At 63.6% G+C, this 115,343-nt stretch carries 93 protein-coding genes, 1 tRNA gene and 2 pseudogenes (2 of these 96 cut by a window edge); 51 read left to right on the top strand and 45 right to left on the bottom strand.

What is annotated here, in order from left to right:
• The 7 genes in view from SynWH8101_RS01060 to SynWH8101_RS01090 are tightly spaced (at most 22 nt apart) and all read right to left on the bottom strand, a layout consistent with a single transcriptional unit that may run on beyond the window.
• A protein-coding gene (locus SynWH8101_RS01060; protein ID WP_130128217.1) for a sulfotransferase crosses the window boundary here: on the bottom strand, positions 1 to 156 show its start. Its footprint begins 747 nt before the window's first position; the window shows 156 of its 903 coding nt (coding positions 1-156); it begins with the start codon at positions 154 to 156; its stop codon lies beyond the left edge, outside the window.
• Positions 157 to 178: 22 nt separating this feature from the next.
• Complete coding sequence (gene selD / locus SynWH8101_RS01065) at positions 179 to 2,344, bottom strand: selenide, water dikinase SelD (protein ID WP_254427998.1); 2,166 nt, start codon at positions 2,342 to 2,344, stop codon at positions 179 to 181.
• Positions 2,331 to 3,200, bottom strand: coding sequence for a capsular polysaccharide synthesis protein (locus SynWH8101_RS01070; protein WP_130128219.1), 870 nt, complete (start codon positions 3,198 to 3,200; stop codon positions 2,331 to 2,333). Before SynWH8101_RS01070 ends, selD begins: the two co-directional genes overlap by 14 nt.
• Entirely contained in the window at positions 3,164 to 4,519 is a 1,356-nt protein-coding gene (locus SynWH8101_RS01075; protein WP_254427999.1) for a hypothetical protein, read from the bottom strand. The genes SynWH8101_RS01070 and SynWH8101_RS01075 overlap by 37 nt, the downstream gene beginning before the upstream one ends.
• Before the next feature lie 8 nt (positions 4,520 to 4,527).
• A complete protein-coding gene (gene galE, locus SynWH8101_RS01080) occupies positions 4,528 to 5,571 on the bottom strand; it encodes a UDP-glucose 4-epimerase GalE (RefSeq protein ID WP_130128221.1) in 1,044 nt (347 codons plus the stop codon).
• 9 nt (positions 5,572 to 5,580) lie between these two features.
• Entirely contained in the window at positions 5,581 to 7,332 is a 1,752-nt protein-coding gene (locus SynWH8101_RS01085; RefSeq protein WP_130128222.1) for a Wzz/FepE/Etk N-terminal domain-containing protein, read from the bottom strand.
• A gap of 13 nt (positions 7,333 to 7,345) precedes the next feature.
• Positions 7,346 to 8,587, bottom strand: a complete 1,242-nt coding sequence (locus tag SynWH8101_RS01090) for a polysaccharide biosynthesis/export family protein (protein ID WP_130128223.1) — start codon at positions 8,585 to 8,587, stop codon at positions 7,346 to 7,348.
• Between the two features lie 243 nt (positions 8,588 to 8,830).
• Between SynWH8101_RS01090 and gmd the strand changes: the two genes are divergently transcribed.
• The 12 genes from gmd (at position 8,831) to SynWH8101_RS01150 (ending at position 21,978) form a co-directional block, all read left to right on the top strand.
• Positions 8,831 to 10,006, top strand: coding sequence for a GDP-mannose 4,6-dehydratase (gene gmd / locus SynWH8101_RS01095; protein ID WP_130128224.1), 1,176 nt, complete (start codon positions 8,831 to 8,833; stop codon positions 10,004 to 10,006).
• Positions 10,003 to 10,974, top strand: a complete 972-nt coding sequence (locus tag SynWH8101_RS01100) for a GDP-L-fucose synthase (protein WP_130128225.1) — start codon at positions 10,003 to 10,005, stop codon at positions 10,972 to 10,974. Before gmd ends, SynWH8101_RS01100 begins: the two co-directional genes overlap by 4 nt.
• A 35-nt stretch (positions 10,975 to 11,009) precedes the next feature.
• Positions 11,010 to 12,809 (top strand): ABC transporter ATP-binding protein, encoded by a 1,800-nt coding sequence (locus SynWH8101_RS01105; protein WP_130128226.1) that lies wholly within the window; start codon positions 11,010 to 11,012, stop codon positions 12,807 to 12,809.
• Between the two features lie 33 nt (positions 12,810 to 12,842).
• Positions 12,843 to 13,862, top strand: a complete 1,020-nt coding sequence (gene pseB, locus SynWH8101_RS01110) for a UDP-N-acetylglucosamine 4,6-dehydratase (inverting) (protein ID WP_130128227.1) — start codon at positions 12,843 to 12,845, stop codon at positions 13,860 to 13,862.
• Positions 13,859 to 15,058, top strand: a complete 1,200-nt coding sequence (gene pseC, locus SynWH8101_RS01115; RefSeq protein ID WP_130128228.1) for a UDP-4-amino-4,6-dideoxy-N-acetyl-beta-L-altrosamine transaminase — start codon at positions 13,859 to 13,861, stop codon at positions 15,056 to 15,058. The genes pseB and pseC overlap by 4 nt, the downstream gene beginning before the upstream one ends.
• A complete protein-coding gene (gene pseF, locus SynWH8101_RS01120; protein WP_130128229.1) occupies positions 15,055 to 15,753 on the top strand; it encodes a pseudaminic acid cytidylyltransferase in 699 nt (232 codons plus the stop codon). Before pseC ends, pseF begins: the two co-directional genes overlap by 4 nt.
• 7 nt (positions 15,754 to 15,760) lie before the next feature.
• On the top strand, positions 15,761 to 16,447 hold the full coding sequence (locus SynWH8101_RS01125; protein ID WP_130128230.1) for a PIG-L deacetylase family protein: 687 nt from the start codon (positions 15,761 to 15,763) through the stop codon (positions 16,445 to 16,447).
• Complete coding sequence (gene pseG, locus SynWH8101_RS01130; RefSeq protein WP_130128231.1) at positions 16,444 to 18,108, top strand: UDP-2,4-diacetamido-2,4,6-trideoxy-beta-L-altropyranose hydrolase; 1,665 nt, start codon at positions 16,444 to 16,446, stop codon at positions 18,106 to 18,108. The genes SynWH8101_RS01125 and pseG overlap by 4 nt, the downstream gene beginning before the upstream one ends.
• Before the next feature lie 113 nt (positions 18,109 to 18,221).
• On the top strand, positions 18,222 to 18,698 hold the full coding sequence (locus SynWH8101_RS01135) for a methionyl-tRNA formyltransferase (protein WP_130128232.1): 477 nt from the start codon (positions 18,222 to 18,224) through the stop codon (positions 18,696 to 18,698).
• 386 nt (positions 18,699 to 19,084) lie between these two features.
• Positions 19,085 to 19,483: a hypothetical protein gene (locus SynWH8101_RS14285; protein ID WP_217350138.1), complete on the top strand. Its 399-nt coding sequence runs from the start codon at positions 19,085 to 19,087 to the stop codon at positions 19,481 to 19,483.
• A gap of 22 nt (positions 19,484 to 19,505) precedes the next feature.
• Complete coding sequence (pseI, locus tag SynWH8101_RS01145; protein ID WP_130128234.1) at positions 19,506 to 20,555, top strand: pseudaminic acid synthase; 1,050 nt, start codon at positions 19,506 to 19,508, stop codon at positions 20,553 to 20,555.
• 130 nt (positions 20,556 to 20,685) lie between these two features.
• On the top strand, positions 20,686 to 21,978 hold the full coding sequence (locus SynWH8101_RS01150; protein WP_130128235.1) for a hypothetical protein: 1,293 nt from the start codon (positions 20,686 to 20,688) through the stop codon (positions 21,976 to 21,978).
• A 430-nt stretch (positions 21,979 to 22,408) separates the two neighbouring features.
• On the opposite strand, the gene SynWH8101_RS14330 is transcribed toward SynWH8101_RS01150, so the two are convergent.
• From SynWH8101_RS14330 to SynWH8101_RS14340, 4 genes are all read right to left on the bottom strand, one after another.
• Entirely contained in the window at positions 22,409 to 23,044 is a 636-nt protein-coding gene (locus SynWH8101_RS14330) for an integrase core domain-containing protein (protein WP_130128236.1), read from the bottom strand.
• A complete protein-coding gene (locus tag SynWH8101_RS14335; protein ID WP_254428000.1) occupies positions 23,045 to 23,530 on the bottom strand; it encodes a helix-turn-helix domain-containing protein in 486 nt (161 codons plus the stop codon).
• Between the two features lie 179 nt (positions 23,531 to 23,709).
• Entirely contained in the window at positions 23,710 to 23,844 is a 135-nt protein-coding gene (locus tag SynWH8101_RS14490) for a hypothetical protein (RefSeq protein WP_255423172.1), read from the bottom strand.
• A 24-nt stretch (positions 23,845 to 23,868) separates the two neighbouring features.
• Complete coding sequence (locus SynWH8101_RS14340) at positions 23,869 to 24,054, bottom strand: transposase (RefSeq protein WP_130128238.1); 186 nt, start codon at positions 24,052 to 24,054, stop codon at positions 23,869 to 23,871.
• A gap of 80 nt (positions 24,055 to 24,134) precedes the next feature.
• Here SynWH8101_RS14340 and SynWH8101_RS14345 point away from each other — a divergent pair.
• The 5 genes and pseudogenes from SynWH8101_RS14345 to SynWH8101_RS01195 all read left to right on the top strand — a co-directional run bounded on the left by SynWH8101_RS14345 (position 24,135) and on the right by SynWH8101_RS01195 (position 30,246).
• Positions 24,135 to 25,258, top strand: a pseudogene (locus SynWH8101_RS14345) (IS256 family transposase).
• 319 nt (positions 25,259 to 25,577) lie between these two features.
• Entirely contained in the window at positions 25,578 to 26,399 is an 822-nt protein-coding gene (locus tag SynWH8101_RS01180) for a glycosyltransferase family 2 protein (RefSeq protein ID WP_130128241.1), read from the top strand.
• 30 nt (positions 26,400 to 26,429) lie between these two features.
• Positions 26,430 to 27,347 carry a hypothetical protein gene (locus tag SynWH8101_RS01185; RefSeq protein ID WP_130128242.1) on the top strand — a complete coding sequence of 306 codons (918 nt, stop codon included), beginning with the start codon at positions 26,430 to 26,432 and terminating at the stop codon, positions 27,345 to 27,347.
• 248 nt (positions 27,348 to 27,595) lie between these two features.
• A complete protein-coding gene (locus tag SynWH8101_RS01190) occupies positions 27,596 to 28,327 on the top strand; it encodes a glycosyl transferase (RefSeq protein WP_254428001.1) in 732 nt (243 codons plus the stop codon).
• 8 nt (positions 28,328 to 28,335) lie between these two features.
• Complete coding sequence (locus SynWH8101_RS01195) at positions 28,336 to 30,246, top strand: nucleoside-diphosphate sugar epimerase/dehydratase (RefSeq protein WP_130128243.1); 1,911 nt, start codon at positions 28,336 to 28,338, stop codon at positions 30,244 to 30,246.
• A 31-nt stretch (positions 30,247 to 30,277) separates the two neighbouring features.
• Here SynWH8101_RS01195 and rfbB read toward each other — a convergent pair whose 3' ends face one another.
• From rfbB to rfbA, 4 genes are read right to left on the bottom strand one after another with little or no spacing between them, the layout of a single operon-like run.
• Positions 30,278 to 31,348: a dTDP-glucose 4,6-dehydratase gene (rfbB, locus tag SynWH8101_RS01200; RefSeq protein ID WP_370587005.1), complete on the bottom strand. Its 1,071-nt coding sequence runs from the start codon at positions 31,346 to 31,348 to the stop codon at positions 30,278 to 30,280.
• Positions 31,349 to 31,350: 2 nt separating this feature from the next.
• On the bottom strand, positions 31,351 to 32,295 hold the full coding sequence (rfbD, locus tag SynWH8101_RS01205) for a dTDP-4-dehydrorhamnose reductase (RefSeq protein ID WP_254428002.1): 945 nt from the start codon (positions 32,293 to 32,295) through the stop codon (positions 31,351 to 31,353).
• On the bottom strand, positions 32,295 to 32,885 hold the full coding sequence (gene rfbC, locus SynWH8101_RS01210; protein WP_130128245.1) for a dTDP-4-dehydrorhamnose 3,5-epimerase: 591 nt from the start codon (positions 32,883 to 32,885) through the stop codon (positions 32,295 to 32,297). Before rfbC ends, rfbD begins: the two co-directional genes overlap by 1 nt.
• Entirely contained in the window at positions 32,875 to 33,915 is a 1,041-nt protein-coding gene (rfbA, locus tag SynWH8101_RS01215) for a glucose-1-phosphate thymidylyltransferase RfbA (RefSeq protein WP_370587006.1), read from the bottom strand. The genes rfbC and rfbA overlap by 11 nt, the downstream gene beginning before the upstream one ends.
• Before the next feature lie 135 nt (positions 33,916 to 34,050).
• Between rfbA and SynWH8101_RS01220 the strand changes: the two genes are divergently transcribed.
• The 4 genes from SynWH8101_RS01220 (at position 34,051) to SynWH8101_RS01235 (ending at position 35,424) form a co-directional block, all read left to right on the top strand.
• Entirely contained in the window at positions 34,051 to 34,287 is a 237-nt protein-coding gene (locus tag SynWH8101_RS01220) for a CopG family transcriptional regulator (RefSeq protein ID WP_130128246.1), read from the top strand.
• Positions 34,284 to 34,580, top strand: a complete 297-nt coding sequence (locus tag SynWH8101_RS01225; RefSeq protein WP_254428003.1) for a hypothetical protein — start codon at positions 34,284 to 34,286, stop codon at positions 34,578 to 34,580. The genes SynWH8101_RS01220 and SynWH8101_RS01225 overlap by 4 nt, the downstream gene beginning before the upstream one ends.
• Positions 34,581 to 34,873: 293 nt before the next feature.
• Complete coding sequence (locus SynWH8101_RS01230; protein WP_130128247.1) at positions 34,874 to 35,107, top strand: type II toxin-antitoxin system HicB family antitoxin; 234 nt, start codon at positions 34,874 to 34,876, stop codon at positions 35,105 to 35,107.
• Positions 35,107 to 35,424, top strand: a complete 318-nt coding sequence (locus SynWH8101_RS01235) for a type II toxin-antitoxin system HicA family toxin (RefSeq protein WP_130128248.1) — start codon at positions 35,107 to 35,109, stop codon at positions 35,422 to 35,424. The genes SynWH8101_RS01230 and SynWH8101_RS01235 overlap by 1 nt, the downstream gene beginning before the upstream one ends.
• A gap of 426 nt (positions 35,425 to 35,850) precedes the next feature.
• On the opposite strand, the gene SynWH8101_RS01240 is transcribed toward SynWH8101_RS01235, so the two are convergent.
• On the bottom strand, positions 35,851 to 36,195 hold the full coding sequence (locus tag SynWH8101_RS01240; RefSeq protein ID WP_254428004.1) for a type II toxin-antitoxin system PemK/MazF family toxin: 345 nt from the start codon (positions 36,193 to 36,195) through the stop codon (positions 35,851 to 35,853).
• The gene (locus tag SynWH8101_RS01245) at positions 36,192 to 36,419 is read right to left on the bottom strand and encodes a ribbon-helix-helix protein, CopG family (RefSeq protein ID WP_130128249.1); all 228 of its coding nucleotides are present in this window, start codon (positions 36,417 to 36,419) and stop codon (positions 36,192 to 36,194) included. Before SynWH8101_RS01245 ends, SynWH8101_RS01240 begins: the two co-directional genes overlap by 4 nt.
• A gap of 147 nt (positions 36,420 to 36,566) precedes the next feature.
• Between SynWH8101_RS01245 and SynWH8101_RS01250 the strand changes: the two genes are divergently transcribed.
• From SynWH8101_RS01250 to SynWH8101_RS01265, 4 genes are all read left to right on the top strand, one after another.
• The gene (locus SynWH8101_RS01250; RefSeq protein WP_130128250.1) at positions 36,567 to 36,821 is read left to right on the top strand and encodes a ribbon-helix-helix domain-containing protein; all 255 of its coding nucleotides are present in this window, start codon (positions 36,567 to 36,569) and stop codon (positions 36,819 to 36,821) included.
• Positions 36,822 to 36,823: 2 nt separating this feature from the next.
• A complete protein-coding gene (locus tag SynWH8101_RS01255; protein WP_130128251.1) occupies positions 36,824 to 37,231 on the top strand; it encodes a type II toxin-antitoxin system VapC family toxin in 408 nt (135 codons plus the stop codon).
• 84 nt (positions 37,232 to 37,315) lie between these two features.
• Positions 37,316 to 37,651, top strand: coding sequence for a hypothetical protein (locus SynWH8101_RS14570; RefSeq protein WP_370587007.1), 336 nt, complete (start codon positions 37,316 to 37,318; stop codon positions 37,649 to 37,651).
• A complete protein-coding gene (locus SynWH8101_RS01265) occupies positions 37,566 to 38,489 on the top strand; it encodes an N-acetylmuramoyl-L-alanine amidase (protein ID WP_130128252.1) in 924 nt (307 codons plus the stop codon). Before SynWH8101_RS14570 ends, SynWH8101_RS01265 begins: the two co-directional genes overlap by 86 nt.
• 36 nt (positions 38,490 to 38,525) lie before the next feature.
• On the opposite strand, the gene SynWH8101_RS01270 is transcribed toward SynWH8101_RS01265, so the two are convergent.
• Positions 38,526 to 66,740 carry an autotransporter outer membrane beta-barrel domain-containing protein gene (locus tag SynWH8101_RS01270; RefSeq protein WP_130128253.1) on the bottom strand — a complete coding sequence of 9,405 codons (28,215 nt, stop codon included), beginning with the start codon at positions 66,738 to 66,740 and terminating at the stop codon, positions 38,526 to 38,528.
• Between the two features lie 215 nt (positions 66,741 to 66,955).
• Between SynWH8101_RS01270 and SynWH8101_RS01275 the strand changes: the two genes are divergently transcribed.
• Entirely contained in the window at positions 66,956 to 67,702 is a 747-nt protein-coding gene (locus SynWH8101_RS01275; RefSeq protein ID WP_254428005.1) for a hypothetical protein, read from the top strand.
• Here the strand turns inward: SynWH8101_RS01275 and SynWH8101_RS01280 are convergent.
• Positions 67,678 to 68,007, bottom strand: a complete 330-nt coding sequence (locus tag SynWH8101_RS01280; protein ID WP_130128254.1) for a hypothetical protein — start codon at positions 68,005 to 68,007, stop codon at positions 67,678 to 67,680. The two genes, SynWH8101_RS01275 and SynWH8101_RS01280, sit on opposite strands and share 25 nt — an antisense overlap.
• A gap of 37 nt (positions 68,008 to 68,044) precedes the next feature.
• A complete protein-coding gene (locus tag SynWH8101_RS01285; protein ID WP_254428006.1) occupies positions 68,045 to 68,863 on the bottom strand; it encodes a phytanoyl-CoA dioxygenase family protein in 819 nt (272 codons plus the stop codon).
• A 47-nt stretch (positions 68,864 to 68,910) separates the two neighbouring features.
• On the opposite strand from SynWH8101_RS01285, the gene SynWH8101_RS01290 reads away from it, so the two are divergent.
• Positions 68,911 to 70,839 (top strand): hypothetical protein, encoded by a 1,929-nt coding sequence (locus SynWH8101_RS01290; protein WP_130128256.1) that lies wholly within the window; start codon positions 68,911 to 68,913, stop codon positions 70,837 to 70,839.
• On the opposite strand, the gene SynWH8101_RS01295 is transcribed toward SynWH8101_RS01290, so the two are convergent.
• A complete protein-coding gene (locus SynWH8101_RS01295; RefSeq protein ID WP_130128257.1) occupies positions 70,821 to 71,084 on the bottom strand; it encodes a Nif11-like leader peptide family RiPP precursor in 264 nt (87 codons plus the stop codon). The genes SynWH8101_RS01290 and SynWH8101_RS01295 overlap by 19 nt on opposite strands.
• A 71-nt stretch (positions 71,085 to 71,155) precedes the next feature.
• On the opposite strand from SynWH8101_RS01295, the gene SynWH8101_RS01300 reads away from it, so the two are divergent.
• The 5 genes from SynWH8101_RS01300 to SynWH8101_RS01320 are packed head-to-tail and all read left to right on the top strand — an operon-like array spanning position 71,156 to position 76,746.
• Complete coding sequence (locus SynWH8101_RS01300; RefSeq protein ID WP_130128258.1) at positions 71,156 to 72,040, top strand: hypothetical protein; 885 nt, start codon at positions 71,156 to 71,158, stop codon at positions 72,038 to 72,040.
• A 26-nt stretch (positions 72,041 to 72,066) separates the two neighbouring features.
• Positions 72,067 to 73,365, top strand: coding sequence for a histidine--tRNA ligase (hisS, locus tag SynWH8101_RS01305; RefSeq protein ID WP_130128259.1), 1,299 nt, complete (start codon positions 72,067 to 72,069; stop codon positions 73,363 to 73,365).
• A 2-nt stretch (positions 73,366 to 73,367) separates the two neighbouring features.
• Positions 73,368 to 74,264 carry a glycosyltransferase family A protein gene (locus SynWH8101_RS01310; protein ID WP_130128260.1) on the top strand — a complete coding sequence of 299 codons (897 nt, stop codon included), beginning with the start codon at positions 73,368 to 73,370 and terminating at the stop codon, positions 74,262 to 74,264.
• A complete protein-coding gene (locus tag SynWH8101_RS01315; RefSeq protein ID WP_130128261.1) occupies positions 74,261 to 75,697 on the top strand; it encodes a nucleotide sugar dehydrogenase in 1,437 nt (478 codons plus the stop codon). The genes SynWH8101_RS01310 and SynWH8101_RS01315 overlap by 4 nt, the downstream gene beginning before the upstream one ends.
• Positions 75,694 to 76,746, top strand: a complete 1,053-nt coding sequence (locus SynWH8101_RS01320) for an NAD-dependent epimerase (protein WP_130128262.1) — start codon at positions 75,694 to 75,696, stop codon at positions 76,744 to 76,746. The genes SynWH8101_RS01315 and SynWH8101_RS01320 overlap by 4 nt, the downstream gene beginning before the upstream one ends.
• Here the strand turns inward: SynWH8101_RS01320 and SynWH8101_RS01325 are convergent.
• The 7 genes from SynWH8101_RS01325 to SynWH8101_RS01355 form a co-directional block, all read right to left on the bottom strand.
• Positions 76,737 to 77,201 carry a hypothetical protein gene (locus tag SynWH8101_RS01325; protein ID WP_130128263.1) on the bottom strand — a complete coding sequence of 155 codons (465 nt, stop codon included), beginning with the start codon at positions 77,199 to 77,201 and terminating at the stop codon, positions 76,737 to 76,739. The genes SynWH8101_RS01320 and SynWH8101_RS01325 overlap by 10 nt on opposite strands.
• Before the next feature lie 152 nt (positions 77,202 to 77,353).
• Complete coding sequence (locus tag SynWH8101_RS01330) at positions 77,354 to 77,554, bottom strand: photosystem II reaction center protein J (protein ID WP_007100872.1); 201 nt, start codon at positions 77,552 to 77,554, stop codon at positions 77,354 to 77,356.
• Positions 77,555 to 77,566: 12 nt separating this feature from the next.
• Positions 77,567 to 77,686, bottom strand: a complete 120-nt coding sequence (locus SynWH8101_RS01335) for a photosystem II reaction center protein L (RefSeq protein ID WP_007100871.1) — start codon at positions 77,684 to 77,686, stop codon at positions 77,567 to 77,569.
• 21 nt (positions 77,687 to 77,707) lie between these two features.
• The gene (gene psbF / locus SynWH8101_RS01340) at positions 77,708 to 77,845 is read right to left on the bottom strand and encodes a cytochrome b559 subunit beta (protein ID WP_007100870.1); all 138 of its coding nucleotides are present in this window, start codon (positions 77,843 to 77,845) and stop codon (positions 77,708 to 77,710) included.
• 3 nt (positions 77,846 to 77,848) lie between these two features.
• Positions 77,849 to 78,097 carry a cytochrome b559 subunit alpha gene (gene psbE, locus SynWH8101_RS01345; RefSeq protein WP_007100869.1) on the bottom strand — a complete coding sequence of 83 codons (249 nt, stop codon included), beginning with the start codon at positions 78,095 to 78,097 and terminating at the stop codon, positions 77,849 to 77,851.
• A gap of 90 nt (positions 78,098 to 78,187) precedes the next feature.
• Positions 78,188 to 79,180 (bottom strand): photosynthesis system II assembly factor Ycf48, encoded by a 993-nt coding sequence (locus SynWH8101_RS01350; protein ID WP_130128264.1) that lies wholly within the window; start codon positions 79,178 to 79,180, stop codon positions 78,188 to 78,190.
• A gap of 34 nt (positions 79,181 to 79,214) precedes the next feature.
• Positions 79,215 to 79,619: a rubredoxin gene (locus SynWH8101_RS01355; RefSeq protein ID WP_165380896.1), complete on the bottom strand. Its 405-nt coding sequence runs from the start codon at positions 79,617 to 79,619 to the stop codon at positions 79,215 to 79,217.
• A gap of 95 nt (positions 79,620 to 79,714) precedes the next feature.
• On the opposite strand from SynWH8101_RS01355, the gene SynWH8101_RS01360 reads away from it, so the two are divergent.
• The 3 genes from SynWH8101_RS01360 to SynWH8101_RS01370 are packed head-to-tail and all read left to right on the top strand — an operon-like array spanning position 79,715 to position 81,417.
• Entirely contained in the window at positions 79,715 to 80,077 is a 363-nt protein-coding gene (locus tag SynWH8101_RS01360) for an NAD(P)H-quinone oxidoreductase subunit 3 (protein WP_007100866.1), read from the top strand.
• 3 nt (positions 80,078 to 80,080) lie between these two features.
• A complete protein-coding gene (gene nuoB, locus SynWH8101_RS01365; protein ID WP_130128265.1) occupies positions 80,081 to 80,860 on the top strand; it encodes an NADH-quinone oxidoreductase subunit NuoB in 780 nt (259 codons plus the stop codon).
• Entirely contained in the window at positions 80,857 to 81,417 is a 561-nt protein-coding gene (locus SynWH8101_RS01370; RefSeq protein ID WP_130128266.1) for an NAD(P)H-quinone oxidoreductase subunit J, read from the top strand. The genes nuoB and SynWH8101_RS01370 overlap by 4 nt, the downstream gene beginning before the upstream one ends.
• A 30-nt stretch (positions 81,418 to 81,447) precedes the next feature.
• Here the strand turns inward: SynWH8101_RS01370 and SynWH8101_RS01375 are convergent, their stop codons facing one another.
• Complete coding sequence (locus tag SynWH8101_RS01375; protein WP_130128267.1) at positions 81,448 to 84,510, bottom strand: clostripain-related cysteine peptidase; 3,063 nt, start codon at positions 84,508 to 84,510, stop codon at positions 81,448 to 81,450.
• 114 nt (positions 84,511 to 84,624) lie between these two features.
• Positions 84,625 to 85,959 (bottom strand): gluconeogenesis factor YvcK family protein, encoded by a 1,335-nt coding sequence (gene yvcK, locus SynWH8101_RS01380; RefSeq protein WP_174719482.1) that lies wholly within the window; start codon positions 85,957 to 85,959, stop codon positions 84,625 to 84,627.
• A gap of 286 nt (positions 85,960 to 86,245) precedes the next feature.
• Here yvcK and SynWH8101_RS01385 point away from each other — a divergent pair, with 286 nt between their 5' ends.
• Both SynWH8101_RS01385 and SynWH8101_RS01390 read left to right on the top strand, forming a co-directional pair.
• Positions 86,246 to 86,989 (top strand): ABC transporter ATP-binding protein, encoded by a 744-nt coding sequence (locus SynWH8101_RS01385; RefSeq protein WP_130130287.1) that lies wholly within the window; start codon positions 86,246 to 86,248, stop codon positions 86,987 to 86,989.
• A gap of 5 nt (positions 86,990 to 86,994) precedes the next feature.
• On the top strand, positions 86,995 to 87,879 hold the full coding sequence (locus SynWH8101_RS01390; protein ID WP_174719483.1) for an MlaD family protein: 885 nt from the start codon (positions 86,995 to 86,997) through the stop codon (positions 87,877 to 87,879).
• 29 nt (positions 87,880 to 87,908) lie between these two features.
• On the opposite strand, the gene SynWH8101_RS01395 is transcribed toward SynWH8101_RS01390, so the two are convergent.
• Positions 87,909 to 90,092 (bottom strand): magnesium chelatase subunit D family protein, encoded by a 2,184-nt coding sequence (locus SynWH8101_RS01395; protein ID WP_130128270.1) that lies wholly within the window; start codon positions 90,090 to 90,092, stop codon positions 87,909 to 87,911.
• A 91-nt stretch (positions 90,093 to 90,183) separates the two neighbouring features.
• On the opposite strand from SynWH8101_RS01395, the pseudogene SynWH8101_RS14350 reads away from it, so the two are divergent.
• The 3 genes and pseudogenes from SynWH8101_RS14350 to SynWH8101_RS01405 form a co-directional block, all read left to right on the top strand.
• Positions 90,184 to 90,585 (top strand): annotated as a pseudogene (locus SynWH8101_RS14350) (2-amino-4-hydroxy-6-hydroxymethyldihydropteridine diphosphokinase); the annotation flags it as partial.
• A gap of 117 nt (positions 90,586 to 90,702) precedes the next feature.
• Entirely contained in the window at positions 90,703 to 91,263 is a 561-nt protein-coding gene (locus SynWH8101_RS14355; RefSeq protein ID WP_254428097.1) for an NUDIX hydrolase, read from the top strand.
• Positions 91,264 to 91,268: 5 nt separating this feature from the next.
• Entirely contained in the window at positions 91,269 to 92,744 is a 1,476-nt protein-coding gene (locus SynWH8101_RS01405; protein WP_130128272.1) for an FAD-binding domain-containing protein, read from the top strand.
• On the opposite strand, the gene SynWH8101_RS01410 is transcribed toward SynWH8101_RS01405, so the two are convergent.
• Positions 92,720 to 93,937 carry a DegT/DnrJ/EryC1/StrS aminotransferase family protein gene (locus SynWH8101_RS01410; RefSeq protein ID WP_130130288.1) on the bottom strand — a complete coding sequence of 406 codons (1,218 nt, stop codon included), beginning with the start codon at positions 93,935 to 93,937 and terminating at the stop codon, positions 92,720 to 92,722. The two genes, SynWH8101_RS01405 and SynWH8101_RS01410, sit on opposite strands and share 25 nt — an antisense overlap.
• A gap of 72 nt (positions 93,938 to 94,009) precedes the next feature.
• Here SynWH8101_RS01410 and SynWH8101_RS01415 point away from each other — a divergent pair, with 72 nt between their 5' ends.
• Positions 94,010 to 94,561 carry a hypothetical protein gene (locus SynWH8101_RS01415; protein ID WP_165380897.1) on the top strand — a complete coding sequence of 184 codons (552 nt, stop codon included), beginning with the start codon at positions 94,010 to 94,012 and terminating at the stop codon, positions 94,559 to 94,561.
• Here the strand turns inward: SynWH8101_RS01415 and SynWH8101_RS01420 are convergent.
• Both SynWH8101_RS01420 and SynWH8101_RS01425 read right to left on the bottom strand, forming a co-directional pair.
• Positions 94,542 to 94,985, bottom strand: a complete 444-nt coding sequence (locus SynWH8101_RS01420) for a hypothetical protein (RefSeq protein ID WP_130128273.1) — start codon at positions 94,983 to 94,985, stop codon at positions 94,542 to 94,544. The two genes, SynWH8101_RS01415 and SynWH8101_RS01420, sit on opposite strands and share 20 nt — an antisense overlap.
• Positions 94,985 to 95,920: an FAD-binding domain-containing protein gene (locus tag SynWH8101_RS01425; protein WP_370587008.1), complete on the bottom strand. Its 936-nt coding sequence runs from the start codon at positions 95,918 to 95,920 to the stop codon at positions 94,985 to 94,987. The genes SynWH8101_RS01420 and SynWH8101_RS01425 overlap by 1 nt, the downstream gene beginning before the upstream one ends.
• Positions 95,921 to 95,939: 19 nt before the next feature.
• On the opposite strand from SynWH8101_RS01425, the gene fabI reads away from it, so the two are divergent.
• Positions 95,940 to 96,722 carry an enoyl-ACP reductase FabI gene (gene fabI / locus SynWH8101_RS01430; protein ID WP_130128275.1) on the top strand — a complete coding sequence of 261 codons (783 nt, stop codon included), beginning with the start codon at positions 95,940 to 95,942 and terminating at the stop codon, positions 96,720 to 96,722.
• Between the two features lie 36 nt (positions 96,723 to 96,758).
• On the opposite strand, the gene SynWH8101_RS01435 is transcribed toward fabI, so the two are convergent.
• Together SynWH8101_RS01435 and SynWH8101_RS01440 are read right to left on the bottom strand one after the other, a co-directional pair.
• Complete coding sequence (locus SynWH8101_RS01435) at positions 96,759 to 97,199, bottom strand: TA system VapC family ribonuclease toxin (protein WP_130128276.1); 441 nt, start codon at positions 97,197 to 97,199, stop codon at positions 96,759 to 96,761.
• Entirely contained in the window at positions 97,196 to 97,462 is a 267-nt protein-coding gene (locus SynWH8101_RS01440) for a DUF2191 domain-containing protein (RefSeq protein WP_130128277.1), read from the bottom strand. Before SynWH8101_RS01440 ends, SynWH8101_RS01435 begins: the two co-directional genes overlap by 4 nt.
• 125 nt (positions 97,463 to 97,587) lie before the next feature.
• On the opposite strand from SynWH8101_RS01440, the gene hisB reads away from it, so the two are divergent.
• Positions 97,588 to 98,193 carry an imidazoleglycerol-phosphate dehydratase HisB gene (gene hisB / locus SynWH8101_RS01445; protein ID WP_130130290.1) on the top strand — a complete coding sequence of 202 codons (606 nt, stop codon included), beginning with the start codon at positions 97,588 to 97,590 and terminating at the stop codon, positions 98,191 to 98,193.
• A gap of 76 nt (positions 98,194 to 98,269) precedes the next feature.
• The gene (locus SynWH8101_RS01450; protein ID WP_130128278.1) at positions 98,270 to 99,802 is read left to right on the top strand and encodes a carotenoid oxygenase family protein; all 1,533 of its coding nucleotides are present in this window, start codon (positions 98,270 to 98,272) and stop codon (positions 99,800 to 99,802) included.
• On the opposite strand, the gene SynWH8101_RS01455 is transcribed toward SynWH8101_RS01450, so the two are convergent.
• Positions 99,756 to 100,667 carry a hypothetical protein gene (locus SynWH8101_RS01455; RefSeq protein WP_130128279.1) on the bottom strand — a complete coding sequence of 304 codons (912 nt, stop codon included), beginning with the start codon at positions 100,665 to 100,667 and terminating at the stop codon, positions 99,756 to 99,758. The genes SynWH8101_RS01450 and SynWH8101_RS01455 overlap by 47 nt on opposite strands.
• A gap of 139 nt (positions 100,668 to 100,806) precedes the next feature.
• Between SynWH8101_RS01455 and SynWH8101_RS01460 the strand changes: the two genes are divergently transcribed.
• Both SynWH8101_RS01460 and SynWH8101_RS01465 read left to right on the top strand, forming a co-directional pair.
• Positions 100,807 to 101,535 carry an SIMPL domain-containing protein gene (locus SynWH8101_RS01460; RefSeq protein ID WP_165380898.1) on the top strand — a complete coding sequence of 243 codons (729 nt, stop codon included), beginning with the start codon at positions 100,807 to 100,809 and terminating at the stop codon, positions 101,533 to 101,535.
• Positions 101,536 to 101,580: 45 nt separating this feature from the next.
• Entirely contained in the window at positions 101,581 to 102,780 is a 1,200-nt protein-coding gene (locus SynWH8101_RS01465) for an MFS transporter (protein WP_130128280.1), read from the top strand.
• Here the strand turns inward: SynWH8101_RS01465 and SynWH8101_RS01470 are convergent.
• The 6 genes from SynWH8101_RS01470 to SynWH8101_RS01495 form a co-directional block, all read right to left on the bottom strand.
• The gene (locus SynWH8101_RS01470) at positions 102,769 to 104,346 is read right to left on the bottom strand and encodes a BCCT family transporter (RefSeq protein ID WP_130128281.1); all 1,578 of its coding nucleotides are present in this window, start codon (positions 104,344 to 104,346) and stop codon (positions 102,769 to 102,771) included. The two genes, SynWH8101_RS01465 and SynWH8101_RS01470, sit on opposite strands and share 12 nt — an antisense overlap.
• Complete coding sequence (locus SynWH8101_RS01475; RefSeq protein ID WP_130128282.1) at positions 104,330 to 105,517, bottom strand: FAD-dependent oxidoreductase; 1,188 nt, start codon at positions 105,515 to 105,517, stop codon at positions 104,330 to 104,332. The genes SynWH8101_RS01470 and SynWH8101_RS01475 overlap by 17 nt, the downstream gene beginning before the upstream one ends.
• A complete protein-coding gene (locus SynWH8101_RS01480; RefSeq protein ID WP_130128283.1) occupies positions 105,514 to 106,578 on the bottom strand; it encodes a Glu/Leu/Phe/Val dehydrogenase dimerization domain-containing protein in 1,065 nt (354 codons plus the stop codon). Before SynWH8101_RS01480 ends, SynWH8101_RS01475 begins: the two co-directional genes overlap by 4 nt.
• A complete protein-coding gene (locus tag SynWH8101_RS01485; RefSeq protein ID WP_130128284.1) occupies positions 106,578 to 107,615 on the bottom strand; it encodes an SAM-dependent methyltransferase in 1,038 nt (345 codons plus the stop codon). The genes SynWH8101_RS01480 and SynWH8101_RS01485 overlap by 1 nt, the downstream gene beginning before the upstream one ends.
• Before the next feature lie 88 nt (positions 107,616 to 107,703).
• Positions 107,704 to 108,291, bottom strand: coding sequence for an RdgB/HAM1 family non-canonical purine NTP pyrophosphatase (gene rdgB, locus SynWH8101_RS01490; RefSeq protein WP_130128285.1), 588 nt, complete (start codon positions 108,289 to 108,291; stop codon positions 107,704 to 107,706).
• Between the two features lie 5 nt (positions 108,292 to 108,296).
• The gene (locus SynWH8101_RS01495) at positions 108,297 to 109,766 is read right to left on the bottom strand and encodes a phosphoglucomutase/phosphomannomutase family protein (protein WP_130128286.1); all 1,470 of its coding nucleotides are present in this window, start codon (positions 109,764 to 109,766) and stop codon (positions 108,297 to 108,299) included.
• A 64-nt stretch (positions 109,767 to 109,830) separates the two neighbouring features.
• On the opposite strand from SynWH8101_RS01495, the gene SynWH8101_RS01500 reads away from it, so the two are divergent.
• Entirely contained in the window at positions 109,831 to 111,360 is a 1,530-nt protein-coding gene (locus SynWH8101_RS01500) for a TM0106 family RecB-like putative nuclease (protein WP_130128287.1), read from the top strand.
• Here SynWH8101_RS01500 and SynWH8101_RS01505 read toward each other — a convergent pair.
• Together SynWH8101_RS01505 and pyrE are read right to left on the bottom strand one after the other, a co-directional pair.
• Positions 111,312 to 112,163 (bottom strand): folate-binding protein YgfZ, encoded by an 852-nt coding sequence (locus tag SynWH8101_RS01505; protein ID WP_130128288.1) that lies wholly within the window; start codon positions 112,161 to 112,163, stop codon positions 111,312 to 111,314. The two genes, SynWH8101_RS01500 and SynWH8101_RS01505, sit on opposite strands and share 49 nt — an antisense overlap.
• Positions 112,160 to 112,744 carry an orotate phosphoribosyltransferase gene (gene pyrE, locus SynWH8101_RS01510; RefSeq protein ID WP_130128289.1) on the bottom strand — a complete coding sequence of 195 codons (585 nt, stop codon included), beginning with the start codon at positions 112,742 to 112,744 and terminating at the stop codon, positions 112,160 to 112,162. The genes SynWH8101_RS01505 and pyrE overlap by 4 nt, the downstream gene beginning before the upstream one ends.
• 56 nt (positions 112,745 to 112,800) lie before the next feature.
• Here pyrE and SynWH8101_RS01515 point away from each other — a divergent pair, with 56 nt between their 5' ends.
• The 4 genes from SynWH8101_RS01515 to SynWH8101_RS01525 form a co-directional block, all read left to right on the top strand.
• Positions 112,801 to 113,334, top strand: a complete 534-nt coding sequence (locus SynWH8101_RS01515; protein ID WP_130128290.1) for an occludin/ELL family protein — start codon at positions 112,801 to 112,803, stop codon at positions 113,332 to 113,334.
• A gap of 14 nt (positions 113,335 to 113,348) precedes the next feature.
• Positions 113,349 to 113,421, top strand: a tRNA-Ile gene (locus SynWH8101_RS13950).
• A gap of 13 nt (positions 113,422 to 113,434) precedes the next feature.
• Entirely contained in the window at positions 113,435 to 114,742 is a 1,308-nt protein-coding gene (locus SynWH8101_RS01520; RefSeq protein WP_130128291.1) for a hemolysin family protein, read from the top strand.
• Between the two features lie 26 nt (positions 114,743 to 114,768).
• A protein-coding gene (locus SynWH8101_RS01525; protein WP_130128292.1) for a Gfo/Idh/MocA family protein crosses the window boundary here: on the top strand, positions 114,769 to 115,343 show its 5' portion. The gene runs 430 nt beyond the window's last position; 575 of the gene's 1,005 nt are visible here — the first part of the coding sequence; the start codon lies at positions 114,769 to 114,771; its stop codon lies off the right edge, out of view.

The following is a 115,343-nucleotide window of genomic DNA, read 5'->3' on the forward strand; positions in this document are numbered from 1 at the left end:
TTTGTTGCAGAAAATGTGATATTCCTTCGTGAATCCCATGTTCACCCCGGCGCAACGCTGGAGTTGTTCATGCACCCAGGTGGTGCCGGCCCGTTGAGCGCCAACGCCAAGGATGAAGAGCTTCTGGTTGTTGGCTTTGCGATCCGGACTCTGCATCGTTTTTATGCTTTTTCTGCGTTCAGATCACCACGCCGATGGGATGAAGGTCGGCTGGAAGCGAGGTTAGGGCCCCATGGAGGCCTGGGTCCGAGGCAATCAGCAAGGGGCCGCAGGTCTGGGGATCCACCAGCAGCTCCAGCAGGGCCCGGTGAGCGCTGCTGCCTGGCTGGATCGTCCCGAGCTGGAGGGTGACGGCGGCGGCTTGATCACCGTTCGGGTCGAGCGCGCTCCAGGCCTGGCGGTTGGCGGGGGCGAGGCTGCTGGCGATGCCTTGTTCCAGCAGGGCGAGGGCGCCGGGCAGGGCTGGGATCGCGTCGGCATGGAGCTGGATCCGGCGGGAGCGATCCGGCGGCAGCATTTCGAGCAGATGGCCCAGCAACCCGAAGCCAGTGATGTCGGTGGCGGCATGGATAGCGCCAGGCTTGGTGGTCACCAGCTGTTGCAGTGTCTCCACCAGCTCATGCTGGCTTTGGTTCATCTGCTGCTGCGCCCGCTCCAGGTCGGCGGCCGCGGCGGCTCCGGCCATGGCGGCGGCGAACAGCACGCCGGTGCCGAGCGGACGGCTCAACCAGAGTTGATCACCGGCCTGCAGGCCGCGCTTGGGCCAGAAGCGCTCGGGTGCAACGGCGCCCTGCACGCTGAGGCTGACCTGCAATCCCAGGCTGATCGGGCTCGGGATGGCTTCTGGACCGGAGCTGCGCGCTTCCAGGGTGTGGCCGCCGATCAGGTCGGCGCCCTGTTCGCTCAGAGCGTCGCGGATGCCGGCGAGGGTCTGGCTGAGCAGATGCTGTTGCAGGCCCTCGGCCACGGCCGGCAGGGTCACCACCGCCTGGGCCGAGTGGGGCCGGGCACCGCAGGCCAAGAGGTCGGAGCAGGCATGGAGGGTGGTGAGGCGGGCGTTGAGCCAGGGGTCGCTGAGTAGGGCAGGGAAGCCATCCACGCTCTGCAGCAGCAGCTGGCCCTGATCATCACGGCCCAGACACTGGGCATCCTCCGGCAGGCGGCCGAGGCGATCGAGGCCGGCCCTGGCTAGCGCCCGTTGCAGGGGCTGGGCTGGCAGCTTGGCGGCGCAACCGCGGCAGAGCATGGCGGCTTGCTGCGCACCTTCTGCAGCACTGGCCATGGCGTTGAGCGGCTGCAGGCGCGCCATGAAGCGGCGGTCGATCCGTTGTTTCCAGTGCCAGATCCAGCGCTGTGGCCCGAACCAGAAGGGCCCCCAGAGGGCCCAGGCCTGGGGGCGATCCCCGAGCAGTTGCAGGGCGCGGCGCTGGGGGCGCCAGCTGGGTGGTGTGCGGCCAGTTGCCAGGGCCTCCAGGGTCTGGGCCAGGGGCAGGGCAGCGCGCACGGCCCAGACGCCGGAGGGCGGCCGGGGCGCCGCGTCGATCACGGCGCAATCACCGGCGGCGAGGATCTCGGGATGGCCGAGCACCTGCAGGCTGGCGTTGGTGCGCAGGCGCCCTCGGCCATCGCAGGGCAGGCCACTGGCGGCGAGCCAGGAGGGGGCACGGCTGCCGCTGCAGTTGAGGACGGGGCCGCAAAGCTTGTGCTCGGCAGCCAGCAGTTGGATCCGGGCGCGCCTCAGGGCGCTGCGCAGGGACGCCGGCAGGCGATCGAGGTTGCGGGCTTGCAGCTGCAGGCGGCGTTGGGGCCAGCGCTGGCGCAGGGCGAGCACCACCTCCAGCGCTGCCAGACCACTCCCCACCACCGTCAAGGGTGGTGCCGGAGCATCGAGATCAGCAGCAGCACCGCCTTCAGCATCTTGGACTTCTAACCAGGCCAGGGCTGGCTCCAGGGGCTTGATCGCCACGGTGTCGATCGCAACAGCACCTTCCAGCGCCGGGGTGAGGCAGCCGAGGTTGCAGCTGAGGCGCCGGTAGGGGAGGGCGGGGCGGCCCTGCAGCAGCAGCTGCTGATTGTGGGGATCGATCCCGGTGATCTCCGCCTGCACGAAGGCGATACCGGCCCGATCAGCCAGGGCGGCGAGATCGAGGCTCACGTCGCCTCGCTGGTAGTGGCCGGCGATCAGGCTCGGGATCATGCCGGAATAGAGGCTGGTGCGGCTGCGGCTCACGAGGGTGATCAACCCTGGCGGCCGGCGACGCGGTTGCATCGCCCAGCGGCGCAGCACCAGGGCGTGGCTGTGGCCACCGCCGGCGAGCAGCAGATGCTGATCAGACGCCGCCATGATTGCGCTTCAGTTCCGCCCGCACCCCCGCCTGGTTAGGCGTGTTGACGCGACGGTTGAGCTTGAACACGGGTGCCTGCGCAACGGTGGGCTTTCTGAGCGGTGCTGCTGCGTTCCCGGCGCCTCCTTCATCGGCATGGAACTGCAACCAATGGCAGGGCCCAGCGGACAGGGTCGGCACTGCGCGCCAGAGGGCCCGCAGGGGCGGCTGGGTTCTGAGGATCTCCGTGAAGCAGTAGTGCTGGCCGAAATAGGGCAGGTGGGCGCTGAGGCGATGGGTGAGGGGGTGGCACCAGATGCGCGCGGCGTGGGGCGAGTGTTTGAGACGGTGCTTGAGCCACCGCCGCAGCGGTTTCTGCAGAGGCTTGCACCATTTCGGCCGCGGGTAACGCAGCAACTGCTCGTAGCGCTTGCTCCAGTGCTGCATCAGGGGGTGATCGGGGCTGCTGGCCAGGAACCAGTTGGAGAGCAGACGATCGGGGCCCGGGTTGGCAAAGGCGAAGAAGCCCTCGTCACAACGCTCCGGCAGCCAGGCATCAAGCGGTTGGCGGCAGAGCACGGTGGCATCGGCCCACACGCCGCCATGGTGGAGCAGCAGCTGCAGGCGCAACCAGTCGGCCTGATGGGCAGGCTTGAGCTCAGGCAGGGTGCTGTAACGCTGCAAGGCAGCGGCAGGAAGCCAGTGTGACCAGTCGTCATACGTAACGACACGCACCGACCAGGCAGGGTTGAGCGCGGCCCAGCGTTGGATGCAGGCCTGCACAAGGTCGGGTGCAGTCTGGAGACCCTGATGCCAGGCGATCCAGAGCGTGCGGGGGATCAGAAGCCGATGCTGGCGCGGAACACCCAGTTCCATTCGTCGGAGGGTAGGAATTCGTCTTTCTGGGCGAAGTTGACGCCCCAGGTGAGCCGCATCGGGATGCCGCCGGTGAGATTGATCGAGGCACCAAGGATCGATTCAAAACTGTTGTATTCCAGGAACATGCCCCACCATTCGTTGAATACCACTGCCACGGTGCCGATCGGCCCCCAGCAGAGGTTGTTGTCGATGGCGTAGGTGCCTTGCCGATTCTGCACGTTGTTGATGCAGGCAAATTGCAGGTTCTTGTTCTGGGCGAATTTGGTGGTGCCGAAGCCGCCGTTGGCGATCAGCAGGGGATAGTCCTTGCCGCCACTGCCGAGCCACCAGCCCTTGGAGGCCATCAGATAGAAATTCCGGCCCGTATCGGTGAATTCATCCCACTGGAGGATCTGTTCACCACCGAAAGCAATGCCGCCGGTGTCGCCGATCTGCCGAGCGATGCGGAACCCGCTCGACACGCCCTCGCCGACGGCCGTCGAACCACCGGCTGCGTCGTCACCCTGATACACACTCCGGAAGGAGGTGTTGAGTCCCAGGCTCCAGTGGGTGGTCTGGAGGATGTTGGCACTGATTATGGCGTTGCCATCGCCGTTGTTCCAGGCAAAGAAATCGCTGCCTTCCGGCCGGCGGCTGAAACCCCGGATCGAGGCATCGGCAAACCAACGCTGGCTCCAGCGAAAGCCATTGGGCACCTGCCAGCCAATATCTGGCCCCACCAGCCCATCGCCAAAGGCAATCGAGCGATTGAGGGCTTGTAGTGGCGGCGGCGGTGGCAGCTCGGGCACGCGGCTCGGTTGGTCCTGCTCGATCGCCAGCGCCTCGGGCGGCGGTGTTTCCTGCTCTTCCACCCGCACGGTGGTGGAGTCTTCCTGGGTGATGGTTTCGGTGCTTCCATCGCCCTCAGCCACCTGGATCTGCACCTCGGTGCTTTCTTCCACTTCGGCGATCGCCTCAGTGCCGGGCAGCGGCTCCCACACCACGGTCGTGGGCGCAGGAACGGCGCCCTCACTGGAAGCATCAGCGGGCACGGGCTCCCAGACCACGGCTTGCGCTGTGACTGGCGCTGAGGGTTTGGTTTCGCCTCCGCGAGTCTCGCCAGGCTCCTCCACTGGCTCCCAGGCGATCGGTGGTGCGCTCTCTTGGCCGCTGGTGCTCCCTCCACCACCATCCACCGCCGGCACCAGGATCTGCGACTCCTCCGCCTGCTTGGGGGTCACCGGTTCCCACACCACCTGGGCGCGCAGGGGAGCTCCAAGCAGGGCCCCGGCTCCCACCAGGGCAAGCCAGCGCTGGCGGCGCCTTGCGCGCCCCACCAACGCCATCAGGACGCCCCCTGGTAGCCCTGGGGATTGGCCGATTGCCAAGCCCAGCCGTCGCGGCACATGTCGGCCAGAGAGCGCTGGGTGCGCCAACCGAGGCGCTCGGCAGCAAGGGAGGGATCGGCCACGGTGATCGCTGCATCGCCGGGGCGGCGATCCACCACCTCATAGGGCACAGCACGCCCGGAGGCGGCCTCAAAGGCACGAACCACTTCGAGCACCGAAGCCCCCACACCACTGCCGAGGTTGAGGGTGAGCAGCTGGGGCCTATCCCCCAGCAGGGCATCGAGGGCGGCGCGGTGGCCCTCGGCCAGGTCCATCACGTGGATGTAGTCGCGCACGCCGCTGCCGTCGGGGGTGGGCCAGTCGCCACCGAACACGCTCAGGCGCTGGCGCCGGCCGATCGCCACCTGGCTCACGAACGGGAAGAGGTTGTTGGGGATGCCGTTGGGGTCTTCGCCGATGCGGCCGGAGGGGTGGGCGCCCACGGGGTTGAAGTAGCGCAGGCAGGCAATGCGCCAGGCGTCCGGTGCGCTAGCGGCCAGATCGGCGAGCATGCGCTCCACCGACGCCTTGGTGTGGCCGTAGGGGTTGATCGGCTGCACCGGTGCGGTTTCTGGGATCGGCACCGTTTCTGGATAGCCGTAGAGGGTGGCGCTGCTGCTGAACACCAGCGTGCGGCAGCCGTGGGCGTCCATGGTGCTCAAAAGGGCGCGGGAGCCGGCCACGTTCACGTCCCAATAGCGCAGGGGCTGGGCGACGGATTCGCCGACGGCCTTGAGGCCAGCGAAGTGGATCACCGCCTCGATCGGCGCGCCCGCCGCGTCGGCACTAGCGAACACCTGCTCCAGCAGCACCGGATCGCGTAGATCACCGCGCACCAGCTCGAGCGAACGACCGGCCAGCTCCTGAACCCGCTCCAGGGCCACTGGTGAGCTGTTGGAGAAATCGTCGAGCACCACCAGGTCGTGGCCAGCCTCGAGCAGCACCACACAGGTGTGGCTGCCAATGAAGCCGGCACCGCCGGTGATGAGCAGGCGCGCCATGGGCTTCCCTCAGGCCTCGGTGGAAGCGTCGAGCCCGGTGTCGAGCAGCACCCAGCCGGCCACCGGGCTGCCCTGGAGGGCGAGCTGTTCGCACAGTTGACGCAGCTGTTCGCGTTTGGCGGCGCCGGGAGCGGTGAGCAGCAGCTGGGTGGCGGCGCTGCGGGTGGCGAGCAGATCGCGACTCACGACCAGTTCGCGTGCGCTGCCGAGGGCCCGGCGTAGCTCGGCGGTGAAGCCTTCGAGGGCGTCAGCATCGAGCGCACCCACGGGGATCAGGGCGATGGCACCGCTGCCGCGCAGGGGACCATCGGCAAGCAGCTGGATCGGGGCGCGCCAGGCGTCTGGGGTGATGGCGCCATGGAAGGGCAGGCGCTCGAGCAGGGGGCCAGGCAGGTCGCGGCTGAGCTCATCGCTGCTGAACACGCGGCCACTACGGCGATCGGCTACCAGGGCACCGCCACTGCCGAGCACGAGGCCGACGAGCAGGCCGAGGGCGAGGGTGCGGCCCTTGCGGGGGCTCACGGGCTTGTCGAGCAGGGTGGGGGTGGAGATCAGCTCCCAAGGGCTGGTGGCGCGGGCCTGCTCCAGCTGGAATTGCTTGAGCAGGTTCTGCAAGCTCACCAGGGTGGCCTCATCGCGCAGGGCCTCCTGGGTGAGTTCGCGGTGGCGGGCCACCACCTCCTTGGGGCGGTTGAGGGCTTGGAGGTTGGCCTGGGCCAGATCGAGCTCGCCTTTGAGCAGGGCGATCGTCTGTTGGTTGATGTAGCGCACCAGGGTGTTGCGCTCCCGTTGCAGCTTCTGCACCAGGGGGTCATTGTCTTTGAAGCGGGACCGCAGCTCGGCCAGGCGGGTCTCCACCGAGGTGAGCTGGTCGAAGGTCGACGACTTGTCGGTGAGGGAGGCGAGCTGGGAGGCGAAATAGAGGGAGCCGGCACCGGCTTTGGTGGCTTCCTGGATCTGCACCTGCAGCGCCTTCACTTTCTGCTGGGCGGCGGTGCGGGCCGCTTCCACACTGCCGCCACTGCCAGCCACTTTCGCTCCGCTTCCTTCAGCTCCACCGGCCCCGGCCACGCTGCCGGCGAGGGGCAGGCCATCGAGCAGGCCGAGACCGTTGGCGTAGCCATAGTCGAGGGCGGCGCGGGAGCTGGCCTCCGCCTGGGGTTTGATCTGGTTGATCTGCTCTTTGAGATAGGCGATCACATTGTTGAGTTCGCGGGCGCGGCCGCGATTGGAATAGCTCTGGTAGGCCTGGGAGATCATGCGGGTGATCGGCAGCACCAGTTGTTCGTTGGTGTCGCGGAATTCCACGTTGAGCACGGAGGTGGCTTTTTCTTGTTCAGCGGTGATCGCCGACTTGGCCCAATTCTGAAATCGCATGGCTTTGGCTTCTTCAGGCGGTTTGCGCGCTTTCACGGCATCGAAGACGGGCCGCAGCACCGAAGGGCTGTTGAGGATCTGCACCTCGGTGGCGATCGAGTCGCCGCCGCCGCCGAGGCCCGCGATCGCCGCCAGGGCAGGGTTCTGGGAGAGCAAAGAGGCAGCGCCACCCGCTTTTTCGCCAGACAGAACGATCTGGAACTCACCCTGATACACCGGCTTGGTGCGAGCCAGTTGAATTCCAGCGATCAGGAGTCCAAGAACCCCTCCCCCCACGATCCAGGGCCAGCGGCGCACAAGAGCGCCGGCCACCTGGCGCAGATCGATCTCGTCGTCGCTGGCTGGGGTGATCGCCAGGGGCTGTTCAGCGGGGGCGGTGGTCATGGCAGCAGCTCCCTCACTTGAACAGGCTGTAGACGGAATAGATGCCCACGGCAGGAGCAGTGAGCTCATTGAGCACGGTGACGGTGGCCGAGAGGGGTGAGTCGTTCACCCTCACCACATCACCAGCCATCAGGATCGGATTCTTGTAAGACCCGGCCGGATTGGCGCCGCCTACGAAGAACTTGCGTTTGTCGGTGGTGCCGTCGCGGTTGAAGCGGATAAACTCCACCTGGCCGCGCAGCAGTTTCTGGCCACCGGCGGCAGCGAGGGCCTGGTCGAGGGAGGCCCCCTGGGGCAGCACCTTGGCGCCGGGCTCGCGGACGCGACCGGTCACGTACACCTGAAAGAAATCGGGGCTGAGGTTGGTCTGGCCAGCTTTGATGATCTGCTCGCGCAGTTCCGTTGGTGATCGGGCGACGACGACGGTGTCGCCATCGAAGAGGCGGATGTTCTGGGATTCGTTGCCCTCAGTGATCAGGGTGAGGAAATCGAGGGTGGTGCGCATCTTGCCGCCACCACTGCTGAGGGGGCGTTTGCGGGTGACGGACACCTCGCTGAGCTTGGAGAAGGGGGTGACGCCACCGGCGGTGCGCAGGGCATCGAAGACGGTGGGCAGACGCAGGCCTGTCTGAATCTGAACGCCACCGATGGTGGGCTTGGCTTGGGCTGCTGGATTGATCACAGGATTGCGGCCGGCAACAAAGTCGTTTGGATTCACCGGGTTGGCGCTGACTTCGCGAACGCTGATGTCGACTGAGCTTGCTCCGCTCTGGGGTATTTCTTGCTGCCCGGAGAGGTAGTAATAGCCAGGCCGGGCCACTTCACCGCCGATGTAGACGCGAATCGGCCGGTAGGCGGCCGGGCTCACGAACACCTGGGGATCGCGCACGTAGGCGCTGAACTGCTGGGTGAGGAAGTAGCGCAGCTCCTCCACCGTGAGCCCCTCCACGAAGAGGGAGCGCAGCCGCGGCAGGTAGAGGGTGCCGTCGGGGCCGATGGTGAACACACCCGAATACTCGGGCACATCGAGCAGCTCCACCACCACGGCATCACCGGGGCCAAGGATGTAGGCGTCCTGGATCGGCGCAGTGGGCAAGGGTCGCGGCGTGCTGGTTTTGGCGGGCGCCTTGATGGTGATCGTGTCGCTGACGCTCTCCTGCAGCTGGATCGTCTCCTGCAGCTGTTGCCCTTGCACGGCCGGGAGGGCCGTGGTGAGGGCAAGGCCCGCACAGGTGAGGTAGCAACGCTTTTTCATGGGTGGCAGTGTATGGGAGACCTGCGTCGCAACTGCGACGGGGTGGCCGGGCCCTGAAGCGGATCGCTGCAGCTGGTTGTGGCGCTGCTGCACTGCTGCCACCGGCCGCCGCACCTCCACAGACGACACTGGTTCATGGCACACTCCCCACAGCACCAGTACTGAGACGGTTGAGCCGCTGCTCCCGTCCTGGGCTGGTTGCAGGCAGGGCTGGCATGTCTGCCTGTTTTCTCTCCTCCATCGATGACAGCAAGCACCCCCGCTTCAACCACTTCTCCCGCCAAAACCGCGCTGATCACCGGCATCACCGGCCAGGACGGCAGCTACCTGGCGGAGCTCCTGCTGGAGAAGGGCTACGTGGTGCATGGCATCAAGCGCCGGGCCAGCAGCTTCAACACCACCCGGATCGATCACCTCTACCAGGATCCCCACGAAAGCGATCCTCGCCTGGTGCTGCACTACGGCGACCTCACCGACAGCACCAACCTGATCCGGATCATCCAGCAGGTGCAGCCCGATGAGATTTACAACCTCGGCGCCCAGAGCCACGTGGCGGTGAGCTTTGAGGCGCCTGAATACACCGCCAATTCCGACGCGCTCGGCACCCTGCGGATCCTGGAGGCGGTGCGGATGCTGGGGCTCACAGCCAAAACCCGCATCTACCAGGCCAGTACCAGCGAGCTCTACGGCTTGGTGCAGGAGGTGCCGCAGAAGGAGAGCACCCCCTTCTATCCACGTAGCCCCTACGGCGTGGCCAAGCTCTACGCCTACTGGATCACGGTGAACTACCGCGAGGCCTACGGGATGTATGCCTGCAACGGCATCCTGTTCAATCACGAGAGCCCGCGGCGCGGCGAGACTTTTGTGACCCGCAAGATCACCCGCGGCCTGGCGCGGATCGATGCAGGGCTGGAGCAGTGCCTGTTCATGGGCAACCTTGACTCCCTGCGTGACTGGGGCCACGCCCGCGACTATGTGGAGATGCAGTGGCGCATGCTTCAGCAGGAAGGACCGCCGGAAGACTTCGTGATCGCCACCGGACGGCAGGAATCGGTGCGGCGCTTCATTGAACTGGCCGCAGCTGAGCTGGGTTGGGGCGGCATCCAGTGGCAGGGCGAAGGCCTCCAGGAAACCGGCAGACGTGCCGACACGGGCGAGGTGGTGGTGCGCATCGACCCTCGCTACTTCCGCCCGGCGGAGGTCGAAACCTTGCTGGGTGATCCCACCAGGGCCAAGGAGAAGCTGGGCTGGACCCCCACCACCACCCTGGAAGAACTGGTGGCCGAGATGGTGGCTGCTGACCGTGAGGACGCCAAGAAAGAGGCCTACCTCAAACGCAAGGGCTTTCAGGTGGTGGGCTCGATGGAGAACCCGCCGACGAACCCTGAAGCGATCAAGGCGGCTGGAGGGGCTGCGTGAACTCCCTGATCACCCCCGCCGACCGCATCTTCGTGGCTGGCCACCGCGGCATGGCCGGCAGCGCCATCTGCCGCGCCCTCGAGCGCGCCGGCTTCCACCAACTGCTCACCGCCAGCCGCTCTGAGCTCGACCTGCTCGATGGCCCTGCCGTGGAAGCCTGGTTCGCCAAACACCAACCCACGGTGGTGGTGCTCGCCGCAGCAAAAGTGGGCGGCATTCAAGCCAACAGCAGCTCTCCGGCGGACTTTCTGCTGGAGAACCTCAAGATTCAGACCCAGGTGATCGAAACGGCCTGGCGCTCTGGGGTGCGGCGGCTGTTGTTTCTGGGAAGCAGCTGCATCTACCCCAAGTTCGCCGAGCAGCCGATCCGAGAAGAGGCGCTGCTCACCGGAGCGCTGGAGCCCACCAATGAGTGGTATGCAATCGCCAAGATCGCCGGCATCAAGCTGTGCGAGGCGCTGCGGTTGCAGCACGGCTTTGATGCGATCAGCCTGATGCCCACCAATCTGTATGGGCCGGGTGACAACTACCACCCCACCAACAGCCACGTGCTGCCGGCGCTGATCCGCCGCTTCCATGAGGCCGCGGAAGCTAACGCCCCAAGCGTGACCTGCTGGGGCACCGGTTCACCGCTCCGCGAATTCCTGCATGTGGACGACCTCGGCGAGGCCTGCGTGTTTGCTCTGGAGCACTGGAGCCCGGCCCTAGGTGAGCTCACCTATCTGAATGTCGGCACCGGCAAAGATCTGAGCATCCGCGAGCTGGCGGAGGCGGTGGCCACCGCCACGGGCTACCAAGGCGCGATCCACTGGGACAGCAGCAAGCCTGACGGCACCCCGAAGAAACAGCTGGACGTGACCCGCCTGGCCGCCCTCGGTTGGCGGGCTCGGATTTCCCTTGCAGAAGGTCTGGCGAGCACTGTGGCGCTGTTTCGCGAGGAGCATGCGCAGCTGCTGGTGCGGCTCTAGGGATGGCGATCGACATTCTTGTTACCTGAGCGTTGATGACACAGCCTTTGCCCAATCAAGACCAACCCCAATCCACCCGCAATTTGCTACTTGGCATCTGGGGCCACCTAAGCCGGCGGCGGCGCATCCAGCTGGGGTTGCTAGTGGTGGTGATGCTGGCCAGTGGTGGCGCGGAGCTGGTGTCTCTGGGATCGGTGCTCCCATTCCTCGCGGTACTCAGTGACCCTGAGCCGCTGTGGCAGCAGCCATTCATCCAGGTGCTGGCGGCGCGGCTGGGCTTTACGGCGGCGAGCGATCTGCTGCTGCCGGCCACGTTTTCGTTTGCAGCGGCAGCAGTGCTAGCGGCGCTGGTTCGGCTGACGAACCTGTGGCTGAATGGCCGCCTGGCGGCGGCGGTGGGCTCTGATCTGAGCTGTGAGGCATACCGACGCACGCTGTATCAGCCTTACTTAGTGCATGTGCAGCGCAACAGCTCGGCGGTGATCACGGGCACCACCACCCATATCGGAAGAACGGTGGTGGCGCTCACTTCACTGCTGCAATTGATCACGGCGGTGGTCGTGGTGTTAGGGCTGCTCACGGGTCTGCTTCTGATCGATTGGACGGTGGCGATGGGGGCGGCGGCGCTCTTTGGCAGTGTGTATGGGCTGCTGGCAATCACGGCGCGACAGGAGCTGAGCCGAAACGGCCAACGGATCGCCGCAGCCGCGAAGCAGCAGATCAAAGCGCTGCAGGAAGGGCTGGGGGCGATCCGTGATGTGCTGCTCGATGGCAACCAGCACACTTATGTTGAGATCTATCGCCAGGCGGACCGACCGCAGCGGCAGCTGCTGGCCAAGAACCAGTTTCTCGGTGCGTTCCCCCGCTATGCGGTGGAGGCCTTGGGTCTGGTGGCGATTGCCCTTGTGGGTGGTTTGCTGGTGCTCCAGCAGGGCGCTGGCGCTCCGGTGATTCCGCTGCTGGGGGGGCTTGCGTTGGGGGCTCAACGGTTGCTGCCGGCTTTGCAGCAGGTGTATCGCAGTTGGTCGAGTCTCAAAGGCTTCGATGCCGATGTGGCTGGGGTGCTGACCATGCTCAAACAGCCCCTGCCCGAGCACGCGCCGGTGGCTCAGAAGCTGCTCCTGCGCCAGGTCATCCAGCTTGTGGGCGTGCGCTTCCGCTATGGCCCGGACCAGCCTGAGGTGCTGCGCGACCTGAATTTAGAGATTCGCCGCGGCGAACGCATCGGCCTAATCGGAAGCACTGGGAGCGGTAAGAGCACCTCGGTAGACCTGTTGATGGGTCTTCTAGAACCCACCCAAGGGCAAATGATGGTGGATGGGATTGATTTGCACGATCCCGCCCATCCGGACCGCCTGTCGGCGTGGCGGGAGGCGATCGCCCACGTGCCCCAGAGCATTTATTTAGCCGACAGTTCGATCGCCGAGAACATCGCCTTTGGTGTGCCCAAAAGCCAGATCGATCTTGAACGAGTGAAAAAGGCCGCTGCTCACGCCAAGATCGCCAGTTTTATTGAATCAAGCCCAGATGGGTACGAGAGCTTTGTTGGTGAGCGGGGTATCCGACTCAGTGGTGGCCAGCGGCAGCGTCTTGGTATTGCCAGAGCTCTTTACAAAGAAGCTCCTGTATTGGTTTTGGATGAAGCCACAAGTGCTTTAGACACCCGCACTGAGGAAACAGTTATGGAAGCCATCAACTCCCTGAGTGAATCGCTTACTGTGATCATGATTGCTCATCGCCTAAGTACACTCGAAAGTTGTGATCGAGTAATTCGGCTTGAACAAGGGGTCGTTTCGGAAGATGGTCCCCCAAAGCAGGTTCTGTCTTTAGCTTAATCAAGTTCATTTCCTCCTCTAGATTTTCGTCTGATGCCTTTTAATTCGAATTCTCGTCTATTAATTACTGGGGGTACAGGCAGTTTTGGCAAAGCGTTCATTGCCGCTGTCTTAGAGCGATTCCCGGATATCTGTCGCATCGCCGTGTATAGCCGTGATGAGCTGAAGCAGTGGGAGCTTCAGCAATTATTCCCACAAGATCAGTATCCTCAGCTTCGTTTCTTTCTTGGTGATGTTCGTGATCGAGATCGGCTCAGGCGTTCTCTCGAGCGAGTGGATACTGTTGTGCATGCTGCAGCGCTCAAGCAAGTTCCTGCTGCTGAATACAACCCAATGGAATTTGTTAATACCAATGTTTTAGGTGCAGAAAATCTTGTTCAAGCTTGCCTGGACATGGATGTAAAGAGAGTTGTGGCTTTGAGTACTGACAAGGCTGCGGCTCCCATTAATCTTTATGGGGCTACGAAGCTATGCTCCGATAAGTTATTTATCGCGGCCAACAACATAAAGGGTAACCGCGATTTGCGCTTTTCAGTGGTGCGCTATGGAAATGTTATGGGCTCGCGCGGTTCAGTGATACCTTTCTTTCTTGAGAAAGCGAAAACGGGTGTATTGCCAATTACTGATGCTGCGATGACTCGCTTCAATATTTCTTTGAGTGAGGGCGTAGAGATGGTGCTTTGGGCATTAGAGAACGCCTTGGGTGGTGAGGTATTGGTTCCCAAGATTCCTAGCTATCGAATCACTGATGTGGCCGAGGCAATTGGCCCTAGCTGTGACAAGCCAATTGTTGGCATCAGGCCTGGCGAGAAGATCCACGAAGAAATGATCACGGCTTCCGACAGCTTTACATCGATTGATCTAGGGGCTTATTACGCCATTCTGCCTAGCGATGGACGGGTGCAGGAGCGTTATCAGGAGGCAGGAATCAGCAGCGTCGCCGTGCCTTCGGGATTTGCATATAACTCAGGCTCCAATACCGACTTTCTTAATGTCGAGCAACTACGGGATCTGATCCGTGAGCATGTGGATCCTGCCTTCGCACCGGTATGAGCAGCGTCCCGAAGGCCTTCATCCCCTACGGCCGACAAACGATCTCAGAAGCAGACATCGCTGTTGTTGAGGCTGTTCTGCGTAGCCCTTTTCTTACCCAGGGCCCTGCAATTCCGGCCTTCGAGAAAGCAGTTGCTAACAAAGTTGGCGCTGCTCATGGCGTCGCGGTGAACAGTGCCACCAGCGCCCTGCATATTGCCTGCCTGGCGCTGGGGCTGTGCCCCGGTGATCGTCTCTGGACATCGCCGATCACCTTTGTGGCTTCTGCCAATTGCGGTCGCTACTGCGGCGCTGAAGTTGATTTTGTCGACATCGATCCCGCCACTGGGTTGATGAGTGTGACGGCACTGGAGCAGAAGTTGCAGCTGGCCGAGAGGGAAGGAACCCTGCCGAAGGTTGTGGTGCCAGTTCATCTCACGGGCAGCAGCTGCGATATGGCAGTGATCGGATCATTGGCCGAGCGCTATGGATTTGAAGTTCTGGAGGATGCCAGCCATGCCATCGGCGGCCAATACCAAGGTGAGCCGGTGGGCAACTGCCGTTACAGCGCCATCACGGTGTTCAGTTTTCATCCGGTGAAGATCATCACCACTGGCGAGGGCGGGTTAGCCACTACTAATGATCAGAGACTGGCCCAGCTCATGACTGAGCTCCGCAGTCACGGCATCGTGCGCGATGCCGAGCGCTTTGAGCAACCTGCTGTTGGCCCGTGGGTCTACGAGCAGCAGCAGTTGGGCTTCAATTACCGCATGACAGATCTTCAAGCTGCCTTGGGTCTCAGCCAGTTGGAGCGGCTTGATGAGATCGTGGCCGAGCGCAACCGACAGTTGCAGCAGTACATGGAACTGCTGGCTGAACTGCCTGTTCAACTGCTTGAGGTTCCAAAGGATGTGCTCAGTTCAGTGCATCTGGCCGTGATCCGTCTGCAGCAGGCCACAGCCCAGCAACATCGGCAGGTTTTTGAAGGGCTTCGGGCAGCCGGTATCGGCGTGCAGCTCCACTACAGCGCAGTGCATCTCCAGCCTTATTACAGGGAGTTGGGCTTTGCCGAAGGGCAATTTCCCGAAGCTGAGGCTTATGCAAGTAGTGCAATCAGTCTTCCTTTATTCCCTGGTCTTAGCCCTACGGATCAGCAACGTGTAGCAACTGAATTAGAGGAGCAATTGCGTGCTTTTGCGCCGGAGTTGATGGCATGAAACTCTGTGTGATTCCTGCTCGTGGGGGTAGTAAACGAATTCCACGGAAAAATATTCGTGAGTTTTGCGGTAAACCGATGATCGCTTGGTCAATCGAGGCAGCTCAAGCGAGTGGTTGCTTTGATCAGATCATTGTTTCCACCGATGATGCAGAGATTGAGGATGTGGCACACCAGTGCGGTGCGAAAGTTCCCTTTATGCGTCCAGCAAAGCTTGCTAATGATTTTGCGGGCACCACGCCGGTTATCGCTCATGCCGTCAAGTGGCATCAAGATCATGGTCATGAGCTTGCAGCGGTCTGCTGCTTGTACGCAACTGCACCTTTCGTTGCACCTGATGACATCAAAAGAGGGCTGGACTCGCTTGCGGAATTAACTCCTAATCGCTTTGTGTTTACGGCCACTGCCTATGCCTCACCAATTCAGCGAGCATTGAAGATCGAACTGGATTCGGGAATAGCTCGTATGTGGCAGCCAGACCAATTCAGCCAGCGCAGTCAGGATCTTCAGCCTGCTTATCACGATGCTGGCCAGTTCTATTGGGGGCGCCCCCAAGCTTGGCTGAGCTCTGAAAACCTGTTCGAAGGCAGCAAGCCTTTGCTTCTGCCCCGGTGGCGCGTTCAAGACATTGACACCGAAGACGACTGGACCCGAGCCGAATTGATGCGACGGGCTCTGACTGAAGTGGGGGGCTGATCCTGAAATGTCACGTGTCCTCGTTGTTGCCGCCCATCCCGACGATGAAGTTCTCGGTTGCGGTGGCACCATTGCTCGCCATGCCGATGCGGGCGATCAAGTGCAGGTGCTAATCGTCGCGGAGGGCTCAACGTCACGCCAGCAAAAGCGCGATCGAGCCCATGTTCGAGATGAGCTTTCAGCCCTTGCTGAAGCGGCTCAAACGGCTGGATCGATCCTCGGTGCAGCAGGGGTTGAGCTCCTGGATCTTCCTGATAACCGCTTGGATTCCTTCGATCGTCTGGATCTCATCAAGCGCATTGAAGAATGCGTTGAGCGCCATCAACCCGAGTGTGTGTACGTGCATCATGCAGGTGATGTGAATGTGGACCATCGCCGATTGCATGAGGCGGTGGTGACGGCATGCAGGTCTACGCCGGGTCATGTGGTGAAGCGTTTGCTCAGTTTTGAGGTGGCCAGCAGCACGGAATGGCAGCCACCGGGCTCTGCCCCGGCCTTCCAGCCCAACTGGTTTGTGGATATTTCAGATCAATGGGAGCGCAAACGGGAAGCTCTGATGGCCTACTCAAGCGAAATGCGCGACTGGCCCCATGCCCGCTCCCTTGAGGCTGTAGAGCACTTAGCACGCTGGCGCGGTGCGCAGGTGGGCGTCGAGGCAGCGGAAGCGTTTTGCCTGCTGCGGCAGCTGATATGACACGCATCTTCATCCGTTGCGATGCATCTCTGCTGATCGGCAGTGGTCATGTGATGCGCTGCCGCACCTTGGCCCGAGAGCTGCAGCGCCGTGGTGCAGAGGTTTGTTTTTTATGTCGTCGCCAGCCCGGTGATCTGATCGGCCTGCTGGAGCAGGAGTTCCAGGTATTGGCCTTGCCCGAGCAGCCCTTGGTCGCCTGCGAAGGCTTGGAGGAAAGTGATCTTTATGGTGCCTGGCTTGGTTGTACTCAGGAGCAGGATGCCGCCCAGTGCCTTGAGGTTCTTGCTGTAGCCGGGTTCAACGGCATTAGCTGGATCGTGGCAGACCACTACGGCCTGGATGCCAGCTGGGAATCGCAACTGCTAACGGGTTTGTCTGGAAGTGATGCAGCTCCGAAGCTCCTGGTGATCGATGACTTGGCCGATCGGCCTCACCAGGCTGATCTATTGCTGGATCAGAACTTCTTTGGTGAGGCCACCCATCAGCGTTATCATGATCTGGTGCCGCCGCAGTGCCGCAAACTTCTAGGTCCCCATTACGCCCTGCTCGGCCCGGAATATGCCCAGCTGCATCCTCTGGTGGTGCCGCGCACCGAGCTGCGTCGGGTGCTTGTGTTCTTCGGGGGAGTGGATCCAGACAACCTCAGCGGTCGAGCGCTTGAGGCCTTGATGGATCCGGCGCTGGCGGATCTAGCGGTGGATGTGGTGCTCGGGCTTCATAGCCCCCACCGCCAGGCGGTGGCCGAGCTGGTGGCCCGTCGGCCCCACACCACCCTGCATGGACCACTGCCGAGCTTGGCCGGATTAATCGCTCGCGCGGATCTTGCGATTGGCGCCGGTGGTGCCACCACGTGGGAAAGAGCCTGTCTTCGGCTTCCGAGCCTGGTGGTAACGATTGCATCAAATCAATTGCCTTTCTCAGAGGCCCTTGATCAGGCTGGCCATCTCCAGCTCTTGGGTGATGGGGCCAGCGTGGCTGCAGAGCAGATCCGCTCCGCGGTTTTGTCTCTGATGACTGAGCCAAAGCCTGGAAAAGCAGCTGCTGCACTCACTGATGGCTGGGGTGCACCACGCCTGGCAATGGCGATGCTGGGCCCCCAGGGGGCAATCAGTCTGCGACCAGCCATAACTGCCGACGAAGCCTTGCTGTTGCATTGGGCCAACGATCCTCAGGTGCGCGCCAATAGCTTTTCGCCGGAGCCAATTGCACCAAAGGATCACCACCACTGGTTTCAGAAAGGTCTGACAGACCCGAACCGTCTCTTGCTGATCGCCACGACAGCAGACGGGTGTCCCATCGGCCAGATCCGCTTTGATCGACAGTCCGGCAGCGCTCAAGCTGATGGCAGTGAGGCTGCTGTTGATCTCTCTCTCGATCGTTGTGCCCGTGGGAATGGGTTGGCTGCTGCGCTGGTGCGCTTAGGTCTTCAAGCACTGGAACAAAACTGGGGTCCTTCTGTTGAGGCCGTCGCTGAGGTGCTCACGTCCAACACCGCCAGCAATGCCTGCTTTGCGCGCGCTGGCTTCACGTCTGATTCAGAACTCCTTTCGGAGTCCCCCCCTAGCTCTCGGGCGGTGAAGCGTTGGCATTGGCGCCCGGCCGCATCACACTTCTCAGCGATCGTGGCAGTTGGCTCAATGCTTCTCTTCCAGATCGGATAACCGCGCTGTGGCAGTGGGGCCATGCAGTGCGCTGGATCCACACTCCGTCAGCTCTAGGTGCAGGCGATGTCTGCCTGTTGCTGAGCTGCGGTCGTTTGTTCAATGCTGATTAATTGACGCTCCACCGCTACAACATGGTGGTGCATGAGAGCGCCCTGCCTCAGGGTCAGGGCTGGAGTCCGATGACCTGGCAGATCCTGGAGGGGGCCAGCTCCATCCCAATCACCCTGTTTGAGGCTGCTGCTGATCTCGATGCCGGTCCCATCCACCTACAGCAGGAGATCGCGCTCCAGGGCCATGAGCTGGTGGATGAGTGGCGTGCCTTGCAAGCACGTGCCACCTTCGATCTCTGTTTGACCTGGTTTGATCGTCACCATGAGGTGGACAAGGCAGCTCAACCTCAGTGCGGTGATGTCAGCTTTTACCCCCGTCGCCGGCCGGCTGACTCCCGGTTGGATCCAGAGCTTTCCCTAGCGGAGCAGTTCAATGTGCTGCGGGTCGTCGACAACCAGCGTTATCCGGCGTTTTTCTATGCGCACGGCCGGCGCTACATCCTGAATTCTCAATCTGATTGCGCTGATGAGGGTTAACGGAATCCCCCTGCTTGTCATGATGAGCAAATCGATTCCGTTGCTTGAGCATTGGGAATGATGTGCAACTGATGGGACCCATTTCACCTCTCCACCAATCTTCCCTGCTGCTGATCTCCAACCGTCCTTGGAACAGTGCATTGGCTGATCGACTTAGCAGACAACTCAATCGTCCCGTTGAGAGCATTGGCGAACCCACCAAGCTCACTTCGGAAGCTGTAGCGGCGATCGATCCGCAGTGGATCTTCGTGTCTCATTGGAGCCATCTGATCCCCGAATCGATCTGGGGCTCTTGGCCGACTGTGATCTTTCACATGACCGACTTGCCCTATGGCCGAGGCGGAAGTCCACTGCAGAACCTGATCGAGCGAGGCCATAGCAGCACCATGCTCTCAGCCCTGCGCTGCGGCGCTGGCCTGGATACTGGTGACATCTACATCAAGCAGCCTTTGAGCCTTCATGGCAGCGCAGAAGAAATCTTTCTCAGGGCTGATGGCGTGATTGAGCAGATGATTGAACAAATCGTGCGGGAGGAGCCTATTGCCACACCCCAGCGGGGAGATCCAGTGCTGTTCAGCCGCCGAACTCCAGCTATGAGCAATCTGGCCAGCTGCCCCGAAGGAGATCTGAGCTCCTGGTACGACCAGATCCGTATGCTCGACGCCGAGGGTTATCCCCATGCGTTTCTAGAAGCTCACGGCATACGGCTGGAGTTCCGTCGCGTGTCCATGCGCAGCGACGGGCTCCATGCCGATGTAAAAATCATGCCCATCCCACCCAATTAACCGGCTTCAGGAGCATCAACCTATGTCAATAGAAATTGCAGGCCGTTCCATTGGGTCAGATCATCCTCCCCTTGTGATTGCTGAAATGAGCGGCAATCACAATCAGAGTCTTGAACGTGCCCTAGAGATTGTTGAGGCTGCTGCCAATGCTGGGGCTCACGCCATCAAGCTGCAGACCTACACTGCCGACACGATGACACTTGATGTGCGTGGCGGCAGCTTCGAGATCAATGATCCAGATTCGCTTTGGGCAGGCAAGAACCTGCATGATCTCTACAAACTGGCGTATACCCCCTGGGAATGGCACAGGCCGATCATGGAACGTGCTCAAGAGCTAGGGCTGATCTGCTTCAGCTCACCCTTTGATGAGACGGCAGTTGACTTTTTACTTGACCTCAATGTTCCTGCTTTTAAGATTGCTAGTTTAGAAAACAATCATCTGCCGCTAATTGAAAAGGCGGCATCGACTGGAAAGCCACTCATTATTTCCACGGGCATGGCCACCCTTGGGGAATTAGATCAAGCTGTCAGTACTGCTCGCGGTGCAGGTTGTAACCAATTAATTCTCTTGAAGTGTACCAGCACTTACCCAGCATCACCCGAAAACACCAATATTTCAACGATTCCCCATCTCAAAGAGCTTTTTTCCACTGAAGTAGGCCTAAGTGATCACACCATGGGGGTAGGAGTTGCAGTCGCCTCTGTTGCACTGGGTGCATCTGTTATTGAAAAGCATTTCACGTTGTCGCGTGCCGATGGTGGGGTCGATAGTGCTTTTTCCTTGGAGCCGCATGAGTTAAACGCTCTGGTCCTGGAATCGGAGCGGGCTTGGCAGGCTCTGGGTAAGGTCATCTATGGACCGACGGATGCTGAACGCAATAGTTTGGTATTTCGTCGCTCGATTTATGTCTCTGAAGACATCGCCGAAGGCGAATTCTTTACGAGCAAAAATCTTCGTATTGTTCGACCTGGTGATGGCTCTCCTCCGTCTCTTTTGTCGCACTTGCTAGGACTTCGTTCACGCAATGCACTAAAGAAAGGTACTCCATTAAAACTTGATCTCTTATTGTGATTTGTATTCATGCAATTCCTAGGCATGCCGTAAATCTATCATTGTTCAAATGAAAATCTTTTGCACACTTAAAAATGATAGCATCTTGCGATCTCTACTTATACAATCCTACGTTCTCTTTGCTGAAAAATTGCCCGAGCATAGTCATAATGCGAAAATCAGAATTCCGCTAGATAAAAACCTTGAAACTGATTTTAGTCTAAAGTGTATTCCTGATTCTATATTGAAATTCTGTGATTATATCTATTGGTTTTTTGCTGAATTCAATCGCTTAAGCCTGGCTTCTTACTGCAGGGCATTGCCAATAAAAGCCTACTATAAAAGCAAAAATATAAATTGGTATTTGCATCTGTCTAAGTACTACATTCGCGGTGCTGTCAAATTTTTTCATGCATTATATGCTGCTAGCCAATTCGAACATTTAATTGTCCACCACGAATGCTACTTTAACGGTTTCTATGTTTTAACGTTTTCATGGTTTAGGAGAAAGATTATAAGCTATACATATCCCTTTGGTCTAGTTGTGCATGACTTTGGTGCAATCCCTCCTTTATTAAGAGCCTGTGATTTAAATAATCTTCGAAAATACAAAAAAAATCTTGAAATTGATCATGAGCTTTCTGCTCGATTACGCTCCTCTAATTATACTGAGTATATTGGATCTTCAAAAATACCTTACTTAATGGATAATGCTTCCTTCACGTCTCGTGAAGCAAGTAGTATTCCGATGCTTGAAGAGTGTAAATATATAATCTATGCTCATTCGTTCACAGATGCGCAGAATTCTTATGGTTCCGATTTCTCGTTTTTAGACGTGAAAGAATGGCTTGAATTCACAATAAGCTTCTTAGCTAGTAAGGGAGAAAAATTCTGCGTAAAATCTCATCCAAATTTCTATACCAAGTCGTCAGACTGCAGTGCTTTCTTTTCTGATAAATTAATTTTTGATTCAATATATCAAAAATATTGTCATATCGAGCATATTACATGGATTAATGAGCCGGTGTCTAATTCCTTTCTATTGCAACATATGAACAAACGATCTGTCGCTGTCTCGCATCATGGAACTTCTCTTATAGAAGCCGGTATAATGGGATTTAAGTGCATTTCTTCATGCGCAACTACATGGCGTGGGTATGACTTATTCAACACTTGGAATAGCAAGATGTCTTACAGGCATTTATTGGCATCAGATTATGAAACCCTAAAGCATACCAATTCTATGGTTCTAAAGGATTATATGGTTGATCTTTACTGTAATAGAGCTTCTTACTTTCATCCTAGCCACTGGCAGGCCATTATTGCAAGCAACCTAAAAATCAGTCGAAAAAATCTTATTAAAAATGCATCACTAATCGAAGGGACAAACTTACGTGATGTAGCAAATCAAATTTCCAGCAAGTCTATCCATTGCTTTCCATGATTTACAAAATTCCAAGCGTATTTTGCAATCCTTCCTTCTCAATCTGGATTTATATTATCAGTTCCTCTCATAAGCCTTAACAGCCTCGCTGTAACGACGCATTGGTCATGTCCTCAAGCCCCCGCCATGGTCAAGCTCGCGTCCCCGGGATTGGTGTAGTTCCCCTGAGGACCTCAACCCCGGCTACGCCGGGGTTGAACGCGCAGCTCAGGCACCCGGCTCAGCGGCCGTCGTTGCAGGGGGTGGGCAGGCCCGTGACCCTGGTTTGAGTCCTACCTCAACCAGACGAACCGAGCCCAAGATGAATTCTGGCGCCTCTGTATTGGCGCCGCTACTGGATGGCAACAGCGCCGGGGAGCTGATCCCTGAACTCGTGCGTCACGGCCTGCAGCGGTGACTTTCAGGAAAGGTGTCACTTCTGGACTGCCGTTCAGGCGGCCTGCATCAAGGGTAGCTGCCCTGGTTCATTGAGTTCATCCGTCGGCTGATTGATCCAGACGACCTCCGGTTGACGCCAGCACCTGGTTGACCTTGACCATCGCCTTGGATGGCGTTGGCGGGCTCGTTCGTAGACCACACCGCGGTGCCGGCTGATCTCCACGGCCTGGCCATCGTGACGTTGCTGGGGCGTCACGAATTTGATGCCGCTGTGGCGGTGTTGGTGGTTGTACCAGTCGACGAACTCGGCGACCCACTGACACGCCTGTTCTTTGGTGGCAAATGGTTTGCGGGGGAAATCAGGTCGATACTTCACCGTCCTGAACAGGGATTCCGAGTACGGGTTGTCGTTGGAGACCCGTGGCCGAGAGAAGGATCTGAGGACGCCCAGTTCTTCCAAGCGGCTTTCCAGCGTGGCTGCCCGCATGGCGTTGCCGTTGTCGGCATGGAGGATCAGCGGCTGCTGCCGGCCCTTGCTGATCCGCTCGCGGAGGCAGGCCCGGCTGACCAGATCGGCTGCAATGACTGGATCTTCTCGCTCAGCAACATCCCAGGCCACCACCTTGCGGCTCCAGATGTCGATCACCAGGTAGAGATAGAGCCAGATCCCACGCACGGTGGTGGGCAATTAGGAGATGTCCCAGCTCCACACCTGGTTCGGGCCTGTGGCCCGCAACCGTGGAACCCGTCTGGGCTCCTGTGGTGGCCTTGCACGACCGCGACGGTGCACCTGGTCATGGTCGTGGAGCACCCGGTAGAAGCTACTCTCTGAACCGATAAAAATCCCCTGGTCAGCCAGATCAGGCACGATCTGACTCGGTGGCAGAGCGGCGTACTGGGGTTGATTGCAGGTGAGCAGGATCCTCTGGCGCTCCTCGACCGTGAGGCGATGGGGAATATGGCGGGGGCTGCCTTGCCGGCGATCCTCACCGTCCCCATCACCAAGAAGGCGTTGGCGCCATCGCTTGAGGGTGCGCAGACAGATGCCGATCTCGCCGCAGGCGCTGACCAAGCCTGCACCAGCGGTATGGGCCTCGCTGATCAGCTCGATCGCCTTGCGCCGGTGAGCGGCGCTGGTCAGCCTTCCGCGTCCTCCGAGCAGAAGGCCTCCCACTTTTTTCGCAGCACCAGCAAGGCCGCAATCTCCGCCATGGCTTTCTCCTTGCGCTGCAGCTCCTTCTACTCCTTCGGAGAAGCCTTCGGCTAGAGGGCCTTGATCTCCTTCTGGTCCTGGGCACGGAGCTTCTCCAGCTCTTTCTTCTCTTACGGCTCGGCAAGCTCGCCGGACTGCGTCTAGAGGGTGTGCACTGGCTTTTCGTTGGCATCCTGGGCGGCCTGGCGCCAACGGTCGACCTGCTCTGGGTACAGCCCCCGCTCACGGCAGTAGGCGCTGAGCTCAGTGGCGTTCAGGCCAGCGGTCTCGAGCACCACCGTGAATTTGTCGGATGCACTTCAACCATCAGGGTCTTTCTCGGATGCCGGCACCACCTCTCCCTGCAGCCGCCAAGTCTTCCTCCAGTTGTAGAGGGTGACGATGTGAATGCCCAGCTCAGCAGAAATCTGAGCCACGCTCTGCCTGTGAGGCGGGCTCATCCTCCTCCTCACATCAGCTTTAACGGCCTCGCTGTAACGACGCATTGGTCATGTCCTCAAGCCTCCGGGTGTTTAGATCAGAGGGGTGACAACTTTCCTGAAACCGGGGGCAGCAGCTGATCGAGCTGGAGGTCGCTGCCGTTCTCGGCGCCGATCGCCACGAGTGCAGTGAGGAGCGCCTTGGCCACCGCAACGGCTACCGACCTCGCGTGCTCACCACCCAGGTGGGCGACATCGACCTGCGGATCCCCAAACTGCGCTCAGGCAGCTTTCTGCCCTCGATCCTGGAGCCCCGCCGGCGGGTGGATCAAGCCCTCTACGCCGTCGTGATGGAGGCCTATGTCGCCGGAGTCTCCACCCGCAAGGTCGATGCCCTGGTGGCGGCTCTGGGCAGCCAAAGCGGGATCTCGAAATCCCAGGTCAGCCGCATCTGCGCCGAAATCGACCTGCAGGTGCAGGCGTTCCTCAGCCGGCCTCTGGATGCCAGCGGTTACGCCTACCTCTACCTCGATGCCGCTTACCTCCACGGCCGGCTGTGCCGGGCGATGCAGGTCTGCTCCAGAGCCGTTGTTGTCGCCATGGGCGTGAACGCCGATGGCCGGCGCGAGCTGCTCGGCCCAAGGTCGGCGACAGCGAGAGCGAGCCCTTCTGGAGCCAGTTTCTAGGCTCCCTCAAGGAACGCGGTCTCAGCGGGGTCAATCTGGTGATCAGCGATGCCCACCAGGGCCTCACCAACGCCATTCGCCGGATGCTGCAGGGCAGCTGCTGGCAGCGCTGCCGCGTGCATTTCGCCAGAAACCTGCTCCAGACCGTGCCGAAAGCCCACCAGGAGATGGTGGCCGCCGCGTTGTGCTCGGTGTTCGCGCAGCAGAGCAAGGAGGCGGTGCTGGAGCAATGGGATCAGGTCAGCGCCATGCTAGCCGCCAAGTTCCCCCGGGCGGTTGAGCTGATGGCCAAGGCCAGCGAGGACGTGCTGGCATTCCGCCGCTTCCCCTCCCAGCACTGGAAGAAGGTGTGGAGCACCAACCTGCTCGAGCGCGTCAATGAGGAAATTAAACGCCGCACCCGCGTGGTGGGAATCTTCCACAACGACGCTGCGATCGAGCGACTGGTGGGCGCAGTGCTGCTGGAGCAGGACGAGCACTGGCAGCTCGAGGGCCGGCGCATGTTCTCCGCCGAAAGCATGAGCGCCATCCCGTCGCTGGAGGACCTGTCGGCTCAGCCCTGTCTGCAGGAAGCAAGCGCCTGAACCAAGGCCCCAGCAGAGCGGTGGCGCAGCGCCCTCCTCAGGGCGCAGCGGCGCTGCTCAGCGCCCGGGGGGCGGCAGCTGAAACCGCACGACCGAGATCAACGCCACAGCCAACAAACAATCCGTCATCCAGGCGAACGACTTGACAAGTCAATCAGCTGGATTCATCGTGAAAAAACGAGGTGGACATGCGCCTCGCGAATGACAGCCCGTCATTCATCCCTGTTCACTCTCAGACCAGGGCAATCGGGTCTCGAGATTTACACCTCGCAAAGGGACGCGGCCTGCCTTTGGCATTGTTACTCCTATTTCTCCTTTTGTGAATAAACCTGTAATTTGTTTTTCCCTTGTTTTATACAATCACTCCCTTGACACCATTTATCCACTGCTTGCTTCTATAAAATCATTTTCTGGCCTTACCACTGATAAGTATAGCCTTATAACTGCTGTTTATGATGGTAGCCCTTCTAATTTTGCTTCGCCTTCTTTGGCTCAACTAGAATCTGCGTTGAATGGTATCGATTTTTTTTATGATAAGGGCCCCAATCTTGGCTTTGGCGCTTCTAACAATCGTAATTTTCTTAGGGCTTCCCTTGGTGAGAGAGATTATTTTGTTGTAGTTAACCCTGACATAAGTTTTTTGCCTGAGCAGCTATATCCACTGTTTCAATGGATCTTCGAGCACCCTGAATGTTCATGCGTTGCTCCTCTTATTCGCCTTCAGTCTGGCGATATTCAATACTCTGCTAAGCACAACCCTACGGTTTTGTCACTCTTGCTTGGGCGTTTCCCCTTTTTGTTGAACATGAAACTGTTATACAGGTATAATTTATGGCATAAAAATATGCTTCTTGATTATTCAAAGGAATTCATTGTGTCTACCTACTTGTCGGGCTGCTTTCTGATTGTGCCTGTTTGGGCTTATAAGTCGGTAGGCGGCTTTTGCGAGCGCTATTTTCTTCACGTTGAAGACGCTGATATTGTTCGAAGGCTCTCTCGGGTTGGCCTTACTCTCCACAATCCACTTGGATTTGTAATCCATGGCTGGGCTAGAGGTTCTCATTTTTCGTTTCGTCAGAGTCTTTCTTTGGTTAAGTCCTTTTTTGTTTATTGTTGCATTTGGGGCTTTAAGCTGTTTTGATTTGGCTGGATTCTTTGCTGTCTTTTTGTTATGTCTCAATTTGAAATTCATTTGTTTGGAGCAACAACGCCTGCTGGTGAGGCTTTCCTTCGTTCCTGTAATTTATCTCCCCATTTTGGCCCAATCTTTTGTTATTCAAGATCAAGGTTAAGTGGTTTTGGCGAATTTCGTTACTTGGATCTTGAAAATCCGTCGTCTTTTGATCCTGGCGGCGAATTAAATGCTCCAAAGATATGGATTAGCTTTAGCCCAATTTGGATTTTTGCACCTTTCCTGAATTCTATTGCGGCTAATTCCCCTGAGCTTCTCTCTGGATTGGGCGGTCTGATCGCTTGCTCTTCGTCGTCAGTTATTACAAAGCGTTTTTCTTTCAATGGATTTGATCGCAACTTGGTTTCTAGCTTGATAAAGGCAGAGGATGAATTGATCAATACGTCTTTCCGTCTCTCCTTTCCTTGTAAAGTTGTCCGGCCAAGTTTGATATACGGTAGGGTAGGAGAATATGGCGACAGTAATTTAACTATCTTGCTACATCAGCTCCGTCGATTCCCCTTAATTCCCCTGCCATCCATCACCGGTCTTCGCCAACCAATTCATGCGTCTCAGCTTGCCGCTGTTTTTTTGCGATTCGCTGAACAACTTAATGATTACGACTGGGATTCCTCCTTTTCAGCGCGTATTTCTATCGGCGGAGATTGCACCCTGACATATTTTGCGATGCTTCGAGCTCTCCAAATGGCTCAACCATCTGGAGACCCAGCTCGCCGCTGCCATCTGCTGTCGATTCCGAACCGATTGTTCTTTTTGCTGGCAGCTCCACTTTTGATTATCTCTCCAAAGTACTACGAAGCGGTGTTGCGTATGGGTGCCAACCTCTCTGGTTTTACGCCCTCTCACAAGGTGCTCGGCTCTGCAGCCGAAAGTTTTCCGGTTTTGCCGTTGACTTAATTATATTGCTTGTGTTTCTCGCTGCCTTTATTGCCTCAGTCACGAGTTGGGGGCTCTTGCTGTTGTTGATTCCCCGCTTACGTCGACTACTGCTTGATCATCCCAACGCCCGCAGCTCCCACAGCCGGCCTACCCCCCGTGGTGGTGGTGTCGCTTTTGTGTTGGTGGCTTGCTCTGCAAGTGTTCTGGCTTTGATAGTTAGCGCTAGATCCGCTTCGGCGCCCTTAACTCTGCTTGCTGCGCCCTTGATGGCGTTGCCACTTGCCCTGGTGAGTTTTCTCGACGATCGCCACAATCTGCCCGTCAGTTGGCGCTTTGGCGTTCAGCTCGCCACAGCCCTGTTGCTGATCCTGGTGAGCCCGCTTGTGGAGCTGTCTTTCGGCTTTCTTCCACTTATTGCAGTGTTGATGATTGCTATCACCGCGGTGATCAACTTCACCAACTTCATGGATGGCCTGGATGGCCTGGTTGCGGGTTGTTTGTTTGTGGTCATTACTGCAGCTGCCATCCAGCTTTCGGCTCCCTTGCCTATCTGGGCCCTTGTGGGCGCCTTGCTGGGATTCCTGATCTGGAACTGGAGCCCCGCCAAGGTGTTCATGGGCGATGTGGGCAGCACCTTTCTCGGTGCCGTGTTTGCCATGCTTGTGCTTCAGGCATCCACCTGGATTGAAGCGCTCGCCTTGTTGCTGGTGGCCACCCCGCTGTTGGGCGACGCCTGCCTTTGCGTGCCAAGGCGTTTGATGTCAGGCCAGCGGGTGTTTCAGGCCCATCGTCTGCATCTGTTCCAGCGCTTGCATCAGGCCGGCTGGCCCCATGCCCGCGTTTCTAGCCTCTACATCGCATCTACCGCTGTACTCGCCATCGTCCTTCTTTGGGGTGGCTTGCTTTGGGTGATCACCCTTGCCGCCCTTGAGCTGCTGATCGGCTTCTGGCTGGATCAAAAGGTTGCGGTTCCCTTTGCTGAGGCATCACGCTCTTGAAACCTGAAGTGTCGCGTTCTTATCCGACCAAGGTCGCTGAACGAGCTGTTCGCTTTCCGCCCACGGCCCGACGGCTGCTGCTGATCGGCATCGACGCCCTGCTGCTGCCATTGGCGGTGTGGCTCAGCTTCTGGCTGCGACTGGCCCATCCGCTCCATCCCAGCTTTCAGGCTGCCGGCCTTTGGTTGCTGCCAGCGGTGCTGCTGGTGGGTCTGCCGCTGTATGCCCTCACCGGGCAATACAAAGGTCTCACGCGCTACGTCGGAAGCCGCGCTCTCTATCGGCTTGCTGGCCGCAATGGACTGTTGGTGTTGCTGTTGGCGGGCCTTGGCGTGATGCTGCGCTTGCCGATGCCGCCCCGCAGCAGTTGGATCCTGCTCTGGTTGTTGCTTACGGGTTTCACCGGAGCGGTGCGTTTTGTCCTGCGCGATCTGCTCCTGTCGCTGCGGTCGGTTGCCCACAAGCAGATCGTGCGTGTGGCGATCTACGGCGCCGGTGAGGCTGGTGCCCAGCTCGCCGCGGCTCTGCGCCTGGCTGGCAACCACCAGATCGTGTCCTTTCTCGATGATGCTCCAGTTCTCTGGCAGCGCACGATCAACGGTATCCCGATCCAACCTCCTCAGGTGCTGAGCCAGATCCAGGAGCAGATCGATCAGGTGTTGCTGGCAATCCCTTCAATGCCCCGCAGCGAACGTCGTCGCATCGTGGCTGAGTTGCAACGCCAGGCAATCCCGGTGTTGCAGATCCCCTCGGTGGATGACCTCACCTCCGGCCGGGCGCGCATCGATGCACTCCGTCCCGTTGCCATTGAAGACCTGCTCGGCCGTGATCCCGTGCCGCCCGTGCCGGAGTTGCTCGGCCCTGGCCTGCGTGATGCGGTGGTCTGCGTCACCGGTGCCGGTGGCTCGATCGGATCTGAGCTCTGCCGTCAGATCCTGCAACTGAGTCCCAGCATCTTGATCTTGCTCGAAAGCAGTGAACCGTCGCTGTATGCCGTGGAGCAGGAGCTCCGCCAGCAGTTGCCCGCTTCGGTAAAGCTGCTGCCAGTGCTTGGCAGCGCCGCCGATCCGGCGCTGGTGCAAAGGCTTTTTACAGACCACGGGGTACAGACCGTGTTCCATGCTGCCGCCTACAAACACGTGCCCCTGGTGGAGGCCAACCCGCTGGCGGGCCTTGCCAACAACGTCGGTTCCACTCGGGTGGTCTGTCAGGCCGCGGTGGCGACTAGCGTAAGTGAATTGGTGCTGATCTCCACTGATAAAGCGGTGCGTCCCACCAATGTGATGGGGGCCAGCAAACGCCTGGCGGAGCTGGTGCTGCAGGCGTCGGCATTGGAGCTGTCCCAAAATGCCAAGGCAGCGGGCCAGACCCGTACCCGTTTGGCGATGGTGCGCTTTGGCAATGTGTTGGGTTCGTCGGGGTCGGTGGTGCCCCTGTTCCGCCGTCAGATTGCAGCAGGTGGGCCGATCACGCTCACCCACCCGGAGATCATTCGCTACTTCATGACGATCTCTGAGGCGGCCCAGTTGGTGCTCCAGGCCGCCACCCTTGCCAAGGGCGGTGATCTGTTTCTGCTGGAGATGGGTGAACCGGTGCGTATCAAAGACCTGGCTGAGCAGATGGTGCGCCTCAGCGGCCTGTCGCTACGCGATGCCCAGAACCCTACCGGTGAGATCGCCATCACCTGCACCGGCCTGCGCCCCGGCGAAAAGCTCTACGAGGAGCTGCTGATCGATGCCGAATCCGAACCTACCCAGCACCCCCTGATCTTCCGTGCTCAAGAAAGGGCTCTTTCCCCAGACGTGCTTTGGCCTCGCCTCGATGCGCTCGACGCTGCGATCGCGGCCCAGGATGTGGAGGCAGCGCTGGAGTTGCTGGCGGAGCTGGTTCCCGAGTGGCAGCGGGAGCTGACCGAATAGCTTTTTGGGGACTAGAAGTGTGCGTTGATGCTCATGAACGGTTGACCGCTTGTTTGCACCAGTTCTGCTGCGTCAAGTACCACTTCACGGTTTCAGTTAGGCCTGCCTCGAGGCTGTGACGAGGCTGCCAACCCAGTTCGCATTGAATGCGGCTGGGATCGATCGCGTAGCGGCGGTCATGGCCGGGGCGATCGCTGACCCGTTGGATCAGCTTGGCGTGGGGGGATCCCTTGGGATGGACCTGATCGAGGCTGGTGCAGATCAGCTCCACAATCTGCCGGTTTGTGCGCTCGCCAAAGCCGCCCACGCAATAGCTGCGCCCTAGGGCGCCTCGGCAGGCCGCCAGCAGCAACGCATCCACGTGGTCTTCCACGTGCAGCCAGTCGCGCACATTCAGCCCATCGCCGTAGAGCGGGATCGCTTCGCCGGCGGCGGCTTTGAGGATCACCACCGGGATCAGCTTTTCGGGGAACTGCCAGGGGCCGTAGTTGTTGCTGCAGTTGGTGAGCACCACCGGCAGGCCATAGGTGTGATGCCAGGCATTCACCAGGTGATCGCTCGCGGCCTTGCTGGCCGAATAGGGGCTGCGTGGGTCGTAGGGGGTGGTTTCTGAAAAACGCCCTTCGGGCCCGAGGGAGCCGAACACCTCATCGGTGCTGATGTGATGCATCCGAAAGTTCGCCTTGCGTTCCCCAGCCAGCTGCTCCCAGTGGGCGCGCACCGCCTGCAGCAGATGCAGGGTGCCGATCACGTTGCTGCTGATAAAAGCCTCGGGCCCAGCGATCGAGCGATCCACATGGCTTTCCGCCGCCAGATGCAGCACCAGATCCGGGTCGGCCCGTTGCACCGCCTCTGCCGTTGCTTGGGCATCGGCCAGATCTACCCGCAGCAGTTGGTAGCGCCCCTCTCCGGCAGGGCCTAGCTCAGTCAGCACATGCTCAATGCTGGTGCAATCGCTGGCGTAGCCCATCTTGTCGAGGTTGAACACCTGCGCTGTGCTCTCCCGCAGCAGCCGCCGCACCACGGCGCCACCGATGAAACCGGCACCACCGGTCACCAGGATGCGGCGGCGATCGCCCAGCAGTTCGGCGGCGGTGGTCATGGTCAAGCGCATGAGGACGTAGTTGTGGTGGTGGCGGTTGGGATGGAGTGCAGCAACTCACGCAGGGCCTGGCGCCAGGGGCTGGCGTCCAGCTCCAAGGCCTGGCGGCTGCTGGAGCAATCGAGCAGCGAGTAGCTCGGCCGCTTGGCTGGGGTGGGGTACTCAGCGCTGGTGATCGGCGTCACCGCCGCCATCCGCTCCAACAGCCCCAGCTCCAGAGCCAGCTCACCCACGGCCACCGCCACATCAAACCAGCTGGCGGCGCCGGCATCACTCCAGTGCATCAGCGCGGGCAGGCTGTCGCCGGCACTGCTCCGCTGGATCGCCTGCCAGCAGGCCGTGGCAAGAGAGTGGGTGCAGGTTGGGCAGCCCACCTGATCGGCCACCACGCCAATGGCGTCGCGCTCCCGGTGCAAGCGCAGCATGGTGAGGGCAAAATTGCGGCCCACCGGCCCCATCACCCAGCTTGTGCGCAGGATCAGCCCCTGGCCAGTCGCAGACAGGATCTCTTCCACGGCATCTTCTCCCCGCGCTTTGCTGGCGCCGTACACCCCCAACGGTGAGCGGCTGTCGCTTGGCCGGTAGGGCCTGCCCTGCTCACCGTTGAATACGAAATCCGTGCTCAGTTGCAGGAGCCGCCCCCCTTGATCGCGCAGGGCTTCCGCGAAGGCTCGTGGTGCCTTGGCGTTTATCATCTCGGCTACATCGGGTTCGCTTTCGGCTTTGTCCACGGCCGTGTAAGCGCCGGCATTGAGCACCCAGTTGGGTTGGTGCGTTTCCACGGCCTGGCGGCAGGCCGCCGCATCCGCAAGATCAAGGCCGAGCATCCCCTGGCCTCCGTTGCGGCCCGTGGTGATCAGCTCAATGCCCTCGGGCACCGAGGCGATCACCGCCTGGCCTAACTGGCCAGCGGCTCCGGTGAGCAGCACCCGGATCGTCTGGTCCATCAGGGAAACACCTCGCCAGCGGCCTGGGCGTCCGACAGGGTGGGGGCCTGAGCGTCTTTCTCCGACAGGCTCACGGTCGCGCTGCCCAGTGTCTCCAGGGGCCAGCTGATTGCCAGGGCTGGGTCGTCCCAGCGGATCGCCCGTTCCTGGTCCCGGCTCCAGTAGCCCCGGGTCTTGTATTGCACCTCCGCCACATCGCTGAGGGTGAGAAAGCCGTGGGCGAATCCCTCCGGCACCCACAGCTGCTGCTGACTTTCGGCGCTCAGCTCCACACCGGCCCATTGCCCGAAGCTGGCTGAGGAGGCGCGCAGATCCACCACCACATCGAGAATCCTGCCGACGCTGGCCCGCACCAGCTTCGCTTGGGGGGCTGCCGGCAGTTGGTAGTGCAGCCCGCGCAGAACGCCCTGTGAGGAGCGGGAGTGGTTGTCTTGCACGAAGGCCACGGGTTCGCCGACCGCTGCATCGAAGCGGCGTTGATTCCAGCTCTCGAAAAACCAGCCGCGATCGTCGCCAAAGCGTTGGGGTGTGAGCAGCAGCGGGCCGCTCAGGCACTGCCCCTGGGCGCTAACGATGGGTTCAGCTTGCATGGGTCGGCCTGCGCAGGCTGCTCTGCAGAGCGGTGTGATCGCTCACGTTGTCTTCCAGCAGCTCTAAAAGATAGGTGCCGTAGCCGCTCTTCTTCAGTGGTTGGGCCAGAGCGGTGAGTTGCTCGATGTTGATCCAACCCTGGCGCCAGGCCACCTCCTCGGGGCAGCCCACCTTCAAGCCCTGGCGATGTTCCAAGGTGCGGATGTAGCCGCTGGCGTCGTTGAGCGAATCACAGGTGCCCGTATCGAGCCAGGCCATGCCCCGGCCCATCAGTTCCACCTGCAGGAGGCCGTCGTTGAGATACAGCTGGTTGAGATCGGTGATTTCCAGTTCCCCCCGGGCGGAGGGCTGCACCTGCTGGGCCCTCTCCACCACAGAGGCGTCATAGAAATAGAGACCCGTCACGGCGTAGCGGCTCTTGGGCTGTTGGGGTTTCTCCTCGATGCTCAGCACCCGGCCTTGGTCATCAAATTCCGCCACGCCATAGCGCTCGGGATCACTGACGGGATAGGCAAACACCGTGGCGCCTTGCGCCTGGGCGTTGCTGCTGCGCAGCTGGGGCACTAGATCGTGGCCGTGGAAGAGGTTGTCGCCCAGCACCAGGGCGGCGGGCCGTCCACCGAGAAAGTCGGCGCCGATCAGAAACGCCTGGGCCAGGCCATCGGGGGAGGGCTGAATCGCGTACTCGATCACCATCCCCCAGCGGCTGCCATCCCCCAGTAGACGTTGAAAGGCCGCCTGATCGTGGGGTGTGGTGATGATCAGCACCTCGCGGATCCCCGCCAGCATCAAGGTGCTGAGCGGGTAATAGATCATTGGTTTGTTATACACCGGCAACAGCTGCTTGCTCACCGCCTGGGTGATCGGATGCAGCCTTGAGCCACTGCCGCCGGCGAGGATGATGCCTTTGCGAGCGCTGGAAGGGCCCACGGATTCAGCGATGTGCAGCTCTATTTCAGCATAGGTGTTGCGGTGGGGCGCCTCCTGGAGGCCAGGTTGGCCGCTGAGAGCGAGGTCGATTGCGGCCATGGCTGAGGGTTCCAGCCGTCGAATTGATTCCCTGTGATCAAATTATGCGTTGATGGGCATGCAGCGGTTGTTGCTGAAGCTGTGTTGGGGGGTTCAGTAGCTGGGTCTAGCGTGGTGTCAGATGAGTGATGCTTGATGCGCACCACGCTCCAGTTGGATGACGATGTGCTCGATGCCGCACGCGTTCTTGCCCGTCAGCGGCACCTCAGTGTTGGTGCGGTGATCAGTGAGTTGGCGCGCCAGGCCTTGCGCCGGCCTGCTGGGCCGGAGGAGCCGCCATCGGAGCGATCCGGGTTGCCGCTCCTGCCGATCACCTCTTCAGGTGGTGTGGTTGATCTCAACCTGGTGAATCAGCTGCGGCGAACGTGTTGATCGCCTTGCTGGATCCCCAGCACGTGCATCACGAGCCTGCTCATCGCTGGTTCCAGGCCAACGCCAGCCGTGGCTGGGCGACATGTCCGTTGACCCAGAACGCCCTGCTGCGCATCCTCAGTAATCCCCGCTATCCCAACAGCCCCGGTGGCCCGGCCTCGGTGATGTCGTTGCTGCAGGGGATGCTCTCCCATCCAGGCCACCTGTTCTGGCCTGACCTCCTCTCCTGGTCCGCTGATGGCGAGCTGCAGGCTGAGCTGCTTCTTCATCACGGCCAAATCACCGACACCTAATCTCCTCGCCTTGGCTGTGCACCAAGGAGGCTGCCTGGTGAGCTTCGATGCACGCCTGAGCACCCTTGCGGTGCCTGGTGGTGGCGAGGCGCTTTGCCTGATTGATCCCCAGGCGTGAATCAGTGGCACTCGCAGATCGAGAGAGAGAACAAGCGGCTCGCCGAGCTCAACGCCAAGCTGAGTGCAATCTCGTCATTGGAGGAGTACGGCGGGTTTGCTTGAGGGTGCATCGACCGCACCTGCAAAGCCCACTTCGGGATTAGCTTTAAAGCGTCTTCCGAGGGCTGAAAGCCGTGGCCGAATGGCTCGTCAACCTGCAGGTGGAGCAGCTTCCTGAGGGCTGTTACTTGGCCACTTGCGCCAGCATTCCTGGTTTGGTCGCCCAGGGTCGCACCCTCACCGAGACCCTTGAAATCGCGCGAGACGTCGCCAGGGAGCTGCACGAAGCACGCCTTGAGCGCGGTGAACGCGAAGCCCCACCGGCTCTTGCACAGTCCTTCGAGCTTCCCGTGGTGCTCAGTGCGTGATGGGGCGCCTCTCCGGTTTTCGCTACCGCGATGTGGTGAAGCGTCTGAAGCGCTTTGGCTTTGCTTTCGATCGCCAGGCCGCAGGCTCCCACGAGATTTGGTACCAGGCATCTGGCCAGCGCTACACCACCATCCCCAACCACCCAGGTGACCTGCCTGAAGGAACCCTCCGGGCCATCCTTCGCCAAGCCGGCGTGAGTGTGGATGACTTCCTTTCGCATTCATTCTCCGTGCTCGAAGGCCTCGGGTTTGGTGGTTTTGGCGGTTTAGGTCGCCGGCCTTGTGAAAGCCACTCGTCAGTACAGGTGTATTATTAGCTGAGCGGCGATGGCTCGGCGTGGGTAGGGTTTGGTTCTTCGGCATCCAGGGCTGGATCACCCTGATCCTGGGCGGTCTGCTCGCGCTGATCACGCTTTTCACGTCGTACAGCCATGTCCACCTCCCCTTCCTCGGCACCATCGCCCTCAATCAGCAAATCGGAGTACTACTCCTCCTTGCCTTGGTTCCGGCGCTTGTTGGCGACGCTGAATTGGCGACCCGTTGTCGACTACGAGCTGAGAGAGATCGCGCACGAGCAGCGGATGTAGCCGTAGGCCGGCGAAGCCGTAGCGGCTGAGGAGCGAGATCTCGCAGATCGAGAGAGAGAACGAGCGGCTCGCCGAGCTCAACGCCAAATTGAGTGCAATCTCGTCATTGGAGGAATACGGCGGGTTCGCATGAGGTGGTTTCGCCCGAAAGGGTGCTTACTGGAGCTCAAGCCAGTCGCGAAGAGCGAGATCCAAGTCGGCCATGGCTGAGGCCTCCAGCCGTCCAACCATGCTCCCGATCGCTGCAGCAGGCACGGTGAAGAGCTTGTCGGCCATCAGTTGAGACGGCTTGCGCAGGCCGTTGCCTGGGCTTGGCGCCACCGGAATTCGCACGAGCGGTGCATCGATCAGGGTGCTGGTGAGCGGGCAGAGCGTGATGCTGGGATGTCGCTCGAGCCATCGATTCGCCTGCACGACTACCGCCGGCCTTGGTTTCCCGGAGTACACCCCTGGGCTGGCAACGGTTACCACAAGCCCCCGTTCCAGTGGCATCCGCCTCATGCCGTCCAATCAGCCCAGTCGGGCAGCTGTTCGCTCCAGTGGGCCGAGCTGCTGTGTTCAGCAATCAAAGCCGACTGGCGCCTGGCTTCATCGCCATCCCCGAAGCGCTCCACATACTGCGCAATCGCTTCTCGTACGCAGGCGCTTCGACTCTTGCCAAGGCTGCGCGCCAGTCGGTCAAGCCGCTGTTCAAGCTCAGGTTCCACGCGCACGCCGATCGCCATCCTTGCTGCGGGTTGAACGTTTTGTTCAACAATCCTAGTCCTGCTTCTCGCTCTGGCTGCGACTCTCGCCCCTGGTCCCGCGTCCTCCCGCGGGTCCTACCGTTTGCCATCTGGTATTACGCTTGATCGGTGATCTGCTCAGGTGCCATGGCTGTCATCTCGCTCAAGTTGTCCGACGAGCTCGACCAGCTGTTGTCTGAGCAGGCCCAGCGCACCCATCTCAGCAAATCCGAGCTCATGCGCCGCGCCCTCCAGGCCTATCTGCGGGTGGCGAATGGGTCGGCATCCGACTCTGAACCCTCAGCTGGTGATCTGCTGGCCGACCTGATTGGCTGCTGTGCAGATGCCCCGCCCGATCTCTCCACGAATCCTGTCCACTTGGCGGGCTTTGGGGAGCGCTGACGATGGCGGTGCTTCTGGATACGGGCCCTTGGGTTGCCCTGCTCAGCAGTAATGACACGCATCATCAATGGGCTGTGCAGCAATTCCGTCAGCTCACGCCCCCTTTGCTCAGCTGTGAGCCCGTGGTGGCGGAGACCTGTTTTTTGTTGGCCCGTTCAGGCTTTGATCCTGCTTTGGCCCTTCAGTTCATCGAGCGTGGTGTGGTGCAGCTGCCGTTTGTGCTGCAAGACCAGATCACGGCTGTGAGCTCGCTCTTCAAGCGCTACGACAACGTGCCGGCCTCACTGGCCGATGCGGCCTTGATTCGCCTCTCCGAAATCCACGACGCTCCGCGTCTGCTCACAACCGACAGCGACTTTCATCTCTATCGCCGCCATGGCCGCCAGGTGATTCCCCTCATCACTCCCTGATTCGCAGTTCGTTCTGGAGGAACGCCGATGAGGAGCGAGAACGCGCGGCTTGCCTAGCATGAGCAAGCCCGCCGGATGTCGGCGATGACCTTATGGGACGCCTTGGCACCCTTGCGCTTGCCTGCAGATCTGCGGCTGACCCCAGAGCAGTTCGAATTGGTGTGTGCAGAGAATCGCGAGGCCGTGCTCGAGCTGGCTGCCGATGGACATGTGATCGCCATGACACCCACAGGCAGCGAAACCAGTGGACGCAACAGTCGGTTGGTGATGCGGTTGCTGCTCTGGGCGAAATCTGGGCGGGCTGAACGACTGACTCTCCACAACCATCAGCCCCATGGCTCCCACTCTCTATCTGCACTGGACCGCCACCGGATACAACTGGATCCGGCCCGGCCACTACCACGCGATCATCAGCGGTGATGGCCGGGTGCATCGGCTCCATGCCTACAGCGTGGACTTGCCCGCCCACACCTATGCCCGCAACAGCAACAGCGTCGCCCTCTCCTGCGCCTGCATGGGCGGCATCCCCGATCCCTGGACCCAGCCACCCACGCCACCCCAGCTGCAAGCGCTTTGCGAGGAGGCGGCCGCCATCGCCCGCAGCTGGGGCTGGAGCGCTGAGGACATCACGATCCGCACGGTGATGACCCACGCGGAAGCCGCCTCCAACCGCGACGGCCGCGTCATGCACGACAACTACGGCCCCGTGATCTGGGGCGGCACCGGCGAGCGTTGGGATCTGCTGCAGCTCCAGAAGAACGGCCCCACCGATGGTGGCGATCAGCTGCGCGCCCGCATCCGCGCCATCCTCGCTGGCACCGATGCTTCGCCTTCGGCAACGCAGCCTGGGCAGCTGTCCGGGTCGCCGCTGCAGTTCCGCGGCAGCACCACGATTCAGGCCCGCGGTGAGGCGCTCACGGTGCAGAGCGATGCCCATGGCACCTCCTGGGCCCTGGTCTCTGATCTGCTCGCGCGCTACGGCATCGCCTACGCCTGGGATGCCAATGGCCGCCGCGTCTTGATCGGTGCCCTCGATGTCCCCCCCACCTACCGCGACGATTCGGTGCAGGCGTCGGTGGGCTGGCCATTGTTCACCATGACCCTGGAAACCGCCAGCGCCCCGGTGATCCTCACCGGCATCCTCCGCCCCTCCGAAGCGGGCGATCGCGCCTGGTGCCGCGTGGTGGAATTCGCCGAAGAGTTCGGCATCACCGTGCGCTTCGAGCCGCTGGAGCTGGGCGAACGGCGCGGCGGCTGAGCCAGCGGTGCTTGCCCAGTTGTGGTGAACCAGTGATCAGAACTTCCAGCGGAAGCCGCCGCCGTAGTTGATCGATTCGGTGCTGCCGGGTGCGAGCTGACCCAGACCGTTCACGTACAGGCTGAGCTTGTCGTTGACCACCACATCGAGGCCCAGGCCCAGATTCCACCAGGAGGAGGGTGCGGCCACACCGGCCACGGTGAACGAGGCAGCCGGTGCCGCGGTGAACTGGGCGGTGAGGTCGCGGTTGGTGTTGCCCAGATCCCAGGCGTAACCCACGCTCACCCGGGGGATCACGGTCATGCCGTTGGTCTGGAACGGCTGCTTGAACTCCACGCCGAGCTCGAGCGGAACCGAGCTGTACGACACGTTGTCGTAGCGCAGGGAGTAGCTGGCTTTGCCTGGATCGGGGGAGGCGATCAGCGGGTTGCCGGGCTGTTGGTAGGCGCGGTTGTTCGACGACGTCGACTCGGAGTAGCTGTTCTGGTTCAGCTGCAGCCAGCTGATGCCCAGCGACGGGATCAGGCTGCCCTGGTTGCCGGTGTTGATCACCTGGCTCAGTTGCAGCGTGCCGCCCAGGGCGGTGCTGCTGCTGCTGCCTTGTTCCGTGGCGGGGTAGCCAGGAATGTTCACCTGACGGGTGATGTCGGTGTTGAAGCCGCCCACCCCGAAGGCGCCCGAGAGCCAGGTGGCCGAGCCGAGCCGTTGCTTGGCATACACCATGCCGCTCCAGCCTTCCGTTTCACCGAAGGTGTTTGGTTCGCCGGTGGTGGTCCAGAGGTTGTCGAAGCGACCGGCGAGGCCCACCAGGGTGTTGCTGCCGATCAGGGTGTCAGCGCCCACGGTGGTGTTGAACGCCGTGGTGTTGTAACCGGCCTGATCGGAGCTGCCGCTGCCGGGGGTGCTGGCATCAGAGCCACCCGCATTCACCCAGCTGCGCCACTTGCCGCAATCGGCCGGATCGCCGGTGTAGGTCTCGCCCGGCTGAAGTTGCTGCACCTCGGCGATGCAGCGCTGCAACTGGTTGAGCACCGCCGCGTTGAGGGCGTTGCTCACGTCCTGCTGGAAGGCGAGGCCCGCGGTGATCGTGGCCTGGGGGAAGGCCGCCGAGGTGGCGCCGGAGAGCTGGCGATACAGCGCATTGAGGTCGCCCTTGGTCTCCTGGGCAAAGATCAGGGCCGCGGTGGATTCAAACTTGGCGGTGCTCCCCTTGGCCTGGATCTTGTTCACCGCCTTGCCCACAGCGGTGCTGTTGGGATCGAGTCCGCTCGGGGCGTAATCCACGGTGTAGCGGAAGCTCAGATCCTGGTTGTTGTCGATCAGATCGAAGCTGAAGGAGGCCACCGCCGACTTGGGTGCCACCAGCTTGAGATCGCCGATGGTGATCCCATCCAGGGCATCAACGATGCCTTCTGAGATGAAGGTGCCCGGCATGGCCTGGCCCACCTGGTTGGCGAGCAGGTTCACGGTGCCGTTGAGGTTGGCGCGGTAGCGGGTGGTGAGGTTGTCGGTTTCGCCGGAGCGAAGCACCAGATCCGCCTCATACACCGAGGTGTCGGTGGTGTCGTAGTTGGCGTTCACCACCAGGTTGCCGATCCGGTATTCCCCGTTGGGATTCACCACACCACGCTGAATCAGCGTCACGTTGCCGTTCGCATCCACCAGCTGGGATTCGAGGCGGGCGTTGGGCGCGTTGTAGATGTCGCGGGTGATGCCGGGAAGAATGATGTCGCCGGAGATCTCGCCGAAGTTGCTGATTTCGTCGGGACCGCCCGGGCCGGTGATGGCATTGCTGCTGCCATCGCTGCCGCCGATGATCGTGCCGTAGTTGATCACGCGCTCCACCCGGTCGGTGGGCAGGTTGATCGCCGAGCCGCCGTCACCACCCTGGATCAGGGCACCTGCGGCGTTCTCGACGCGCAGGTTGCCGCTGATGACGCTGGTGCTCTTGGTGATGCCCACGCCGCCCTGGCCGGTGGCACGGATCACACCGCTGTTGCGCACCACCACCTCACCGGCAGGAGCGGTGCCATCGGTGAAGCCCTCGGTGATCGCGCTCACCGAACCATCGGGGTTCTGATAGAGGTAGGCGCCACCGGTGGCGTTCTGGAACAGCAGGGCCACGGCGTTGGTGCCGGAGGCGGTGATGCTGCCGCTGTTGTCGATGGTGATGTCGCCGGAGCCACCCGTGGGCTTGCCGAGCAGGCTGGCGCTGTTGTCCTTGCTGACGCCGCCGAACACGAAGCCACCACCGCCGGCGATGGTCTGGGCGACTACGGCGTGGGCGCCGGTGCCGCTGGTGCTGATGGCGCCGGTGTTGGTGAAGCTGATGTCGGCCGAACTGGAGTCGGCATTGGTGTTGTTGAGGCTCACGGCACCGGAATCGGAACCGCTGACGCCGCCACCACCGCCGATGGTCTGCAGCAGCATCCCGAAGCTGTTGTCGCCGCTGGTCACGATCGTGCCGCTGTTGCTCACGTTCAGGGCACCGCTGGCTGTGGTGGTGCCGCTGTGGTTGGCCGCCGCGAAGTTGGCGCTGCTGCCGCCGGTGGTGTAACCACCACCACCACCGATGCTCTGGAGCACCACAGCGGGCGACTGGTTGCCACTGGTGCCGATTACACCACCGTTGTTGCTCCAGGTGATCGCACCGGCACCGGCATCGGAGCCGAGGGTGCCCGTTCCGCCGGCACCCAGCTGCACCGAGCCGCTGGTGGCTGAGGCGAAACCACCGCCACCACCGATGCTCTGGAGCACGAGGGCGGGGCTGGTGTTGCCGCTGCTGCTCACCCGGGCATTGCTGCTGAGGCTCAGGTCGATGGCCGCTGCAGAGCTGTTGCCCACGTTGAGGTCGGCACCGCTGCGACCGGCCGTGAAGTTTCCGCTCACCACACCCACACTGCCGCCGCCGCCGCCGATCGTCTGGGCGAGAAGGGCGGGGGCATTGGCGCCGCCGGAGCTGATGCTGCGCTCGAGGCTGAGGGTCAGCGCGCCGGCGCTGCGATCGCCACGGCCGAGGCCGCCGAGAGTGGCATCGCCGCCCACGTTGGCCGCCGTGCCGCCACCGCCGCCGAGGCTCTGGGCGAGCACGGTGGTGCTGCCGTCGCCACTGCTGGAGAGCGGCGCGTTGATCGTGAGGTTGAGAGCACCGCCACTGGCGATCGGTGTGCCCAACGGCACGGAGGTGCCGCCGAGGTTGGCATCGCTGCCCACGCTGCCAACGCGTCCACCACCGCCACCGATCGATTGCAGCAGCAGGGCGCTGGCATCGTTCCCAGTGGTGGCCGCCGCCACCTGGTTGGCGAGGCTCAGATCGGCGCCGGAGGAGGTGCCGCGATAGAGGCCACCCAACTGGGCAGTGGCGCTGGTGCTGCCGGTGTAACCGCCACCGCCACCGATCGACTGGAAGCTGAAGCCGCTGGAGCCCTCACCTGTGGTGACGATCCGGCTGCTGCCGCCGGCACTGAAGCTGAGGCTGCCGCCGCTGCCTTCCGTGCCATTGCTGCCGCCGCCGAGCAGCAGAGCACCGCCGCTGATGGTGTTGTTCGGGAACACCAGACCGCCGCCGCCACCCACCGACTGGAGCACGAAGGCGGGCGACTGACTGCCGGTGGTCACGATCGAGCCGTTGCCGCCATCGCTGGCGAGGTTGAGCGAGACGCTGCCGGCGTTGCCACTGCCGCCATCGGCGCCGAGGCTCACCGAACCACTGGCGCTGCCGGCGCGGCCGCCACCGGCACCCACCGACTGGCCGAAGAGGCCGATCGATTGATCGCCGCTGGTGCTGATCGTGCCGGTGCTGCTGATGCTCACATCGCTGGCATCACCGGAGCCGCCGCCACTGGTGCCCATGCTGAGGGCCGTGCTGGTGCCACCCACCAGGCCGCCACCACCACCGACGCTTTGCACCAGCAGGCCATCGCTGCCAAAGCCGCTGGTGCTCACATCGCCACTGAGGTTCACACTCACCGCACCGGCATCGAGGCCTGCGCTGGTGCGGGCGCCGGCCGTGGCACTACCGCTGTTGATCGGTGCGTAACCACCGCCGCCACCGATGCTCTGGGCGATCAGGGCCGGCGAGAGGGCGCCGAATGTGGCGAGGCTGTCGTTGATCGTGAGCGTCACAGCGGCGCCGGTGTTGCGGGTGGCGCCATCGCCGCCGGCGGTGAGGTTGGTGGCTTCCGCACCCTCGAGGCCGAAGATCGCACCGCCACCGCCACCGATCGATTGGGCCACCACCGCCGCGGAGTTGCTGCCGGCGGTGAGGATCGGCGCGCTGCTGCTGAAGCTGATGCTGTCGGCGTTATTGCTGCCGACCACCGAGCCGCCCAGGTTGATCGCATCGCCGCCGCTGCTGGTGGCATAGAGGCCGCCACCACCGATCGACTGAAGGATCACGCCACTGGAGTTGTTGCCCGTGGTGGTGATCGCACCAGTGCTGGTGAAATCGATCGCCGAAGCGCGGCTATCGCCGAAACCGCTGCCGCCGATGCTGATCGCAGTGGGGGCGCTGCCGGTGAGGCCACCGCCGCCGCCGATCGACTGGATCGTCACGCCCGGTGAGCTGATGCCGCTGGTGCGCACCGGCGCCGCGCTGCTGGCGCTGATCGCACCACCGTGGGCATCACTGAGGAGCTCGGAGCTGCTGCCCACGCTCAAGCTGCCGTCCACTTGGGCGATCAGGCCGCCACCACCACCGATGCTCTGGAGCACCACGCCGGGGCTGTCGTTGCCCTGGGTGGTGACGCTGCGTTGCAGCTGGGTGAAGCTGAGGCTGCCGCCACTGCCGTCGACGCCGGCGCGCAGGGTGCCGCCAAGCGTGGCATCGCCGCCCACATCGGCGGCCACACCACCGCCGCCACCGATCGATTGCAGCACTGCGCCGGGGCTGTTGGCCCCCACGGTGAGCACCTCAAAGGGAAGGATCAGCTCAAGATCGGCGCCGGTGACCGTACCGGTGCTGAGGCCGCCGAGCTGCACGCTGCCGTTGGGCACGCTGCCGATCCAGCCGCCACCGCCACCGATCGACTGATGGATCACGCCGGGGGAGAAGGCGCCGGTGGCCTGCAGGGTGCCGCCGGCATTGATCAGGGTGAGCGTGCCGCCGGAGCCGGCGGTGCCGTTGCTGCCACCACCGAGCACAACGGTGCCGCTGCCGGCGCTGTCGCCCAGGCCCACCTGGCCGCCACCACCACCGATGGATTGCATCAGATAAGAGGGCGAGTAAGCGCCGCCGGTGGCGATCACGCCACCGGCGTTGTTGAGGGTGACGTTGCCGCCATCACCGCTGCCGCCGTTGGCCCCCAGGGTCATGGAGCCGCTGGCAGAGCCGACGCGACCGCCGCCGCCGCCCACCGACTGCGCCACCACACCGATGCTGTAAAGGCCGCTGGTGCTGATCGTGCCGCCCTGATTGTTGACGGTCACATCGCCGGCGTTACCGCTGGCATCGATCGCACCCATCACCAGATCGGAGCTACTGGAGCCGGCGATACCGCCACCAGCGCCCACCGACTGGGCAATCACGCCCTCGGAATTGTTGCCGAGGGTGGTGATCCGGCCCCGGTTCTCCACGCTGACGTTGCTGGCGTTGGCGATGCCGCCATCCATCCCCAGGCGCATGCTGGCGCCGTTCTGGGAGGTGAAGCCACCGCCACCACCGATACTCTGGGCGATCACACCCTGCGACTGAACACCGGCGGTGATCAAGTTGCTGCCGCCGCTGAAGTAGAGGTCAACGGCGCCGCTGCCGCCGATCTGTTGGCCGGCACCGCCGAGTTCCACCACGGCCGCGCTGCCGCTGCCGTCGCCGCCGACGTAACCACCACCACCACCGACTGACTGGGCGATCACGGCGGGGGACGAGAGACCGGTGGTCTGGATGCGGGAATTGAATTTGGAGGTGAGGCTGACGTTGCCGGCTGTGTTGGTGCCGATCACATCACCGCCCAGGCTCACCGAACCGCTGGAGGTGAAGGCCACACCACCGCCACCACCGATCGATTGCAGGGTGAGGCCGGGGCTGTTGCGGCCTTCGGTGCTGATCTGCCAGTCGCGACTGATCGCCTGAACATCACCAGCGGAGGTGTCGGCGACGCTGATGGTGCCGAGATTGAGCTGATCGCCGGCCACATCGGCGGCATAACCGCCACCGCCGCCGATCGACTGGAGCACCACGCCAGGACTTTCGGCGCCCTGGGTGATCGCGGTGAAGGGTCCGTTGAGGGAGATCGCGCCGGCACGCAGTGAGCCGATGCCGTTGCCACCCAGGGTGAGATCACCGGCAACGCTGTTGACGCTGCCGCCACCGCCGCCGATCGATTGCACCACCAGAGCGGCGGAGTCGTCGCCCGTGGAGGTCATGGAGGCGCCGGCATTGCTGATCACGCGGATGGCGCCGCCGTCGGCGTTGCCGATGCCGTTGGTCATGCCGAGGCTGGCATTGCCGCCCACCTTGCCGAGGCGACCACCACCACCACCGATGGCCTGCACCAGCATCACCGGAGAGGTGGAGCCGGTGGTGATCAGATCGCCCTGGATGTCGATCAGGATGGCTTGCTCAACCGGTTGCTCGGGGCAGCCGCCGAAGGCACAGGCCACCGGATAGAGCATGCCGCTGCTGCCAGCGATGCCCAGGTTTCCGCTGCTGCCGGAGCTGCCGAGCGTGGCGTCGGTGGCGAGATCACCGGCGAAACCACCACCGGCGCCGATCGATTGCACCACCAGGCCAGGGCTGATGTTGCCGGTGGTCTGCAGCTGGCCCTGCAGGATCACATTCACGGCACCGCCGGTGCCGGAGTTGAGATCGCTGGCGCCAAGGGTCGCCGAGCTGAGGCTGTCCACCAGCGACCAACCACCACCACCACCGATCGATTGCAGAACGGCGGCGGCGGACCGGAGCCCGCTGGTGGCGATCGTGTTGCCGCCATTGGAGGTGAAGTTGATGGCGGCGGCGTTGGCATTGCTGCTGTTGCTGCTGCCGAGCTGGATCAGGCCGCTGTTGGCCGATTGCAGTCCCTGCACGGCACCACCACCGCCGGCGAGGCTCTGCAGCAGCACGGCGGGAGAGGCAACGCCGGCGGTGACGATGTTGGCGTTATTGGTGACGGTCACAGCGCCGCTGTTGGCGCCGCTGGCGGACCGGCTGCCAAGGATGAGGCTCTGACCGGTCACTCCCTCGCTGAGCAGGGCGGCCAGACCACCGCCGCCGCCCACTGACTGGGCCACCAGACCGGCGGCGTTGTTGCCGGCGGTGCGGATTGCACCGCCGCTGGTGAGGCTGACGGCGCCGCCGCTGCTCAGCAGGGGGTTCTCGGCACCCAGCCAGCTGGAATACAGCGAGGTGTTGATGCCGGCAATGCCGCCGCCACCGCCGACGCTCTGGCTCACCAGGCCACTGCTGTTTTCACCCAGGGTGGTGATGCTGGAGCTGCTGGTGATGGTCACAGCGGCACCGCTCTGGCTCACGCTGCTGGTGCTGCTGCCCAACTGCAGCTCACCATTCACATTGCCGATGCGGCCGCCGCCACCACCGATGCTCTGGGCCAGCAGGCCCGGAGCGTTGTTGCCCTGGGTGCTGATCGCTCCGCTGCTGCGCCCGGTGATGGCGCCGCCATCAAGGGAGCTGCCGCTGCTGGCAATGTCGGTCGCACCGAGCAGGGCGGCGCCGTCCACGTTGTCGGCCATGCCGCCGCCGCCGCCCACGCTCTGCAGCACCAGGCCGATGCCGTAGTTGCCGCTGCTGCTGATCGCGCCGCTGTAGTCGGCGTCGATCGCACCGCCGGTCATGCTGCCGCTGCTTTGCGACGCCCCCAAGCGAGTGATGTAGCGGGAGGAGCCGGCGTAACCGCCGCCACCGCCGATGCTCTGACTCACCAGCACCGGCGAGTTGTTGCCCTGGCTGATCAGGTCGGCATCAATGGTGAGGCTGATGCTGCCGCCATCGCCTCCATCGCTCTTCAGTGAACCGAGCAGGGAGTAGGTAGATCCCTGATCGATCAGCACCCAGCCACCGCCGCCGCCGATGCTCTGCGTGAGCACCACCGAGGAATTGGCGGCCTGGGTGCTGAACTGACTGCCACTGGCGTTGAGATTGATCGCACCACCACCACCATCACCACCACCACCGGGACCGGTGATCAGAGCGGTCAGTCCGTCATCGATGTCGTTGAGGAAGGAAAGCTCGTAATTTTCGTTGGTGCTGATGTTGGGCAGCAGATTGAGCCAGGCCTGTTGCCAGGCGGCCGCGATATCGACCAGGGCAGCGCTCACACTGCCCTGGCGGCCCATCAGGATCGCGCCGGCATCGGTGGCATCAAGATCCGTATCTCCGATGAAGCCGCCGCCGCCGCCGATGCTCTGCAGGATCAGGGCCTGGGAGCCGATTCCTTCGGTCTGGAGAATGCCGCTGGTGTTGATCGTCAGATTACCCGCTTGCGCAGATCCGGACCCATTGCTGCCCAGCTTGATGAAGTTGGGGTTGTTGCTCAGGGGGATGTAGGCACCAGCACCGGCGATGCTCTGGCCGAGCAGGGCGGGGGAGGCGATGCCCACCGTGGTGATGTCGGCTGTGCTGTTCAGAGTGATCGCACCGCTGTCGGCGATGGCCTGGCCGCGGCTGCCCACATTCACGAGTTGGTCTGTACGCCCCACGGAGCCGGTGATGGCGCCACCGCCACCGGCGCTCTGCAGGATCAGGCCAGGGGAGTAGTCACCGACGGTGCTGATGCGGGAGCTGTTGACGGCACTGATCGCCCCACCGCGGGCACTGCCGCTGCTGATCTGGGAGCCAACGTTGAGGTCACCGCGCACATCAGCGATGAAGCCACCGCCGCCACCGGTGCTCATCATCGCCAGACCGCTGGCACCATCGCCCTCGGTGCGGATCAGAGCACCGGTCTGCCGGACGTCGATCGATCCAGCGTCCGCCACCACGGCCGACTCGGTGACCGTGCCCATCTGCACCTTTTGAGCTGCACCCCCAAAGACGGTGCCACCGCCACCGCCCAGCGACAGCACATTGACGCCGACCGAGGTGTCGCCGCTGGTGCCCACCGAACCGCTGTTGCGCAGGCTGATCGACCCACCGGAGAGATTGCCAGCCGCATCAAGGCTGCCCATGCGCATTTCGTTGGTGTAAGCGCTGATCGCACCGCCACCACCGCCGACACTCTGCAGCCGGATGGCATGGGAATCAGATCCCACGGTGACCACATCGGCACTGTTGGAGACATTGAGGTCGCCGGCCTGGGCATTGGTTCCGCCGCGACTCCCGAGCCTGGCGTTCGCAGTGGTTTCGCCGGTGAGGGCCGACCAGCCACCGCCACCAGCCACGCTCTGAATGAGCATGCCGGGTGAACTGTTGGCGTTGGTGCGGATCAGGGCCGAGGTGTTGGTGATGGTGAGATCGCCAGCATTCCCTTCATTGCTGAAATAGGAGGAGAGGTACAAACGGTCGCTGCTGCCGAGGCTGATGTCGGGATTGACATAGGCATTGGCACCGCCACCACCGCCGATGCTCTGGGCCAGGAGGCCGATCGAGCCCTCGCCGCTGGTCTGCAGGTTGCCGCTGTTGGTCACCACCACATCGCCCGCTTCCGCCAGTTGGGCATACAGCGCTCCGAGGAACAGCTCATCGTTGCTGTCGGCGCTGGAGAAACCACCGCCACCACCGATGCTCTGGGCCAGCAGGGCACTGGAGCCGATGCCATTGGTGATCACCTGGCCGCTGTTGTCGACGCTTACGTTGCCGGCGCTGGCCCGGCCAGGGCCGTTCATGCCGTTGGTGAGAATGCCGTTGAGGATCAGGCCGGTGACGCCACCACCCCCGGCAACGCTCTGGGCGATCACGCCCGGAGAGGTGCTGCCGATGGTGAGGATCTCAGCCCGGTTGGTGAGCTCCACCGCACCGGAATTGAGCGTGTAATCGCTGCCGAGCTGGGGAATGGGAACTTCGGTGAGTTGATTCCGGTCATACGCACCACTGCCCAGACGCCCGCCGAGGTTCTTGGTCTGCTGGGAGCCGAGATAGCCGCCACCGCCGCCGATGCTCTGGCTCACCAGGGCAGGAGATCCTTCGCCGCGGGTCACAATCGCAGCACCGCGGTTGGTCACGCTTACATCGCCACCATTGGCTGTCACGCTGCCGCCGGAACCGTCAAGCCCCAGGCCCAGATCGCCGTAGACCTGGTTGGCGAGGCCGCCACCGCCACCGATGCTCTGGGCGATCAGACCGGCGGCGCCGTTACCGGAGGTGCTGATCGAGCCTGTGTTGGTGAGGTCAAGCGAGCCACCACTGGCCTGGCCTGTGCTATTCAGCATGCCCATGCTGATCGAGCCGGCGCGGTTGCCGATCACGCCGCCACCACCACCGATCGACTGGGCCGTGATGCCAGCGGCACTCAGGCCTGTGGTGATGATGTCGGCGCTGTTGGTGATGGTGAGATCGCCAGCCGAAAGCGTCCCCGACGACTCCTGGGCACCCAGCTGGCTGATGGTGTTGCTGCTCACATTGCCGGCAACCCAGCCGCCGCCGCCGCCGATGCTCTGCACGAGCATGGCGCGGGCGTAATCGCCTTCAGTCTGGATCAGGGCGCCGGTGTTGCGCAGGCTGATGGCACCACCAGTGCCGTTCACCAGGCCTTCGGCACCAAGCACGAGGTTGTTGGCGAGTTGCTCTTGTCCGAGCCGGCGGATGTTGCCGCCACCACCACCGATGCTCTGGGCGATCAGGCCGGTGGAGGAGGTGCCTGTGCTGATCAGGTTGCCGCTGTTGGTGATCGTCAGATCGCCAGCAGCGGTGTTGCGGGAGTTGAGATCACCGAGGGTGATCGGCTCCTGCATCAGCGCGTTGGCGTAAGTGGTGGTGAAACCACCGCCACCGCCGATGCTCTGCACCGTCAGCAGGGGTGCCGTGATGCCGGTGGAGCTGAGATCACCGCTGTTGTTGACGGTCACATCACCAGCGCTGGCATTCTCCAGGCGTTCACCGCCCAGGGTGAGCGTGTTGCCATTGGTGAGACTCACCACACCACCACCGCCGCCGATGCTCTGGGCCAGCAGCACCGTGGCCGCATTGCCACTGGTGCTGATCGTGCTGCTGTTGGTGACCGACACGTTGCCGGCCTGGGTGTTGCTGAGGTCCTCGCCACCGAGTTGGGTGGTGCTGGCGGAGCTGCCCAGATAGCCACCACCGCCGCCGATGGTCTGGGCGATCAGGGCGAAAGCACCATCACCACGGGTTTCAATCGCTTGCCCCCGGTTGTTCACGCTGACGTCGCCAGCACTGAGCGAACCTTCACCGTTGCCGAGGGTGCCGCCCAGGCGCACATCGCCGCTGTCGCTGCCGGCGACGCTGCCGCCACCACCGCCGATGCTCTGCACAAGCATCGCGCTCGACACATCGCCGAGTGTGAGCACGGAACCGCTGTTGCTGACCGACACGGAACCACCGCTGGCATTGCCGGTGAGGTTGAACCCACCCAGCAGCAGACCGCCGGAAGCGGAGCTGATCACCCCACCGCCACCACCGATGCTCTGCACGGTGAGTGCGGCCGAAGCATCACCCGACGACACAAGATCGGCCGTGTTGGTGACTTCGATGGCGCCGCCATTGGCGGAGTCGCTGTTGTTGCGGGCGCCGATGCGGGTGTTGGCCAGGTTCTGGGCACTCACCAGGGCATAGCCGCCACCGCCGCCGATCGATTGCACCGTGAACACAGGGGAGAAATCCTGCAGGGTCTCCAGGCGTGACGCGATGTTGTTGATCGTGACGTCGCCGGCATTGGCGTTGACCGAGCCGAGGCTGCCGACGCGCACTGTGTAGTCATTGGTGCCGGCGGTTTCGGAGATATAACCACCACCACCACCGATGCTCTGGGCGATCAGGGCGGCGGAACCGTTGGCGGCCGTGAGCAGGTCACCGCTGTTGGTGAGTGTGATGGCGCCACCCTGGGCGCGGGTGTTGCTGGCCCCGGAGGCATCAGCGCCGAGAATCACCTGGTTGCCGGTGTCGGTGGCGGAGGCACCACCACCACCGCCGATGCTCTGCACCACGAAGGCCGCCGCATTCAGGCCCTGGGTGGCGATGGAGGACCGGCTGGTCATGGCCACGTCGCTGGCCGAACTGACGCTACTGGCGCGCAGAGTGCCACCGAGAGTCAGGTCGTCTCCAGCCGTGATCCCGGTGAAGCCACCACCGCCGGCGATGCTCTGCACCAGAAGCCCGGTGCTGTTCTCGCCCTGGGTGACGATCGTGGGCACCGTATTCGTGACGGTGATCGCCCCGGAGCTGGTGACCCCACCCATGTCGGCGCCGAGTCGGGCATTGCCGCCCACGTTGCCGATCCAGCCGCCACCGCCGCCGATGCTCTGGATCACCATCGCCGGAGAGCTGTCGCCTCGGGTGACGAGCAGATCGGCTTCGGTCACCACGCTCAGATCACCGGCTGTGGCGACGCCCGAGCTGGTGCTGCTCATGCCGAGCACCGCATTGCCCAGCACCTGACCACCCAGGCCGCCGCCGCCGCCGATGGTCTGCACCACAAGGGCAGCGGAGTTCAGACCGCTGGTGCCGATGGCGCCGCTTTGGCGTAGGCTCACCGCACCGGCAGAGAGGGCTCCGCTCATGCTGCTAGCACCCAGGGTGACGTTGCCCAGGGCGTTGCCGGTGACGCCACCGCCACCGCCGATGCTCTGGATCACAGCACCGGTGGAGTAATCCGCCGTGGTGATGATCGTGCTGTTGTTGATCACCGACACGTTGCCGGCGCCCAGGCTGGTTCCGCCCTGGCTGCCGAGCTGGGCATCGGGGCTGCTGCGCAGCAGCGACCAGCCACCACCGCCGCCGATGCTCTGGGCGATCAGGCCGGGGCTGTAGGCACCGGCGGTGACGATGGCGTTGCCCGTGTTGTTGAGGGTCACATCGCCGGCGATCGCCTGGCCAAGGTCGCTGCCCGCCAGCGTCACGTCGTAGCTGGCGAGGGCATTGGTTTCGGCGATCACACCGCCGCCACCGGCGATCGACTGCAGCAGCAGGGCCGGTGAGCCGTTGCCGCTGGTCTGGAGCACGCCGCTGTTGCGGACCGTGACGTCACCGGCATTGGCAAGAGCGCTGCCGCTGGCACCAAGACGGCTCAGAGTGCCCGTGATCTTGGCGGCGGCACCACCACCGCCACCGATGCTCTGGGCCACGAGGCCGGCAGCATTGACGCCTTGCGTGGTGATGCCGGCCCTGTTGGTGACCGTCACGGAGCCGCCTTGGCTGGAGCCGCTCATCGATCCGCCCAGGATCAGGGCGTCGCCGTAGGTCTGGCCTGCGAGTCCGCCACCGCCACCGATCGACTGGGCCATCAGACCCATGGAATCAGCCCCTTCGGTGCTGATCTGGCTGCGGTTGGTCACCACCACGTTGCCGGCGTTGGCACTGCCGCTGCCGCTGGCGCCCATCGTCACGTTGCCCGTCACCTGGGCGGTGCTGCCGCCGCCGCCGCCGATTGATTGGGCCAGCAGCGCCGGGGAGGCGGCCCCGGTGCTGGTGAGTGCTGCGCCGCTGAGGGTCACCGACACATCACCGGCATTGGCAGTGCCAAGGAGGTTGATCGCGCCCAGGTTGAGAGTGCCGTTGATCGATCCGGCCCGACCGCCGCCGCCGCCGATGCTCTGCACATTGACCAGGGGGCTGAAGTTGCCGGTGCTCAGGATCGAGGCCGTGTTCGTGAGGGTGACGGCATCAGCGTTCTGTGCTCCACCACTGCCCATGCTGCCCATCTGGGCGTCGCCGTTCACGGCGCCGGAGTAACCGCCGCCGCCTCCCAGCGACTGCAGGGTGATGCCTGCCGAGGTGTTGCCCGTGGTGATGATCTCAGCGTTGTTGGTGAGCGTGATCGCGCCACCGTTCATGGCGCTGGTGCTGTTGATCGCACCGAGCTGAAGATCACCCTCCACAGGGCCTACCCAGCCACCGCCGCCGCCGATGCTCTGGGCTGAGATCGCCGGACTGAACTCCCCGCGGGTAATCAGTTGGTCCCCGTTCGATTGGATGTTGATGTCTGCACCGGAGAGGTCGGCGCTGCTGCTGCCCGACACGCTGCCGAGGCTGACGGCGCCACCCCGAGTCTGGGCGACGCGGCCACCACCGCCACCGATGGACTGGGTGAACATCGTGGGGGAGTAATCCGCCAGGGTCACGAGGGTGCCCCGGTTCACCAGGCTCATGGCCTGGCCGCTCTGCACACCCTCGGCGTTGCGGGAGCCGAGCGCCACCGTGCCGTTGGCACTGTCGAGGCTGCCGCCGCCGCCACCGATGGCCTGATACAGGATGGCTGGGGAGAACTGGTCATTCGACACCAGGGTGCCGGTGTTGATCAGGCGGGTCGTTCCGGATTGGCCATCCGCACCGTTGCTGCCAAGCACGGCGTCGCCGAAACCACTCTGGGCGTCACCACCACCACCGCCGATGCTGTGGAGATACACCGGAATCGACGACGGTCCATAGGTGGCGATGTTGCCCGTGTTGGTAAGTACCACGTTGCCGGAATCGCCGCCGGCTCCACCGCTGCCACCGAGGGAAATGGTGCCTTCATTGACGCTGGCGGTCGCCCGACCGCCGCCGCCGCCGATGCTCTTGGCCACCACGCCGTAGGAGCCTTCGCCGTAGGTCTCAATTGAGCCGTTGTTGGTGATGGTGATATCACCGGCGTTGCCACCGTTGCCACCGCTGGCCCCAAGGCTCAGGGCGTCGCGGGTGCTGCCCACATCGCCACCGCCACCACCGATGGCTAGAGCCATGAGGCCGATGCCGGTGCTGCCAGTGGTGATGATGGTGCCGTCGTTGGTGATGGTGATATCACCGCTGTTGCCACCGCCGCCGCCACTGCCGCCGAGGGACACGCTCAGGGGAGCCGTGCTGGAGAGGGAGCCACCACCGCCGCCCACTGACTGGGCGTAGAGCCCGTAGGCCGCATCGCCGGTCACGGTGATGGACCCACTGTTGTTGACGGTCACGTTGCCGGCGTTGCCGCCGTCGCCACCGCTGCCACCGAAGCTGAGCGACGCCGTGGTTCCTTCCGAGGCGACCGCCGAATTGATGCTAACCCGACCACCGCCGCCACCGATGCTCTGGCTGAGCAGACCGTGCGACTGGCTGCCGGTGGTGACGATCACCCCGGAATTGGTGACGTTGACGTTGCCGCCGTTGCCACCACTGCCACCGCTGCCGCCCACCTGGAGGGAGCCACTGAAGCTGTTCTCGCTGTCATCACCCGGTGCGGCCAGGCTGGTGGCACCACCGCCACCACCGATCGACTGCACATAGAGACCGATGGAATTGGCACCGGTGGTTTGCAGCCTCGCGGCGTTGGACACGGTGACGGTTCCGCCGGATCCACCGGATCCACCGGATCCACCGATGGTGCCGTTGAGGCTGAGGGTGGAGCTGGCGGTGCCATCCACGAAGCTGGTGGCATCGCCGCCGCCGCCACCCACCGACTGGATGAACATGGCTGAGGCTGAGCTGCCAGTGGTGCTGATCAGGCCGTCGCGGGTGGTGATGTTGACAGTGTTGCCATCTCCACCGGAGCCGCCGCTGCCGCCGATGGCGACGCTGAGGCCCACATCGCCGCCTTGCACATTGTTGGTGCTGCTGCCGGCGCTTCCGCCGCCACCGCCCACAGATTGGGCAAACAGGCCCCGGGCGTTATCGCCGGAGGTGCCGATGCGCAGATTGCCCATGGTCAGGGTCACTACACCGCCCTGACCACCACCGCCGCCAGAACCGGAAACCGAGGAGGCCAGGCCGCCGAGTTGGGCTGATGTGGTGCTGTTGGAAGCCGCTTCCGTGACGGAACCGCCCTGACCACCACCGCCACCGACCGACTGGAGGAAGACGCCGTGGCTGCCGCTGCCGCTGGTCACCACGGTGAGCGTGTCGGCGATGCCGTTCTGCAAGGTCACCCGGTTACCGCTGGCGCCGTTTCCACCGGAACCACCCATGGAGAAACCGGCACCGGCGGAATAGCTGGCGTTGCCTGATCCGGAGGCGGCACTGGTCACGGCCCCACCGGCACCACCACCGCCACCGATGGATTGCAGCAGGACGCCCATGGCCTGGTCGCCGCTGGTGCTGACCTCGCCGCTGAGCTGGGCCAGCACCTGGCCGGCCTGGCCGCCGCTGCCTCCGGAACCGCCTACGCCGCTTGCGGCGCCAAAGGAGAAGGTGGAGTTGGCGGAATCAGCTGAGGATGCTGCGTTGGAGGTGATCGAACCACCCTGGCCACCGCCGCCGCCGATCGATTGCAGCAGCAGGCCATGGGAGACGTTGCCGCCAGTCACCACAGTGCCGTCGGCGTAAAGGCTCACATTGCTCGCTTGGCCGCCGCTGCCTCCGGCGCCACCCATGGCGAAGGAGGCGGAGAGGTTGCCACCGGCGGATGCCGCCGAGTTGACGGATCCACCAGCACCACCGCCACCGCCGATCGATTGCAGGAAGATGCCGATGGCGTTATCGCCTGCTGTCTGCACAGCGAGATCAGCAATCTGACCGCTGCTGCCGAGTTGCACCGTGCTGGCTTGGCCGCCATTGCCACCACCGGTGGTGAGGGCGCCGCTGGCCCCGAAGGAGAAGTTGCTGTTGGAGGCGGAGGTGCTGACGTTGCTGCCGATCACCGAGCCGGCCGTGCCACCGCCGCCACCGATCGACTGCAGCAGGATGCCGTGAGCGCCATCGCCGGTGCCGAGCGTGCTGTTGCCGGTCGCGACCGTGAGTCGGCTCGGCGTCAACAAGCTGACGCGGCCACCTGAACCACCGCTGCCGCCGGCGCCGCCCATGGCGAAGGAGGCGGAGGCCGTGATGTTGGCATTGCCCGCTCCGGTGGCGTCGTCGGTGACGGAACCGCCGGCGCCACCACCGCCACCAATCGATTGGGCAAACAGACCGATGGAGCTGTCTCCTTCGGTGACGATGAGCCCGGAAAGGGAGGCATTGACGGTCTGGCCCCAGCCACCACCACCACCATTGGCACCGACCGCACCGCTGGCGCCAAAGGAGAAGCTGGAATTCGCAGAGGTGGCTTCTGAGGAGGCATTGGAGGTGACGGAACCACCCTGACCGCCACCGCCACCGACGGACTGGAGGAGGATGCCGTGGGAGCTCATGCCGGCGGTGAGGAAGGTGCCGTCGGCGTAGAGATTCACATTGCTGGCACTGCCGCCATTGCCGCCGGAACCACCCATGGCGAAGGAGGCGGAGAGGTTGCCACCGGCTGCAGCGGCGGAGTTAACGGAGCCACCGACACCACCACCGCCACCGACGGATTGGAGGAAGACACCGATGGCGTTATCGCCGACGGTTTGAACACCGAGATCCGCGAGGAGTGAGGAGCTGCCGAGCTGAACGGACCCACCGCTGCCGCCAGCACCGCCCTCACCGGCGAGGGAGACCTGACCACCAAAGGAGAAGTTGGTGTTGGAGGCATTGGTGGTGGCATTGCTGCCGGTGATGGAACCACCCTGACCGCCACCGCCACCGATGGACTGGAGGAGGATGCCTGTGGCGCCATCACCGGTGCCAAGGGTGCTGTTGCCGGTGACCACCGTGAGACTGCGGCTGCTGGGTACCAGCAGGCGGACACGGCCGCCAGCACCACCGACGCCACCGGAGCCGCCCATGGAGAAGGAGGCGGAGGCGGAGATGTTGGCTCCACCGGCACTTGCGGCATTGACGACGGAGCCACCGGCGCCACCACCGCCACCGACGGACTGGGCGAAGAGACCGATGGCGCCATCGCCGAGGGTCTGAATGGTGCCGGCGACGGAACCACCGATGGCGCCGCCGGATCCACCACCACCACCACTGCCGGAGACACCGGCGGAGGCGCCAAAGGAGAAGCTGGAATTCGCAGAGGTGGCTTCTGAGGAGGCATTGGAGGTGACGGAACCACCCTGACCACCACCGCCACCGACGGACTGGAGCAAGACGCCCGTGGATGAGGCGCCGGCGGTGAGGAAGGTGCCGTCGGCGTAGAGATTCACATTGCTGGCACTGCCGCCATTGCCGCCGGAACCACCCATGGCGAAGGAGGCGGAGAGGTTGCCACCGGCTGCAGCGGCGGAGTTAACGGAGCCACCGACACCACCACCGCCACCGACGGATTGGAGGAAGAGGGCATTGGCGTTGTCACCGCCGGTCTGCACTGCGAGGTTGGCGATCTGACCGCTGCTGCCAAGCTGCACAGCGCCGCCGACACCACCACTGGCTCCCGTGCCGGCAAGGCCGCCGGAGCCACCAAAGGAGAAATTGGTGTTGGAGGCGTTGGTGGTGGCATTGCTGCCGGTGATGGAACCACCCTGACCGCCACCGCCACCGATGGACTGGAGGAGGATGCCTGTGGCGCCATCGCCGGTGCCGAGCGCGCTGTTGCCGGTGACCACCGTGAGACTGCGGCTGCTGGGTACCAGCAGGCGGACACGGCCGCCAGCACCACCGACGCCACCGGAGCCGCCCATGGAGAAGGAGGCGGAGGCGGAGATGTTGGCTCCACCGGCACTTGCGGCATTGACGACGGAGCCACCGGCGCCACCACCGCCACCGACGGACTGGGCGAAGAGACCGATGGCGCCATCGCCGAGGGTCTGAATGGTGCCGGCGACGGAACCACCGATGGCGCCGCCGGATCCACCACCACCACCACTGCCGGAGACACCGGCGGAGGCGCCAAAGGAGAAGCTGGAATTCGCAGAGGTGGCTTCTGAGGAGGCATTGGAGGTGACGGAACCACCCTGACCACCACCGCCACCGACGGACTGGAGCAAGACGCCCGTGGATGAGGCGCCGGCGGTGAGGAAGGTGCCGTCGGCGTAGAGATTCACATTGCTGGCACTGCCGCCGCTACCACCGGCGCCACCCATGGCGAAGGAGGCGGAGAGGTTGCCACCGGCTGCAGCGGCGGAGTTAACGGAGCCACCGACACCACCACCGCCACCGACGGATTGGAGGAAGACACCGATGGCGTTATCGCCGACGGTTTGAACACCGAGATCCGCGAGGAGTGAGGAGCTGCCGAGCTGAACGGACCCACCGCTGCCGCCAGCACCGCCCTCACCGGCGAGGGAGACCTGACCACCAAAGGAGAAGTTGGTGTTGGAGGCATTGGTGGTGGCATTGCTGCCGGTGATGGAACCACCCTGACCGCCACCGCCACCGATGGACTGGAGGAGGATGCCTGTGGCGCCATCACCGGTGCCAAGGGTGCTGTTGCCGGTGACCACCGTGAGACTGCGGCTGCTGGGTACCAGCAGGCGGACACGGCCGCCAGCACCACCGACGCCACCGGAGCCGCCCATGGAGAAGGAGGCGGAGGCGGAGATGTTGGCTCCACCGGCACTTGCGGCATTGACGACGGAGCCACCGGCGCCACCACCGCCACCGACGGACTGGGCGAAGAGACCGATGGCGCCATCGCCGAGGGTCTGAATGGTGCCGGCGACGGAACCACCGATGGCGCCGCCGGATCCACCACCACCACCACTGCCGGAGACACCGGCGGAGGCGCCAAAGGAGAAGCTGGAATTCGCAGAGGTGGCTTCTGAGGAGGCATTGGAGGTGACGGAACCACCCTGACCACCACCGCCACCGACGGACTGGAGGAGGATGCCGTGGGAGCTCATGCCGGCGGTGAGGAAGGTGCCGTCGGCGTAGAGATTCACATTGCTGGCACTGCCGCCATTGCCGCCGGAACCACCCATGGCGAAGGAGGCGGAGAGGTTGCCACCGGCTGCAGCGGCGGAGTTAACGGAGCCACCGACACCACCACCGCCACCGACGGATTGGAGGAAGACACCGATGGCGTTATCGCCGACGGTTTGAACACCGAGATCCGCGAGGAGTGAGGAGCTGCCGAGCTGAACGGACCCACCGCTGCCGCCAGCACCGCCCTCACCGGCGAGGGAGACCTGACCACCAAAGGAGAAGTTGGTGTTGGAGGCATTGGTGGTGGCATTGCTGCCGGTGATGGAACCACCCTGACCGCCACCGCCACCGATGGACTGGAGGAGGATGCCTGTGGCGCCATCACCGGTGCCAAGGGTGCTGTTGCCGGTGGAGACCACCAGTCGACCGGGCACCGACAGATTGATGCTGCCGCCAGCACCACCGTTGCCGCCGGTCCCGCCCATGGCGAAGGAGGCCGACGCAGAGATATTGGCGCCCCCGGCGGATGATTCCGCTTGCGTCACTGAGCCACCGGCACCACCACCGCCACCGACGGACTGGGCGAAGAGGCCATAGGACTGATCGCCCTGGGTGCCGATCTGACCAATCAGGCTGCCATTGATCGCGCCGGCATTGCCGCCACCACCACCCTCACCGGCAACGCCGGCGGAGGCGCCGAAGGAGAAGCTGGAATTAGCCGTTTTCGCTTCTGAGGAGGCATTGGAAGTAACGGAGCCACCGGCACCGCCACCGCCACCGATCGATTGCAACAACACACCTGTGGCGTATTGGCCCGATGTCAGGAAGGTGCCGTCTGCGAACACGCTGACGTTGCCGGCGCTGCCTCCGTTGCCGCCGGCGCCGCCCATGCCGAACGACACCGAGAGGTTGCCGGCCGATGAGCCGTTGGTGGTGGAGGAGCCGATGCCGCCGCCACCGCCAACCGATTGGAGCAGCATCGCGGTGGCGTTGTCACCGAGGGTGGTGACGTTGACATCAACCAGGTTGGAACTGGAGCCGAAGCTGACAGCACCAGCCGAACCACCCGATCCACCGGTGCCACCAACCCCAGCTGAAGCTCCGAAGGTGAAGCTGGCATTGGAGTCGGTGGTGGTGGTGGATTTGACATCACCGGCCCGACCACCGCCGCCACCCAAACTTTGCAGGGTGATGCCCACCGAAGAGTCGCCACGGGTGAGCACATTGATCGGCTTCAGCCCAATCAGGCTGACGGCTCCACCAGAGCCACCGGATCCACCGGAGCCGCCCATCGCGAAGGACGCCGAACCAGACACACTGCTGCCGCCGGATGCCGACGCATCACTGAGAGCAGAGCCACCGGCACCACCGCCACCGCCGACGGATTGGAGGAACAGACCATCGGAGGAGGCGCCGCTGGTGACGACGTTGCCGCCATAACCAACCGAAACGGCCCCGGCGTTGCCACCACCACCGCCATTACCGGAGACGCTGACACTGGCGCCAAAGCTGAACGTCGAATTGCCGGAGCTGGAACTTGAGCTGCTGCTTGAACTGGAACTGGACGATGAACTGCTGTTGCCTGAGGGGGCGCTGGCGCTAGAGCGGGTGGTGGTGCTGCCGCCAGCACCGCCACCACCACCGATCGACTGGGCAATCAGACCTGCGGCGTTATCGCCTGCGGTGAGGATGTCGGCCAGAGTGTTGACGGTGACGTTGCTGGCGTTTCCACCAGCGCCGCCCTGGGCGCCCATGCTGAAGTTCACGTTCAGGGCGCCGCCCTGATTGTTGGCGCTAGCGCCACCACCGGTACCACCACCGCCACCGACGGATTGGGCCAGGAAGCCCGTGGCACTGTCGCCAGCTGTGGTGACAGCCAACACCAGTGGATTGCTGCTGCCGTTGCCGACGGTCACCGTGCCGCTATCGCCACCGGTGCCGCCCTTGCCGCCGACGTTGGCGCTGGCACCAAACGAATATTTGGATTCAGATTTGTTGTAGCTGGTGTTGCTGGTACTGCCGCCGGCACCACCACCGCCGCCGATCGATTGAGCGACCAGGCCCGATGCGAGCGAGCCGGAGGTGGTGATCGTGAGCCCGTTGCCGGTGCTGTCAGGCCGCACGGTCACCGAAGCACCCGATCCACCCTGGGTCCCGGCGCCGCCCAGATTGACGTTCACGCTGCCCTGAATCGTGTCGCTGCCCGATTTGGAGGCCGTGAGGTTGAACGATTCGCTGCTGCCGCCGGCGCCACCGCCACCACCCACCGATTGGGCGAGCAGGCCAGTCGCCGAAGCGCCGAGGGTGGTGATCGCACCCGACACATTGACCAGCACGTTGCCGGCATTGCCACCGGGGCCGCCGTCGCCACCCACATTGGCGCCGAGGCTGATCGGCTTTCCTGCCTTAGAGATTGTGGCCTGATAGCTGGTGGAGGAGCCACCGGTGCCACCACCGCCACCCACCGACTGGGCCAGGATGCCGTAGGAAAAATCTCCGGCGATCACATCACCGTCATCGTTAGAGAGACCGGTGGAGATGATGCTGCTCGACGACACGGTGACGGAGCCGGAATTGCTGCCACTACCGCCAGAACCACCCAGATTCACGCCACCGGTGATGGCCATCTGATTGGAATTGCTTGCGGTCGCCTGCAGGTTGAGGGTGCTGCCACCGCTTCCGCCGCCGCCGCCGATCGACTGGGCCACAATGCCGCCAGCGAAATCACCCAGGGTTGTGATCCTGGGAGCTGTGTTGGTGACCGTGACCGAGGCCGCCGAGCCACCAGCACCACCGGTGCCACCGATGTTGACGCCGATGTTGACGGCAGCATCGGAATTGGACGCACTCAACTGAGCGTTCGTCGCCGTCCCACCGGCGCCGCCACCGCCCCCCACCGACTGGGCGAAGAGTCCGTAGGCGAAATCGCCATACACCACATCGCCGTAGGTGCTGTTGCTGAGCAGCGTCCCGGTGCTGATCGTGCCGCTGTTGTTGATGGTGACGCTGTCGGCATTGCCGCCGGAGCCGCCGTCACCACCGACGTTGGCGCCGGCATTGATCGTTTTCCCCTTTGAGGAGAGGCCCAGCTGCACATTGACGGCCTGACCGCCACTGCCGCCCTGGCCACCGAGAGATTGACCGTAAACGCCTGCACTCAGGTTGCCGATGGTGAGGATGTCGCCACTGTTGGTGATGTTCACGGCACCGCCGGTGCCGCCGTTGCCCCCACTGCCGCCGAGATTCACACCGAAATTGGCGGCGTTGGATTGCGACAGGCTCAACTGGCCGCTGTAGGTGTTGCCACCGGCGCCACCGCCACCACCCACCGACTGGGCGTAGATGCCGTAGGCATTGTTGCCATACAGCACCTCATTAAGGATGGTGCCGGTGGTGATGGCTGCCGTGTTGCTCACGGTCACGGCACCGGCATTGGAGGCTGGGCCACCGTCGCCACCGATGTTGACCCCGGCATTGAGGGCCTGACCATTACCGCCACCGGCGATGCTCGCCTGGATGTTCAGCACGCTGCCGCCGACGCCACCGCCGCCACCGATCGACTGGGCCAGGATGCCCGTAGCGAAATCGCCAAGGGTGCGGATGCTGGAGCCCGTGTTGCTCACGCTGACGGAGCTCGCATTGCCTCCTGCGCCGCCGGTGCCACCGAGGTTTACGCCGGCATTGACCGTGGGTTGGCCACTGAAACCGGCAGAAAGCTGAGCTGAGATGGCGCTGCCGCCGGCACCACCACCACCGCCCACCGACTGGGCAAAGATGCCATAGCCATAGCCGCCGAAAAGTTGACTCTCACCGTTGACGTTGTTGGTGAGAACGGTGCCTGTGCGCAGGTTGCCGCTGTTGGTGACCGTGACGGATCCAGCGTTGCCGGCAGCAGCCCCTTTACCACCCACGGCTGCTCCGGCGTTGATGGCGGTTCCACTGCTCGACCCCGACAGCTGGGCATTAATCACACGGCCACCGGAGCCGCCGCCACCACCAAGCGATTGGGCATAGATCGCGGCCGCCTGATCGCCAAGGGTGGTGATCGAGCCGCTGTTGCTGATCGAGACGTTGCCGCTGTTGGACCCCGTGCCTCCATCTCCTCCAAGGCTGACGCCGACGTTGACTGAGGCATCCTGCGATAACGACAGGGTGCCACTGATGGCCTGGCCGCCGGCGCCACCGCCGCCGCCCACCGACTGGGCGTAGATGCCGTAGGCGTTGTTGCCATACAGCGTGTTGTAGGTGCCGTTGTCGAAGATCGTGCCGGTGCTGATGTCGGCGAGGTTGCTCACACTCACATTCGAGGCGGTGCCGCCGCTGCCACCCTTGCCGCCCAGGGTGACGCCAGCCGACACGGCGGTTTGTCCTCCGGAGGCCTGAATGTTGAGGGCGCTGCCACCGGCACCACCGCCACCGCCGATTGACTGGGCCAGGATGCCCGTAGCGAAATCGCCCAGGGTGGTGATCGAGGCACCGTTGTTCGTCACAGAAACGGAGCCGGCGGTGTTGCCGCTGCCGCCACCGCCACCGATGGCGACGCCTGTGCTGACAGAAACCTCAGTTCCAACCGCCACGTTGGCCTGCAGCACACTGCCGCCGGTGCCGCCACCGCCACCCACCGACTGGGCGTAAATGCCATAGGAATAGATGCCGGCGAGGTAGGCATCCAGACCATCAGCAGCGGGGATGACGCTGCCGGTGCTGATGGTGGCGTTGTTGGTGACCGACACATTGCCGGCGTAACCACCGCTGCCACCTTGGCCGCCAACGGTGGCCTGGGCGCTCACCGGGACTCCACCTGAGCCGGAGAGGGACGCGGTCAGCGCGGAGCCACCATTGCCGCCGCTGCCGCCCACCGATTGGGCAAAGAGACCGGCGGATTGGTCGTTGAGGGTGGTGACGGAGGTACCGGTGTTGTTGACGGTGACGTTGCCGGCGAAGGCACCGCTACCCGCCTTTCCGCCCACGGTGGCGCCGACGCCCACGCTGGCGCTGCCGCCCACCTGGAGCTGCCCGGTGATGGCGTTGCCGCCGCTACCACCGCTGCCGCCAACGCTCTGGGCGAACAGGCCAGGAGCATTGGTGCCTTCGGTGCGCAGCAGGGAGCTGTTGCTCACGCTCACCGTGCTACCGGAACCACCACGGCCACCGGTGCCGCCGAGGGTCACGCCCACGTTCACGGCGCCATCGCCCCCAGCAAGCTGGAGAGTCATGGCACTGCCGCCGGCACCACCGCCGCCGCCCACCGACTGGGCATAGATAGCCGCAGCATTGGCTCCAACGGTTTCGATGGAGCTGCCAGTGGAGCTCACGGTGACGCTGCCGCCGCTGCCGCCGCCGGATCCGCCACCGCCGATGGTGGCCCCGGCGTTCACGCCCGCACTGCCAATGGCGATGGAACCACTGATCGCATTGCCGCCGGATCCGCCACCGCCACCCACCGACTGGGCGAAAATGCCATAGGACTGACTGCCTTGGGTGCGGATGCTGCTGCCACTGGTGACGGTCACCGCGCTGGCATTACCACCGCCGGAACCAGAGCCGCCCACGGCCGCACCTGCATTCACGCCTGCTGCACCACCCGAGGCACTCACGCTCAGGACGGAACCGCCGGCGCCGCCACCACCGCCCACCGATTGGGCGTAGATACCAGCCGATTGATTACCAAGGGTGGAAATCAATCCGGAGCTCGTCGTCACCGTGACGCTGCCTGCATTGGCACCGCTGCCTCCGGTGCCGCCCACCGACCCACCCACGTTCACGCCGGCACTACCACCGCCGGAGAGTTGGATGTTGAGGGAAGAACCGCCCTGGCCACCACCGCCGCCGATCGACTGGGCCAGGATCCCCTGGGAGAAATCACCGAGGGTGCTGATCAGGTCATCATCAGCAAAATCTGCCGTGACGGTGACATTGCCGGAGTTGACACCGCTGCCACCGGAACCGCCGATGCCGAAATTGGCGCTGACACCGGCGGTGCCGCCAATGGCCACGCTTCCGGTGATCGCCGAACCGCCCTGGCCGCCGCCACCACCGACCGATTGGGCCAGGATGCCGGGGGAGTAGCTCTCGCCTTCGATCAGGCCAGTGCGGATCGATCCGTCGCTGTAGGTGAGATTGACGTTGCCGCCGGCACCACCACCACCACCGGATCCGCCAACGCCGACGGCAACGGAACCACTGGCCACCGGATTGGCACTGAAGGATCCGGTGATGGCCGAACCGCCGCTGCCGCCACCACCACCGATGGACTGAATCAGGATGCCCGGCGAATAGCTGCGGGAGGTGCTGAGATCGCCGCTGATGTTGCCGCTGGCGCTGCCGGCAGAACCGCCCGAAGATCCTGACCCACCGACACCGACGCCGATGCTGGCGGTGATCGAGCCTGAAGCGGAAATGGCGCTACCACCACTGCCGCCGCCACCGCCGATGCTGCTGATGCTCACGCCTGGCGAATAGGCGCCGGTGGTGGTGATCGCTGAGCCGCTGAAGTTGGCCGACACGCTGTTGCCACTGCCCCCGGCGGAACCGGAACCACCCACCGAGGGGGCGACGGCACCGGCACCGGCGGAGATGCTCAGGCTCTGACCGCCACTGCCGCCGCCGCCGCCGATGCTGGCGGCATTCAGGCCGGGAGACTGGAATCCAGACGTGCTGATCGTGCCATCGGCAAAGACATTGACCGGGCCGGAATCACCACCACTGCCACCTTTGCCACCCACGCCGACGCTGGCGCTGATCCCAGCACTGAAGGAGATGGCGCCTGCGCTGCCGCCGGCGCCACCGCCACCGCCAATGCTGGTGGCACTGATGCCTGGCGAGAAATCACCACGCGTGGTGATGTCTGCAGAGAACGGCGACCCGCTGGCGCCCACATTGACGGTGCCGCCCGTGTTGCCGGATCCGCCACTACCGCCCACTGCGACGGAGACGGAGAAACCAGCACCGACAGAACCGGACGTGGAGCTGCCGCCGTTACCGCCGCCGCCGCCGATGCTCTGCACCAACAGGCCAGGGGAGCTGTTGCCAGAAGTATTGATCGTGATGGGGTCAGCATCTGCAGGTGCGGTGACCTGAGCTGTTCCACCCTTGCCGCCGGCGGCACCATTGCCACCCACGGCAACAGAGATACCAACGCCCGCTGAGCTGGCATTGCCGCCATTACCGCCGCCGCCGCCGACCGATTGCACGATCACCCCAGGGGCATAGTCCTGGAAGGTGGTGACGCTACCGCCGGAAAGCTGGGCGGACGCAGTGCCGCCGTCACCACCGGTGCCGCCCTCGGCACCGAAGGCGATGATTCCGTAACTGGTGCCGGCACTGCCGCCGCCGCCACCGATCGACTGCACCAGGATGCCGGAGGAGAGGGTGCCGGCACTGGCGGGACCTGTGGTGATCGATCCGCCTGAAAAGGTGAGTGAGGCCGTGCCGGCATTGCCGCCTGCACCGGCCGTGGAGGACGACCCCAGCGTGATCGCAGACACCATGCTGCCGATGGCACCACCGCCGCCGCCGATCGATTGAACGATGATCCCCTGAGAGCTATCGCCATTGGTGATGATGGTGCCGGCGCTCATCGACGCGGAGGCCGTGGCGCCATCACCGCCGGCTCCCCCTTCACTCGAGCCCAGATTCACGATCGACACGGAGCCGGGGACGGAACCGCCGCCGCCACCGACCGACTGCGCGTTGATGCCCGGCACGTTGTTACCGGTCGTGCTGATCGTGCCGGTGTTGCTGGCGTTCACGTTGCCGGCGTTACCGCCGGTACCACCAGTGCCGCCATAGGTGACGATCAATCCGCCGCTACCGGAGGCGCCACCCTGGCCGCCCACCGATTGCACCAGGATGCCGGCGCCGCCGGCGTCACCGGCAGAGTTGACAGTGATCGTGCCGGCATTGGTTCCGGTGGCCAGGCCGGAAAAACCGCCCGTGCCACCTGTCCCACCGGAGCCGAAAGTGCCGCTGCCGCCTTCGCCACCGATGCCACCGGTGTTCTGCGAGAGCACACCGATCGCACCACCGTTGTCGGAACTGGTGGAGCTGTTGCTGACGCTTACTGAGGCACCGCTCTGAATCGTGATCCCTGCCGTCTGACCGGTGGAGCTGCCGCCGGCTCCTCCAGGACCACCACTAGAGAGGCCAGCGCCACCGCCATCCCCGCCCTGTCCGGAAATCGCTGAGGCCTGAACGCCGACCAGTTTGTTGGCGTTGGCTGAGAGCGAAATCGAGCTGCCGCTCGACATCGTGACGGAGACATTGCCTGGCGAGCCACCCGTTCCGCCCGCACCGCCGTTGCCGACGGACGTGCCACCCGTACCGCCGTTACCTCCTGTGGATTCGGAGCCCAGGCCCCCACCCTCGGTGCCGGAGATCGCTCCGTAATTGCCAGTGACCGTCTGGGTGATGTTGGGCCCCTGACCGCCGCTACCACCGGTTTCGCCGGTGCTGCTCCAGGGGTCATAACCCTTATTGGAGCCGTTGCTACCGGTTCCGTAGAGGTAGGGGTCTGACGGTGGAGAGGTGTAGGAGCCTGAGCCGACATTCTGAGTCTGGGCGAGCACGCTCGTCGTCTTCCCCGCCAACAACATGAAGGCGGGAAGGAGAGCCAGTGCCGAGGATGCTCGCCGATTCAATGCGGGAATCGCATTTCAATTCGGCAGAGATTAATGGCACAGCGGGGGGCTGCCATCGCTTTTGTTTCGAGATGCCGCCAGTTCCCGGAGTGGTTTCAGAGCAGCTGATCACTGCTTGAATCCCCCCAGTCGCCGTGAATTCCTTGGCCACACGACTTGCTTGTGGGCGAGCCGCTTTGGGCTCGTTAGTGATCGCTGCGGGATTCGGCGCAGGAGGGCTGTTTTCAGCGGCCCGAGCGCTTCCCCCCGAGCAGGTGGATCAAGCCTTTGCCACGGTCACGGTCTTGACCCCGGTCACGGCAGCCGGCGAGGTGAGAGCCCTGAAAGACGTGGGCATGGTGGCGTTCTTCTCCCCTCTGGCTGCCGATCTTTTTGCCAAGAACTGGCGCCAGCGTCAGCCCGGCGAAGCTGAGTTCCGGGTGGCGCCTCTGGCTCTCACCACGTTTGAGGCGGCGTATCTTGCGGCGCGCCAGAAGGATGAAGCGCTGCAGCGGGCCTACCTGCCCGATCCTGCCCAGATTCCGGCTGTGGTGGGTTTGCTGCAGCAGCAGGGTGTTCAGCCCGAGCAGGCCAGAAATTTGGCCCGGCAGCAGCCCTACGTGCTGTGCCCCGACCCCTTGGTGCGGATCACCCCAACGGCTCAGGGGGCTGACCGCAGCACGTCATCTCGCACGGTGGTGCCCTGTGCGTTCTCCTTCACCACGATGGCTCTGTTGGTCAACCAGAGCAACGTCTCAGCCAAGCGCCCCACCGTGCTGAAGGCCTATTCGCTCGATGAGATGGTGCGCTTCCTTTCCAATGAGAACGGGGAGGATGCCCGCAACTTGGTCATCACCTCCCCGATCCCCCGTTCCTCCAGCCCGGCTCAGGCGGCCTCGTCTTCCGATTGAGCGGCGTCAACCTGAGCTCCATCCACTGTGGCGATCGGCTCCAGGCCAGCGGCGGTGATCAATTGCGTGAGCGTGACCGTCATGCTCTGCTGAGCTGATGCGAGCTGACGCAGGCGAAAGCGGTGCTCATTGAGTTCGTTCTCACAGCGGATGAGGTCGTTGAGCACAACCACAGCATCGGCGGGCAGGGCTTCCATCGGATAGACCCGACCGTCGAGGGTGAGGGTCTGCTGACCGCCATCGGCAGACGTTGGGTTCAGGGCTTCCGCCTGCACCATCTCTGAGGCGTTCTCGTGGTCGCTCATGGTTGTTGAGGTTCAACGGATGAAAAGATGACGAACCTTAGGTGAGTTCTTTTCGAGGGCTGCAGCGAATCCAGGGATTGTGATGGCTCGGCACGGGGTCACCCTCCCGCAAGCCAGGGAAGCAGGAACGATGAAGGCCCTCGCGCAGGAGGTGGGATTGGCCGCGCAGACTCTGCGGAGCCAGGCTCATGGCCGGGGCCAGTCGCAGCACTCCTTCTCCGCAGCCATACACGGCCACAATCGCCAGCCGTTCAGTGGCGGCCTCGTGGCAATCGCTGCCATGCAGGGTCCAGCCGTCGTGGTAGCTGCAATCCCCGGGCTTCAGGCCCAGCGTCGTCGTGTGGTCACGCCCATCGGCGGTCCAGGTGCGTCGATTTTTTCTGTGGCTGCTGCTGCTGCTGCCCCCATCCAGCAGCTCACAGCAGGGATGGGGCGCGCGCCAGTATTCCAATGGTGCGTCGGCCTGGGATCGGATCGAACTGAGGGGGATCCAGATTGTGAGGAACTCGCAGCCTTCCACCGGAATGAACAGGGCATCCTGGTGCCAGGGGGTCAGTTCACTGCCGGGTCGCTTGCAGTAGGTCTGATCGCGCAGGAGCCACACCCGATCGCTGCAGAGAAGATCGGCGGCCAGTTGCGCTGGTTCTTCCTCGAGCAGCCAGCGCTCCAGTTCCGGGTGATCTTTCCAGAGATTTTCGCGAAAGTCCCAGTGCTGGCCGTAGCCCCGCACGCTTGCTTCGAGTGAGCTCTCTGAAGCTGATGGCTGCTGAATCAGGGAGCGGATCCGCTCCACTTTGTTGGCTGCGCAGAATTCGCGCATCACCCCCTGGCGATCGATCCAGGCTGCAGCAGGCACGCTCAGACAGCAAGAGGCTGTCATCATGGCGCTCCTGAGGTTGTTGCATGCGCCCCACCTGGGACTCCTTCTGGCATGGTTCGCCGGCCGCATCGGCGTTGCTCGAACCCCTGAATCCCTCCTCGGTGCAGCGCAACTTTCTCTGCGGTCTTTCGCCTTTCGATGCCCCGGCCATCGGTTTGGAGCTTTCCAAACGGGGCCTGCGTCGCCGCCCCCACATGGCGGCCCTGATCCTCAGCAACCGACTCCAGCGCTGGCAATCCATCCTCGCGCCGTTTCTCGATGGCGCCGGCCGTTGTTCCGGAGGACTCTCGCCCCGGGATCTGCAGGGCCTGTTCGAGCCGATTGCGGGCCTTCAGGCGGAGACCTGGCTGGAATTCACCGAGGCTCCCCGCGTCCGCGTCGGCCAGCCGTTTCTGCTGTTCCGTCGCCTCGCCGATTCCATGCCTCAGGCGAGGGTGGGCGTATGGCTTCAGCGCTGGCATGCCGGCCTCGCCCCAGCGCTGCGTTCCAGGCTGCCTCTGCCCTCCGGTGATTGGTGGGCCGATCTGGCTCCGCTGTCGCTTGGATCCCTCGATCAGGTGGGGGTGGATCTCCATCCCGGCCGAGAGGAATGGCGGTTGCTGTTCGCCGTGCCATCGCCCCAGGCTCTGTTGCAGCAGTTGGATCTGGCGCCGCTGCTCCGGGAGGCGTTGCAGGGGTTTCCACTGGCTCTGGCGCTCGGTAGTCGCCAACGGTTTCGGGATCGCTACGCCCTCGAGGTGTTTCCCCTCTATCGCCTGCAGCACACGATCACCGGTCATCCGGGGCCGATTCCCACGGGCTCTGAGCAGTGGCCGCGATGGCCAGCCCATCCGGCCCTCCTTTCGGCTCGAAAGCTCGACGCGCTCGCCAAGCTCGGGCTGTATCACCCATCCCTCTCCTGTGGTTCCCGGAGGGTTGCGCTCCGGGGCGGACTCAGTCATCAGAAACTGGTGTTTGAGGCCTCCGCGTTGGTTGACCACAAGGCCTACATGGGGGCGATGGTCAGTGCTCCCATCGCAACGAGCTGGGATCACGCCCTCGCCTGGTTGGCCCAGGCCGATCAGGGCTGGGGTGGCTTTGCTCTGCGTCCGGGATTGTCGGATCAGTGGGTGCCTCTGGCCTGTCTCACTCTGCTGGCTGACTGGCGAGAGCATGCCCGCCTGAAGGCGGCCTATACCCGTCAGCAGCGTGCGCTGGAGTCTCTTCTCGAATGTCCCCGTCCGGTGGGTTACAACCGCCACACGCCCGTGGATGGCGACAGTTCGATCTGGCTGCGCCGCTGTCTGCTCGCTCTCGACCGCGCCTCATCTCCAGAGTTGGATCACTGGCTCGAGCAGATCTGGCGAGCGGATGAGGGAGTGCGCACTTATCCCGACCCTGGCCCGATCGCGGCCTTCATTCAGCGACCCGTGGCTCAACTCAAGGGATGGTGTGCTCCTCACGACTGTGTGCTGGCCAATCTCGCCAGCGACCCGGGCCTCCCCCATGCGGCTGAGGCACTCCAGCTTCTGCGTCAGCGTCTCGATCAGGGCCTGTTCCGCAGCACCTGGTGGCCCCATGACGGCCTGATGCTCAGCCTGCTGCCGCGCGGCTGCTTGCCGCGTTTGCTGGTGCGGAGTATTCAGGCTCAGACGCTCACGCCTGCCGTGCGAGCGGCGATGCCCGAAGAGGCGGCGGAGCGCCTCGAACGCTTTGCTCAAGCGCTGTTTCTGCTGCGTCACGGCACCACCCCTGAGCAGCACCTGGCCAGTGAGAAGTTGGATCGACTGATCACCGCACCGGACGCCTTTCAGTCGTTGCTGGTGATGCAGCTTCCCGATCCGAACATTGTGGATCCGGCGAATCAGGCCAACTGGCGCTGGGCTGGTGACCGGGAAGGGGGCCTGGCCCCTGACCCCCATGGCTATCTCGCTGCTGCGTTGTTGCTGAGCGCTCAGGTGCGATCCAAATAAGCCTGGAAGTCGTTCATGCCGAAGAGGTCGTCGATGCCGCCCTCCACCAGTAGATCGAGGTCGTCGTCGCTCATCGCCAGGATCTGCTCCGCCTGGGCGCGAAGCAGATCGGCCGCCCTCACCTGAAATCCCTTGTCCCTGGCCAGGCTCAGCACCCCTTGGAGGTCGAGGCTGCTGAGCTGGTCCTGCAGGTCCGGGTTGCTGTCGATGCTGTTGAGAAAAGCCTCGAGATCTTGGCTGGCCATGGGAAGGCAGGTGGGCGCTCTGGTCTGAATCCTGTCATCAGTGCGATTGGCGCCCCATAGGATCGAGCCACATGGCTGAAAGCAACGTGCATCTCCACTTTCTGATCCCTTGTTACGGCGGTCAGATCTCGGAAGTCACCTTCACCAGCTTTGTGCGTTTCATCGCCAGGGCACCGCAGTGGGGACTCGAGTGGAGCCTGGACACGTTGGTGAATGAAAGTCTGATTCCCCGTGGCCGGAATGCGCTGGTGGCCAGGGCGATGAACAATCCCCGGGCGACCCACCTGATGTTTGTGGATGCCGATATCGGCTTCGACCCTGAATACATCCTGATGCTGCTTCAGGAGGATGTCGATGTGATCGGGGGCGGCTACCCCAAAAAAAGTCTGCCGATCGATTACGTGATCAATCCGCTCCCTGATGGCGAGGTGGATGACACCAAAGCGGAGGTGGAGCGGATCGGCACCGGTTTCCTGCTGCTGAAGCGTGACGTGTTCACACGGATGGCGGAAGCGATGCCGGAGCTCCGTTACACGGACGACTGTGGCCTCGATCCCTCCATCAACACCCATCTCCATGCCTTCTTCGAGTGCGGGCTGTTCGGTGAAAAAGTGTTCATGAGTGAAGACTGGCTCTTCTGCAATCGCTGGCGCTCCCTTGGGGGCAGGATCTTTATCTCCAAGCGTTTTGCCCTCACCCACGTGGGCAGCTATGCCTTTTCGGAGGCCTCGCAGGCGGCTTTGTTATCGCGCCTGAGTTCCCAGATGGCAGTCAATCCGGCCTCGGCCGGTTCGGTGGCAGCGACTGCCGTTGTCGACCAGCCGGTGAAAGACGCGAAACCCGGCAAAGCAGCCAAAACCAGCAAAACCAGCAAAACCACCGCCAAAACCACTTCCAAAACCACGGCTGCGGCCCGGCGTCGCACCAAGCCGGCCGACAGCCGCCCGGCAGACTGAGCGCCGGTTTGTCGCTCAGCCCTTCCATGACGCAACTGCAAAGCCTGCGCGGCATGGTGGATCTGCTCCCGGAGCAGACCCGGCGCTGGCAGGCGGTGGAGGCTGTAGTTCGGGCTCAGATGCAGCGGTGGTGCTGTGAAGAGATTCGAACGCCCCTCCTCGAAGTCACCGAATTGTTTGCCCGCGGCATCGGCGAGGGCACCGATGTGGTGGGCAAGGAGATGTATTCCTTCATCGATCGGGGTGATCGCTCCTGCACGCTTCGGCCGGAGGGAACGGCCTCCGTTGTGCGCGCGGCCCTGCAGAACGGCCTCCTCGCCCAGGGGGTGCAACGCCTGTGGTACGGCGGCCCGATGTTCCGCTACGAGCGTCCCCAGGCTGGCCGACAACGCCAGTTTCACCAGATCGGGGTCGAATGGCTCGGCGTCTCCACAGCCGCCAGCGATGCCGAGGTGATCGCCCTTGCCTGGGATCTCCTCGCGGAACTGGGCGTGACGGGTCTGGCCCTGGAGGTCAACAGCCTGGGCACTCCGGAAGACCGGAAGCTTTATCGCAGCAGGCTGGTGGCCTGGCTGGAGGAGCGAAGCCACGCCCTCGATTCCGACGCTCAGCAGCGGTTGCAGACCAATCCCTTACGCATTCTCGACAGCAAACACCCCCAGACCAGGGCGTTGCTGCAGGACGCTCCCACCCTCGAGCAGAGCCTTGCTCCGTCCAGCCGGGCTCGCTTTGATGCCGTGCTCGAGGCGTTGCAGGATCTGGCGATTCCTGTGCAGCCCAACCCCCATCTGGTGCGTGGTCTGGACTACTACGGTCACACCGCCTTTGAAATCACCAGCAACCAGCTGGGTGCCCAGGCCACCGTGTGTGGAGGCGGTCGTTACGACGGCTTGGTGCAGCAGTTGGGTGGCCCGCCGACACCGGCCATCGGCTGGGCCCTCGGCATGGAGCGCCTTTTGTTGGTGCTCGAGGCGGCGGCCCAGGTTGATCCAGCTGGCCGAGCTGCTCAATTGGTGCGTGTCCAGGGGCCAGTGGCTTACGTGGTGCATCGCGGCGAGGCGGCGGCTCGCCAAGCTCTGCTGCTTTCTCGCGGTTTGCGTCAGCGCGGTGTGGCCGTGGAGCAGGATGCCTCCGGATCGGCGTTTGCCAAGCAGTTCAAACGGGCTGATCGCAGCGGCGCTGACTGGGCGCTCGTGTTGGGTGATGCCGAAGTGGAACGGGGCGTTGTGAAGCTCAAGCCCCTCCAGGCTGATGTCGGCGAGATGGCCCAGGAGGAGCTGCCGGTGGCCGATCTCGATCGACTCGCCCTTTGCCTTGGCCATTGAGTATGCAGAAAGCTCAGAAGCCTCCCTCAGACCTGCACCGCGCCGCGATCGGGCCCAAGGGAGCGGCGGCGGTGACGCCTTATCACCGCGAACCGCTCGAGTGGCTGGCGCGTTGTCATCGCAGCTGTGTGGAGCAGCGGGGTGGCTGGGCTCTGCGTCACGTGATGGTGGCTGACGGGCATCCGCGCGATGAGGTGGATGCCTGGGAAGTGGAGCACATTCGCTTGCCCCGGGCCCATGCCGACAACGGCAACACCCCACGCTGCCTCGGTGCGATTTCCGCGATCAATCAGGGCTACTGGCCGATCCTGTTTCTCGATGCCGACAACTGGTATCAGCCCTGGCATCTCGACAGCGTGGTCGCCTTGCGTCACCGCCATCCTGTTGCTGATGTGCTGGCGATGGGTCGTCAGTGCGTGCTCCCCGACGGCACTCCCATCCCCGGCCTGCCCGACGAGGATCTCGAGCATCGCCATGTCGACACGTCCTGCTACGTGTTCTATCCCTCCGCTTTTCGTGCCCTTCCCCTGTGGGGGATGATGCCTCCGGCTCTCGGCCCTGTGTGCGACCGTTTCATGTTGGGATCACTTCACGAGCTCGGCCTCGTGATCGCCGGCACCCATCACCCAAGTGTCGTGTTCACCACCCACTACAGCTGGGGCTATCAGGCTCTGGGTCAGCCTGTTCCCGGCGACGTGCATGACGTTGACTGGAAGCGGGTGAATGCCGGCTTTGATCCGGTCGAAGTGTTTCGCCGCACCGGCCTCTCCGTTCAGCTCACGCGGCCGTCGGTCGGTGCGCCTCTGCAGGCGTCCTCCCAGGGATCAAGCGTCAGTGGTCCTCCCCTGGATGCCGCCATGACAAAGCCAACAATGATGACCCCGCGCCCCACGGCATGACACCTCCTTTGATCCGCACCATCTGCTGCATCGGCGCCGGCTATGTGGGCGGTCCGACGATGGCGGTGATCGCCGATCGCTGCCCGGCTGTGCAGGTGACGGTGGTGGACATCAACCAGGCCCGCATCGATGCCTGGAACGCCGAGGATCTCAGCAAGCTGCCGGTGTATGAGCCGGGGTTGGATGCGGTGGTGGCCCGGGCCCGCGGTCGCAATCTCCACTTCTCCACCGCCGTGGAAGAGCAGATCGCCGCAGCCGACATGGTGTTCATCTCCGTGAACACCCCCACCAAAACGAAGGGGCTCGGGGCCGGTCAGGCCAGTGACCTGCGTTGGGTCGAGGCCTGCGCCCGCAGCGTCGCCAAAGCCGCCACTGGTCACACAATCGTGGTGGAGAAAAGCACCCTGCCGGTGCGCACCGCCGAGGCGGTCCAGTCGATCCTTGCTGCTGCCGACCCCAACGGCGGCGCGCGTAGTTTCTCTGTGCTTTCCAATCCGGAGTTTCTGGCGGAGGGCACCGCCATTCGCGATCTGGAGGCGCCCGATCGGGTGTTGATCGGCGGTGAGGATCCTGCTGCGATCGAAGCCCTCGCCGCCATCTACGCCAGCTGGGTGCCCGATGAGCGGATTCTGCGCACCAATCTCTGGAGCAGTGAGCTGTCCAAGCTCACCGCCAACGCCTTTCTGGCGCAGCGGATCAGCTCGATCAACAGCATTGCCGCCTTCTGTGAAGCCACCGGCGCCGATGTGCGGGAAGTGGCGCGGGCGATCGGTACCGACAGTCGCATTGGCCCGAAGTTTCTCCAGGCGGGGCCGGGGTTCGGCGGCAGCTGTTTCCAGAAAGACATTCTCAATCTGGTGTATCTCTGCCGCCATTTCGGTCTGCCCGAGGTGGCCGACTACTGGGAGTCGGTGGTGCAGCTCAACACCTGGCATCAGCACCGCATCGCCAAGCTGGTGGTGCAGAAGCTGTTCGGCACCGTGACCGGTAAACGGCTGGCGATCCTGGGGTTCGCCTTCAAGGCCGACACCAACGACACCCGCGAGGCGCCGGCGATCCGCATCTGCCGTGATCTGCTCGAGGAGGGGGCCCAGCTGGCGATCCATGACCCGAAGGTGGAACCGGATCAGATTGAGCGCGACCTGCGTTTGCCTGCCAGTGAGGCACCCGATGCGGAGGCGGGCCCCACCCGGGCGGCCCTGAGCGGTGAGGGAACCTGGTGGAGCAGTGCTGCGGTGGAGGATGCCTTGGCGGGCGCCGATGCGGTGTTGATTCTCACCGAATGGCAGCACTACCGCTCACTCGATTGGGCGGCCCTGGCACCGCTGATGCGTCAGCCCGCCTGGGTTTTTGATGCCCGCTCGGTGGTGGATCCGGCGGCAGTGGCCGCGGCGGGTCTGAAGTTCTGGCGCATCGGCGAGGGCCAGGCATGAGTCATGAGCGTTCCAGGCCGGTGCTGGTCACCGGTGCGGCCGGCTTCATCGGCGCGGCCCTGTGTCAGCGCCTGCTGGAGCGCGGTGATCGGGTGATCGGCATCGACAATCTCAACAGCTACTACGACCCGGCCCTCAAGCGGGCCCGTCTGGCTCAATTGGAGGCCGTGGCAGCAGCACCTGGCGCCGGCAGCTGGCGTTTTGTGCCGATCGCTCTTGAGGATGCCGACGCCCTGATGGCGCTGTTCGCTTCGGAGCGTCCGGCTGTGGTCGTCAATCTCGCCGCCCAGGCCGGGGTGCGGTATTCGCTCGAGAATCCTGCCGCCTACATCCAGAGCAATCTGGTGGGCTTCGGGCACATCCTTGAGGGCTGCCGCCACCACGAGGTGGAGAACCTGGTGTATGCCTCCAGCAGTTCCGTGTATGGCGGCAACCGGAACCTGCCCTTCCACGAGCAGCAACCGGTGAATCACCCGGTGAGCCTTTATGCCGCCAGCAAGAAGGCCAATGAGTTGATGGCCCACACCTACAGCCACCTCTACGGTCTGCCGGCCACCGGTCTGCGCTTTTTCACGGTCTATGGCCCCTGGGGCCGCCCCGACATGGCACCGATGTTGTTTGCCAAGGCCATCCTGGCCGGTGAGCCGATCAAGGTGTTCAACCACGGCCGCATGCAGCGGGACTTCACCTACATCGACGACATCGTGGAAGGGGTGTTGCGCTGCTGCGACAAGCCCGCCACCGCCAATCCCAGCTTCGATCCGCTCGCTCCCGATCCCGCCACGGCGGCAGCGCCCCATCGGGTGTTCAATATCGGCAACAGCGAGCCGATTGAGCTGCTGCGCTTCATCGAAGTGATGGAGCAGGCCTTCGGCCGGGAGGCGATCAAAGACTTCCAGCCGATGCAGCCCGGTGATGTGGTCGCCACCGCCGCCGACACAACGGCCCTGGAGGCTTGGGTGGGGTTCCGCCCTTCCACGCCGATTGCCGAGGGAGTGCAGCGCTTCGCTGAGTGGTATCGGAGCTTTTACAGCCCCCTTCAGTCGTAGAAGCGTTTGCCGTCGACCCTTTTCTGACGATGGCGGCGCGCTTCACGTCGGGTGTATTCGCTCACTGTGGGGTTGGCCGCGATCGGATCCACATGGGCGACCTGCTCCCACAGCTCTCGCGGCGCCCAGCGCACGGTGTGCTCCACCCGGTCGTGTTTGGTGATGTGGCACCAGCGGGAAGAGCCGCATTTGGGGCAGAAGAGCTCTTCCAGCCACTCATTGCTCAGCACCAGAACCGGGTAGGCATTGATGACCAGCTGGGCTCTCTTGGCTGACATTCCACGCCGTTGCAGTTCCTCGGCACTGAGCAGGTGGAGGTAGTACTTCTTGCCGTTCCCTTCGATCTTCTGATCGGGATGGGCCGGACAGAACAGTTCCCTGCGCTTGGGTCGGCGGTTGCGACGGTTCCGGGTTGGCTCGCTCTGATCAGCACATCCCTGAGGGGAAGTGACCATGGTCAGCTTGCAGCAAAATCCAGCCTATGAGGCCGAGGTGACATCGACTCTCCTCTCGCTGAAACCGATCAGGACCTATGCGTCATTGGCATCAAAAAACCCCCGGATCCTGGGATTCGGGGGCTGAGATGTGGGTTCCGATGGGCTGAGGTTCAGGCGGAACCGACGCCGGTGTAGGAGCCGTAGAAGAACAGTCCCACCACGAAGATCACGGCCATGCCGCCGGCAGTGGCCACGAGCCAGAGGGGAAGGGCACCTTCAGTCCAGCGGGAGCGCCAGGCCACCGCAGGGCGACCGTCGGGGAGGCGATCGGGGATGCGACCGTCAGGCAGGTTGGATTTCTTGCCGCTCATGGGGTCAGTTCCTCAGTTGAAGAAATAGCTGGAGAACAGGATCCCGGTGGTGAACACCAGCAGCAGCCCCAGATAAAGGCTGGTGCGGTTCAGTTCCACCGGCAGGTTGTTCGGATTCGGGTTGCGCTGCATGGGAAGTGTCCGAGGAGGAAGTCAGCGGCGGATGAACTGCATCGCAGCCAAAGCACCGAGGAAGAACACCGTGGGAATGCCCAGGGTGTGCACAGCGAGCCAGCGCACCGTGAAAATCGGGTAGTTGCGCGGCGTGGATGTGGCGGAGGATTGGGTCATGGCTTATTGCAGGCGCAGGTCGAGCTGGGACTTGCCTTCATAGCGTTGGCTCACAACGGGAGCCTTGCTTTCCGAGGCCTGGAAATAGGCGTCGGGGCGGGGTGTGCCGAAGGCGTCGTAGGCGAGGCCAGTGGACACGAACAGGAACCCGGCGAGGAAAATCGCGGGCAGGGTCACGGCGTGGATCACCCAGTAACGGATGCTGGTGATGATCTCAAAAAACGGGCGTTCCCCGGTGGAGCCGGCGGCCATGGCTTCGGGCGTATCAGCTTGGCGATCCTAAGGCGCGATGCCGGAGCGCCGAGGCTGGCTGAGGTGCTTGGTTACACAGCGTTGTGGCGCTTAGCCCTGCCAGCGCAATAGCACACCCCGTTCGCCGAGCAGGAAGGTCTTGCCGTCGCTTTCTTCGAATCGGGTGAAATTGGTCGGCTGTTCAGCGCCCACGGGATCCCGTTGCCAGCTCTCGCCGCCATCGCGGCTCACCAGCAGGGTGCCGTTGCCGCCACCGGCCCAGATGGCACCGTCGGGGGTCCAGGCCAGATCCATGTAGCCGTAGCCATTGGTGATCGGAATGATCGGTTTGCTCCAACTTTCGTTGTTGCCGCGCTCGGTGTTGAAACGGATCTGGGCGCCGCGCGCCAGCATCCAGAGATTGCCGTCGGGCTGATAGCCGATGCTCTGAAGGCGCTGGCTGCTTACCCGTTGGTGCACTTGCCATACCTCCTGGCCGGGATCCCAGCTGGCATAGAAGTTGCCCAGGCTGCTCACGCTCACGTAGCGACCGTCATCACTGCGGCGCAGATCACGCACGGCGCCGGCGGCATCGCTCACTTCCGCTTCCCAGCTGCCGCCGCCATCGCGGGTGCGATACACAGCCCCCACGTTGGTGGCCAGCTCGGCGCTGTTGGGGCCGAGGGCCGTGATCAGATAGGGCTCACCAGGCAGCTTGGTGTCGAGGAACAGACGGGTCCAGTTGTTGCCGCCGTCGGTGCTGTGCATCAGCAGCCCGGGCTGGCCGGCGATCCAGCCGTCTTTCCCATCGAAGTCGATGCTGATCAAACGGAAGTTCTCTTCTTCTGGCAGGTCCAGGCTGCGCTCACTCCAGCTGCTGCCGCCATCGTTGGTTTCCAGAATCATCCGATTGCTGCCCACCAGGAAGCCGTGATTGGCATCGGTGAAGGCCACATCGAGAGGATTGGCTTTGGTTTGCAGGTCAATCGCCTGCCAGGGACTGGTTTCCGCCGCCGCCAGGCGGGTGGAAACGCAGCCGCCGAGGCCGAGGCCGAGGCAGGCCACGAGCAGCAGGTGGAACAGGGGATGGAGCAGGCGCTTCATGACGGTCGCGACGTGGGGCTGAGTCAACGAGGACTCAGCGGAGGGAGTACAAGGAGAGGAAAAAGGCGAAGGCGAGGGCGAGGCTGCCGAAGATCAACACATTCTTCTGGCCGGGCGTGAGCCGGTTCACCCCGAGGCCGTAGTTGAGGTTTTCTTCGAATCCACTGGCCTTGGTGCGCGGACCGATGTCGCGGAAGGCCCCCACCTTGCTGCGACACACCGGGCAGCGGAAGCTGATCGCGTCGAGATCCTCGAAGGCGGTGCCGGCGGTGATTCCCAGCTTCTTCACCCCCTCATCGGGGTCATACACATAGCCGCAGCTCCGACATTCGAAGCGGTGGGTGCGGGGATCGCTGCTGACGTTGTCCTGTTCGGGAGCTTCGGTTGGCTGCTCCGGCACGGGAGCGCTCGGATCCTGCGCTGGGGTCTCGTCGCTCACCGCTGCTCGGCCTGGCCACACAACTCTATCGGGGGGCTTAAGGCAACAGAGTGCGGCAGCGAGTGTCAGACTGCCCCGAGATCGGGCCTGCCCAGATGTTCGCGCTGCCGGGTTATGACGCCTTTCTCGGGTTTTTGCTGATCGCGGCAGCGGTTCCGGTGCTGGCGTTGGTGACCAACAAGCTGTTGGCACCGCGTAGTCAGCAGGGGGAGCGCGAGCTCACCTATGAGTCCGGCATGGAGCCGATCGGTGGCGCCTGGATTCAGTTCAACATCCGTTACTACATGTTCGCGTTGGTCTTCGTGATCTTCGACGTGGAAACGGTGTTCCTCTATCCCTGGGCGGTGGCGTTCCACCGGCTGGGTCTGCTGGCTTTCATCGAAGCCTTGATCTTCATCGCCATCCTTGTGGTGGCGCTGGCCTACGCCTGGCGCAAAGGCGCCCTCGAGTGGAGCTGACCGATGCCTGACCCAACCACTTCTTCGCTCCCCACCACGCCATCCATCGATGCCGTACGCGACCTGCGGGCTGCCAGCTGTGGACCCGTCGCCGGTGCTGCCGAGGGAGCGCCGGCAGTCACGAGCGATCTGAGTGAGAACGTGATCCTCACCAGCCTTGATGACCTCCACAACTGGGCCCGCCTCAGCAGCCTCTGGCCCCTGCTTTACGGCACCGCCTGTTGCTTTATCGAGTTTGCGGCCCTCATCGGCTCCCGCTTTGATTTCGACCGATTTGGTCTGGTGCCTCGTAGTTCACCACGCCAGGCTGACCTTTTGATCGTGGCCGGCACCGTCACCATGAAGATGGCGCCGGCACTGGTGCGGCTCTATGAGCAGATGCCGGAACCCAAGTATGTGATTGCCATGGGGGCCTGCACGATCACCGGTGGCATGTTCAGCGCCGACTCCACCACAGCAGTGCGCGGGGTCGACAAGCTGATCCCCGTCGATCTCTATCTCCCCGGCTGCCCGCCCCGCCCGGAGGCGATCTTCGATGCGGTGATCAAACTGCGCAAGAAAGTGGCCAACGAATCGGTGGCGGATCGCCGTCAACTGCAGCAGACCCACCGCTATTGCACGGTGCAGCACAGCATGCAGCGAATCGACCCCGTCGTGACCGGTGCCTATCTGCGGGCCGAAACCCAGCTGGCGGCCCTCAAGCCTGGGGTCGGTCTGGCGATGCCAGCCGTGCCCAACACCGAACCTTCCGAGACCGCCACCGCACCCGCCGAATTGTCATGAGCGCGACTCCCGACAACAAGCCCGCAAGCGAAGCAGCGGCAGAAACCACCGTTCCAGCAGCACCTGAGCCTGGCCCTGTCAGTCAGTGGCTCAGTCAGCAGGGATTTGACCATGATCTGCTGCCTGCCGATCACATCGGCACGGAAACCATCGGTGTTGAGGCGATGTTCCTGCCGGTGATCGCCGCCGCACTCAAGAGCCACGGGTTTGATTACCTCCAATGCCAGGGCGGCTACGACGAGGGCCCCGGCGAGCGGTTGGTCTGCTTCTACCACCTGGTGGCGATGGCGGATGTGGTGGAGGGGCGCTGCGATGCCGTGCGTGAAGTGCGCCTCAAGGTATTTCTGTCCCGCGAAGGTCAGCCCAGCGTGCCCAGTCTTTATGGCCTCTTCCGTGGAGCGGATTGGCAGGAGCGGGAAACCTTCGACATGTTCGGCATTCAGTTCGAAGGCCATCCCCATCCCAAGCGTCTGCTGATGCCGGAAGACTGGAAGGGCTGGCCGCTGCGCAAAGACTATGTGCAGCCCGATTTCTATGAAATGCAGGACGCTTATTGACCGGCGTGCGAACTCATCGGATGATCGCAATCAAGCCAGGTGAAACGTGATGTCGTTGAAGTCTCCATCGTAGCTGCTGGTTTGAGATGGAAGGAGATCTTCAAATCCGAAATAGCCATCTCCAAAGTTTAGAAACTGAATGGCTTGGTTAGGATTGGCGGCCGCTATTGAGTACAGGGTGGTTTGAGTGCCTGCATCGTTTGTTGTGAGCAGAATGGCTCCATAGGACTGATCGGCTTCAAAGCGTGTCGACAAGCTGGCTTTCTTGTTGAAGGTTTTCAGGTCGGTTAGGGGAGCGATGAGCCGGTCCAGAGCCAGATTGCGGTAGTCCTCGGAGTCGCTTGGACTGATCAGCCCTTCGGATGTTTGAAATGCACCCGTCAACGTGTCCACTTGAAAGAATCCTAGTTGAGCTGTGTTAGCACTTGTTCCCTCGATCCATATCTCCAGATTGATGTCGTTATCGGGGCTCCAGATTCCCGAGGAAAAGGTCTGTGTGCCTCCGTTTGTCTTGGCTTGCAATGCTGTACTTCTGTTAATATCAAGGCTGCGATAGCTTGCGTTAATTGCTTGGCCTTCTTGAAGATCGCGAAGGCCCTCAATTTGATCCGTGCCGGTCATCTCAACAATTGAACTCGTATCTTGTAAGTCTTGATTGACGTTCACTTGCCCCCATGATTTGATGCTGGTTTCGACGTCGACGAGAGAATCTTTCAGAGGAGTGGTGTGATTCCCATAATGATCGATCAAGAGTGAGATGTTGCTGGAGGCGTTGCTGTTGAAGGTATCGGAGGGATCTTGGTCGAATTTAATCTCAAATTTATAGGTCGTATTGCTGTCAAGCTTGATGTATTCGTCGATTGTGACGTTTGACCGAAATGTGTTTGAGTTATTGTTTTCAGTGTCAGTGATGGTGAGTTCTGTGAGCCCTGCGCTGCTCGAAAGTAGAACGATATCGGTTGTGAAAGTTCCTGGTGTGCTGGGATTGATGGGCGGGGCTACGGGTGTTTCGTAGTAGATAACTTGCGTTTGGTTTTGTCCGATTGAGAAATTGAACAAGCTTGGCGCCGTGATCGGAGTGGTTTTATCATTGATCGTGACGTCATCGTCGCCGTTAATATCACCATTCGGGGGAGTTGATACATTGTTGTCATCCTGATCTTTGGCGTAGCCTTGAAGGCTTTGATTGCTGATCCTCAAATCGAAATCGTATCGTGCTGAGATGGTTCGGTCTGGCGTGATTACCACCTGGTCTCCGGCGTTAATCGTTTGATTCTTTTGAGATGGATTGAGGTTGTTGCCAGAAAGAATGAGTGTTCCTTCCTCCTTGATCTGCGTGTTCCAACGCGCCTTTTCTGTTCCTTCGGAGCTTCGGATGGTTATGGAAGCGCTTCCAGCCTGACGCAGATTGAGAATATCAAGATGGAATTCTAGGTCTGCAATCGATGCTCCCTCTATCCGTGGAAGTTTGATTTGAGTTTGATTGATTGCTGCATCATTAGATGTGTAACTTAAGTAACCATCGATTTGTAGGGCTAGCCAGGCTTCTTTCCCTTTGGCTTGTGTGATTTCAGCGTCAAGCCGGATCGCTTTCGAGCTCTCAAAGCCACTGTTGGTCTGGACTTCGGCCAGAAGTGGTAAGACACGGTTGATGACGCGTGACCATCCTGTTGCTTGCTCAAAGCTTGGGGCCGTTTCCGTGAAGCGATCGAGGGGATCCTTGGCATATTGATTGACATAATGATCATCTTTTATCCACTGATCAAATGCTGTTGGGAGTGTGATGGTTAGGCCAGAACTAGCATTCAGGCGAAACCCTTCTTGTGGTTTATAGTTTTGGTTGTTGGCGACGATTGTATTCTCTAGGGCTTGGAGGATTTTGTTGGAAGCATTGATTAGTGCTGTGGATGCTCCGGGTGTTGAGCGGCTGATCAAGGCGACATTGCCAAGATCCTGTAAAAAGCCAAGATAATAGCCGGTCCCCTTCTGGCGAATGGATTTCAATAGATTGATGAGGAAAGTATCGCTGCTTAGGATGAATGCATTCGCGTAATCGCGAATGGCGCCGTTCAACGGCGCAAGAGTCGTTGTGTCTGATAGTGAAAGCGTGTTGTGGGAACCATTGCGCTCGCTGTAGGTGTTCACGAAGGCCAGCCCAAGTGTTTTGGAATTTTGCTCGATGCCTTCTTGGTTGGATTGCTTGCTGTCAAGACTCAGATTGCTGAGAGTCCGTAAGTAGTCGAATCCATTCCCTGGAATCGTTTCCTGAGAGGCGAGGAAGTAGCGCGTCGTGGAACTCAGCTCAGTCAGGGTTTCGATGCCTGCCATCAGGCATTCGTCATAGGCGACCAGCCCAAAACGCGATTGATTCGATAGGTTGCTACTGATAGCGCTTTTGAGCGAGTTCGCTAATTGGTAAACCTCGAGTGATCCGTCCTCTTGGTCTCGGTCATCATCTGGTCCGTCTAAATTGCCCCCTCCCAGATAGCTATTGCCATGATTGCTCAAAAAAATTGCGTGAGGATTGCTGCCGAAATATTCTTGTGTGTTGCTCTGTCTAAGCAGGTGGTCGAACGACTGCGGCGATCCTGTGAGCATCTCCTTAGTTATTGTAAATGTTGTGCTGAGGCCAAGCGTTATATCGCTGAATTGGGGATACGAGTTGAAGAATTCTTGTAAATAAGAATTATATGTGTCGGGATGAGTTTTTTTGACGCTGCTGCCGGTTTTGTTGAGTAGTAGTTGGATGAGATTAGAGTATTTCCGGTAGTGATCTGAGTCTTCTGCGTAATTTTTAATGTTCCGGATGGTATCTTCTGCTGCGGCGGATCTTTGAACGATGCCTATTCCTGTATATGGCCAGCTTGGTTGACTAAAGCCGTCTTCAGAATCATTGTGAATGCCGTCCCAGCCTGTGGGAAATATCGCAGTATCGGGTTCTCTTCCTGCTGCCTGGTCAAGCAGGATGAGAGTGCTGAACTGATCTGGATTAATGTTCAGGGCAAGCTCGATCTCGGCCAAGTTCGTTGCCAAGCCTTGGGCAAGATCAACGCTGGTAAAATAATTCGCGATTTTATAAGTTTCACCGGCCATAGTAATTTGTTTTTAATCTCAAATTAGCTCGCGGGAGAGTGTTTCGTCTCTTTGTGGACGCTTTGCTGATTGGCTGTTTTGGGGTCTGGCTGTTGGAGTCCTGGTTTGGTTGTTTTAAGTGTTCAGCGAGAGTTTCTCTGCCTTGTGTTTTCGGTAAAATCGCATCACCGCCAGGGCCAGGCTGCGGGGGTCGTGGCGAAGGGTGGCTGTCGGTCGCGCACCCTGCAGGGGTGCTTCCATCACGTCGTAACCTTCGGCTTCGAGATGTTGTCGGTCGCAGATCACCGGTTCGGCGCCCCGTTGGCGGTAAAGACCGATCAAGGGAGTTTCGGCCAATTCCTCTTGAGCCAGCACAGCACCGAAGAGGCGGTGGCTGACGCCGAGTGAGGCCAGCTGGGCCTCAATCGCTCGCAGATGGCCAGCCACATCCAAACCATCCGTTTCACCGGGCTGGGTCATTAGGTTGCAGATGTAGAGGCGCGGCGCCCGGCTGCGCTGGATCGCCGTGACCAGTTCCGGCACGAGCAGATTCGGCAGCAACGAGGTGTAGAGACTGCCAGGACCAAGCAGGATCAGATCGGCATGGGCAATCGCCTCCAGGGCCCTGGGTAGAGCCGGTGGCTGCTCCGGCAGGCAACCCAGGCGCACGATCGGGCTCGGGGCATGGCCAATCGCCGATTCACCCTCAATCCGGCTGCCGTCTTCCAGCTCAGCCCACAGACGCACATCCACATTGGTGGCGGGCACCACCTGCCCTTGCACCGCCAGCACCCTGCTGGAGGCGGTGATCGCCGTTTCCAGGCTGCCTGTGATCGCCGTCAGCGCTGAAAGAAACAGATTGCCGAAGCTGTGGCCCTCGAGGCCACCGCCAGCGGAAAATCGATATTGGAACAGTTTGGTCAGCAGGGGCTCCTCGGTGGAGAGGGCTGCCAGGCAGTTGCGGATATCGCCGGGGGGTTGCACACCCAGCTCCCTGCGCAGCACCCCACTGCTGCCACCGTCGTCGGCCACGGTGACAATCGCGGTGATGTGGCTGCTGTAGCGCTTCAGGCCGCTGAGCAAGGTCGAGAGGCCTGTGCCACCTCCAATGGCCACGATGTTGGGGCCCCGGTTCAATCTGCTTTTCGCCCGCAGGGCATCCACGAGCACGGTGTCTTTTTCTGGGGCCAGGGCCTGTTGAATCGAGCCGAAGCTGCGGCTCTGCCCCCAGAGCACCAGGCCGATCCCCAGCAAGAGAACGAGAGGGCCGGTGATGCCGCGGGGCATCACCCGGGTGATCCAGCTCAGGGCTTCCTGGATCGCCCAGAGGGTCCAGTAGATCGGTTGGAGATCGGCCCAAACCGCCGCTCCGAGCAGGGCCAGCACCAGACCGATGCCGGAGGTCAGCACCCAGCGCTTCACCACCAGGCCCGGCTGCAGCCAGCGCACGGCGCGGCGAGACCGGCTCATCAGATCCCTTTGGCGCATCACCTGCTGCTGCCGCCGTTGGCTGCGGCGACTATCGCGGCGTGGGTTGCGCTGGGTAGGGGGGATCGACGATGTCAAACGGTCGGCCGCAGTTCGGAGCCACTGGGCTGACTGTAAGGACGCTGGGCCACTGCACCACCCTTGGCAGGCAGAGGCAGGATGGGCCTGTTCCCGCCGCCAGATCCTCGTGCCCAGTCCGTCGGTGCCCAGTCCGTCGGGGCCCAGTTCCGCCGTGGCCACTCCGGTGGTGGAGATGCGCAACCTCACCATGCAGTGGGGACCGAAGCCGGTGCTGGATCGGGTCAATCTGACGATGCAGCCCGGCGAGCGGTTGGCGGTGGTGGGCCCATCCGGCGCTGGCAAGTCGACCGTGTTGCGGCTGCTCGCAGGTCTGCAACTGCCCACATCCGGCGACCTGCACTTGTTCGGTCAGCCCCAGATCTATCGCCGCCTCGATCAGCGCCAACCCCCGGACGTGCGCCTCGTGTTCCAGAACCCGGCCCTGTTGGCGTCGTTGACCGTGGAGGAGAACGTGGGCTTTCTTTTGAATCGATTGGGGCGCTTGCGGCCGGCGGAGATCCACACGCGGGTGATGCAATGTCTCGATGCGGTGGGCTTGCACGATGTGGCCGACAAATACCCCGGTCAGTTGAGTGGGGGTATGCAGAAACGGGTCAGCTTCGCCCGCGCTCTGATTGACGATCCGGATCGGCAGGAGGGGGCGATGCCCCTGTTGCTCTACGACGAGCCGACGGCGGGTCTGGATCCGGTGGCCTGCACCCGCATCGAAGACCTGATCATGAAAACCACCACCGTTGCCAACGGTTGCTCGGTTGTGGTGAGTCATGTGCGCAGCACGATCGAACGCTCGGCTGAGCGGGTGGTGATGCTCTATGCCGGACAGTTCCGCTGGGATGGCTCGATCGAGGAGTTCCGTCAGACCGACAACCCCTATGTGCGTCAGTTCAGGACGGGTAGTCTTCACGGGCCGATGCAGCCCTCTGAGCACTGATCCCCATGCGTCGCAGCGTTCGAGAAGCGATCGTCGGTTTTTCCATCGTGGGAGCGATTGCGGCCTTCGCCGGCACCATGCTCTGGATGCGTGGCATTCGTCTCGGTGCGGAGACCTGGACGGTGACCGTCAGTTTTGACGATGCCGGCGGCCTGGATGCACGCTCCCCGGTCACCTACCGAGGCATCCTGGTGGGTTCGGTCCGATCGATCAACGTGACCCCGCAGGCCGTGGTGGCCACGCTCGAGATCAATGAACCCGACCTGCGTCTGCCTCTGCCGGTGACGGCCACCGTGGGTGCTGCGTCGCTACTTGGTGGCGACGCCCAGGTGAATCTGATCAGCCAGAACAAGCCATTGCCGGCCGATGCGCCGCGGCCCAAGTCGAAGCGCTGTTCAGGAAGCCCTGTTCTGTGCGACGGCGCCAAGATCAGCGGCGTGGAGGCTCCCAGCCTGGATACGGTCACTGCCTCGATGCAGCGGCTGCTGCAACAGGCCGAGAAGGAGAAGCTGGTGAGCAACCTGGTGGGGTCCACCAAGCAGTTCGATGCCACGGCCGAAGACGTGCAGAAGCTGATCGAGCAGCTCAGCCGCGAAGTGGCCAGGGCTCAGCCCACGATCAACAACCTCAACAAGGCCACGGCGGAGGCCGCTGAAGCTTCGGTGCACATCAAGAACATCGCCGCTGCCTTCGACAATCCTCAAACGGTGAATCAGCTCAAGCAAACCGTGAGCAATGCCCGTTCGATGACGCAGAAATTCGATGCGGTGGGCGGTGATGTGGAGAAGCTCACCTCCGACCCCACCTTCATGAAAGCGGTGCGGGATGTGACCATCGGTCTGGGAGCCTTCTTCCAGGAGCTTTATCCCGCCCAGACCAGCCAACCCTGAAGCCGCTGGTTGGTTTCACCTGCTCGTTGTCACACCGAGCTGATCGCCTCCATGGCGATGGCGGCAATCGCTTGGTCGCTGGCCTTGGGCAGTTGCACATATTTGCCACCGGCGGCTTCGGCCAGGTCCTTGCCCATGCCGCTGCCGATGAACTTGCGCTCGGTGTCGATCACCAGCAGCTTGATGCCCAGTAGCCGGTAGCGGCTCGCGACATCCAGCACCTCCTGTTTGAGGTCGGGCTTCTCCTCCCCCTCCAGCTGGGGCTGGCCAAGAGACGTGCTCAAGGGCACATTGCCGCGGCCGTCGGTGATCGCCACCACCACCACCTGGCCGAGATCGCCCGTGGCCAGAGCATTGGCCCCTACCCGGGCTGCCTGGGTGAGGCCATGGGCCAGCGGTGAGCCGCCACCGCAGGGCATCGATTCCAGCCGCCGTCTTGCGGCGGTGATTGAGCGGGTGGGGGGCAGCAGCACCTCCGCCTGGTCGCCACGGAAGGGGATCAGGGCCACTTCGTCGCGGTTTTCATAGGCCTCGGTGAGCAGCCGGATCACGGCGCCCTTGGCGCTCTGCATCCGGTTCAGGGCCATCGATCCGCTGGCATCCACCAGGAAGATCACCAGGGCACCGGCCTTGCGCTGCAGCAGCTTGGCGCGCAGGTCGGCCTCTTCCACGATCACGGTGCGCTCGGGTTGGCGTGCCCGGCGCGCTTTCTGGTAAGGCGCCGCCGCGCGCAGGGTGGCATCCACGGCGATCCGGCGTACGGGGCCGCGGGGCAGCATCGGTTTCACGTAACGGCCGCGGCTGTCGCTGAACACCACCGAACGGCTGCCGCTGCTGCCGCTTTGGCTCTTGGCGGCGTTGAACAGCAGCAGATCCGGATCGATCGCCACCGCTTCTGGATCGAGCATGAACTCTTCGGGCACCGAGGGAGGCGCTTGGTCTTCTGGAGAGTCGTCCTCCGGGCTGTCGTCTTGGTCTGGATCGTTGTCGTCGCTGCTGTCGTCGTCGGGCGGGTCGCTCTCGTCTTCACCGGATCCTTCCGGCGGTGGCGGTTGATTCTCCGGGTTCTGATCCCCCGCCTCCGGTGGCGGCGGGCTCTGGTCCTGCGGCTGCTCGGGGGGAGGTGGCGGCTCCATCTGCTGATCCGGTGGCGGCAGCTGGGAGGCGCGCGGGGCGATCACCAGAGCCACGGCCACCTGCAGGTCGTCGGCCTCCACCCGGTCGCGTCCGCTCAAGGCGGCATGGGCCTTGGCGACGCGCACGGCATACAGCTCGGAGCGATGCCCTTCCACGCCGCCCCGAATCGCCTCGGTCACCAGGTATTCGATCTGTTCGCCGCTGATCTGCACATCCGGCAGCCATTGGCGTGCCAGCAGCAGCTGCGTGGCCAGGGCATCGGTCTCCTCCCGCCAGCGCTCGGCGAAGCTGCGGCTGCACTGGCCGTGGGCCAGCACCGCCTCGGTGATCTCCACCCGTTGTTCGGTGCTCACCAGCTGATTGGCGGAAAGGGCGATCGCAAAGCGATCGAGCAGGTGATCGCGCACCGTGCCTTCCTCCGGGTTGTAGGTGGCGATCAGCAGCGGGCGGCAGGGATGGCTGAGGCTCAGCCCCTCCCGCTCCACCTGGTTCACGCCGCTGCCCACAGCGGCCAGCAGCAGATTGACGATGCCGTCATCGAGCAGGTTGAGCTCATCCACATAGAGCACGCCGCGATGGGCTTCCGCCAGCAGGCCTGGTTGGAACACGGCGTTGCCACTGGCCAGAGATGCGGTCACATCCACGGATCCCACGAGACGGTCCTCGGTGACGCCCAGGGGCACCTGCACGAATGGCGCTGGAATCACCCGGGTGGGCATCAGGGCGTCCGAGCTCCTGTTGTCGGGATCGCCTCCCAGGGCGGTGATGCGTCGCCGAGCGTTTGCGTCCCAGTCGTCCGGCCTGGTGGGGTCGAGGTTGCGGCCGTGGCTCTGGGGGCCGTCGCCGCCCTCCACATCCAGCACCTCAATCGGTGGCAGCAGGGCATGCAGTCCTCTCGCCAGCACGGATTTGCCCGTCCCTCTGCCACCGGCGATGATCACGCCACCCAGGCCGGGATCCACCGCCGCCAGCATCAGCGCAAGTTTGAGGGTGCCATGCCCGGTGATCGCAGCCAGAGGGAAGGCGCGCTTGGCCTGATCCTGGGCTGCCGTGCTGGCCACTCCGCTTGCCACCATTGATGCGTCCAGCGCTGTTCAGGTGGCTCAGTCTCGCTGATGCCCCGAAGTGGACGCTGGATCAGGCTGGTTCCCAGCTCGCTGCGCGCGGATGTCCGCCACCCGTCTGGCCATCGCCCTCGGTGCCAACCTCCCTAGCCCTGCCGGTTCGCCCCGTCAAACCTTGTGGGCGGTGCGGCCGCGGCTGGAGGCGCTGATCGGAGCCTGGGCCGCTCCCGGCTCCGGGGACGCTCCCGCTTGCGCCTGGTCGCCACTGCTCGACACCGCGCCCATGGGTGGACCGCCCAACCAACCCGGTTATTGCAATGCCGTGGTGCTGGTGAGCGGCGATCTTGGCGATCCCCATGCTGATCGGGCTCTGGCTTTGTTGGATCAGCTCCATGGGCTCGAACGACAGTTCGGCCGCGACCGTGCCCGGGAGCAGCGCTGGGGACCGCGCCCGTTGGATCTTGATCTCCTCTTCTGGGAGGAGCTGCGCCTGGAGCACCCGCGCCTGCAGTTGCCCCATCCCCGGCTGCACCTTCGTTCCTTTGTCTTGGAGCCCCTGCTGGCGGCGATGGCAGCGTCTGGCGCACCCGTCATGCTGGTGCCGAGTCCGCCCCCTGATGTGATGGCATCCCTGCCGGCTTCCGAGCCCTGCCAGCTGCTCGAAACGCTCGAGACGATGGAGGCCCGCAAAATCCGGTTTGAGCGCCAACGCATCAGGCTGCCGATGGGAGTAGAGGGCACCTTTGGCATCATTCGCCATCCCGGCGCCTCCCTGGCGGTGCCGATCACGAACGAGGGCCAGGTGGTGCTGCTGCGCCAGTACCGCTTTGCCGTGCAGGCCCGCCTGCTGGAGTTCCCCGCCGGCACCCTGGAGGCGGGGGAGGATCCCCTGGAATCAATGCAGCGGGAGCTGGGAGAGGAAGCTGGTTACAGCGCTGCTCGTTGGGATGCTCTGGGGCCGATGTTGCCCTGCCCCGGTTACTCCGATGAGGTGATCCACTGTTTCCTGGCCCGCGAGCTCACTCCGCTTGAGAACCCGCCGGCGGGAGACGACGATGAAGACCTCGAGGTGGTGCAGATGAGCCCTGCTGAGCTCGATGCTCGCCTGGCCTCCGGCGAGGAGTGGCTCGATGGCAAGAGCGTCACCGCCTGGTTCCGCGCCAAGCAGCTGCTGGGGCTTTGAAAGCGATGGCACCCACGCTCTTCTGGCATCGCCGCGATCTGCGTCTGGCCGACAACACCGGTCTGCACGCGGCTGTCGGCCTCGGCCCCGCCGTCACGGGGGTGGTTGTGCTCGATCCGGCGATCCTCACGCCCCCCCAGCACTTGCCGCCGATGGCGCCGGCCCGGCTGTGGTTTCTGGTGGAGAGCCTGATTGAGCTGCAGCAGCGCTGGCGTGAGGTCGGCAGCCGATTGTTGGTGGTGGCTGGCGATCCCGTGACCGTGCTGCCCCAGCTGGCCTCACTGTTGGATGCGCCTGCCGTGGTGTGGAGCCGGGACGTGGAGCCCTACGCCCGAGAGCGCGACCGGGCGGTGGCCAAGGCGTTGCAGGCTGATGGCCGCAAGGTGCTGGTGGATTGGGACCAGCTGTTGGTGAATCCGGAGCTGCTCAAGACCGGCGGCGGCGATCCCTACCGGGTGTATGGGCCCTTCCTGCGCAACTGGCGCGGCCAGGTGGAACGCGGCGCGCCCCGCACGGTGGCGCCTCCCAGTAAATTGATCGATCTTGAGCCGGAGACGCTTGCGCTGATCAGCAGCGGAGAGGGGGCACTGGGCCGCCTCTGCCTGGAGGGTCAGCGTGAGCTGGAGCGCCTGAGGGCTGAGCATGGCTTCGCGGGCACCGAGCTCTGCCCTTGCCGGCCCGGCGAATCGGCGGCGGCAGAGCAGCTGGCCACGTTTGTGGACGGCCCGTTGATGGCTTACGAGCCCGATCGCAACTTCCCGGGCGTGGTAGGCACCTCGTCTCTGAGCGCTGCGTTGAGTGTGGGCACACTGAGCCCCCGCCAGGCCTGGTGTGCCGCTCAGGAAGTGAAGCAGTGTGCGCGCAGCGAGGAACAGCTCCAGGCGATCACGGTGTGGGAGCAGGAACTGGGCTGGCGCGAGTTCTATCAACAGGCGTTGTTTCACTTTCCCGAGCTGGCGGATGGGCCCTATCGCCCTCAGTGGCGCCGGTTCCCCTGGGAGAACAACGAGGACTGGTTCGACTTCTGGAAGGACGGCCAGACCGGGATGCCGATCATCGATGCGGCGATGCGCCAGCTGAATCAAACCGGCTGGATGCATAACCGCTGCCGCATGATCGTGGCCTCCTATCTGGTGAAAGATCTGATCTGCGACTGGCGTTGGGGCGAGCGCGCTTTCATGGAGCTGGAGGTGGATGGCGATCTGGCCGCCAACAACGGCGGGTGGCAGTGGAGTGCCAGCAGTGGCATGGACCCCAAGCCCTTGCGCATCTTCAATCCCGCCACGCAGGCGGCCAAATTCGATGCCGAAGGGGAGTACATCCGCTGCTGGCTGCCGGAGCTTCGCCATGTGAACACGAAGGATCTGCTCAGCGGTGAGATCGGGGCTCTGGAACGGCGCGGCTATCCCGAGCCGTTGGTGAACCACAAAACCCAACAAGCGCGCTTCAAGGCGCTTTATGCCACCATTCGCTCCGCTTGAGCGTTGCGGGCCAGAAGGGTTCGCAGCACGGCAATCACCTGATCCTGCTGCTCCAGGGATAGTTCCGGGAAGATCGGGAGACTGAGCACCTCGCTGCAGAGTTGTTCGGTGATCGGCAGGCTGCCGGGTGCCAGTTGCTGGTCGGCGTAGGCCGGCTGACGGTGGATTGGGATCGGGTAGTAGATGATCGTGTTGACGCCCTGCTCCTGCAGGCTCTGTTTGAGCCAGTCACGGCAACGACTGCTGGGAAGGCCGAACTCGCTGGTGGCATCGCGGCAGGCGCCGGCACAATTGGGTTGGCTGTCCGGGCAAAGGCGGACGCGCACCACGTATTGATTCCAGGCATGACCGACACCCGCTGCACATGCGGCATCTGGGAGAGTCACGCCGGAACAGCTCTCCAGGGCCTCCCGGTAGCGGGCGGCGATGGCACTGCGGCGCTCCACCCAGCGGCTGAGATGGGGCAGCTTCACATTGAGAACGGCGGCCTGCAGGGCATCGAGGCGGCTGTTGTAACCCAGCTCGGTGTGCAGGTAGCGGCGGGGCATGCCATGCACCGCGAGTTCGCGCATGCGTTGGGCCAGCTCCCCATCACGGCAGGTGACGGCGCCGCCATCACCGGCGCCTCCCAGGTTCTTGGTGGGGAAGAAGCTGAAGCAGCCCACATCGCCCCAGCTCCCCACAGGCTGGCCGTTCCAGCTGGCGCCGGTGGCCTGGGCGCAGTCCTCCACCACCTTGAGGTCATGGCGCCTGGCGATCGCCATCAGCTGATCCATGTCCACCGGGCGGCCGAACAGGTGAACGGGAATGAGGGCCCGGGTGGCAGGGCTGATCGCCGCTTCGATCTGGTTCAGGTCGATCAGATAGGTGGCGGGATCCACATCCACAAACACCGGGGTGGCCCCCACAGCGCTGATCGCCTCCGCGGTGGCAAAGAAGCTGAAGGAGGCGGTGATCACCTGATCGCCGGGGCCGATACCCAGGCCCCGCAGCGCCAGAATCAGGGCATCGGTGCCGCTGTTGCAGCCCACGGCGTAAGGCGTGCCGACGCTGGTGGCAAACCGTTCCTCGAAGCGTTGAATTTCGGCGCCGCCGATGTATTGACCACTACGCAGCACCCGCAACACGGCATCGTCGAGCTCCGGCCCCAGATCGGCGAGCTGCTGACTGAGACTGAAGGGAGGCACCTGCATGTCGGGCACCTTAGGCCGGGTTGCGTCGCCAGCGATCACCATGGTGAAGCGTGAGAGGGCCATCGTTCGGTGATGACGCGTTGTTGGACTGCAGCACGGGTTCTGGTGCTGGTCAGTGGGCTGTTAAGCGGCCTCTTGAGCGGTTGTACGCCGGGCCAGCAGAAACCGAGCTGGAGGATCGTTCCCCTGCAGCGCAGCCAGCCCCATGACGGCCTCGGCGTGGTGAGCCAGCCGGATGGTTATGGCGTGCACATCTACCTTGAAACCGACACCAGCGACCCGGCGGTCTGCAAGCCGCGCTGGCTGGCGAGTCCGGCCCGATTGTTCAACGGCAATGGCACCGCTCCCTTCTCATCAGGACTGGCTTCTCAACAGGAATTTTTCGCTGTTGTGCAGCGCCGCGACGTGCGAGGGGCGCTGAAGCGCGAGCTGGAAGCGCTCTGCCAAGCCCGTGCTCCCCAGGCCCGCTGGCAGTGGCAGGACCCTCCCACTAAGCCTTCGGAGGTCAGGCCCGTGCGCCTTCCTGCCTGGGAGGAGGAGGATCTGCTGACCGACCCGAGCGAGGAGCGTCGCCGCCAGGATGCTTTGTTGCAGGGTGATCGGCTCAATGCTGATCAGCCCTGAAGCCTTCCCACACGATCGGCTCCGCTTCGCGCCAATAGCGGCTGAACCGCCCGAGCCGGGGTGGCCGAGGCAAGCGCACGAATGGTTCAGAGTCCAACAACCACACCGGCAGCTCCCGGTCGATGGCCGCCGCGATGCCTTGCAGGCGGGGATCCACCGCTTCACTGGTGATCACGCCATCGGCGCCGTGGCGACGCGCGAAGCCGATCACCTCGGTGGCCACATCACCGCTGCGGATGCTCACGGGCAGGGCCAGAGCGCACTCGTAGAGAAAGCCCAGGCGTTTGCGGCTGATGCGTTGCTCGCGGATCCAGCGGCTGTCAAACACGAACAGGGCCGGAGCCCCGGGAGAATCCTCCAGGGCGGGGTTGCTGGGGCCAAGTGCTTCCTCATGAATCCAGAGGATCGGCTGTTGGAGGTCCATCAGCGACGCCTCCGTGCGGTCACGGCCCGCACAGGCCTGGGGGCGGCGAACAACTGCTGCTCCAGCTGCTCATAGCTGCCGTCAAAGGGGCATTGGGCTGCCCTGGCACAGTCGCGGCAGAAGCGACCGTTGCTGTAACGCTCCAGATTGTCGCGATTGAAAAAGTAAGGCTTGTGGCTGAAGCTGCTGGCCACCCACTGCCAGCTCAGGTGATTGCTGGCGGGGTCGCCATCGAGCAGGTGCTCGAGGAACCAGTCGGCGCCGGCCTTCCAGTGGACGCGTCGCCAATGCACCACATAGGCGGCGAACCACATCCGGGCGTGGTTATGCAGCCAGCCGCTGTTGACCAGTTCCGCCTGGAACGCATCGATGCAGGCCAGTCCGGTGCGGCCATCCCGGATGTCTTCAGGAAGTTCCTCGCCGTAGCTGGCGGGGTCGTGGCCGGTTTTGAGCTCTTCCTGGCTGTCGTGAATGCGATCGCCGAGGGCTTGCCACATCCGCTGCCAGAAATCCCGCCAGCCCAGCTCATTGATCAATTTGGTGCCGTCATCGCGGCCCTGCCCTCGCTTCTGCAACTGCAGGAACACCGCATCGCGCACCTCCGCCAGGGAGAGCACCCCATGACGAATCCAAGGTGAGAGACGGGTCACGGCGCCGTCCAGGTGGTTGCGACTGCGGCCGTAGCGCTTTGCCTCCAGGTGTTGCAGCTGGGCCTCTGCCGCCTGGCGGCCGCCCTGGATCGGGCTCAGCGGCCCCTCGGCCTCCGGGAACGTGGTCGCGAGCACCTGCTCCAGAGCGTCTCGGCTTGGCAGATCGCGCGGCAGGTCTCCGGGCTCCTCCGGCCAGGTCAGGGGCGGTGAACTGGGCGGGGTTGGCACCGATGCGTGGGGGCAGGGGCCGTCATCCTGACGGTGATGGGAGAGAATCGCCGCCATAGCCACCACCGCCGGTCCGATGCTTCTCGATCTCACGGGCAAGAAGATCCTCGTTACCGGCATTGCCAACAACAAATCGATCGCCTGGGGTATTGCCCAGCAGCTCCGGGCGGCCGGGGCCGAACTGGGTATCACCTATCTGCCCGATGAGAAGGGCCGTTTCGAAGCCAAGGTGCGTGATCTGACCGCACCCCTGGAGCCCAGCCTGTTTCTGCCCCTGAATGTGCAGGACGCCGCTCAGATGGAAGCGGTGTTCGCCGAGATCAAGCAGACGTGGGGCGTGCTCGATGGTCTGGTGCACTGCCTCGCCTTTGCCGGCAAGGAGGAGCTGATCGGCGACTACAGCGCCACCACCGCCGAGGGTTTTGCCCGCGCCCTGGAGATCAGCGCCTATTCCCTTGCCCCCCTCTGCCGCCACGCCAAGCCCCTGTTCAGCGAGAAGGCCGGCGTGGTCACCCTCACCTATCTCGGCGCTGAGCGGGCGATCCCCAACTACAACGTGATGGGTGTGGCGAAGGCGGCGCTGGAAGCCTCGGTGCGTTATCTCGCCGCCGAGCTGGGCCCGGACAAGCAGGTGCGGGTCAACGCGATCAGTGCCGGCCCGATCCGCACCCTCGCCAGCTCGGCCATCGGCGGCATCCTCGACATGATTCACAACGTGGAGGAGAAGGCGCCGTTGCGCCGCACCGTCACCCAGACCGAGGTGGGCAACACCGCCGCCTTCCTGCTCAGCGAGCTTTCCAGTGGCATCTCCGGCCAAACCCTCTACGTGGATGCGGGCTACTGCATCAATGGCATGTGAGTCCGGCAAGACACCGCAGGCTCATCCACCGCTGGATCATCGCTCCGCTGCACGCAGTGGATTACAGAAGCGCAGGCCCGCGAAGCGGCGAAAATCGCTGTCAGCCGAGCAGAGCAGGCAGTTGTGCTCGATCGCCAGCGCAGCCAGGTGCGCATCACTGGTGCGATTGCCCGCCGTGCCAGCGTCCTGAAGCAGCAGGCGCAGTCGATCCCAGTGTGTCCGGGACGGCTGCAGCACCTCTACCAGGGGATGCTGCAGCCAGCCTTCCACCAGATCCAGGGCTTGCTCAGGCTTGAGGGGGTGCAACATCAAGCGATGCTGGGTGCTGATGCACAGGACGGCTAACACCACGCTCCAGGGCAGAGCGATGGCTTCGTCGCCATTGAGCGTGGCTTCCAGCCAGGCCTTCGCGGCGCTGTGATGAGGAGTCTCCCTCAGCGACGCGTAGAGCCAGAGGTTGGTGTCGATCAGAATCACCGGCTTTGGCGCAGCTTCTCGAGCAGCGCTTCATCTTCGAGGCCAGCGGCCAGCTGATTGGCTTTGCTGAGATCCACACCCGGTGCCAGGGCTCCGATCGAAAACGTCGGGCAGCGGTAGGGCTGGCGCTGGGGTGAGGCGGCCTGATGGAGGCCCGCCCGCAGCGTGTCATTCACCACTTGCTTGAACGGCTTGCCGCTGTCGAGCGCCTTCTGACGCAGCTGCCGGAGCAGAACGTCGTCGATACTGAGCGTGGTTCGCATGGCATCAAGATGCTTCTGCGCTGAGCATCATGGCATCACCGCGAAGGCTTCGGCATGATCGAAGTCTTCGAGTGGGCGCCGCCTGGCGTCGTCTCTTCATGCAGAACGGCAGCTCCCCGACGCCCATGCGCACCGGCACCATCCATCGCATCACCGGTGAAACCGACGTGCGCGTCCAGCTCGGGCTCGACGGCAGCGGTCGCTGCAAGGCCGAAACGGGGGTGCCCTTCCTCGATCACATGCTCCACCAGATCAGCAGCCATGGCCTGATCGATCTGGAGATCGAGGCCAGGGGTGACACGCACATCGACGATCACCACACCAACGAGGATGTGGGCATTGCTGTGGGTCAGGCCCTGGCCCAGGCCTTGGGTGATCGACGTGGCATTCATCGCTTCGGCCACTTTCTGGCGCCCCTGGATGAGGCGCTGGTGCAGGTGGCCTTGGATTGCTCCGGCCGCCCCCACCTGAGCTTCGGTCTGCAGATTCCCGCCCAGAAGATCGGCACCTACGACACCGAACTGGTGAAGGAGTTCTTTGTGGCCGTGGTGAACAACTCCGGTCTGACGCTCCACATTCGTCAACTGGATGGGGTGAACTCCCACCACATCGTCGAGGCCTGCTTCAAAGCCTTCGCCCGTGCCCTGCGCCTGGCCACGGAGATCGATCCCCGTCGGGCCGGCGCGGTGCCCAGCAGCAAGGGGGTGTTGGAGCAGGCCGGCGTCGGCTGAACCGTGCCGCGGGCTCCATGGAGGCCGCGCTTCACAGTCCGTTACGAGAGGATGGGATCTGCCTCGCCTGCCGCCCGTGACCGTTGCTCCCGCCGCTGATCGCTTCAACCGCGAGGACTGGGTCAGCGCGTTCCGCAATGTGGAGCAGGAGCTCACCGACGTGGCGCTGCAGCCAGTGCGCGGAACGGTGCCGCCAGAGCTGGTGGGCACGCTCTATCGCAACGGTCCCGGTCGCTTGGAACGGGGTGGCCAGCGCGTGCATCATCCGTTTGATGGTGACGGCATGATCACGGCCCTGCGCTTTGGGGCTGGCGGTGCGGTCAGCCTCAGCAACCGTTTTGTGCGCACCGCCGGTTGGTTGGCGGAGGAAGCTGCCCAGAAGGTGCTGTATCGCGGGGTGTTCGGCAGTCAGAAGCCCGGGGGGCCGCTGGCGAATGCCTTTGATCTGCGCCTGAAGAACATCGCCAACACTGGTGTGGTGCGCCTGGGCGATGCGCTGTTGGCGCTGTGGGAAGCGGCCGAGCCCCATGCCCTCGATCCCGACACGCTCGAGACCCGGGGCATCTCCTTGCTCGGTGGCGTGCTCAGCCCCGGCGAGGCCTTCAGTGCCCATCCGCGTTTTGATCCCGGCCATCACGGCCGGCCGCGCCTGGTCACCTTTGGCGTCAAGACCGGTCCCCGCAGCACGATCCGGCTGATGGAGTTCGCCACGGAAGACGATGCCGCTGCCGGCATCCGCGCCGGTGATCTGCTCAGCGAGCGTCGCGACAGCTTCAACGGCTTTGCTTTCCTGCACGATTTTGCGATCACGCCCAACTGGGCCGTGTTCCTGCAGAACGCTGTGGCCTTCAATCCCCTGCCGTTTGTTCTTGGTCAGAAAGGTGCGGCCCAGTGTCTGCAGTCCAAGCCCGGCGGCCAGGCGAAGTTCTGGTTGATTCCCCGCGATGGCGGTGCCTTCGCTGGCCAGCAGCCGCGGATCATCGACGCCCCGGAGGGCTTCGTGTTTCACCACCTCAACGCCTGGGAGCAGAACGGCGATGTGGTGGTGGAGAGCATCTATTACAGCGATTTCCCCTCGATCGGCCCGGATGTGGATTTCACGGCCGTGGATTTCGATTTGATTCCTGAAGGGTTGCTGGAGCAGTGCCGCATCGATCTGGAGACCGGCACGGTGGCAACGCAGCGTTTGAGCGAGCGTTGCTGTGAGTTCGCGATGGTGAATCCCAATAAGGAGGGCCTGCCCTGCCGCTTCGCCTGGATGGCCGCGGCAGAGCGGGAGCAGGGCAATGATCCACTTCAGGTGATCAAGAAGCTCGATCTCCGCACCGGAGACCGCCAGATCTGGAGCGCGGCGCCGCGCGGTTTCGTGAGCGAGCCTCTGATGGTGCCCAGGCCCGGTGCGGAAGCAGAAGATGATGGCTGGGTGCTCGAACTGTTCTGGAACGGGGAACGGCGGGGCTCGGATTTGGTGATCCTGGATGCTTCAGATCTCAGCGAGCTGGCGGTATTTGAGCTCCCCTTGGCGATTCCCCATGGCCTGCATGGCAGCTGGGTGCCTTCCGTTAATTCGGCACCTGCAGGCGGTTCACCAGGTGGCGCTGCTCCATAGAAGCGCGCCAGTTGATCTTCCTCCCCACACGCATCCCCACGCTGGCGCCGATTTGCCGAGCTGCAGGGCTGTTGCCGCCGAACAGGGAGCCAATCCTGGCGGCGAGCGATTCGCTGAGGGCTTCCCCGGCGCTGTCGTCCACCATGCTGTTGAACCAGCGCCGTTTCCCCACACCCTTCCATCCCGTGGTGAGGTCGCTGCCGAGCTGGCCACCGAGCATGCCGCCGACGGCAAATCCAGCCAGACCACCCACGGGGCCGGCGATTGCCAGGCCCAGCACTGTTCCAGAGCGGGTGCCCATCTCTTCGCCGAGCTGGGTGGAAAGCCGATTCCAGGTGAGAGGAAGCACCTGATTGTGGACGGGATTCTTGCCATCCGCCAGGGCGCTGCCCAGCACGGATCCGATCACTGCACCGAACAGGGAGCCCGTGGCCCCCAGGATCAGGGCGCCTTGGGGGCCGAACAGCACCGCCCCCACCGTGCCGGCGGCCCCCGCCAACAGAACCTGACCGGCCACGGCTCCGATCATGCTGCCGCCCACTTCCCGGCTCACCTGATCCCAGCCGCCGGTCGGGGGCGCCGATGGCGCCGGTGCTGTCGCTGGATCGGCATGGGTGACATCGCTCAGTTGCCAGCCCATGGCGGCCAGTGCGATCTGCCAGCGCACGGCGGTGCAGCCAGGCACCAGCTCAATCACCAGCGATCGGCTTGCTGCTGACCAGCGCAGCGAGGTCACCCAGGGTTCCGCGAGCAGCATCGATCGCAGGCCCCGCTGCTCCTCTGCGGTCAGATCCGCCGGCCAGCGCAGCCGCAGGCGACCAGGCAGCTCATGCACCACCTGCAGGGTGTTGGATCGCTGGTTCATGGCGGCGGATCACCTCACGGCATGCTGCTCGAACCTGGATGGATCTGGTGATGATTGGTGCCAGACCGGTCACGCCTGCGTCACATCGTCGGCAGCGGAACGACCTAGACAGCCAGGGTCATCGCCGCGCGTCGTCCGGATGCCTCCTCGTTCCCCCCTGTCTGTTGTGCCTCGGTTGCGCTTGTCTGGCTTTGCCGCGTTGTCGCTTCTTCCCGTGGTCGCCCTGCTGCCCCTGAAGGTTCAGGCCCAGGTGCGCCCCGCAGCCTGCGCTGGCACGGTGTTGGAGCTGCGTGTGCTGGAGCGGGGGCAGACCCGCACGGATCGTTTCCGCTTTGCCCTGCGCTTGGAGGCGGAGGGGGCCACGACGGCGGCGGCACTGGATCAGCTCAACCAGCGGCTCGATGCGACACGCAAAGCGTTACAGGGGCTGGCGCAGGGACCGCTGACGATTCCGGCACCACGCACCTATGCCAGCGGCGGCGCCAGCCAGGGCCCGCGGCGTCGGCAGGCCAGCACCAGCATCAGCGGTGAGGTGGAGCGGGGCAGCTACGACCAGCTGATTCAGGTGGCTGGCCGGTTGCCCGGTGTTCGGCTTCAGGGCATCACCTCCTTGGCCTCAACCCAGAACCAGAACGCCTTGGCCGATCAGTTGCTGCAATCGGCCCTGAAGCAGGGACGGGAGCAGGCTGAGCGCACGGCAGCGGCGCTCGGCCTGCGGCGGGTGGCGCTGCTGCGGATCGATCAGCGTGGGAGTGGCACAGTGCGGCCCCTGGCCTTTGCCGCCAATGCGGGCCGTCAGTTCCGACCCGAGGAGGCGCCCCAGCCCAGTCAATCCCTGGAGTTGAATCTGGATTACTGCCTGTCCTGATCGGTCCCGCCACAATGACCCTCAGCGGTTCGACTGCTGAACACCATGCGCGCTCCGCTTCGCGCCCGTTTGCTCTGGTGGGTGAGTTTGGTGTTTGTGGCCTGGATGATCTGGGCGGAAACCAGCTTTCAGACCTACGACCGCTCGCTTGGGCAGGCCTTGAGTCTCACGCCCGCCCAGCTGGCTGCAATTGGCGGGGCTTTTCTGCTGCCCTACAGCCTGGTGCAGATTCCCGTGGGCTGGCTGCTCGATCGTTGGTCGGTGGAGCGGCTGCTGCTGCTGGGCGCCTTCACCGCAGCCGCCTGCAGCATCGGTTTCGCTCGTGCGGAGAGCTGGAACGCCTTGCTGTGGCACCGCTTCGGGCTCGGATTGAGCTGCGCGGTGGCCTTCCCGGCCTCCGGTCTGCTGGCGCGACGTTGCCTACCTCCTCAACGGTTTGCTCTCGCTATGGGAGCCACCGATAGTTTGTTGGGGTTCGGTGCGGTCGTGGCCGTGCTGATGCCGTTGCTGTTCGGCGGCCTGGGGTGGCGCCAACAGGTGTTGCTGCAGGCGATCGGCCTGATCGCCCTGGTGCTTGTGCCCCTGGCCTGCCTGCAGCAGCGCATAGCCATGGCCCCAGCCGCTGCGCTTGCGGCGTTGTCGTCGCAGCCTGCTCCAGATCGTCTGGTTACTCCAGATCGATGGACCTCCCGTGCCCGCCGCAAGGTGGCGCATGCGGCGGCGGTGTATGCCTGGGCCGGTGGGCTGCTGTTTGGGCTCGGGCAATACGGCCTTCTCTCTCAGCTGCAGCACTGGGGCGAGACGTTGATGCTCAACGTCACCCTGCTGCTTTCACTTGGGCTGGTGGCCGGCATGGTGCTGGCCGGTGCTCTGGGGGGTGTGCCTCACCGGCGCCGCACTCTGCTGCTGTGCGGGGCGTTGCTCACAGCGCTGGCGCTGGGTTGGCTGGTGCAAGGGGCTGACATTGCCTGGCAGCGCTTGATGGCTGGTGCTTTGTTCGGTCTTGGTCTCGGCCCTTGTGTGCTCGCTTTCCCGATGGCGGAGACGGCCGCGCCGGTGGGGCGGACCGCAATGGTCGTGGCGATGGTGAACACCGCCGGTACGTTCAGCGGGGCGGTGATGACCCTCGTGTCGGGTTGGATGCTGCAACGGGCGGCCCAGGGTGAGCCGCCGCTGCTGTTGCCGATTTATGGCGCTCTGGCCCTGATGGGTGTGCTGTTGGCTTTGGCGGCCTCAAGACGGTGAAGCCTCCTGTTGGCGCCATTCCTTCCAGGCCAGGCGTGGGGCGCTCCAGAGACTGGTGAGCACCAGGGGTGTCACGGGGACGGCTGTGATCACGATGAAGGCCTGCAGGGCATCGATCGAAGTGCTGTCGCCCAGGCCGCTGCCGATGCGCAGCAACACCAGAGTGAGGCTGCCGATCATCAGGGCCCAGAAGAGCCGCAGCAGCGCTGGTGGGGTACGTTGACCACTCACCACCATGGCGGCGGCATAACTCATCGAGTCGGCGCTGGTGGCCATGAACAGCACCACCAGCACCAGGCCCACCGGAATCAGCAACCAGGCCAGGGGCAGCTGACCCAGGATCGCCAGCAGGGCCGCCGCCGCCCCGTTGTCGCTGAGCGGGCCGCTGATACTGCCGCTGTTGTTCAGCTCCAGGGCCATGCCGGTGCCCCCCAGCAGGGTGAACCAGAGATTGGTGACGATGGGGCAGAGGATGGCCACGGCCAGCACCAACTCCCGCACGCTGCGGCCGCGGCTGACGCCGGCGGTGAACAGGCCCATCAGGGGCGCGTAACCGAGAAACCAGCCCCAGTAGAAGACGGTCCAGCCATTCACCCAGTTGTCGGAGCGGCTGTTGGCCGCCAGGGCCATCTGGGGCAGGTTGAGCAGGTAGGTGCCGAAGGCGGTGAGGAAGTGGCGCATCAGCCACAGGCCCGGCCCCAGCAGCAGCAGTCCCGCGGCCATCGCCAGGGTGAGCCACACGTTCAGTTCCGAGAGCCATTTGATCCCGCGCTGAATGCCGCTCACCGTGGAGCTGGCGAAAATTGCGGTCAGCAGCACCACCACCAGCGATTGCAGGCTGGCGCTGTCTTGCAGCCCAGGCAGCTGACCGGCCGCATGGCTCAGTTGCAGGGAGAGGAAGCCGAGGGGGCCCACGGTGCCGGCGATCGCCGCCACCACCGACACCCCATCGGCCAGATCCCCCATGCCGCCCTCGACCCAGGCCCTTGGCACCAGCCCCACCAGCAGCGATCGGGGCCGCAGCGGTTCGCCGCGACGCTCGCGAATCGAGAGGGTGATGGTGACCGTGGTCGCCACGAGCGCCCAGGCCAGAAACCCCCAGTGCAGAAAACTCACGGCCAGGGCTGGATCCACGGCCGCTGCCGTGGATCCTTTGATGCCTGCGAAATAGGGCGCCGGCGTCTGGAAATGGAACAGGGGTTCGGCCGCCGACCAGAACACGCCACCGCCGGCCAACAGGGTGCAGATCAGAACGGCACACCAGTCGAAGAATTTCAGGCTCGGCTTGGCGTCAACGCCGCCCAGGCGCAGGCGGCCGATCGGACTGATCGCGAGCCCCACGGCGATCAGAAACAGCACCAAGGCCATCCACTGCCAGAGGCTGCCCAGCAGGGCACTGCTGAACGCTTTACCCGACTCGGTGAATGCTCTGGCGACCGCCAGGTCGGCCGCCGCCAGGATCAGAAAGAGCACCAGTGGAAGGGCCCCGATCCAGAGTGGGGGCTGGCGCCACCAGGGGCGCGGAACGTTGGGAGATGACGTCACGGAGTCAGGCGCGAACGGCATCCCGCTGGTGGCTCCAGCAGGTGAGATCCACCGCCGGTGCGCGGCCCGACGCGAGTCGGGCGAGCGACTCACCGATCAGAGGCGCAAACTTGAAGGCCTGTCCGGAGCCGCCCGCGAACAGACTGAGGCTGGGGGTGAGTCGGTCGAGCACGAAATTCACATCGCTGGCCATGGAGTAAGGGCTGATCACGGTCTCCACCCGCTCCTGCACGCCCTCGAGTGCTTCGAACAGGAAGGTGTCGAGCAGTTCCAGAAGTCGAGTCGGTGCCTCCCGGGTCATCGCGTTGGGGTCCTGCACCCGCAGTGCTTCGGGAGCCCAGTCGATGCCCGCCTTGATTCGGGGTCGACCATCGGCGGTGGTGCTCAATACCGGGAAGCCGTAATACAGGCCGCCGTCATCGCCCCGTTCCCGTTGGAAGCAGAACCATTGCGGATAGCGGTCGGCAAGGCCCGGATCCACGGTGTAGTGCGCCCAGAGCATGGGCCACACCTCCAGCTTCGGGGCGAGACCGAGGGGAGTGAGCAGTAACTGGCTCCAGATGCCACAGGCCACCACCACCTGATCAGCGCTGATGTGGCTGCCGTTCTCCAGGGTCACGCCTCCACCCTGGGCATCGATGCTGGCCACCGGGCAGTGTTCAACCAGTTGATGGCCGGCAGCGCGGGCGGTGCGGATCCAGTGGGCCACCACCTTGTCGCTGCGCACGGCCCCGGCGGTCGGTTCAAACAGGCCGGTGAAGTTGGGTTGCGGTCGGAGCGGGAAGCGGGCGGCGATCTCCTCCGCGTTCAACGCTTCATAGGGAATGCCTTGATCGTCCATCACCCGTTGGGCGCCGGGGATCGAACCCTCGATCGTCTCCTCCTCCCAGCTTTCGCCATAAAACAGAAGGCCATGGGGTTCACGCAGCGCTTCGCCAGCGTGGCGTTCCTCCTCGCGCCAGAGCCGGTTGGCTTCCTGCGCCAGGCGGCAGAGCACGGGATCGGAATACATTTCCCGATACATGCGCGATTCACCGAAGCTGCTGGCCCCCGCATGGGCCAGTGTTCGCGCCTCCAGCAGCACCACATCGCCCACGCCCTGGCGGGCCAGGGCGGCTGCGCAGCTGAGGCCAGCCATGCCGCCGCCCACGATCACAACGGCAGCGCGCTCGGGGAGCGCGGTGATGGTCATGCTGCCTCTCCGAAACTGAGGCCGATGGGGTCAACGCCGCAACCGGCCGTGACCCGCTCGAGGGCAGCGTCAACGGTGAGTCCATCACCGCGTTGGGCCAGGAACTTGGTGGCCCGTTGCCGCACTGCATCGCGCACAAAGCGATACACCTCATCGGCTGTGGCCGATTTCCAGGCCTCGGGAGCGAAACGCTCGATCGAATCGGCAATCACGGCGCCTGCATTCACCAGCGGATCCGGCAGCACCCGCACGCCGCGGCGGCGCAGGTCATCCGCCAGTTGGGGCTGCTGAAAGGGAGCGTTGGCCGCCGGCACGATCGCCTTTACGGGCAGGGCCGAGGCCATCTCCACGTTGATCAGTCCGGAAATCGAGCAGGGAAGTAGCAGATCAAGCGTCAGCTCCCACCAGGGACAGTCGAGCGGTAGCGGTGTGGCGCCAGCAAAACTGGCTCGCTCCCGGTCCACGTCAACGGTGAACACGGTCCAGCCATGGGCGACCAGCACCCGGGCGACGGTGCCACCGACGGCGCCGCAGCCGTGCACCAGCGCGCGGCCGGGTCTGGCATCGTCTAATCCCTCACCCAGCACCGCTTCGACCGCCCCCAGGGTTCCATGGGCCGTGGCGGCACTGGCATCCACAGGGCTGCCGACGGCGGCGAGCACATGGGGCGTCAACTCCGTCAGACGCTCCATGTCTTCCAGGCTGGTGTTGAGATCACAGCCGGTGATCATCGAACCATCCAGAGAGTCGAGCAGCGCTGCGGTCACGCTGATCAGTTCCTCTTTGACCGCTGCAGGTTCCGCGGCGCGGGCCACGATCTTGCCGCCGGCGAAACCGGTGCCATACAAATCATGTTTGTGGGTCATCAGGCCCGCGAGGCGCTCGCCATCGGCGATGCAGGCTTCGTCTGAGGGGTAATTGAGAAGGCGCAGGCCACCGTTGGCTGGCCGACCGGTGGTGGTGTCTTCGGCCACCACAAACACCGAGAGATGGTCGGAGACGTGCTCAGCCAACACCGACACCGCAGTCGCGGTGGGTGTGGCGATGCTCGATGTGCTCATCAGGCCAGCTTCTCCATCATTTGGTGGTGCTCGACGTAATCCAGGCTCCAGTCGCTCGGGGCTTCGGCAATGCGCTGTTCCAGGCGCTGATACACCGCGTCGGCCGCTGCGTCACCAGCGGCGTTGGCGAAGCTGTGCCGGCTCCAGCTGCGGATCGTGGCCATCAGGCCGGTGGCGAAGGCGGCGGTGTCGCCGTCAGTGTTCCAGCGCTGTCTGTAGGGGCAGCGCACGTGGACGGTGCGTTCATCCACCAGGCGCAGGCCGTTGCGGTAAGGGGCCGAGCTGGCATCCTTCAGCGGCGCCATGAATTCCTCGGGCGACTTGTAGAAGTTCAGGATCGTGCCGTTGCGGTACTGCTCCTCGCTGATCACCTCCTCATCGGCGAGGCCCCGCCAGATGCGGTGCAGTTCATCGTGGACGTTGCGCGTTTCGCCACCGTTGTGGCCCAGATAGCGGCCCTCTGAATCGCGGGAGAGGTTCACCGTCAGCAGCCTGCCTCCCGGTTGCAGTTCGCGGCTGCGCAGCTCGAGAATCGCTGTCCAGTCCTTCAGCGCCTGGGCGGTGAAGCGCTGCATTGCGTCGGCATCACCAGACGCGAGCACATGGGTGTGGTTGTGCAGTGGGCCTGGGGATTCGCTCAGCCAATGCATGGCGGTAGCTGAGAAACCGAAGCTCACGCTGTTTGGAGCCACCGAGGGCTCGTAGAAGCTGCGCGCACTCACCAGCACGGTGGGCTTCGGTGGCCTGGGGATCTGGAGGGCCAGATTCGCCGCCAGAGCAATGTTGTCATTGCTGGGTAGATCGTTTCCGATCAGCGTCAGGTGGGCGTTCGGCTGCTGGGTGTGGAGGTGATCGAGCACCTGATTCCAGAGGCCAACGGCGGTACCGCCATCGGCAGCGCCGTAATCGATCAGAACGTGGTGGTTCTGGTGGGGAAGTTGTTCAACACAAGTCAAGGCCCAGTCGGAGGCGGCATCGATGCAGAGACGTGCGCCTTCGGTCTGTGCGCTGTAACCCGTGGTCATGGCAATGGCCATAGACCTCGTCAGCGACAGGGTTCACCGTACAGGGTGGGTCTGTCAGGGCTTCGTGACAGAGAACACGCTGCGATGCTCCCTGCAGATCTCAACCCTGCTGGAGAAGTTGCTGCAGCTGGGGCTCCAAGAGGGCGAAGGCCCGGCCGCGATGTCCGTGACATCTCTTCTCCTCGAGGCTCATCTCGGCAAAGGTCAATCCGGTGCTGGCGACTTCAAAGATCGGGTCGTAGCCGAACCCTTGGTCGCCGCGGGGGGCTGTGGTGATGCGTCCGGGACAGCGACCTTCCACTTCGGCCAGAACGCGACCATCGGGTGCGGCAATGCAAAGGGCGGCACTGAAGTGTGCGGCTCGATCGGACCGGGATTCAAGGGCGTTGAGGAGACGCTCAATCCGTTCCGGGTCGCTGGGGGCGTAGCGGGCCGAGTAGACGCCGGGAGCACCTCCGAGGGCTTCCACCGCCAGGCCGGAATCGTCGGCGAGAGCCCAGTGGCCCGTGGCGGCTGCCACGGCGCAGGCTTTGAGACGGGCATTGGCAGCAAATGTGGTGCCGGTCTCTTCCACCTCGAGATCCTCAGGCTGGGCCTCGATCGTGACGGGCAGGGCGTCCAGCAGACGGGCAAATTCGCGGAGCTTGCCGGCGTTGCCGCTGGCGATCACCAAGGTGCGCTGGCTCATCGTGATCAAACCGACGTCGCAACGGCGCGGGCCCAAGCGAGCACCTCGGCCACCCGTGCTTCGTCTGGGCCTTCGCAATAAAGGCGCAGCAACGGTTCGGTGCCCGAGAAGCGCAGCATCAACCAGTGACTGGGCCCCAGTCGCAGCTTCACACCATCGGTGCGGATCACCTCTTGAACAGGGGCTCCCGCCACCTCCTCCGGCGGCTGTTCTGCCAGCAGGGTCTCCAGGCGCCGGCGGCAGCCCATGTCGGCCAGGCGCAGATCGAGCCGGTCGTAGTGGCTGGCGCCGCCACAGCGCTGCTGCAGGGCGTGGATCCTCGCGCCTAGGGGTTGGCCGCCTTCCACCAGGGCTTCCAGCACCAGCAAGGCTGCAAACAGGGCGTCCCGCTCAGGAAGATGCATGCCGAAGCCCACGCCTCCGGACTCCTCTCCACCGATCAGCACCTCGCCAGCCAGCATCTCGGCGGCGATGTATTTGAAACCCACGGGCAGTTCAAGCACCTCGCGGCCCAGGTCTTCCGCCACCAGCCGCATCAGATCGGAACCACTCACGGTTTTCACCACGGAGCCGGGGAGTTGTCGGGCTCGGGCCAGGTGGTCAATGAGCAACGGCATCAGCTGCTGGGTGCTGCAGAACCGCCCCTGTTCATCCACGGCGGCGATGCGATCACCATCGCCATCGAAGACCAGGCCAACTGCGTGCTGGCCCTCTGCGGCTGCTCCCTTCACCGCGGCGATCAGATCGCCCAGGTAGGGAGCGAGTGGTTCGGGTGGGTGACCTCCGAAGAGGGGATCGCGCTGACTGCGGATTTCCTGCACCAGCTGGTGATCGCCGACCCCATCGCCGAGTAGTTCGGCCACGCAGCCTGCCGCCGAGCCATGCATCGGATCCACGATCACGCGCAGATTCATCGCCTCCAGGCCGCGACAGAGGGCGGGCAGATCCAGCTTGCGGCGCAGCCCATCGAGATGCTCGCCTCTCCCGTCGAATCGGGGGGTCTCCCCTCCAACGGGTGGGGTGATGCCACCGGCGCGCAGACGCTGTTCCACGGCCGCCGTGAAATCCCCTTCCACGGAGCCGCCGAACGGACCTTTGATTTTCAGCCCCAGCCACTCGGGCGGGTTGTGGCTGGCGGTGATCACCAGGGCGCCGAGGGCCTGGCGCTGGACCACCGCCCAGCTGCAGGCCGGCGTGGGAACGGCGGTGTCGGTGAGCAGGGGCTCAAGGCCGCAGCCACGGACGGCGGCGGCGATCGCCGCCGCCAGCTCAGGGGCGAGAAAGCGGCGGTCGTAGCCGATCACCACGGTGCGGCTGCGCAAGCCGTCGGGCGCCCGAGCAGCCAGCTCCTGGGCTGAAGCGGCCGCCACTGGCAACAGGCGCTCCACGGTGATGTCCACGCCGAGGATGCCGCGCCAGCCATCGGTGCCGAACTTGATCGGAGCAGCAGCCAGAGGCAGGGGAGCGGAGGCCATGGGCTGCTGGTGACAGGGAGTCTCTGAACAGGGATCTAGCAGCTGGCCGCCGTAACGTCGTTTCATGGGTGACACCCCTGCTGCTGACAAGCCCGAAGGGCGGGTGCTGAGTGATCGCCTGCTGCGCAGCTGGTTGCGCTGCCGGCGTCGCGCCTGGCTCGATCGGTACGGCGATCCCGTTGACCGTCGTTATACGGCCCATCGCACCCTCCAGCTCGATGATCAGCAGCGCTGTTTCGTGGCCCTGCTTCCGGAGAAGCCACGCCACGGTCTGCGGGCGATGGAAGCGGGCGCGGCCTCTGTGGTGGGGGTGCGCCTGCGCGGTCAGGGGCCGCAGGGCTGGGTGCTCGAGTGCCACCCGGCCCTACTGCAGCGGGTGCCGGGCCAGAGTCGCTGGGGCGGTTTCGCCTACCGGCCGGTGTTGGCGCGCCAGGGGCGTCGCCTGACCCGCGAGCATCGATTGCCTCTGGCCCTGGCCGGGCGGCTACTGGCTCCTCTTCAAGCAGCGGCCGTCCCGGAGGCGTTGGCGGTGGCCGGCGCCGGGCGCCGCCTGGAGGCCGAGCGTCTGCCCCTCAGCCATGGCCTGCAGAGTCAGTTGGATGAGGCCCTCCGCAAGCTGGCGCAGGATCTGCAGCGGGACGCCTTGCCGCCCCTGGCGGCGGATCGGCGCAAATGCACGCTGTGTAGCTGGCGTGGCGTCTGCAATCGGGAGGCGGCAGAGCAGGGGCACCTCAGCGAGGTGAGCGGCATCGGTGCCAAGCGTCGGGAGATGCTGCAAGAGCTCGGGTTCGCCGGGCTCGCCGATCTGGCGGCTGCTGACCCGAAGCAGCTCGCGGCACGCTTGGAGCGCTTCGGTGAGCAGCACGGAGCGATGGCCGAACCCCTCGTGGCCCAGGCCCGGGCCCAGCGGGATGGACGGGTGGAACATCTCGATCCCCGGCCCGCGTTGCCGGAGCTGACCCACGCCCCCGGAGTGCTGCTCTACGACATCGAATCAGATCCGGATGCCCGCGATGACTTTCTGCATGGTTTTCTGCGGCTTCCCCGCGATCCCGCCGGTGGCTGGGCACTGGAGCAGGCGCGCTATCACCCGCTGCTGACGCTCCAGGAGCAGGGGGAGCGGCCCTGCTGGCGGCGGCTCGAGCGCCTGCTCGATCGCTACGGCGACTGGCCCGTGCTCCATTACGGCGAAACCGAATCCCTGGCCTTGAGGCGGATGGCCCAGCGCCAGGGGGTGGGCGAGGCGGGGCAGGCCGCCATCCGGGCGCGGCTGGTGGATGTGCATGAACGGGTGCGCCGCCACTGGCGCCTGCCTCTGAACAGCTATGGCCTCAAAACGGTGGCGGCCTGGCGGGGATTCCGCTGGCGGCAGCCGGGGGTGGACGGGGCGCGGGCCCTGCTCTGGTGGCGGCAGTGGCGGGGCTCCGGTCGCCAGGACCGCGGCCACGTGCAGGCGTTGCGCTGGATCTTTGCCTACAACCACGACGACAACCTGGCCACCTGGGCTGTGGCGCAATGGCTGTCAGAGCAAGACAGCCTGATGACTCAGGACGATTCCGCCAGATCGCGGAACCCCGTTGGTGGCGAGATCTGAAGCGTGAGCCCCTCGCCGCCCAGCTGCAGCTGCGGAGCCTCCAGGGCGGCTCGACGCACCAGGGCCAGCCCTTGCCAGCCGCCTGGGGTGTGCAGTGCTGAGGTGATCACGCCAGCCCGTTCGTTGTTGAGACGCAGGGGGGTTCCCGGTTCGATCGTCAAGCCGATGGGGGCATCGACCAGCTGCCAGTGGCGCAGTTTCTGTTTGACGCCATCGCGTGCCGTCAGCTTGGCGATGGTTTCCTGCCCCAGGTAGCAACCCTTGCTCAGGCTCAACCAGTCGCCCAGCCCCAGCTCCAGCGGATTGGTGTCTCCGTTGAGTTCGGCGGGGTGGCCTGGCAAACCAACCCGCAGCCGCCAGGCTTCCAGGGCGCTGGCCTCGGCCCTCGGCAGCGCCTCCCATGCCGCCGGAACGGAACTGTCGTCGCACCAGAGCACGTCGTCACACCAGGGGCGATCGACGCCTGGGGCCTGCAGGCGCTGAAGCCGTCGTTGCTGCGCTAGCGGCAACAGGCGCACCCGATCGGCCGGGAAGATCACCCGATCAAAGCCGCTGGCCAGCGCTGCCGCGTCTCCGCTCAGCACCAGCACATCGGCGCCCTCGTCATCGAGTCGCACCTCCAGCAACGCCTGCACCCGTCCGGTGGCCGTCAACCAGCAGCTGCGGATCAGGGCATGGTGGGCGGCCTGTTGCAGGTCGGCACTGGTCTGCCCATGCAGGAAGTCGCGGGAGCCATCGCCCTGCAGGCGCAGCAGGGGAAAGGTGGCATCCCAGAGCAATGCGTCAGTGGTTGGTGCCGTCATGCCGCCAGCTCCTGGGCGCGGGCTGCCACCTCGCTGAGTCGAAACAGGCTCACCAACTCCAGTTCGGCGGCGGTCATGGCGGCGGCGCCCCCTTCCTCCCGGTCGACGATCGTCACCACCCGGCTCACCTGATAGCCCGCCTCTCGCAGCTGGGTCACGGCCTTGATCGAGGAGCCGCCGGTGGTGACCACGTCTTCGAGCACGGTCACCCTGGCGCCGGCTCCTGGCAGGGGCCCCTCCAGCCAGGCACCGGTGCCATGGCCCTTGGCCTCCTTGCGCACGATCAGGGCGTCGAGATCGCGCCCCTGCTGGGCCGCGGCCATGGCCACGCAGCTCACCAGCGGATCGGCTCCGAGGGTGAGTCCGCTGACGGCGACGGCATCGGCGTCCACCAGGTCGAGCAGAGTGGGGCCAAGCAGGGCGAGGCCGCTGCCGCTCAGAGCCACCGGCTTGCAGTTCACGTAATGGGCACTGCTGCGGCCAGAGGCGAGCGTGAACTGGCCGTGGCGGTAGGCCTCCAGGGCGAGGCGGCTGAGCAGTTGATCGCGCGCCTCAGGAAGGCCGGTGGATGGGGTGCTCATCAGGGCTGGTGCGGGCAGCGTTCTGTGCCTAGTTTGCGTCTAGCCATCTGTGATTCGTGGCCCGGTTTTTCACCTCCCTGGCCCTGCTTCCCCTGGGCGCTGTGCTGGCAACGGCGGCCCGGGCCAACACGGTGGTCTGCACCACCACGCTGGAGGCGCCGTCAGGCCTGGCGCCGGTGGCTGCCGTTGAGCCGGCGGCCCCGGTGGAGGTGAGTCGCTGCGCCCCGGTGCAGACCACCGACGCTCTGGTGGTGAACCGCTTCTACACCTGGACCGCGCCCTACGCCCGTGGCGTCGATCTGATCCATCAGGTCACCGATCTGCTTGGAATTGCCATGGCCGGACCGGAAGGCAATCGCCTGATGGGCCTGGGTTTCCCCGACCAGACGATCATCTGGGATGGATCGGCGCTGCAGAACACCTACCAGGTGTTGCTGGAGCAACAGAGCGCACCGATTCCCTGGCGCACGGTCGATATCTCCAGTGGTTTCAGCGGCAGCCTCGCGGCGGAGCAGGCGCAGCCGGACGAGAGCCTGGAGGTGCTGATCCCGGTGGAGGCTTCGGCTCAGCCGGTGCGCGGCCTGTGGTAATCCTGTGGCGACCCGGGGGTCTAGCAATCTGGTGAATGCAGCGAACTCATAATTCGCCTAAGGCGAGTTCGATCCTCGCGACCCCCATTCACCTCACCTGATGCGCCTGCTGCTGCTGCTCGTCTTGCTGGCCTTGCCAGCGTTCTTCGCAGCGGTTGAAGTCGCGCTGTTGCGCTTGCGACCCAGCCGTGTGCAGGTGCTGAGCGAGGAGGGGGTGGCGGGGGCCCCTTCGGTGCAACGTCTGCAAGGCCGTCTGCGCCGGGCACTGTTGATGTCACAGCTCGGTGTCACCCTGTCGCTGGTGGCTCTTGGCTGGGTGGCGCGCAGCATCGCCCAGAGCTGGTGGTCACAGGCTGCGGCGGCCGGCCGTTGGTGGGATCTGCTCTGGTTCCTGATGCTTGTTGCTGTGTCAACGCTCCTGGCCGGGTTGTTACCACGCGCCTGGGTGCTCAACCGTCCGGAACGGGCGGCCCTGCAGCTCGCCCCAGTCCTGGAGGCGGTGATGCGTGTGCTTCGCCCTCTGCTCACCCTGCTCGAGACCTGCGCTTCGGTGCTGCTCCGACTCGTGGGACTGACGCCCCGGTGGGATGCCCTGGTGCCTGCTCTCACCGCCGGAGAGCTGGAAACATTGATCGAGAGCGGTGGTGTCACCGGGTTGCGACCGGATGAGCGCAACATCCTTGAAGGGGTGTTCGCCCTGCGCGACACCCAAGTGCGTGAGGTGATGGTGCCGCGCTCCGGCATGGTCACCCTGCCGGTGAGTGTGCGCTTCGCTGAGTTGATGGATGCGGTGCATCGCACCCGCCATGCCCGCTTTCCGGTGATCGGCCAGTCGCTGGATGATGTGCGCGGGGTGCTCGACCTGCGTCGTCTGGCGGAACCGATCGCCCGCGGGGTGTTGCAGGAGGATTCTCTGCTCGAACCCTATCTGCTGCCGGCGCAACGGGTGCTGGAAACGAGCACCCTGGCGGAATTGCTGGCCCTGATCCGCAGCGGCCATCCTCTGCTCCTGGTGGTGGATGAGCATGGCGGCACGGAGGGATTGGTGACCGCCGCCGACCTCACCGGGGAGATCGTCGGTGATGAGCTGGAGCCTGAGCCCGCTGTTCCCGACCTGCAGGCTGTGCCTGACCAATCCGGCGTCTGGCTCGTGGCAGGGGACCTGGAGATCTTTGAACTCAACCGCCAGCTGGGTCTGGAACTGCCGGAAGCCACCGATCACCACACCCTGGCCGGATTCCTGCTCGAACGCCTCCAGCACATTCCGGCGCCTGGCGAGGCGCTGCGTCATCAGGGGGTGCAGTTCGAAATTCTGGAGATGGAAGGACCGCGGATCGTGCGGGTGCGCATGGTCCTGCCTGAGGAGCGGGCGCCTTCTTTAGCGGAACCGGTTCAGGATCACCGATAATCTGCTGCGATCCTGCACCTTCGCCGATGACCGTCCCCATGGTTCCGGTGAAGGTCGGCGTGATCGGCATCGGCAACATGGGTTGGCACCACGCCCGGGTGCTCAGCCTGCTCAAGGACGCGGAGCTGGTCGGTGTTGCAGATCCCGATGCCGAGCGCGGCCAGCTGGCCACCGAACAGTTCGGATGTCGCTGGTTCGCGGATTACAACACGATGCTTTCGGAGGTGGAGGCGGTCTGCATCGCCGTGCCCACTCTGCTCCACCAGGCCGTTGGTCTGGCCTGTCTGGATGCCGGCCTTCATGTGCTGATCGAAAAGCCGATCGCCGCCAGCCAAGACGAGGCCGCCACCCTGATCGCGGCGGCCAGCCGCAACGGTCGCCTGCTTCAGGTGGGTCACATCGAGCGCTTCAATCCCGCCTTCCGCGAACTCACCAAGGTGGTGGCCAATGAGGAAGTGGTGGTGCTCGAGGCACGGCGCCACAGCCCCCATGCCGATCGCGCCAACGATGTGTCGGTGGTGCTGGATCTGATGATTCACGACCTCGACCTTGTGCTGGAGCTGGCCAGAGCGCCGGTGGTGCGCCTCGCTGCTGCTGGTGG

Origin of the sequence: Synechococcus sp. WH 8101 (assembly GCF_004209775.1) — a bacterium.
Classification (GTDB): domain Bacteria; phylum Cyanobacteriota; class Cyanobacteriia; order PCC-6307; family Cyanobiaceae; genus Synechococcus_C.

Coding starts and splice junctions, on each gene's coding strand:
- yvcK (WP_174719482.1), bottom strand. CDS start 85,959: ATGAGCCGGTCTCGCCGCGCCGTGCGCTGGCTGCAGCCGGGCCTGGTG.
- SynWH8101_RS01455 (WP_130128279.1), bottom strand. CDS start 100,667: ATGAACCAGCGATCCAACACCCTGCAGGTGGTGCATGAGCTGCCTGGT.
- SynWH8101_RS01090 (WP_130128223.1), bottom strand. CDS start 8,587: ATGAAAAAGCGTTGCTACCTCACCTGTGCGGGCCTTGCCCTCACCACG.
- SynWH8101_RS01300 (WP_130128258.1), top strand. CDS start 71,156: ATGGCTGAAAGCAACGTGCATCTCCACTTTCTGATCCCTTGTTACGGC.
- SynWH8101_RS01370 (WP_130128266.1), top strand. CDS start 80,857: ATGAGCGCGACTCCCGACAACAAGCCCGCAAGCGAAGCAGCGGCAGAA.
- pyrE (WP_130128289.1), bottom strand. CDS start 112,744: ATGAGCACCCCATCCACCGGCCTTCCTGAGGCGCGCGATCAACTGCTC.
- SynWH8101_RS01295 (WP_130128257.1), bottom strand. CDS start 71,084: ATGGCCAGCCAAGATCTCGAGGCTTTTCTCAACAGCATCGACAGCAAC.
- SynWH8101_RS01325 (WP_130128263.1), bottom strand. CDS start 77,201: ATGGTCACTTCCCCTCAGGGATGTGCTGATCAGAGCGAGCCAACCCGG.
- SynWH8101_RS01185 (WP_130128242.1), top strand. CDS start 26,430: ATGTCTCAATTTGAAATTCATTTGTTTGGAGCAACAACGCCTGCTGGT.
- rdgB (WP_130128285.1), bottom strand. CDS start 108,291: ATGAGCCAGCGCACCTTGGTGATCGCCAGCGGCAACGCCGGCAAGCTC.
- selD (WP_254427998.1), bottom strand. CDS start 2,344: ATGGCGGCGTCTGATCAGCATCTGCTGCTCGCCGGCGGTGGCCACAGC.
- SynWH8101_RS01480 (WP_130128283.1), bottom strand. CDS start 106,578: ATGAGCACATCGAGCATCGCCACACCCACCGCGACTGCGGTGTCGGTG.
- SynWH8101_RS01330 (WP_007100872.1), bottom strand. CDS start 77,554: ATGAGCGGCAAGAAATCCAACCTGCCTGACGGTCGCATCCCCGATCGC.
- rfbC (WP_130128245.1), bottom strand. CDS start 32,885: ATGCAAGCTGAACCCATCGTTAGCGCCCAGGGGCAGTGCCTGAGCGGC.
- rfbA (WP_370587006.1), bottom strand. CDS start 33,915: ATGGCCGCAATCGACCTCGCTCTCAGCGGCCAACCTGGCCTCCAGGAG.
- SynWH8101_RS01475 (WP_130128282.1), bottom strand. CDS start 105,517: ATGACCATCACCGCGCTCCCCGAGCGCGCTGCCGTTGTGATCGTGGGC.
- hisB (WP_130130290.1), top strand. CDS start 97,588: ATGCGCACCGGCACCATCCATCGCATCACCGGTGAAACCGACGTGCGC.
- SynWH8101_RS01470 (WP_130128281.1), bottom strand. CDS start 104,346: ATGCCGTTCGCGCCTGACTCCGTGACGTCATCTCCCAACGTTCCGCGC.
- pseC (WP_130128228.1), top strand. CDS start 13,859: ATGAGCAGCGTCCCGAAGGCCTTCATCCCCTACGGCCGACAAACGATC.
- SynWH8101_RS01485 (WP_130128284.1), bottom strand. CDS start 107,615: ATGGCCATTGCCATGACCACGGGTTACAGCGCACAGACCGAAGGCGCA.
- SynWH8101_RS01505 (WP_130128288.1), bottom strand. CDS start 112,163: ATGACGGCACCAACCACTGACGCATTGCTCTGGGATGCCACCTTTCCC.
- SynWH8101_RS01105 (WP_130128226.1), top strand. CDS start 11,010: ATGACACAGCCTTTGCCCAATCAAGACCAACCCCAATCCACCCGCAAT.
- SynWH8101_RS01315 (WP_130128261.1), top strand. CDS start 74,261: ATGACACCTCCTTTGATCCGCACCATCTGCTGCATCGGCGCCGGCTAT.
- pseB (WP_130128227.1), top strand. CDS start 12,843: ATGCCTTTTAATTCGAATTCTCGTCTATTAATTACTGGGGGTACAGGC.
- SynWH8101_RS01395 (WP_130128270.1), bottom strand. CDS start 90,092: ATGGTGGCAAGCGGAGTGGCCAGCACGGCAGCCCAGGATCAGGCCAAG.
- SynWH8101_RS01415 (WP_165380897.1), top strand. CDS start 94,010: ATGACGCGTTGTTGGACTGCAGCACGGGTTCTGGTGCTGGTCAGTGGG.
- SynWH8101_RS01250 (WP_130128250.1), top strand. CDS start 36,567: ATGGCTGTCATCTCGCTCAAGTTGTCCGACGAGCTCGACCAGCTGTTG.
- fabI (WP_130128275.1), top strand. CDS start 95,940: ATGCTTCTCGATCTCACGGGCAAGAAGATCCTCGTTACCGGCATTGCC.
- pseF (WP_130128229.1), top strand. CDS start 15,055: ATGAAACTCTGTGTGATTCCTGCTCGTGGGGGTAGTAAACGAATTCCA.
- SynWH8101_RS01460 (WP_165380898.1), top strand. CDS start 100,807: ATGCCTCCTCGTTCCCCCCTGTCTGTTGTGCCTCGGTTGCGCTTGTCT.
- SynWH8101_RS01495 (WP_130128286.1), bottom strand. CDS start 109,766: ATGGCCTCCGCTCCCCTGCCTCTGGCTGCTGCTCCGATCAAGTTCGGC.
- SynWH8101_RS01085 (WP_130128222.1), bottom strand. CDS start 7,332: ATGACCACCGCCCCCGCTGAACAGCCCCTGGCGATCACCCCAGCCAGC.
- SynWH8101_RS01465 (WP_130128280.1), top strand. CDS start 101,581: ATGCGCGCTCCGCTTCGCGCCCGTTTGCTCTGGTGGGTGAGTTTGGTG.
- SynWH8101_RS14570 (WP_370587007.1), top strand. CDS start 37,316: ATGACCTTATGGGACGCCTTGGCACCCTTGCGCTTGCCTGCAGATCTG.
- SynWH8101_RS01280 (WP_130128254.1), bottom strand. CDS start 68,007: ATGAGCGACCACGAGAACGCCTCAGAGATGGTGCAGGCGGAAGCCCTG.
- SynWH8101_RS01350 (WP_130128264.1), bottom strand. CDS start 79,180: ATGAAGCGCCTGCTCCATCCCCTGTTCCACCTGCTGCTCGTGGCCTGC.
- hisS (WP_130128259.1), top strand. CDS start 72,067: ATGACGCAACTGCAAAGCCTGCGCGGCATGGTGGATCTGCTCCCGGAG.
- SynWH8101_RS01245 (WP_130128249.1), bottom strand. CDS start 36,419: ATGGCGATCGGCGTGCGCGTGGAACCTGAGCTTGAACAGCGGCTTGAC.
- pseG (WP_130128231.1), top strand. CDS start 16,444: ATGACACGCATCTTCATCCGTTGCGATGCATCTCTGCTGATCGGCAGT.
- SynWH8101_RS01390 (WP_174719483.1), top strand. CDS start 86,995: ATGCGTCGCAGCGTTCGAGAAGCGATCGTCGGTTTTTCCATCGTGGGA.
- SynWH8101_RS01500 (WP_130128287.1), top strand. CDS start 109,831: ATGGGTGACACCCCTGCTGCTGACAAGCCCGAAGGGCGGGTGCTGAGT.
- SynWH8101_RS14340 (WP_130128238.1), bottom strand. CDS start 24,054: ATGCGTCGTTACAGCGAGGCCGTTAAAGCTGATGTGAGGAGGAGGATG.
- SynWH8101_RS01335 (WP_007100871.1), bottom strand. CDS start 77,686: ATGCAGCGCAACCCGAATCCGAACAACCTGCCGGTGGAACTGAACCGC.
- SynWH8101_RS01440 (WP_130128277.1), bottom strand. CDS start 97,462: ATGCGAACCACGCTCAGTATCGACGACGTTCTGCTCCGGCAGCTGCGT.
- psbE (WP_007100869.1), bottom strand. CDS start 78,097: ATGGCCGCCGGCTCCACCGGGGAACGCCCGTTTTTTGAGATCATCACC.
- nuoB (WP_130128265.1), top strand. CDS start 80,081: ATGCCTGACCCAACCACTTCTTCGCTCCCCACCACGCCATCCATCGAT.
- SynWH8101_RS01425 (WP_370587008.1), bottom strand. CDS start 95,920: ATGGCGGCGATTCTCTCCCATCACCGTCAGGATGACGGCCCCTGCCCC.
- galE (WP_130128221.1), bottom strand. CDS start 5,571: ATGGCGCGCCTGCTCATCACCGGCGGTGCCGGCTTCATTGGCAGCCAC.
- SynWH8101_RS01310 (WP_130128260.1), top strand. CDS start 73,368: ATGCAGAAAGCTCAGAAGCCTCCCTCAGACCTGCACCGCGCCGCGATC.
- pseI (WP_130128234.1), top strand. CDS start 19,506: ATGTCAATAGAAATTGCAGGCCGTTCCATTGGGTCAGATCATCCTCCC.
- SynWH8101_RS01520 (WP_130128291.1), top strand. CDS start 113,435: ATGCGCCTGCTGCTGCTGCTCGTCTTGCTGGCCTTGCCAGCGTTCTTC.
- SynWH8101_RS01420 (WP_130128273.1), bottom strand. CDS start 94,985: ATGGACCTCCAACAGCCGATCCTCTGGATTCATGAGGAAGCACTTGGC.
- SynWH8101_RS01235 (WP_130128248.1), top strand. CDS start 35,107: ATGGGGCGCCTCTCCGGTTTTCGCTACCGCGATGTGGTGAAGCGTCTG.
- SynWH8101_RS01220 (WP_130128246.1), top strand. CDS start 34,051: ATGCGCACCACGCTCCAGTTGGATGACGATGTGCTCGATGCCGCACGC.
- rfbD (WP_254428002.1), bottom strand. CDS start 32,295: ATGGACCAGACGATCCGGGTGCTGCTCACCGGAGCCGCTGGCCAGTTA.
- SynWH8101_RS14355 (WP_254428097.1), top strand. CDS start 90,703: ATGGCATCCCTGCCGGCTTCCGAGCCCTGCCAGCTGCTCGAAACGCTC.
- SynWH8101_RS01190 (WP_254428001.1), top strand. CDS start 27,596: ATGGCGTTGCCACTTGCCCTGGTGAGTTTTCTCGACGATCGCCACAAT.
- SynWH8101_RS01070 (WP_130128219.1), bottom strand. CDS start 3,200: ATGGAACTGGGTGTTCCGCGCCAGCATCGGCTTCTGATCCCCCGCACG.
- SynWH8101_RS01320 (WP_130128262.1), top strand. CDS start 75,694: ATGAGTCATGAGCGTTCCAGGCCGGTGCTGGTCACCGGTGCGGCCGGC.
- gmd (WP_130128224.1), top strand. CDS start 8,831: ATGACAGCAAGCACCCCCGCTTCAACCACTTCTCCCGCCAAAACCGCG.
- SynWH8101_RS01375 (WP_130128267.1), bottom strand. CDS start 84,510: ATGGCCGGTGAAACTTATAAAATCGCGAATTATTTTACCAGCGTTGAT.
- SynWH8101_RS01265 (WP_130128252.1), top strand. CDS start 37,566: ATGGCTCCCACTCTCTATCTGCACTGGACCGCCACCGGATACAACTGG.
- rfbB (WP_370587005.1), bottom strand. CDS start 31,348: ATGACCACCGCCGCCGAACTGCTGGGCGATCGCCGCCGCATCCTGGTG.
- SynWH8101_RS01240 (WP_254428004.1), bottom strand. CDS start 36,195: ATGAGGCGGATGCCACTGGAACGGGGGCTTGTGGTAACCGTTGCCAGC.
- SynWH8101_RS01125 (WP_130128230.1), top strand. CDS start 15,761: ATGTCACGTGTCCTCGTTGTTGCCGCCCATCCCGACGATGAAGTTCTC.
- SynWH8101_RS01410 (WP_130130288.1), bottom strand. CDS start 93,937: ATGCAGGTGCCTCCCTTCAGTCTCAGTCAGCAGCTCGCCGATCTGGGG.
- SynWH8101_RS01385 (WP_130130287.1), top strand. CDS start 86,246: ATGCAGTGGGGACCGAAGCCGGTGCTGGATCGGGTCAATCTGACGATG.
- SynWH8101_RS01290 (WP_130128256.1), top strand. CDS start 68,911: ATGCGCCCCACCTGGGACTCCTTCTGGCATGGTTCGCCGGCCGCATCG.
- SynWH8101_RS01360 (WP_007100866.1), top strand. CDS start 79,715: ATGTTCGCGCTGCCGGGTTATGACGCCTTTCTCGGGTTTTTGCTGATC.
- psbF (WP_007100870.1), bottom strand. CDS start 77,845: ATGACCCAATCCTCCGCCACATCCACGCCGCGCAACTACCCGATTTTC.
- SynWH8101_RS01255 (WP_130128251.1), top strand. CDS start 36,824: ATGGCGGTGCTTCTGGATACGGGCCCTTGGGTTGCCCTGCTCAGCAGT.
- SynWH8101_RS01405 (WP_130128272.1), top strand. CDS start 91,269: ATGGCACCCACGCTCTTCTGGCATCGCCGCGATCTGCGTCTGGCCGAC.
- SynWH8101_RS14285 (WP_217350138.1), top strand. CDS start 19,085: ATGCTCTCAGCCCTGCGCTGCGGCGCTGGCCTGGATACTGGTGACATC.